100 protein-coding genes and 1 pseudogene (1 of these 101 only partly in view) are annotated in these 89,189 nt (G+C 39.0%); 20 read left to right on the plus strand and 81 right to left on the minus strand.

What is annotated here, in order from left to right:
- The 13 genes and pseudogenes from moaA to deoC form a co-directional block, all read right to left on the minus strand.
- Positions 1–141, minus strand: partial view of a GTP 3',8-cyclase MoaA gene (gene moaA, locus F777_RS0113010; protein WP_026752422.1) — the start only. Its footprint begins 840 nt before the window's first position; only the first 141 of its 981 coding nucleotides appear in the window; its start codon is at positions 139–141; the stop codon falls past the left edge of the window.
- Positions 131–738 (minus strand): annotated as a pseudogene (locus F777_RS0113015) (NTP transferase domain-containing protein). Before F777_RS0113015 ends, moaA begins: the two are co-directional and overlap by 11 nt.
- Complete coding sequence (locus tag F777_RS0113020; RefSeq protein ID WP_026752424.1) at positions 735–1,826, minus strand: XdhC family protein; 1,092 nt, start codon at positions 1,824–1,826, stop codon at positions 735–737. The pseudogene F777_RS0113015 and the gene F777_RS0113020 overlap by 4 nt, the downstream one beginning before the upstream one ends.
- Before the next feature lie 15 nt (positions 1,827–1,841).
- Complete coding sequence (locus F777_RS0113025) at positions 1,842–2,249, minus strand: c-type cytochrome (protein WP_081720517.1); 408 nt, start codon at positions 2,247–2,249, stop codon at positions 1,842–1,844.
- 47 nt (positions 2,250–2,296) lie between these two features.
- On the minus strand, positions 2,297–4,462 hold the full coding sequence (locus tag F777_RS0113030; RefSeq protein WP_026752426.1) for a xanthine dehydrogenase family protein molybdopterin-binding subunit: 2,166 nt from the start codon (positions 4,460–4,462) through the stop codon (positions 2,297–2,299).
- Between the two features lie 18 nt (positions 4,463–4,480).
- The gene (locus F777_RS0113035) at positions 4,481–4,936 is read right to left on the minus strand and encodes a (2Fe-2S)-binding protein (RefSeq protein WP_026752427.1); all 456 of its coding nucleotides are present in this window, start codon (positions 4,934–4,936) and stop codon (positions 4,481–4,483) included.
- Positions 4,937–4,996: 60 nt separating this feature from the next.
- Positions 4,997–6,400 carry an MBL fold metallo-hydrolase gene (locus F777_RS0113040; protein ID WP_026752428.1) on the minus strand — a complete coding sequence of 468 codons (1,404 nt, stop codon included), beginning with the start codon at positions 6,398–6,400 and terminating at the stop codon, positions 4,997–4,999.
- A gap of 2 nt (positions 6,401–6,402) precedes the next feature.
- The gene (locus F777_RS0113045; RefSeq protein WP_051408611.1) at positions 6,403–6,885 is read right to left on the minus strand and encodes a hotdog family protein; all 483 of its coding nucleotides are present in this window, start codon (positions 6,883–6,885) and stop codon (positions 6,403–6,405) included.
- A 24-nt stretch (positions 6,886–6,909) separates the two neighbouring features.
- On the minus strand, positions 6,910–7,572 hold the full coding sequence (locus F777_RS0113050; RefSeq protein ID WP_235785954.1) for an MlaE family ABC transporter permease: 663 nt from the start codon (positions 7,570–7,572) through the stop codon (positions 6,910–6,912).
- A gap of 97 nt (positions 7,573–7,669) precedes the next feature.
- A complete protein-coding gene (locus tag F777_RS0113055; protein WP_026752431.1) occupies positions 7,670–10,027 on the minus strand; it encodes an NADP-dependent malic enzyme in 2,358 nt (785 codons plus the stop codon).
- Between the two features lie 24 nt (positions 10,028–10,051).
- Entirely contained in the window at positions 10,052–11,230 is a 1,179-nt protein-coding gene (locus F777_RS0113060) for a M20 metallopeptidase family protein (protein ID WP_026752432.1), read from the minus strand.
- Between the two features lie 13 nt (positions 11,231–11,243).
- The gene (locus tag F777_RS0113065) at positions 11,244–11,675 is read right to left on the minus strand and encodes an SPOR domain-containing protein (RefSeq protein ID WP_026752433.1); all 432 of its coding nucleotides are present in this window, start codon (positions 11,673–11,675) and stop codon (positions 11,244–11,246) included.
- A gap of 15 nt (positions 11,676–11,690) precedes the next feature.
- Positions 11,691–12,365, minus strand: coding sequence for a deoxyribose-phosphate aldolase (gene deoC / locus F777_RS0113070; protein ID WP_026752434.1), 675 nt, complete (start codon positions 12,363–12,365; stop codon positions 11,691–11,693).
- A gap of 90 nt (positions 12,366–12,455) precedes the next feature.
- Here deoC and F777_RS0113075 point away from each other — a divergent pair, with 90 nt between their 5' ends.
- Complete coding sequence (locus F777_RS0113075) at positions 12,456–13,130, plus strand: hypothetical protein (protein WP_026752435.1); 675 nt, start codon at positions 12,456–12,458, stop codon at positions 13,128–13,130.
- 105 nt (positions 13,131–13,235) lie between these two features.
- Here the strand turns inward: F777_RS0113075 and secA are convergent, their stop codons facing one another.
- Positions 13,236–16,556: a preprotein translocase subunit SecA gene (gene secA, locus F777_RS0113080; protein WP_026752436.1), complete on the minus strand. Its 3,321-nt coding sequence runs from the start codon at positions 16,554–16,556 to the stop codon at positions 13,236–13,238.
- 121 nt (positions 16,557–16,677) lie between these two features.
- On the opposite strand from secA, the gene F777_RS16760 reads away from it, so the two are divergent.
- The 7 genes from F777_RS16760 to mdh all read left to right on the plus strand — a co-directional run bounded on the left by F777_RS16760 (position 16,678) and on the right by mdh (position 22,764).
- On the plus strand, positions 16,678–17,340 hold the full coding sequence (locus tag F777_RS16760; protein WP_152530922.1) for a DUF6992 family protein: 663 nt from the start codon (positions 16,678–16,680) through the stop codon (positions 17,338–17,340).
- Between the two features lie 80 nt (positions 17,341–17,420).
- Positions 17,421–18,302, plus strand: coding sequence for an ATP synthase F1 subunit gamma (gene atpG, locus F777_RS0113090; protein WP_026752437.1), 882 nt, complete (start codon positions 17,421–17,423; stop codon positions 18,300–18,302).
- 15 nt (positions 18,303–18,317) lie between these two features.
- On the plus strand, positions 18,318–19,184 hold the full coding sequence (gene scpB, locus F777_RS17425; protein WP_051408613.1) for an SMC-Scp complex subunit ScpB: 867 nt from the start codon (positions 18,318–18,320) through the stop codon (positions 19,182–19,184).
- 35 nt (positions 19,185–19,219) lie between these two features.
- The gene (gene lysA, locus F777_RS0113100) at positions 19,220–20,428 is read left to right on the plus strand and encodes a diaminopimelate decarboxylase (RefSeq protein WP_037369499.1); all 1,209 of its coding nucleotides are present in this window, start codon (positions 19,220–19,222) and stop codon (positions 20,426–20,428) included.
- Between the two features lie 36 nt (positions 20,429–20,464).
- The gene (locus F777_RS0113105; RefSeq protein WP_026752439.1) at positions 20,465–21,241 is read left to right on the plus strand and encodes an ABC transporter ATP-binding protein; all 777 of its coding nucleotides are present in this window, start codon (positions 20,465–20,467) and stop codon (positions 21,239–21,241) included.
- Between the two features lie 27 nt (positions 21,242–21,268).
- Entirely contained in the window at positions 21,269–21,778 is a 510-nt protein-coding gene (locus F777_RS0113110; RefSeq protein ID WP_152530923.1) for a TlpA family protein disulfide reductase, read from the plus strand.
- Between the two features lie 56 nt (positions 21,779–21,834).
- Entirely contained in the window at positions 21,835–22,764 is a 930-nt protein-coding gene (gene mdh, locus F777_RS0113115) for a malate dehydrogenase (RefSeq protein ID WP_026752441.1), read from the plus strand.
- Here mdh and F777_RS0113120 read toward each other — a convergent pair.
- The 4 genes from F777_RS0113120 to F777_RS0113135 are packed head-to-tail and all read right to left on the minus strand — an operon-like array spanning position 22,759 to position 27,005.
- Complete coding sequence (locus F777_RS0113120) at positions 22,759–23,787, minus strand: glycosyltransferase family 9 protein (protein WP_026752442.1); 1,029 nt, start codon at positions 23,785–23,787, stop codon at positions 22,759–22,761. The genes mdh and F777_RS0113120 overlap by 6 nt on opposite strands.
- 18 nt (positions 23,788–23,805) lie before the next feature.
- Positions 23,806–25,056: an MFS transporter gene (locus tag F777_RS0113125; protein WP_026752443.1), complete on the minus strand. Its 1,251-nt coding sequence runs from the start codon at positions 25,054–25,056 to the stop codon at positions 23,806–23,808.
- Positions 25,057–25,061: 5 nt separating this feature from the next.
- Positions 25,062–25,733: a DedA family protein gene (locus tag F777_RS0113130; RefSeq protein WP_173399632.1), complete on the minus strand. Its 672-nt coding sequence runs from the start codon at positions 25,731–25,733 to the stop codon at positions 25,062–25,064.
- Positions 25,734–25,751: 18 nt separating this feature from the next.
- On the minus strand, positions 25,752–27,005 hold the full coding sequence (locus F777_RS0113135; protein WP_026752445.1) for a dicarboxylate/amino acid:cation symporter: 1,254 nt from the start codon (positions 27,003–27,005) through the stop codon (positions 25,752–25,754).
- Between the two features lie 92 nt (positions 27,006–27,097).
- Here F777_RS0113135 and F777_RS0113140 point away from each other — a divergent pair, with 92 nt between their 5' ends.
- The 3 genes from F777_RS0113140 to F777_RS0113150 all read left to right on the plus strand — a co-directional run bounded on the left by F777_RS0113140 (position 27,098) and on the right by F777_RS0113150 (position 29,863).
- Positions 27,098–28,591, plus strand: a complete 1,494-nt coding sequence (locus F777_RS0113140) for an amino acid permease (RefSeq protein WP_026752446.1) — start codon at positions 27,098–27,100, stop codon at positions 28,589–28,591.
- 129 nt (positions 28,592–28,720) lie between these two features.
- A complete protein-coding gene (locus F777_RS0113145) occupies positions 28,721–29,443 on the plus strand; it encodes a YebC/PmpR family DNA-binding transcriptional regulator (RefSeq protein WP_026752447.1) in 723 nt (240 codons plus the stop codon).
- Between the two features lie 6 nt (positions 29,444–29,449).
- Complete coding sequence (locus tag F777_RS0113150) at positions 29,450–29,863, plus strand: thiol-disulfide oxidoreductase DCC family protein (protein WP_026752448.1); 414 nt, start codon at positions 29,450–29,452, stop codon at positions 29,861–29,863.
- Positions 29,864–29,875: 12 nt separating this feature from the next.
- Here F777_RS0113150 and F777_RS0113155 read toward each other — a convergent pair whose 3' ends face one another.
- Positions 29,876–30,604, minus strand: a complete 729-nt coding sequence (locus F777_RS0113155) for an SIMPL domain-containing protein (RefSeq protein WP_026752449.1) — start codon at positions 30,602–30,604, stop codon at positions 29,876–29,878.
- A 9-nt stretch (positions 30,605–30,613) separates the two neighbouring features.
- Positions 30,614–33,004: an alpha-ketoacid dehydrogenase subunit alpha/beta gene (locus tag F777_RS0113160; protein WP_026752450.1), complete on the minus strand. Its 2,391-nt coding sequence runs from the start codon at positions 33,002–33,004 to the stop codon at positions 30,614–30,616.
- Positions 33,005–33,135: 131 nt separating this feature from the next.
- Here F777_RS0113160 and F777_RS17430 point away from each other — a divergent pair, with 131 nt between their 5' ends.
- The 4 genes from F777_RS17430 to F777_RS0113185 all read left to right on the plus strand — a co-directional run bounded on the left by F777_RS17430 (position 33,136) and on the right by F777_RS0113185 (position 36,799).
- Positions 33,136–33,510, plus strand: coding sequence for a DUF1573 domain-containing protein (locus F777_RS17430; protein ID WP_026752451.1), 375 nt, complete (start codon positions 33,136–33,138; stop codon positions 33,508–33,510).
- Positions 33,511–33,530: 20 nt separating this feature from the next.
- Positions 33,531–33,902, plus strand: coding sequence for a DUF1573 domain-containing protein (locus F777_RS0113170; RefSeq protein ID WP_026752452.1), 372 nt, complete (start codon positions 33,531–33,533; stop codon positions 33,900–33,902).
- Positions 33,903–33,906: 4 nt separating this feature from the next.
- The gene (locus F777_RS0113175) at positions 33,907–35,103 is read left to right on the plus strand and encodes a pyridoxal phosphate-dependent aminotransferase (RefSeq protein WP_026752453.1); all 1,197 of its coding nucleotides are present in this window, start codon (positions 33,907–33,909) and stop codon (positions 35,101–35,103) included.
- Between the two features lie 247 nt (positions 35,104–35,350).
- The gene (locus tag F777_RS0113185; protein WP_026752454.1) at positions 35,351–36,799 is read left to right on the plus strand and encodes a hypothetical protein; all 1,449 of its coding nucleotides are present in this window, start codon (positions 35,351–35,353) and stop codon (positions 36,797–36,799) included.
- Positions 36,800–36,820: 21 nt separating this feature from the next.
- Here the strand turns inward: F777_RS0113185 and F777_RS0113190 are convergent, their stop codons facing one another.
- The 11 genes from F777_RS0113190 to F777_RS0113230 all read right to left on the minus strand — a co-directional run bounded on the left by F777_RS0113190 (position 36,821) and on the right by F777_RS0113230 (position 45,357).
- Positions 36,821–38,020, minus strand: a complete 1,200-nt coding sequence (locus F777_RS0113190) for a GAF domain-containing sensor histidine kinase (RefSeq protein WP_026752455.1) — start codon at positions 38,018–38,020, stop codon at positions 36,821–36,823.
- Positions 38,021–38,156: 136 nt separating this feature from the next.
- Positions 38,157–39,275, minus strand: coding sequence for an ABC transporter permease (locus F777_RS0113195; protein WP_026752456.1), 1,119 nt, complete (start codon positions 39,273–39,275; stop codon positions 38,157–38,159).
- Positions 39,272–40,099 carry an ABC transporter permease gene (locus F777_RS16775; protein ID WP_369792003.1) on the minus strand — a complete coding sequence of 276 codons (828 nt, stop codon included), beginning with the start codon at positions 40,097–40,099 and terminating at the stop codon, positions 39,272–39,274. The genes F777_RS0113195 and F777_RS16775 overlap by 4 nt, the downstream gene beginning before the upstream one ends.
- Positions 40,021–40,377 (minus strand): ABC transporter permease family protein, encoded by a 357-nt coding sequence (locus F777_RS18440; protein WP_235785955.1) that lies wholly within the window; start codon positions 40,375–40,377, stop codon positions 40,021–40,023. Before F777_RS18440 ends, F777_RS16775 begins: the two co-directional genes overlap by 79 nt.
- 1 nt (position 40,378) lies before the next feature.
- A complete protein-coding gene (locus tag F777_RS0113205) occupies positions 40,379–41,119 on the minus strand; it encodes an ABC transporter ATP-binding protein (protein WP_026752457.1) in 741 nt (246 codons plus the stop codon).
- Positions 41,112–42,032, minus strand: a complete 921-nt coding sequence (locus F777_RS0113210; protein WP_026752458.1) for an ABC transporter ATP-binding protein — start codon at positions 42,030–42,032, stop codon at positions 41,112–41,114. The genes F777_RS0113205 and F777_RS0113210 overlap by 8 nt, the downstream gene beginning before the upstream one ends.
- The gene (locus F777_RS0113215) at positions 42,013–42,942 is read right to left on the minus strand and encodes an HlyD family secretion protein (protein WP_026752459.1); all 930 of its coding nucleotides are present in this window, start codon (positions 42,940–42,942) and stop codon (positions 42,013–42,015) included. Before F777_RS0113215 ends, F777_RS0113210 begins: the two co-directional genes overlap by 20 nt.
- A gap of 1 nt (position 42,943) precedes the next feature.
- On the minus strand, positions 42,944–43,240 hold the full coding sequence (locus tag F777_RS17435) for a TolC family protein (RefSeq protein ID WP_161631520.1): 297 nt from the start codon (positions 43,238–43,240) through the stop codon (positions 42,944–42,946).
- Between the two features lie 14 nt (positions 43,241–43,254).
- Complete coding sequence (locus tag F777_RS16780; protein ID WP_051408615.1) at positions 43,255–44,232, minus strand: TolC family protein; 978 nt, start codon at positions 44,230–44,232, stop codon at positions 43,255–43,257.
- A complete protein-coding gene (locus F777_RS0113225) occupies positions 44,213–44,821 on the minus strand; it encodes a TetR/AcrR family transcriptional regulator (RefSeq protein ID WP_026752460.1) in 609 nt (202 codons plus the stop codon). Before F777_RS0113225 ends, F777_RS16780 begins: the two co-directional genes overlap by 20 nt.
- Before the next feature lie 68 nt (positions 44,822–44,889).
- Complete coding sequence (locus F777_RS0113230) at positions 44,890–45,357, minus strand: hypothetical protein (RefSeq protein ID WP_026752461.1); 468 nt, start codon at positions 45,355–45,357, stop codon at positions 44,890–44,892.
- Between the two features lie 32 nt (positions 45,358–45,389).
- Here F777_RS0113230 and F777_RS0113235 point away from each other — a divergent pair, with 32 nt between their 5' ends.
- Positions 45,390–46,664 (plus strand): hypothetical protein, encoded by a 1,275-nt coding sequence (locus F777_RS0113235; RefSeq protein WP_037369501.1) that lies wholly within the window; start codon positions 45,390–45,392, stop codon positions 46,662–46,664.
- 15 nt (positions 46,665–46,679) lie between these two features.
- Here the strand turns inward: F777_RS0113235 and F777_RS16785 are convergent, their stop codons facing one another.
- The gene (locus F777_RS16785) at positions 46,680–48,314 is read right to left on the minus strand and encodes a M1 family metallopeptidase (protein WP_037369503.1); all 1,635 of its coding nucleotides are present in this window, start codon (positions 48,312–48,314) and stop codon (positions 46,680–46,682) included.
- A 62-nt stretch (positions 48,315–48,376) separates the two neighbouring features.
- Between F777_RS16785 and F777_RS0113245 the strand changes: the two genes are divergently transcribed.
- Entirely contained in the window at positions 48,377–49,285 is a 909-nt protein-coding gene (locus tag F777_RS0113245; protein ID WP_026752463.1) for an alpha/beta hydrolase, read from the plus strand.
- Here F777_RS0113245 and F777_RS0113250 read toward each other — a convergent pair.
- The 4 genes from F777_RS0113250 to F777_RS0113265 form a co-directional block, all read right to left on the minus strand.
- Positions 49,280–49,636: an iron chaperone gene (locus F777_RS0113250; RefSeq protein ID WP_026752464.1), complete on the minus strand. Its 357-nt coding sequence runs from the start codon at positions 49,634–49,636 to the stop codon at positions 49,280–49,282. The genes F777_RS0113245 and F777_RS0113250 overlap by 6 nt on opposite strands.
- Before the next feature lie 10 nt (positions 49,637–49,646).
- A complete protein-coding gene (gene bla, locus F777_RS17680) occupies positions 49,647–50,696 on the minus strand; it encodes a BlaB/IND/MUS family subclass B1 metallo-beta-lactamase (protein WP_071790326.1) in 1,050 nt (349 codons plus the stop codon).
- 22 nt (positions 50,697–50,718) lie between these two features.
- Positions 50,719–50,916: a YqaE/Pmp3 family membrane protein gene (locus F777_RS0113260; protein WP_026752465.1), complete on the minus strand. Its 198-nt coding sequence runs from the start codon at positions 50,914–50,916 to the stop codon at positions 50,719–50,721.
- An 81-nt stretch (positions 50,917–50,997) separates the two neighbouring features.
- The gene (locus F777_RS0113265) at positions 50,998–51,567 is read right to left on the minus strand and encodes a DUF6252 domain-containing protein (RefSeq protein WP_152530924.1); all 570 of its coding nucleotides are present in this window, start codon (positions 51,565–51,567) and stop codon (positions 50,998–51,000) included.
- 88 nt (positions 51,568–51,655) lie between these two features.
- Between F777_RS0113265 and F777_RS0113270 the strand changes: the two genes are divergently transcribed.
- Positions 51,656–52,252: a DUF6498-containing protein gene (locus tag F777_RS0113270; protein WP_026752467.1), complete on the plus strand. Its 597-nt coding sequence runs from the start codon at positions 51,656–51,658 to the stop codon at positions 52,250–52,252.
- On the opposite strand, the gene F777_RS0113275 is transcribed toward F777_RS0113270, so the two are convergent.
- The 10 genes from F777_RS0113275 to F777_RS0113325 all read right to left on the minus strand — a co-directional run bounded on the left by F777_RS0113275 (position 52,249) and on the right by F777_RS0113325 (position 61,256).
- Positions 52,249–52,908, minus strand: a complete 660-nt coding sequence (locus F777_RS0113275) for a response regulator transcription factor (RefSeq protein WP_026752468.1) — start codon at positions 52,906–52,908, stop codon at positions 52,249–52,251. The two genes, F777_RS0113270 and F777_RS0113275, sit on opposite strands and share 4 nt — an antisense overlap.
- Positions 52,899–54,278 carry a sensor histidine kinase gene (locus tag F777_RS0113280; protein ID WP_026752469.1) on the minus strand — a complete coding sequence of 460 codons (1,380 nt, stop codon included), beginning with the start codon at positions 54,276–54,278 and terminating at the stop codon, positions 52,899–52,901. The genes F777_RS0113275 and F777_RS0113280 overlap by 10 nt, the downstream gene beginning before the upstream one ends.
- A 20-nt stretch (positions 54,279–54,298) precedes the next feature.
- Positions 54,299–56,260: a type I pullulanase gene (pulA, locus tag F777_RS0113285; RefSeq protein WP_037369505.1), complete on the minus strand. Its 1,962-nt coding sequence runs from the start codon at positions 56,258–56,260 to the stop codon at positions 54,299–54,301.
- A 278-nt stretch (positions 56,261–56,538) separates the two neighbouring features.
- A complete protein-coding gene (locus tag F777_RS0113295; protein WP_026752472.1) occupies positions 56,539–56,892 on the minus strand; it encodes a hypothetical protein in 354 nt (117 codons plus the stop codon).
- Positions 56,893–57,063: 171 nt separating this feature from the next.
- Complete coding sequence (locus F777_RS0113300; protein WP_026752473.1) at positions 57,064–57,282, minus strand: DUF1572 family protein; 219 nt, start codon at positions 57,280–57,282, stop codon at positions 57,064–57,066.
- 23 nt (positions 57,283–57,305) lie between these two features.
- Positions 57,306–58,109 carry an SDR family NAD(P)-dependent oxidoreductase gene (locus tag F777_RS0113305; RefSeq protein ID WP_026752474.1) on the minus strand — a complete coding sequence of 268 codons (804 nt, stop codon included), beginning with the start codon at positions 58,107–58,109 and terminating at the stop codon, positions 57,306–57,308.
- Between the two features lie 14 nt (positions 58,110–58,123).
- A complete protein-coding gene (locus F777_RS0113310; RefSeq protein ID WP_026752475.1) occupies positions 58,124–59,008 on the minus strand; it encodes a pirin family protein in 885 nt (294 codons plus the stop codon).
- Positions 59,009–59,010: 2 nt separating this feature from the next.
- A complete protein-coding gene (locus F777_RS0113315; RefSeq protein WP_026752476.1) occupies positions 59,011–59,454 on the minus strand; it encodes a VOC family protein in 444 nt (147 codons plus the stop codon).
- Positions 59,455–59,482: 28 nt separating this feature from the next.
- Entirely contained in the window at positions 59,483–59,869 is a 387-nt protein-coding gene (locus F777_RS16795; protein WP_201767612.1) for an SRPBCC domain-containing protein, read from the minus strand.
- A 142-nt stretch (positions 59,870–60,011) separates the two neighbouring features.
- Positions 60,012–61,256, minus strand: coding sequence for an NAD(P)/FAD-dependent oxidoreductase (locus F777_RS0113325; RefSeq protein WP_026752477.1), 1,245 nt, complete (start codon positions 61,254–61,256; stop codon positions 60,012–60,014).
- A 72-nt stretch (positions 61,257–61,328) separates the two neighbouring features.
- Between F777_RS0113325 and F777_RS0113330 the strand changes: the two genes are divergently transcribed.
- Entirely contained in the window at positions 61,329–61,706 is a 378-nt protein-coding gene (locus F777_RS0113330) for a hypothetical protein (RefSeq protein WP_026752478.1), read from the plus strand.
- Between the two features lie 24 nt (positions 61,707–61,730).
- On the opposite strand, the gene F777_RS0113335 is transcribed toward F777_RS0113330, so the two are convergent.
- The 27 genes from F777_RS0113335 to F777_RS0113465 all read right to left on the minus strand — a co-directional run bounded on the left by F777_RS0113335 (position 61,731) and on the right by F777_RS0113465 (position 83,516).
- A complete protein-coding gene (locus tag F777_RS0113335; protein ID WP_026752479.1) occupies positions 61,731–61,973 on the minus strand; it encodes a hypothetical protein in 243 nt (80 codons plus the stop codon).
- Positions 61,974–61,997: 24 nt separating this feature from the next.
- Complete coding sequence (locus F777_RS0113340; protein WP_026752480.1) at positions 61,998–63,335, minus strand: metal-dependent hydrolase family protein; 1,338 nt, start codon at positions 63,333–63,335, stop codon at positions 61,998–62,000.
- A gap of 87 nt (positions 63,336–63,422) precedes the next feature.
- Positions 63,423–64,742 (minus strand): hypothetical protein, encoded by a 1,320-nt coding sequence (locus F777_RS0113345; RefSeq protein WP_026752481.1) that lies wholly within the window; start codon positions 64,740–64,742, stop codon positions 63,423–63,425.
- 103 nt (positions 64,743–64,845) lie between these two features.
- Positions 64,846–65,619: a sulfite exporter TauE/SafE family protein gene (locus F777_RS0113350; protein ID WP_026752482.1), complete on the minus strand. Its 774-nt coding sequence runs from the start codon at positions 65,617–65,619 to the stop codon at positions 64,846–64,848.
- 16 nt (positions 65,620–65,635) lie between these two features.
- The gene (locus tag F777_RS0113355; protein ID WP_026752483.1) at positions 65,636–66,217 is read right to left on the minus strand and encodes a hypothetical protein; all 582 of its coding nucleotides are present in this window, start codon (positions 66,215–66,217) and stop codon (positions 65,636–65,638) included.
- The gene (locus F777_RS0113360; RefSeq protein WP_051408618.1) at positions 66,214–66,750 is read right to left on the minus strand and encodes an RNA polymerase sigma factor; all 537 of its coding nucleotides are present in this window, start codon (positions 66,748–66,750) and stop codon (positions 66,214–66,216) included. The genes F777_RS0113355 and F777_RS0113360 overlap by 4 nt, the downstream gene beginning before the upstream one ends.
- Positions 66,701–67,537 (minus strand): alpha/beta fold hydrolase, encoded by an 837-nt coding sequence (locus tag F777_RS0113365; protein ID WP_026752485.1) that lies wholly within the window; start codon positions 67,535–67,537, stop codon positions 66,701–66,703. The genes F777_RS0113360 and F777_RS0113365 overlap by 50 nt, the downstream gene beginning before the upstream one ends.
- A gap of 91 nt (positions 67,538–67,628) precedes the next feature.
- Positions 67,629–68,660: a hypothetical protein gene (locus F777_RS0113370; RefSeq protein ID WP_026752486.1), complete on the minus strand. Its 1,032-nt coding sequence runs from the start codon at positions 68,658–68,660 to the stop codon at positions 67,629–67,631.
- 26 nt (positions 68,661–68,686) lie between these two features.
- On the minus strand, positions 68,687–68,902 hold the full coding sequence (locus F777_RS0113375; protein ID WP_026752487.1) for a helix-turn-helix domain-containing protein: 216 nt from the start codon (positions 68,900–68,902) through the stop codon (positions 68,687–68,689).
- A 3-nt stretch (positions 68,903–68,905) separates the two neighbouring features.
- The gene (locus tag F777_RS0113380) at positions 68,906–69,442 is read right to left on the minus strand and encodes a DUF2975 domain-containing protein (RefSeq protein ID WP_026752488.1); all 537 of its coding nucleotides are present in this window, start codon (positions 69,440–69,442) and stop codon (positions 68,906–68,908) included.
- A gap of 76 nt (positions 69,443–69,518) precedes the next feature.
- On the minus strand, positions 69,519–69,824 hold the full coding sequence (locus F777_RS0113385; RefSeq protein WP_037369509.1) for a hypothetical protein: 306 nt from the start codon (positions 69,822–69,824) through the stop codon (positions 69,519–69,521).
- 77 nt (positions 69,825–69,901) lie between these two features.
- A complete protein-coding gene (locus F777_RS0113390; RefSeq protein ID WP_026752490.1) occupies positions 69,902–71,887 on the minus strand; it encodes an alpha/beta hydrolase family protein in 1,986 nt (661 codons plus the stop codon).
- 25 nt (positions 71,888–71,912) lie between these two features.
- A complete protein-coding gene (locus F777_RS0113395) occupies positions 71,913–72,872 on the minus strand; it encodes a proline iminopeptidase-family hydrolase (protein ID WP_026752491.1) in 960 nt (319 codons plus the stop codon).
- On the minus strand, positions 72,860–73,267 hold the full coding sequence (locus F777_RS0113400) for a hypothetical protein (protein WP_026752492.1): 408 nt from the start codon (positions 73,265–73,267) through the stop codon (positions 72,860–72,862). Before F777_RS0113400 ends, F777_RS0113395 begins: the two co-directional genes overlap by 13 nt.
- Before the next feature lie 24 nt (positions 73,268–73,291).
- Positions 73,292–73,564, minus strand: a complete 273-nt coding sequence (locus F777_RS0113405) for a hypothetical protein (RefSeq protein WP_026752493.1) — start codon at positions 73,562–73,564, stop codon at positions 73,292–73,294.
- 16 nt (positions 73,565–73,580) lie between these two features.
- Positions 73,581–74,003, minus strand: coding sequence for a VOC family protein (locus F777_RS0113410; protein WP_026752494.1), 423 nt, complete (start codon positions 74,001–74,003; stop codon positions 73,581–73,583).
- 49 nt (positions 74,004–74,052) lie between these two features.
- Positions 74,053–74,433: a DUF1304 domain-containing protein gene (locus F777_RS0113415; RefSeq protein WP_026752495.1), complete on the minus strand. Its 381-nt coding sequence runs from the start codon at positions 74,431–74,433 to the stop codon at positions 74,053–74,055.
- Positions 74,434–74,436: 3 nt separating this feature from the next.
- Complete coding sequence (locus F777_RS0113420; protein ID WP_026752496.1) at positions 74,437–74,904, minus strand: glycosyl-4,4'-diaponeurosporenoate acyltransferase CrtO family protein; 468 nt, start codon at positions 74,902–74,904, stop codon at positions 74,437–74,439.
- A gap of 89 nt (positions 74,905–74,993) precedes the next feature.
- Complete coding sequence (locus F777_RS0113425) at positions 74,994–75,944, minus strand: hypothetical protein (RefSeq protein ID WP_026752497.1); 951 nt, start codon at positions 75,942–75,944, stop codon at positions 74,994–74,996.
- Positions 75,941–76,405 carry a DUF6265 family protein gene (locus tag F777_RS16800; RefSeq protein ID WP_051408619.1) on the minus strand — a complete coding sequence of 155 codons (465 nt, stop codon included), beginning with the start codon at positions 76,403–76,405 and terminating at the stop codon, positions 75,941–75,943. The genes F777_RS0113425 and F777_RS16800 overlap by 4 nt, the downstream gene beginning before the upstream one ends.
- Positions 76,406–76,453: 48 nt before the next feature.
- Positions 76,454–78,373, minus strand: coding sequence for an MORN repeat-containing protein (locus tag F777_RS0113435; RefSeq protein ID WP_161631521.1), 1,920 nt, complete (start codon positions 78,371–78,373; stop codon positions 76,454–76,456).
- A gap of 91 nt (positions 78,374–78,464) precedes the next feature.
- Positions 78,465–79,286 (minus strand): sterol desaturase family protein, encoded by an 822-nt coding sequence (locus F777_RS0113440; RefSeq protein ID WP_026752499.1) that lies wholly within the window; start codon positions 79,284–79,286, stop codon positions 78,465–78,467.
- Between the two features lie 81 nt (positions 79,287–79,367).
- Entirely contained in the window at positions 79,368–80,771 is a 1,404-nt protein-coding gene (locus tag F777_RS0113445) for a WG repeat-containing protein (protein WP_026752500.1), read from the minus strand.
- A gap of 165 nt (positions 80,772–80,936) precedes the next feature.
- Complete coding sequence (locus F777_RS0113450; protein WP_026752501.1) at positions 80,937–81,326, minus strand: DUF1398 domain-containing protein; 390 nt, start codon at positions 81,324–81,326, stop codon at positions 80,937–80,939.
- Between the two features lie 136 nt (positions 81,327–81,462).
- The gene (locus tag F777_RS0113455) at positions 81,463–81,810 is read right to left on the minus strand and encodes a hypothetical protein (protein WP_026752502.1); all 348 of its coding nucleotides are present in this window, start codon (positions 81,808–81,810) and stop codon (positions 81,463–81,465) included.
- 89 nt (positions 81,811–81,899) lie between these two features.
- Complete coding sequence (locus F777_RS0113460; protein WP_026752503.1) at positions 81,900–82,988, minus strand: serine hydrolase domain-containing protein; 1,089 nt, start codon at positions 82,986–82,988, stop codon at positions 81,900–81,902.
- A gap of 318 nt (positions 82,989–83,306) precedes the next feature.
- Positions 83,307–83,516: an antitoxin VbhA family protein gene (locus F777_RS0113465; protein ID WP_026752504.1), complete on the minus strand. Its 210-nt coding sequence runs from the start codon at positions 83,514–83,516 to the stop codon at positions 83,307–83,309.
- A 197-nt stretch (positions 83,517–83,713) separates the two neighbouring features.
- Between F777_RS0113465 and F777_RS0113470 the strand changes: the two genes are divergently transcribed.
- Positions 83,714–84,283, plus strand: a complete 570-nt coding sequence (locus tag F777_RS0113470) for a plasmid pRiA4b ORF-3 family protein (RefSeq protein WP_026752505.1) — start codon at positions 83,714–83,716, stop codon at positions 84,281–84,283.
- 38 nt (positions 84,284–84,321) lie between these two features.
- Here the strand turns inward: F777_RS0113470 and F777_RS18040 are convergent, their stop codons facing one another.
- The 8 genes from F777_RS18040 to F777_RS0113510 all read right to left on the minus strand — a co-directional run.
- On the minus strand, positions 84,322–84,489 hold the full coding sequence (locus tag F777_RS18040) for a hypothetical protein (RefSeq protein WP_161631522.1): 168 nt from the start codon (positions 84,487–84,489) through the stop codon (positions 84,322–84,324).
- 255 nt (positions 84,490–84,744) lie between these two features.
- Positions 84,745–85,035, minus strand: a complete 291-nt coding sequence (locus F777_RS18445; RefSeq protein ID WP_235785956.1) for a hypothetical protein — start codon at positions 85,033–85,035, stop codon at positions 84,745–84,747.
- A 297-nt stretch (positions 85,036–85,332) separates the two neighbouring features.
- The gene (locus tag F777_RS0113485) at positions 85,333–85,635 is read right to left on the minus strand and encodes a nucleotidyltransferase family protein (protein ID WP_037369512.1); all 303 of its coding nucleotides are present in this window, start codon (positions 85,633–85,635) and stop codon (positions 85,333–85,335) included.
- Positions 85,636–85,709: 74 nt separating this feature from the next.
- A complete protein-coding gene (locus F777_RS0113490) occupies positions 85,710–85,976 on the minus strand; it encodes an alpha/beta fold hydrolase (RefSeq protein WP_026752507.1) in 267 nt (88 codons plus the stop codon).
- A gap of 83 nt (positions 85,977–86,059) precedes the next feature.
- Entirely contained in the window at positions 86,060–86,443 is a 384-nt protein-coding gene (locus F777_RS0113495) for a VOC family protein (RefSeq protein ID WP_026752508.1), read from the minus strand.
- 1 nt (position 86,444) lies between these two features.
- Entirely contained in the window at positions 86,445–87,557 is a 1,113-nt protein-coding gene (locus F777_RS0113500; RefSeq protein WP_026752509.1) for an alpha/beta hydrolase, read from the minus strand.
- 23 nt (positions 87,558–87,580) lie between these two features.
- The gene (locus tag F777_RS0113505; RefSeq protein ID WP_037369515.1) at positions 87,581–88,627 is read right to left on the minus strand and encodes an acyltransferase family protein; all 1,047 of its coding nucleotides are present in this window, start codon (positions 88,625–88,627) and stop codon (positions 87,581–87,583) included.
- An 11-nt stretch (positions 88,628–88,638) separates the two neighbouring features.
- The coding region (locus F777_RS0113510) for an ankyrin repeat domain-containing protein (protein WP_071790359.1) at positions 88,639–89,189 on the minus strand (551 nt) is incomplete at its 5' end.

Genomic DNA, 89,189 nt, shown 5'->3' on the forward strand with positions numbered 1-89,189 from the left:
CTCGTCTTTTTGCATCAAACGCTGATTCGGCATAAAAGCATAGTCTTCTTCGGGCATACAATAAAAGCAACGCAGATTGCAATTATCCGTCAAAGAAATTCGCAGATAGTCGTGTATTCTATTGTGTTGGTCAATCAGCATTTTCTTTCTTTAACATTTCACTAAACCGCTCATAGTCGGATACCGTATCTATGTCCAATCCTCCCATTTCAAAATCCACTGTTTCCAAATCATCGGGATAATGATGCAATATAACCCGAGCTCCTTTATCTCCTTTCAATTGATCTAATTCTTCAAAATATTTTGCTGACAATAATAGTGGGGTTCCGGCAACACCCTGGTAAACGGCGGCTATCAGCCCCTTTTTTGATTCCTGGTGAAGCTGTATCATGCTTTGCAAAAGAGCCTGGTTTAAAAATGGCTGATCTGCTACGAGGATGAACAAAAATTGCATATCCCCACATTGCTGCTGCATGGCTGTTAGTCCTTTTTGTATGGAAGAACTCATTCCTTTTTGATATTCAGCATTGTAAACCAGATGAACTCCGGCATTTTGTATTACAGAACTTATTTCCTGGTGATAACGACCCGTTACAATAGATAGAATATTGGGATTGAGGACCAATACCTCATCAAGAATTTTTTCAAGTATTGTTTTTCTTTAAAAGGCAATAACATCTTGGCCTTTCCCATTCGGGAAGCTTCTCCTGCCGCTAATATCATAACCCCCCATTTCATAGTTTGCTATGTATAGGAGTCAACTGATCTCTTAAATGTACAGGCAATCTGCTTTCCATGACTGCCATGATTTCTGCACAAACAGAAAGGGCTATTTCTGCAGATGTTTCTGCTCCCAGCGCCAATCCGGTTGGCCCATAGATATGTTTGATTTGCTCAGCCGAAAATTCAATTCCCTGATCTTTCAACTCTTGCAGCAAGCGATCCCGTTTTGCTGAAGGCCCCAATAAACCGATATAGTTGAAATAATATGCATGCATGGTTCGTAAAAAAGCCAGATCGTAATTGTAATTATGCGTCATTAAAATAATAGCAGTTCTATCATCAAGTGTTAGCTGAGGAATTACTCCTTCTGGTTTGCCAACCAGGATACGGCTGGCTGCAGGAAAACGCTGCGCATTCGCATGTGTAGGTCTTCCATCCACTATTGTTGTACTCCATCCAATTAATCTGGCCATCGCTTCCAATGGTATGGTATCGTTTCCAGCACCTACTATGATTAAAGAAACCGCAGGCATCAGGTACTCAACAAATACTTCCTGCTGAGACACCCCTGTATCAACGATAACATACTCCGATTTTTTTCCTGCCAGCACCCTTTGAGCAGCTTCTTTTACAAGAGAGGATTCTATATCGGCAATTTGATTGTGCAATAAAGTTCCCCAGTGCTCATTCCGATTACGGCTAAAACCAGTAATCAATACCTGAGGATGTCTCAACTGCAGCATTGCCTTCAACCCCATAATAAAATCAGGGTGAGCAAAATTCAGGGGCTCAAATAAAATGCTAACGATGCCATTGCAACCCAGTTGAACACCCAACTTGGCATCGTCTTCATCCGTTGTATCGTATACAACTAATTTTTTTTTGCCCTGTGCAATGGCAAGCGCGGCTTTACGCAAAGCATCCCCCTCCAAACAACCTCCGCTGATAGCGCCAATGTATTTTCCATCTTCACTTACCAGCATACGTGCGCCAGGTCTTCTATACGAAGAACCTTCCACATGCACAACAGTTGCCAGCGCCATGCGCTGTTTCTCCTGTGCCATTTGTTCAAATGCATGAACAATATCCGCTAATTCCTTCATGAAATTTCTAACTTATTATCTGCGCTTCTTTACCTGCTCAGGCAATACTGGCTTGGCATTCTTGTTGCCCCAGCTATTCTGTATATAATTCAATACATCTGCCATTTCCTGATCCGATAGATATTCCACACTGGGCATTGCCCCATTATAGGTTACCCCGTTCACTTTAATTTCACCTGACTGACCCTTGATTAATACATCAATAATTTCATTGCTGCTTTTCTTCAAAAAATCAGATTGGGCAACGGGTGGAAATACCCCTTCCAATCCTTTTCCATCCTGCATATGACAATTCATGCAACTGGTTTCGTATACTTTTTTTCCTGCTTCAATGCTTTTTTTTAAGTTAAAAGGCTGCACAAATGCAAGAGAAAGTAAACCACTCACCATCATCACCGACACAGTCTTTATTCCAGCTTTCATTTATTTGCAATTAAGATTTATCCAATACAATTCTACAATCAACCAACCTATACTATTTTATTTATGTCAAAGGGCAATCTGCGGATACGCTTACCAGTAGCAGCAAATATTGCATTACACAAGGCCGGTGCAAATGGTGGCAAGCCGGGCTCACCCACGCCCTTAATCTTATCACCGCCATTCGCTAATATATGTACTTCAACTTTGGGCATTTCGTTAATGCGAACCAATGGATTATTGTGAAAATTGGATTGAACGGTTGCACCTTTATCAAAAGTAATACCCCCTTTGATTGCCGCTGTCAAAGCCATAACCGCTGCGCCCTCTACCTGTGCACGGGTATTATCCGGATTCACAACTGTGCCCAGATCAATCACCGCAACCACTTTTTCAATTTTTACACCCGTACCTTTCTTAGACACTTCAATCACAAAACCAGCCTGACCAGCAAAGAACTCATATTGTGCAACACCTCTACCCCAACCTGCAGGCAAAGGTTTATCCCAATTGGAAACTTCTTTCAGCTTATTCAGAATGGTCTTGGTATCAGAGTCCTTGGTTAACATACCCAGACGGAATGCCATTGGATCTTTTTTAGCAGCCACGGCCATTTCATCGATAAAGCACTCATGCGCAAAAGCAAGCGTGGTACTGGTTACCGCTCTCCAGGCAGCCAATGGCACGTGCAGATAATGATGAACATAGAGATTCTTCATATGTTCTATTTCATATTTCTGCTCACTGATGCCTTCGGTCATGGTACCATCTGCCTTGGTAACATCATAGTCCTTTTTCATGTCAAGGGTACCAGATATAACTTTATGCTGAAAGGCAATGGCTTTACCACTGGCATCCAAAGCACCTTTCATGGCAGAAAAAGTCATGGGTCTGAATGGACCTTGTTGTGTATCATCTTCACGGGTCCAGATAGATTTTACTGGCTTTCCTACTTTTTTACTTAATTGAACGGCTTCATGAATATAATCCGGATACAATCTTCTTCCGAATCCACCACCATTAAACAATACATGTAATTTTAAATCTTCCTGCTTTACACCGTAGGTTTTTGAAAACTCGTTCACCACACTTCCGGGGACCTGCGTAGAAGTCCATATTTCCAATTTATTTCCCTCTGTCCAGGAAGCCAAACAGTTCATAGGCTCAATGGGAGAATGAGAAACAACAGGTGTTTCATAGAATGCCTCCAGTTTAACCGGAGCCCCGGAAAATACCTGATCAAAATTTCCCTGCTGGTGCTCTACTGCTCCTTCTTTTTTAGCAGCATCGCGCATGCTTTGCTCGTAGTCCTTCGAATTAAACTGATCATTGCCCTGATGATCCCATTTAACCACCAGCGCTTTTCTACCCTGAACAGCAGCCCAATAGTTTTCGGCAATCACAGCAACACCTTCCGATTTATAAATACCATGAATGCGTTCACAGGTTTCCACCGCAATAACGCCTTTCACTTTTTTAGCAGCTGTTGCATCAAAGCTCACCAGTTTACTGCCAAACACTTTGCATCTTTCAATAGAAGCATATACCATGCCCGGAACAGAAGCATCAATTCCAAATTTGGCCGTACCATTTACTTTGATTGGAATATCCGGACGCGGAGCTGACTTGCCTAATATTTTGAAATCTTTCGGATCTTTTAAAGTAGGATTTTTGGGCGCTTCCAGTTTAGACGCAGCTTCAGCCAATTCGCCATAACCTAATTTTTTACCACTGGGTCGATGGATCACAGTTGCATTTTCAGCATAACACTCTGATACAGGCACACCCCATTGTTTACTTGCAGCGTTCAGCAACATTTCCTTTGCAGCAGCTCCTACCTTTCTTAAGCTTGTATAATTGGTTCTAACAGAGGAACTACCGCCAACAAACTGTGCGGGTCCGTATTTTTTTTCTCCGCCCGTTTGCTTAATCACTATTTTATCCATTGACACTTCCAGTTCCTCTGCAATCAATGCAGGAATAGACTGATAAGTACCCTGACCAATTTCAGGTTTGGTATTAAAAATGGTTACCACACCCGCCTGATCAATCATCACCAAAGGCGACAATTCAAATGCATTGCTGGCAGCGGTAATATTTTCAATTATTGCAGAACCATCGGCTTTCACGCCCATGCCCATAATTAAACCTGCACCTGTTAAACCGGTGAGGCGTAGAAAATTTCTGCGATCGATGGAAGATTTTTGCTGAGTCATTTTTTAATTTTTTTGGAATTACTTAATCATTTCAGCAGCGCGATGAATGGCACTGCGAATCCTTTGATAAGTTCCACACCGGCATAAATTACCTTGCATGGCAGCATCAATATCTGCATCGGTTGGATTCGGCTTGGTTTTCAACAATGCGGTTGCACTCATGATTTGACCAGATTGACAATAACCACATTGCGGCACTTGCAACTCTACCCATGCATGCTGAACAGCTTCAGCAATTTTATCTTTCATCCCTTCAATAGTTGTTATTTTTTTTCCAACTGCAGCAGCAACTGGAAAACTACAGGATCGGACCGGCTTACCATCTACATGTACGGTGCAGGCACCACACTGTGCAATACCACATCCAAACTTGGTTCCAGTTAAACCGACCATATCTCGGATAGCCCATAGTAAGGGCATATCTGCACTTGCATCCACCTGATAATTGGTGTTGTTAATATTCAATGTTATCATGGCAAATAATTTCAGCTTAAAGTTAATAAAATAAATCAGGGTGAAATTTCATTTCACCGATTAATCCAGCAAATGGGTCTCATGCATATCCGGAATCACCACTTCCTTGAAATGTTTTCTGCGTAATCGGGCTGCAAAATCAATCTGAACATCATATTCCCCATGCACCAGAAACAGTTTCCTTACCAACTCAGGATTCTGACAGGCAAGAAACTGGCATAAATCTTCATAGTCACCATGGGCACTCATACTTCTCATCACCCCTACCTCAGCCTTAACCGGATATATTTCGCCAAATATTTTTACCTCTTTTTTTCCGGCAGTCAATTGTCCACCCAAACTATAGGGATCACAATACCCGACTATTAAAATGGTATTTCTCTCTTTTTCAATGGTATTCATGATATGATGCTTAACCCTGCCGGCATCCGCCATGCCGCTTGCAGATATGATCACACAGGGTCGACCATCTTCATTTAATGCTTTACTCTCATCCACCGTTTTAATAAACTTCAGTTGATTAAAATCAAAAGGATCATTATCCTGCTCCATTATCTTCCTCACTCTTTTGTTGAAGTTTTCGGGATACTGTTTCAGCAACTGAGTCGCTTCTCTGCTTAGCGGGCTATCTACATAAACAGGTATTGGCGGTAGTCTTTTTTCCAGATCCAGCTGGTTCAATGCATACAGTAATTCCTGGGTTCTGCCCACACTGAAAGCCGGAATAATCAGTTTTCCTTTTTTTTCAAGGCATGTGCTTACAATCCATTTTAATAAAGTATCGGTAATACCAAAGACTTCATCGTGTAACTTGTTTCCGTAAGTACTTTCCAGAATAATATAATCAGCCTGATCATAAGTTTCTGGAGATTTAAGAATGGCGTCATTATATCTGCCAACATCTCCGCTAAATGTTATCTTATTGGTTTTTCCATCTTCAATGATTCTTAAGTGGACAGCGGCAGACCCAATGATATGCCCGGCATCTGTAAAACAAACAGCTATATCTTCATCAATTTTTACCCATTCTCTGTAAGGAACAAATTTAAAAAGCTCAACCGCTTTTGCCGCATCCTCCAGATCGTACAAAGGCTCATAAGGTGGAAGACCTTTCTTGGCTCTGCGCTTATTGATGAACTTGGTATCATCCCTTTGTATTTCAGCAGAATCTTCCAGTAAAATTTCAGCCAGTGCTTCTGTTGCTTCAGTTGAATAGATAGTTCCTTTAAAGCCCTCTTTAACCAGTTTGGGAATCAATCCTGAGTGATCAATATGGGCATGAGATAAAATCAGATAATCAATTGATGCCGGATCAAAACCAAAATGCGCGTTTAGCTCTTCCGTATGCTTTCCCATTCCCTGAAACAATCCACAGTCGAGTAAAATTTTCTTCCCGTTTTTCAGGGTAATCAAATGCTTGGAGCCTGTTACCGTTCGGGCAGCTCCATGAAAGGAAATCTTCATACTTATTTTGATTTAAAACTCCAGGTAATATGAAACTCGGCTACTACTTCGCCATTTTCATTGGTGCCAATAGACTGGCAAACAATGGTTCTGCTCTCTTTTGTTGCAATGGCTTCATCAATCAACTGCGCTACTTTCAATCCATCGTTACAAGTAAAGGAAATAAGTCCTGTTGCTTTTTTTACAAACCTGGCTTCCAGCCCTACTACCAGCATACTGACAGGTGGATTTCTTTTATAGGTTTGCCCTACAGGAAATAAACCAGTACTCATTTCAGCTGCCATTGCCTGTACGGCAAAATACATTGACTTAAATGGATTCTGATTAAGCCATCCATGCTTAACCAATATAACCGTTTTTTGCTCGTCAATATAGCCAACTTTCAATCCTGCTATAAATGCAGCAGGCAATTTAATCAGCTTAAAAAAAGCAAACCGAACCGGATGCGTAATGATTTTTCTGAAAGCAGGAAACTGAGGATTCATCTCTCAATTTAGCCATAATTTGTGTTATAACAAGAGAGCGGCCAGTAAATAATCCGCCAATAAAATCAGTATACAACTTACCACCACTGCGCTAGTACTTGCCCTACCAATTTCCAGAGAACCTCCTTTTACATAATAGCCATAATAGGCCGGGATACTACTAATAATGAAAGCAAAAGTATATGCTTTATACAAAGCAAAATTGATATTATAGAAATTCAGATTTTGTCTTAAGCCTATATCAAATGTATCAGGCGCTAAAATACCAGCCAGCGAACCGGCCATTCTCCCCCCCCAGATTCCCAAAACGGCAGATATAACAATCAAACAAGGAACCACAATTAATGCACCCAAAATTTTGGGCAATACCAAGTATGCTTTGGTGTTGATTCCCATAATCTCCAGGGCATCAATTTGTTCTGTAACCCGCATATTACCCAGCTCACTGGCAATCTTACTGCCAATTACGCCAGCCAATACGATACTCAATACAGTAGGAGACAATTCCAATATCATACTGTCCCGCACAATCTGTGCAATGGTACTTTGCGGAACCAACGGACTCACCAGCTGATAAGCAGTCTGAATAGTGGTAACAGCACCCAGAAAAAGGGAAATAATAATTACAATGGGCAATGCGCCCATCCCTATCTCTACACATTGGTGCATGAATTCTTTCCAATACATTCTGAAGTTTTCCGGTTTAGAAAACATGCCCTTAAGCATTAACAGAAATCTCCCTAAATGAGTGAAAAAATTCATACACCAAAAGTATAATTAAACATTAGTTATTTGTGCTCTTGTTTTTTCTTCTGCTCTTCCACCAGGAACTTCTTTTTACTTCCTCTGCAGTATCTACTCTCGATTTCATCTGTGCATCTACTACAGCCACCAGTGCCATGTTAATTATATTTCTCACACTGCTTCCCAGCTGCAAAACATGCACGGGTTTTTTTAACCCTAACAAGATAGGACCGATTGCATCTGCTCCGCCCAATTCTTTTAACAGATTATACGCCACATTACCCGCAGTTAAATTAGGGAACATCAATACATTTACTTCCTGATCAACCAGATCACTGAAAGGATAATTATCGCCTAAAATTTCCTGATTGAATGCAAGACTACCCTGCATTTCGCCATCCACAATCAAGTTGGGATCACGCTGTTTCAAAATACGGGTTGCTTCTGCCACCAATTTCGCTTCAGGGGAATCACTGCTTCCAAAGTTACTATAACTCAACATGGCAATGCGTGGTGTAAGATTAAAGCTTCTTACTTCCTTGGCCACCATTTGCGTAATATCAGCCAGCTCTTCTGCAGTAGGATGAAAATTCACTGTAGTATCCGCCAAAAACATAGGACCTTTTTTAGTCAGCAACAAATACATACCGGCAATTTTCTTGACACCTGGCTCGGTTCCAATAATTTGCAAGGCAGGCCTGATGGCTTCAGCATAATTTTTCGTTAATCCTGAAAGCATGGCATCTGCATCACCAGTCTCTACCATCATACAACCAAAGTGATTCCGGTCTTTCATCACTTTTAAACTTTCATGATGATTGTACCCTTTACGCTGACGCTTCTTAAAGAACAGTTCACCATAGAACTCTCTTTTCTGTTCCATTGCATCGCTTCTGGGATCTACAATTGGAATATCAGACAAGTCAATGCTATTGGTTTCAGCAATTCGATTAATCTTTTCAGGATCGCCCAGTAAAATTGGATAAGCAATGCCTTCATCATAAATAATGGTGGCTGCTTTCAATATTTTCAAGTTATCTGCTTCCGCAAATACCAGACGCTTAGGATCTCTGCGGGCCTTGTTACTTACCACTCTGAACAACTGATTATCCAGGCCCAGTCTTTTATTTAACTCCAGCACATATCCATCCCAATTGGTAATATGCTTCTGCGCAACACCACTTTCAATGGCAGCCTTAGCCACTGCGGGAGCAATGGTACTTAACAATCGTGGATCCAACGGTTTGGGAATGATATACAAGGGACCAAAACTCATATTGTTCTGGTTGTATGCCAGGTTAACAATATCAGGAACTGGCGTTTTAGTCAGTTCTGCCAATGCACGCACAGCAGCCAGCTTCATGGCTTCATTAATTTGTGTAGCCCTTACATCCAGCGCTCCGCGGAAAATATAGGGGAAGCCCAATACATTGTTTACCTGATTGGGATAGTCCGATCTACCTGTTGCCATGATAATATCCTTTCTTACAGCAACAGCATCTTCATAAGTAATTTCCGGATCGGGATTCGCCATGGCAAATACAATTGGATTTCTGGCCATTGATTTTACCATATCCTGTGTTACAACATTTCCTACACTTAGTCCCAGAAACACATCCGCATCCTTCATGGCTTTCGCTAAAGTCCAGTCGTCTCTTTTAACGGCAAATTTCATTCGGTCGGGTCCCAAATCTGTTCTTCCATTATGCAATACCCCATCCTTATCAAACACAATAAAGTTTTCGTAACGGGCTCCTAATGCAACATAGAGATTGATGCAGGCCATAGCAGCTGCGCCTGCCCCATTGATAACGAAACGTACTTTATCAATTCTTTTCTTTTGCAGTTCCAAGGCATTCAACATGGCAGCACTACTAATGATGGCAGTTCCGTGCTGATCATCGTGCATCACCGGAATATTCATTTGCTCTTTCAACTGTTGCTCTATGTAAAAGCATTCAGGAGCTTTAATATCTTCCAGATTGATTCCACCAAAAGTGGGTTCCAGCGATTTTACAATCTGTACAAATTTTTCCGGATCCTTTTCATTGATTTCAATGTCAAATACATCTATATCTGCAAAAATTTTGAACAAGACTCCCTTTCCTTCCATTACCGGCTTACTGGCTTCTGCACCAATATCACCTAAACCCAGTACAGCAGTACCATTCGTGATAACACCCACCAGGTTACCCTTAGCCGTGTACTTATAAATATTTTCAGGATTCTCTTTAATTTCCTTACAAGGTTCAGCAACACCCGGACTATAAGCCAAAGAAAGATCCCGCTGTGTCTTTGCTTCCTTGGTTGGTACTACTTCAATCTTACCTGGCCTTCCACTTGCGTGGTATTCCAACGCTTGTTCTTTTCGTAAATTAGAATGCTTATCTGTAGACATAAATTCAATTAATATTATTCAAAACTATTTGAGCGCTATTCCTAAATAAGCCATCATACCGGCTCCAATTTCAATAGCTGATTCGTCAATATCAAATTTGGGCGTATGCACCTGGTGAATAATTCCTTTGGACTCATTACGCACACCCAAACGGAAAAAACATCCAGGGATGACCTGAGTGTAATATCCAAAGTCTTCAGCCCCCATACGTAATTCTGTTTCTTCTACATTTTTTTGTCCCATGAACTCATTTGCCAATTCCCAGGCCGCAGAAGTAAAAGCGGGGTCATTGTCAACGGTCGGATATCCAACGTCAATATGCAAATCAATTTCTGCACCCATACTTTCCACCAGTCCTATTGCCTGTTTTCTGATTAATTCATGTGCTTTATAACGCCACTCCTCATCCATGGCTCTGAATGTACCCATTAGTTTCACTTCGCTTGGAATCACATTGGTTGTATTGCCTCCCTGTATTGAACAAATAGATAAAACAGAAGGAGAGATAGGACTATTGTTTCTTGATATAATCTGCTGAAGAGATACAATTAAGTTGGCTGCAATTAATACAGTATCGGCAGTTAAATGTGGCGCCGCTGCATGTCCTCCCTTACTTCTGATGGTAATATAAATTTCATCTGCACTGGCCATTACCCTACCCTTACGAAAACTAAGTTTCCCAACATCAAGCCCCGGATGCACATGCAAAGCCACTATTCCACTGGGTCTGGGATTTTCCAATACACCCTCTTTAATCATATAACTTGCACCACCAGGATTCCTCTCTTCACCTGGTTGAAAAATCAATTGAATGGTACCCTCCCATTCATCTTTTAAACCTTCTAAAATTCTGGCAGCACCCAGTAATACAGTGGTATGTACATCATGCCCGCAAGCATGCATTACACCCTTATTAACCGACCGATAAGGAACATCATTTTCTTCCAGAATGGGGAGCGCGTCCATATCCGCCCGTAGGGCAATGACTTTTGCATTTGGGTTTTTGCCCTTTATGGTGGCCAGAATTCCGGTAGTGGCTTTTATTTCAAAAGGAATGCCCAATCCACGAAGTTGTTCCTGAACATATTCAGATGTAGCAAATTCCTGATAACTCAATTCCGGATTGGCGTGCAAATGCCTACGTGTATCAATTAACGCAGGAGCAATTTCTTTGGCCAATATTTTTATTTTCTCTTTTAGCATGTATACTGCTTAACTAAAACAATTCTTCTTCTACAGGTGTGTATTCAATTGTGTCTTCTACTATATAAATTCCCTTTGGAAAAAACTTACTGATTTGTGCCCTGAACTTTTCCGCATCTTCTCTTTTCAGAAAATTACCCAATCTTACTTTAAAATTGGGTGACTGAAAAAGGGTATAGGTTTTCTGATCCGGAAACCTGCTTAGCAAATCAGCTTTCATCTGAGTTGCATCGTCTCTTCTGGGTGTGCTAATCATTTGTAAGCGAAACCCCTTATAGAGTCCGGTGCTCGTCATCATGGCAGAACGCTTATTTGCCTGCGCCTGCTTCTGTACCAGCATGTCCAGACGGGAATCTTTCTGAAAAATCACCGTGTCAACCGGATTTGCCAGACCTTTTACAAGGAAACCAATACAGGTAAGTATGATGAGTAAAATGGGTTTCATGTAATAAATATACGGTTAATATCCAGCGGGTTGCTGATTAGGCTCTCCATTTACAATAGCCACACTGGCACTGCATCCCAATCTGGTAGCCCCTGCCGCAACCAGTTCCGCAGCAAATGCATAATCCCGGATACCTCCGGATGCTTTAATCTGAACTGCTTCCGGCAAATGTAAACGGAATAATTTAACGGCTTCAACCGTTGCCCCTTTTTCGGCATATCCGGTAGAAGTTTTCAGGTAATCAATCCCAGCAACTCCATATAATTCACAACATTTGATGATTTCATCATCGGATAGTATGCCACTTTCAATAATAATTTTTATGGTTTTATTTTTTGATTTTACCACCGGCATTATATGATTGAGTTCATTGGCCAGATAAACCCAGTCGCCGTTTTTTATGGCACTGATATTGGCCACTACATCCAGCTCGTCTACCCCATCCACCATTGCCAATACAATTTCTGCAAGTTTGGCCTCCACTGCAGAATAACCAAAAGGAAATCCAATCACAGTTGCCACTTTTACAGCAGAGCCTTCGAGAAATGATTTTGCTGTTTTTACAAAATTCGGAGGAACACAAACGGCAGCAAATCCATACTGCTTCGCTTCAGCACAAAGTTTTTCTACATCGGCAATTAAAGTGGTAGGCTTTAAGATAGTATGATCTATATAGGGGGCTAAATGCATTAAAATTGATTTTGACAAAGATAACAAATACCGTCACTACGGTATAGGAGTGCCTGTTAAAAATACATTCATTCGCATAAAATATTTATCATGAAGAAGTGCTTATTAACCCTCTGTTTCATTACTACATTATTTTCTGCCAAAGCGCAGGATGGCATGAAACCCAGATTGGGGATACATTTAGGAATCGCCAGCCCCAAGGCCACTGAAGTATTCGGACAATTTTATAAGTCTAAAGGCTTACAACCCAGATTAACAGCAGAATACAACTTTTTGAACCTTGGATATACCAATAAAATGTTTGTAAAAGTAGCTGCCATTGCGGGATTGGAGCCTCAAAATTTCAGGAACCAAACTACTTATTTAACCAATGTTACAATGACGCAAAAACCGCTTGGTGCAAGGATTTATCCATTTGCCTTTAAAGACGGCTTTGATCCAGATAAGCAAAAAGAAGTTTTCAAAAACGCTGGATTCACCAATTTATTCATCATTGCCGGAACTTGGGCAATCAGCGGATTATATGTTGAAGGTGGAATTTCTCCTGGCGTAAAAATGAAGGAAGAAGGCTATGCAGATGTAACCCGTTCACCACAGTTTTTTGGATGGGGTGTTTCTTTTACTGATTTTGAAGACGAAGACAATAAAGTGAAATTCAAGTTCAATATTGGTACCAGAAAATATACCTGGACCAATGCCAGTAATACCACTTCTCAAATCAAATCCTTCTGCATGGATTTTGGTATTGCAATAGCATTAAATTAATTTTTTCAAAATCCTCGTTTAATAAATTAGCTTAATCACAATCAAAAAGAAAAGCCCCAGAGAAAATTTTCTTTGGGGCTTTTATATTATAACTCTTCTGTTGTATTACGCATCCTTACCATGACAAGACTTAAACTTCTTGCCACTACCACAAGGACAAGGATCATTTCTTCCAATCTTCGGTCCTACTTTAACCGGCTCCTGTTTTACCGGAATAGGATCGTAATAATCATTTTCATTGGCACCGTATTCCTGACCCGCAGCATCTACCTGGTCTTTATTGGCACTCAATTTACTCATATCGGTTTTTTCCTGACGACCTTCCTGCAGTGCATCACCACTTGCTAAAGGAATAGAGGAATGACAAAGGAACTGAACAATTTCTCTGTTCACTTCATTGTCCATTTTGCGGAACAATTCAAAAGCTTCCATCTTATAAATAACCAATGGATCTTTTTGTTCGTAAGTAGCTGTTTGTACGCTCTGCTTTAAATCATCCATAGCACGCAAATGCTCTTTCCATGCATTGTCAATAAAGGCAAGTGTTACAGTTCTTTCCAATGCACTCAAGAGTTCAGCACCATTGGTCTTCAAGGTCTTTTCCATATTGGCCAATGCCTGAATCTGACGTTTGCCATCTGTAAAAGGAACAATTACATTATCAATATGAGCACCTTGTTCCAACTGAATATTCTTGAATACAGGAACTGCCTGCACCATCATATCCTGCTTACGTTTTTCGTACTGCGTAACTGCTTCTGTATATAATTTTTCAGCTACCTGTTGTTGATTACTCTTGTTGAATTCTTCTTCTGTAATAGTAGTATCAACACCAAAATGCAGAATAGCAGCTAATTTAAATTGTTCAAAATCATTCTGGTCTCTGAAGTTCACAACCAATGATTCTGCTACCGCGTACATGGCATTATCTAAATCCAATGCCAGTCTTTCTCCAAACAAAGCGTGGTTACGCTTGGTATAAATAACGGTACGCTGCTTATTCATTACATCATCATACTCCAGCAAACGTTTACGAATACCAAAGTTGTTTTCTTCTACTTTTCTTTGCGCTCTCTCAATAGATTTGGTAATCATGCTGGCCTGGATTACTTCGCCTTCCTTGTATCCGGCAAAGTCCATCACTTTGGCAATTCTTTCACTGCCAAACATTCGCATCAAATCATCTTCTAAAGAAACAAAGAACAAGGAAGAACCCGGATCACCCTGACGACCCGCACGACCTCTTAACTGACGGTCTACTCTTCGCGACTCGTGTCTTTCTGTACCCAATATAGCCAAACCGCCAGCTTCCTTCACCCCTGGTCCTAGTTTAATATCAGTACCTCTACCAGCCATATTCGTTGCAATAGTTACCGCTCCGGCCAAACCAGCTTCTGCAACAATCTGAGCTTCACGGGAGTGTTGCTTAGCGTTCAACACGTTGTGTGGAATTTGTTTCTGACGCAACATTCTGCTCAGCAATTCACTCACTTCCACAGATGTAGTACCTACCAGAACCGGACGACCCGCTTCACGTAAGGTTACAATCTCATCAATCACTGCACCAAACTTCTCACGCTTGGTCTTATAAATTTTATCTTCTTCGTCTTTTCTAATCGCAGGCACATTGGTTGGAATGCTCACCACATCCAGCTTATAGATATCCCATAATTCAGCTGCTTCTGTTTCAGCCGTACCGGTCATACCCGCCAGCTTATGGTACATTCTGAAATAGTTCTGTAAAGTAACAGTAGCATAGGTTTGCGTAGCCGCTTCAATCTTTACATTTTCCTTCGCTTCAATCGCCTGGTGCAATCCATCAGAATATCTTCTGCCATCCAGAATACGACCCGTTTGTTCGTCTACAATTTTCACCGCACCATCCAGCACAACGTATTCAACATCCTTGTCAAATAAGGTATAGGCTTTTAGTAATTGCTGCACTGTATGAATACGATCTGCTTTTACAGAGTATTCATTAATCAACTGCTCTTTTCTTGCCAGCTTCTGGTCTGCAGGTAAGGAAGCGTCGTTATCAATGGCAGCCAATCCTAAACTGATATCAGGCAAAACAAAGAAATGTGGATCTTCACCCTGACCGGTAATCAATTGAATACCCTTATCGGTTAATTCAACAGAGTTGTTCTTTTCATCTATGTAGAAGTATAGCTCTTCATCGGCCTTGGGCATTTCGCGTTGCTGATCGGCCAGATAATAATTCTCTGCTTTCTGCAATTTCACACGATTACCGGGCTCACTTAAAAACTTAATCAAAGCACTGTTCTTAGGCAAACCACGATGCGCTCTGAACAAAGCCAGGCCACCATCTTTAGGATCATCGTTGCCTTCTGCAAATTTCTTTTTCGCTTCGGTTAAAAACTGAAGGGTTGCTTTCTTCTGCGCTTCTACCAGTTTTTCAATTCTTGGTTTCAAAGCAAAGAACTGCTGCTCTCCGGTTTGGTATCCGATAGGACCAGAAATAATCAACGGCGTTCTGGCATCGTCAATTAAAACGGAATCGACTTCATCCACCATCGCAAAATGGTGTTTGCGCTGTACCATTTCTTCCGGACTATGCACCATATTATCACGCAGGTAGTCAAAACCAAATTCGTTATTGGTACCATATGTAATGTCCGCCAGGTAAGCTTTTCGTCTAGATTCGCTGTTGGGTTCGTGCTTATCAATACAATCAACGGTTAATCCCAACCATTCAAACAAAGTACCATTCCACTCGCTGTCGCGCTTGGCCAGGTAATCGTTCACTGTTACTACGTGAACACCTTCCCCTGCCAATGCATTCAGATATGCCGGTAAAGTAGACACCAATGTTTTACCCTCACCCGTTGCCATTTCAGCAATTTTTCCTGAGTGCAACACAGATCCCCCGATTAGCTGCACATCATAATGCACCATGTTCCAGGTAACTTTTGCACCAGCTGCTGTCCAGGAGTTTTTGAAAACCGATTCATTTCCACGAATGGTTACGTATTCTTTTTTAACACTTAGATCTCTGTCGAGCGGAGTAGCCGTAGAAACCAACTCTTCGTTTTCCTTGAATCTTCTGGCTGCTTCTTTAATCACTGCGAAAGCCTCCGGCTGAATCATTGCAAGGGCTTCTTCAATTTTTTTATCGCGGTCTTTTTTTAATTTATCAATCTGCTTGTACAAAGCATCTCTGCCATGGATATCCGATTCCGGCAATGCTTCTGCATTGGCTTTTTCTGCAGCAATGGCTGCATCCACTTCTTTCAGGTGATCCTGAATACGGGCTTTGAACTCAACCGTTTTATTCCTTAGTTCATCATTGGTTAATGACTGATATTGCTGAAAAAACTGATTGGTTTTATGAATGATGGGCATAATCTGCTGCACATCTTTTTCACTCTTACTACCCCCGAATAACTTAGAAATAAACTTCAACATATTTTTTAAAATGCTCTGGTACAAAATTTTAACAGTCAAACAGTGTGCGAGAATTAATTTTTAGTCAATTTGGCACCCTGATTTAGAGCCGCCAAAGGTAAGGTTTTGAATTAAGAAGCAAATGAAGCAGATAACTATTCTATCAACGGTCATAATATTGGGGTTAATGGTACCCTTTACAGGGGGAGCACAAACGGCTGAAAACCAGGACCCGCCTAGAGACAGCAGCATGGTTCTGAACAAGCAACTGCTGCAACAATGGAGCGACTCCATTGCTGCCGACAGATACAATCAAAATAAAACAAATATGACCATTCTGGCAGCCTGGGCCGGGGTCAATATTATTCAGGGGGCTATTTCGGCTACCAATGCAACTGGCTCGGGACCCTATTTTTTCAGAATGAATGCTTACTGGAATGTGGTGAACCTGGGGATTGCCAGTTTGGGCTTGTTCCAGCTGCGTAAGGAACTGAACAAGCAATATTCTTTAACACAAAACCACCTTGCCCAGCAAAAACTGGAAAAAATACTGCTGCTCAATACCGGACTTAATCTTGCTTATATAACCACAGGGCTGCTGTTGAAGGAAAACGGCAAAAGAATGAGCAATCTCCGAAATACCGGATTTGGCAATAGTTTGCTTCTGCAGGGGGCTTTTTTACTGGTTTTTGACCTGGTTCAGTACGGGAACCACCGCAGGAATGGTAAATTATTGGAAACACAGCTCTCCAAACTCCAAATTCAGGCCGGCCCCAATGGCATCGGACTAAGTTTACCGATGTAAATTATCGGGAAAGTTATTGGAATATATGGCCATTTCAGCTACTTTTGCAACCCGTTAGACTTAACAATTAAAGCGATACGATGGCAGGTCAATTAAAAGAGGTTAGAAACCGAATCAAGAGTGTACAAAGTACGCAGCAGATTACAAAAGCGATGAAAATGGTAAGTGCGGCCAAATTGCGCCGTGCACAGGATGCTATTACCCAAATGCGTCCTTATGCCCAGAAATTGCAGGAAATGCTGAGCAATATTGTAAGCAATATTGAAGGTGGTGCTACGCTTGCGTTGGCGGAAGAAAGACCTGTTGAAAAAGTATTGTTGATTGTAATTACTTCCGACAGAGGATTATGTGGTGGTTACAATGCCAACCTGGTTAAATTGGCCAAGAACACCGTGGCAGAAAAATACGCCAGTCAGTTCAGCAAAGGCAATGTAACTGTTTGGAACATTGGAAAGAAAGGCTGGGAAAGTTTAACCAAAGCCGGATACAATACCAACGACCAATTCAAAGATATTTACCTAAACCTGAATTTTGAAGCTGTTCAGGCTGCTGCACAGGCTGCCATGAAAGGATTTGAGCAGAAAGAATTTGATGCAGTTGAAATCATTTATAGCGAATTTAAAAATGCGGCTACACAGGTTTTCGTAGCAGAACAATTCCTGCCTATTCCTAAGATGGCGCCAAAGGCCGGAAGCAAAAAAGCAGACTTTATTTTTGAGCCAGCAAAGGATATCCTGATTGCTGAATTAATGCCAAAGATTTTAAATACCCAATTATTCAAAGCAGTATTAGACGGCAGTGCCAGTGAACATGGTGCACGTATGACTGCAATGGATAAGGCAAGTGAGAACGCAAACGAATTACTGAAGTCTTTAAAAATCAGTTACAACCGTGCGCGTCAGGCTGCCATTACAACAGAGTTGACAGAAATCGTGAGCGGAGCCGCTGCATTACAAGGATAATTCTACACAATCATTATGGAATTAAGCGAGATCATACCGCATATTGAAGTGCTTATTTTTGCCAGTGAAAAACCATTGACTTCACTGGATATTGTGGAACTCATCAACAATAGTTTTGGGTTTCTGGAAGAGCGAATTTCATTGGACCAGGTAGAGACCGCTGTAGAAGGCATCCGTGAAAAATATGCCGCTGAATTTTACCCTTTTGAAGTAAGGGAAAGTGGTGGTGGATGGCAATTCCTAACCAAGAAAGATTACCATAAAACCATCGCACAATTAAATGGTGACAAATTTTTGAAGCGACTGTCTAATGCGGCTTTGGAAACACTTGCCATTATTGCCTATAAACAACCGATTACTAAAGGGGAAATTGAAGCCATCCGTGGTGTAAACAGCGATTACTCTATTCAGAAATTGCTGGAAAAAGAATTAATCCTGATTAGTGGCAGAAACGAACAATTGCCCGGCAAGCCTCTGGTATACGCTACTTCCAAGACCTTTATGGACTATTTTGGTATCAATAGTGCTGCTGATCTTCCCAAGATCAAGGAAGTATTGGCCGACCAGATTGTGGAAGGCACTATTGTAAAACCTGAAGACTTTACAGATGCCAATGTAAGCGCATCCCTTTCGGAAGAATATCCTACTGATGAATCAATCATTGATGGAGATGTTTCTTCTTTAACTGTAAACGAAGACGGCACACTAATGGTCGCCAGCGAAGAAACCACATACGAATCAACAGAATTCTCTGAAGAATCAGATTTGAATCAGGAGGAAGCCGAAGATGCTGACGCAGATTCCGATAACGATTTTGAAGAAAGCGATTCTAACGAAAATCCTGAGGACGAAAATTCGACTGACGAAAATCCAACTGAGTAAGATTGATGAAAGACTTCTTGGATTATCTTTGATGCATGTCTTTACGTATTTCGAACGAACAGCTCCTGGCAGCTGTCAAGGAGTTTGGCACTCCACTGTATGTGTACCATGCAGAAAAAATAACCGAACAATACCAAACGCTTCAAAATGCATTTAAGGGTGTGTATGCCCGATTCTTTTATGCATGTAAGGCATTAACCAATATTGCTGTCTTAAAACATATTCACAGTATTGGATGCAATATTGACTGCAGTTCCATCAACGAAGTATACATCGCATTAAAAGCTGGCTTTGCTCCGGAACAAATATTATATACCAGCAATGGTATTGCCTTTGATGAAATTGCCGCTGCAGTGGAAGCAGGCGTTTCTGTGAATATTGACAGCTTAAGTAATCTGGAAAAATTCGGAAAAGCCTATGGCAACCGTTATCCGGTAGGGATCAGAATCAGGCCCAATATTATGGCCGGAGGAAATTTAAAAATTTCTACCGGACACGATAATAGTAAATTCGGCATTCCGCTGGAACAACTTTCTGAAATCCTTGCATTGAAAGACCAATACAAAATGCGCATCAACTGCCTGCACGTGCATACGGGCAGTGAAATTAAAGACGTTGATGTATTTATAAAGGTTGCTGATTTGTTTTTTGAACTGGTCCCATCATTTCCTGATTTACAGGTACTCGACATGGGAGGCGGCTTCAAAGTGCCTTATCAGGAGGGAGAAAAAGGCACCGATATTTCTTTATTGGCACAAAAAGTAGGTGAAGCGCTGGAGCGATTTGAAAAGGTTTACCAGAAAAAATTTCAGGTATGGTTCGAGCCGGGAAAATATATCGTTAGTGAGTGTGGTTATTTTTTAACTACAGTGAATGTATTGAAAGAAACGGGTACGGTTTGTTTTGCCGGCGTTAACAGTGGATTCAATCATTTGATTCGCCCCATGTTCTACGAAGCCTATCACCATATACGCAATCTTAGCAATCCTGAAGGCACACCTAAGAAATATGCTGTTACCGGAAATATCTGCGAAACAGACAATTTTGCCTGGGACAGACCCATCGCCGAAATCAGGGAGAATGATGTGCTGGTAATGGAGAATGCCGGAGCCTATGGCTTTGAAATGGGCAGCAATTACAACGCCAGATTTTTACCGGCACAGGTTTTGTTTAGAAACAACCAGATGCAATTGATTCGCAGAAGAGATACGCTGGATGATGTAATAAAAAATCAAATCTTCTAAGAATTTAGTAGCTTACCAAAACATCGTTGCAGCAACATGATTGTATTAAAAAATATCAGTAAAAGTTTTGATGAAAGGGTGATTATCCAGGGCATTGATGCTGTTATGGAAAGTGGCAAGTGCAACCTGATCATTGGAAGCAGCGGAAGTGGTAAAACGGTACTCACCAAATGCATTGTGGGTCTTATTCAACCCGACGAAGGAGGCATAATAGAATATAACGGTCAGGATATTGTACAAATGGATGATAAAGCCCTGAAAGTTGTGCGCCAGCAGATTGGCATGTTGTTTCAGGGGAACGCATTATTTGATTCCATGACCGTTCAGGAGAATATTAAGTTTCCACTGGATATGTTCACCAAACTAACCCATGGTGAAAAACTGAAAAAGGTTGACGAAGTACTCGAAAGAGTGAATTTAAGCAACGCACATAAAAGATTTCCTGCTGAAATCAGCGGTGGAATGAAAAAGAGAGTAGGCATTGCCCGCTCTATCGTTTTAAATCCTAAATATCTATTCTGTGATGAGCCCAACTCCGGGTTGGATCCTTTAACATCGCTGGTGATTGACAAATTAATCCGGGAAATCACCATAGAGTATCAAATGACTACTGTAGTGGTAACGCATGATATGAATAGCGTAATGGAAATCGGAGACCATATTTTATACCTGTACAACGGAAAAAAACAATGGGAAGGATCCAACAAAGACATCATTTTCAGTAAGGACCAACTACTCAACGATTTCATTTTCGCTTCCGAATTCCTTCAGGACGCAAAACAAATGCGCATGCAGGAAGCCGGGAATCAATAGCATTTTAAACATCAATTTATTACAGGCATGAACTGGAAAAGAGGCTTACTGATTTGCACTTTGTTAATGACCATTGGCTTAGTAAATGCACAAACCCCTGTTGACAATCGCCCCAATTATGTAAAGAGTCCTGGTATACCCGCTTTTAAACTGGTGCTAACAGACAGCAGTTTGTTTACACATACCATGATTCCTGCAGCAGAATATACCTGTATCGTTTATTTCAGTCCCGATTGCGGTCATTGCCAGTACGAGGCAGATCAAATGATCCGAAACATGGATAGCCTGAAAAATATTCAGTTTGTCTGGATCAGTTACAGAGACTTTCCCGACATTAAAGCCTTTGCCAGAAAGTATCAGTTTGACTTATATCCTAATATAATTACCGGAAGGGATCCGGAATACGCAGTTCCCAGCTTTTATCAGGTAAAATTCACGCCATTTGTAGCGCTGTACAATAAGGAGAAGCAATTTCTGAAAGTATGGGAACAGGGTGTAGAAATACCTGAATTATTGCAATTTATTCACAAAAAATAAGCGGTACCCACGTACCTTTGCACCACTCATTTTAACCACTTTAAATCATACCGATTATGAAAGTTACTGTAGTAGGTGCTGGTGCCGTTGGAGCAACCTGTGCCGACAATATTGCCCGTAAAGAATTATGTACTGAACTGGTATTATTAGACATCAAGGAAGGTTTTGCGGAAGGTAAAGCTCAAGACATGATGCAAACCGCAGCATTGCTGGGTTTTGATACCAAAATTACCGGAAGCACCAACGACTACAGTAAAACTGCTGGTAGTGATGTAGTGGTAATCACTTCAGGTTTACCTCGCAAACCAGGAATGACCCGTGAAGAATTGATTGGCACCAACGCTGGTATTGTAAAAGGTGTTTGCGAAAATATTTTAAAGTATTCTCCTAATGCTATCATCATCGTGATCAGCAATCCAATGGATACCATGACTTACCTGGCATTAACTGCAACTGGTTTGCCTAAGAACAGAATCATTGGTATGGGCGGTACATTAGACAGCAGCCGTTTCAAATATCAGTTGAGCCAGCATTTAGGCTGCAGCCCATCCGATTTAAATGCATTGGTAGTGGGGGGGCATGGTGATACAACTATGATTCCTTTGATTCGCTATGCAACCTGGAACAGTGCCCCTGTAACTGATTTCCTAAGTGCAGAACAACAACAGCAAATCATTAATGACACCATGGTTGGTGGCGCTACTTTAACCAAACTAATTGGTACTTCTGCATGGTATGCACCAGGTGCTGCAGGTGCTGCGTTGGTAGAAAGCATTGTACGCGACGAGAAGAAATTATTTACCTGCTGCGTTAGCCTTGAAGGCGAGTATGGTCAGAAAGATATTTGCTTAGGTGTTCCTGTAACCATTGGCAGAAACGGCTGGGAAAAAATCATTGACCTGAAGTTGAATGCAGAAGAGCAGGCAGCTTTCAATAAGAGCGCTGATGCCGTAAGAAGCATGAACGACGTATTGAAAACATTATAAAGACCGAACCCATTGCATGGCCATAGCCGCTATGCGATGGGTATCTTGTAATAACATACATTTAAAATGCCCTTTGGGGCATTTTTTTGTGCCATAATTGCTGCAAGGCTGACAAGATAAATTGGGAACAACAAAATTGTGATAGGCAATGCCTTCGGTATGCAGGCGCAACTGATTGGCTCCGTAATAAGGCTCTACAGCCAGTTTAGGAGAAGTGCCTCCCCAGATGGCCAATACTTTTTTATTAAAAGCACAGGCAATGTATTGCAGGCCCGTATCATGCGAAATAACCAGCTTTGACTGTCTTACTATATCAGCAGATTCATGCAAACTAAATTTTCCGCAGGCATTGTATACTTTAATTGGATCTGCAGTTGCAATGGCATCTCCCTCCTGCTGATCTTCTTTTCCTCCAACCAATACAATTGGATAATCAATTAATCTACACAGCTCCTGCAGTTTGGCAACAGGCATTTTTTTTGTTGCATAAGAAGCCCCAATAACCATTGCTATGTATCCGAAGCGATGAGAAACCGGCAAATCTTCAAGGCGTATTCCTTTACCATCGGGAATAAAATAATCCAGCCCCTGCTCGTCATTCACCGCACCCAAAGGGGCAACTGCTTCTAAACTGCGAAGGGTAATATGTTTGTCCGGCATTCGGTTAATGCCGGTTTTAGTGAGCATCCATTTTTGCCAGCTCAGTTTCTGAAAAGCGTATACCGGCACTTTCAACTGGTACTGTACCAACCAGGATCTGAAATTTTTGTGCAGGTCTACTATGCAATCAAACTGTTGACTCATGAGTTTGGGAATCAGCTCCTGCAAACTATTATCGAAATAATGAAACTGATCAATATAAGGGCTGGCTTCTGTTACCGCCTTCATAGACCGTTTGGTCAACAAATGAATTTCTGCATCAGGTAACTGCTGCTTCAGGCACCTGAACACGGGTGAGGCCAGAACAATATCACCTATCGAGGAAAAACGGATGACTAATATTTTCTTTACCCTTTTGTCCATGCAGCAATTCGGAATCGGTTAGGAATGTCTTTCAACGAAGTCCAGGTCTTTATGAAAAGTTTCTTCAGTAAAGTAAAAAGCAATGAAAGTAATTACCATGATGACAATACCGGTGATGATTCCACTTTGAATGAGTGACCAACCCCAGGATTTCTGGAATAAATTCAGAAACATCAGATTAATCAGCGGCAATGCTCCCCTTACCATATTGGGGATGGTAGTAGCTGCGGTAGCTCTCAGGTTTGTGCCAAATTGTTCTGCGCCCATGGTAATGAAAATGGCCCAGAATCCGGTACTGAATCCCAGCATGCCACATATGAAATACATGGTTGAATCGTTGTTATTGATGCTGCTGAAAAACAAAACCAAAAACAACATACACAAAAGATAAAAACTCAGCAGCGCTTTCTTACGGCTTTTAAAATACTGGCTCACCAATCCAATTAAAATATCTCCGATGGCAATGCCAACATATGCATACATAATGGCTCTTCCGCTTTCAATGGTATTCTCTCCGTACAAGGCGCCAGCAAAGCGATTGCTGAGATTCACCAGTATGCCAATTACATACCAGGTAGGCAATCCAATTAAAATGGCCAGTAAATATTTTTTAAACCGCTTGCCATTATTAAAGAACATGAAAAAGTTTCCTTTTTGAATTCCTACCTTCTCTTTCAAACTATGGAACATGCCACTCTCCGAAACCGAAATCCGAAGCAATAACAATCCAATACCTAACCCACCCCCAATCATATAACACAATCTCCAGTCGTTGGTAAACTTGTAAACAAAATAGGCAAACACAGCACCGAATAATCCTACCCCTGCCACGAGTGAAGTCCCCACCCCTCTTTTATCCTTTGGCAACAACTCACTTACCAAGGTAATGCCAGCACCCAGTTCACCAGCCAGACCAATACCGGCAATAAAACGGGCCCATGCATATTGATCAACCGTTTGAACAAATCCGGTTGCAAAGTTGGCAACAGAATACAAAGCGATGGAACCAAACAAAACGCTTAGCCTTCCTTTTTTATCACCGATGGTGCCCCAGAGTACACCTCCAATGAGCAGTCCCACCATTTGCCAGTTAATAATTTTAGTGCTGGCAGCAATTACTTGTGGTGTGTCTGATAATACTACCCCAATACCTGCCAGACTGGGTTCTCTCACAATCGTGAACAACAATAAATCGTAGATATCTACAAAATATCCAAGTGCGGCAACAATAACTGGTACAGAGAATATGCCATATTTTTTAGCCGTCATACGAATTACTTCTTTTTATTGAAAACCAATTTCATAATTACCGGTGCAGTGGTAACCGCCACGATGCCCAGTACAATCACTTCCAGGTGATCTTTTAAATCGAATCCGAACTGAGCCAATATCCATTTTTGTAAAAAATGTCCAGCAAATAACATGCTGCCTACCCAGGCAAAACAACCCACAATATTGAAGAATCCGAATTTCTTTTTATCCATTTGCACAATGCCCGCAACAATAGGAGCAAATGTTCTCACAATAGGAATGAAACGTGCAACAATGATTGCGCCGCCACCATGCTTCTCATAAAATTCATGCGCCTGTTGCAGATAACGTTGTTTAAAAAACATATTTTCTTTCCAGGAATACATAGCAGGACCCACTTTCTTACCAAACCAGTATCCAGCGGTATTACCAAGAATACCTGCCATAGAAATCAACAACATGATTAAAAGCAAATCGAATACTTCATTACCGGTTGGAATAAATTCGTTGGCCAGGTTGGTACTGTAAATACCAGCCACAAACAACAGGCTATCCCCTGGTAAAAAGAAACCCGCAAACAATCCGGTTTCTGCAAAAACGACAAATAAGATCAACCATAGTCCCCCATGCTCAATATAAAATTGAGGCTGCAACAAATTTGTCCAATGAAACTCCAGTAAAATTTGCATTAACATGATTCAAAATTATTTTGATTAAGACTCCATTACAACGGCACCTTCTTCTGACAACTCTCCCTCCCATTTGCTTACCACAGTAGTAGCGAGTGCATTCCCCAACACATTAGTTCCGGTTCTGAACATATCGCAGAAATGGTCAATAGGCAAAATCAGGGCAACTCCTTCTGGTGGTATTTTAAACATGGCACAGGTAGCCAGCACAATTATCAGGGAAGCTCTTGGCACACCTGCAATGCCCTTACTCGTCAACATTAAAACCAGCAACATGGTAATCTGCTCTCCAATGGGCATATGAATTCCGTAAGCCTGTGCAATGGCGAGGCTGGCAAAAGTCATATACATCATACTTCCATCTAAATTGAAAGAATAACCCAATGGAAGAATAAAAGAAACAATACTTTTTTTGCATCCGAATTTCTCCAGCTCTTCGGTTAATTTAGGGAATACGGCTTCACTGCTGGTAGTACTGAATGCAACCAGCAAAGGACTGGCGATAGTCTTTAACAATCCATTCATGCGCTTACCTAAAATAATATAACCAACCGTACAAAGCAATACCCAAAGCACGGCAATTCCCAAAACGAAATAGCCGAAATATATAAAGTAAAAACTAAATATACCTAAGCCCTTATCTGCTACTACTGCAGCCAGGGTGCCAAACACACCAAAGGGTGCAAAATTCATTACGTATCCAACAATTTTTAAAATGATATGGGCAACAATATCCAATGCATTGATCACTGGTTTTGAGTATGGCCCCAGATTGGCAGCAGCCACCCCAAAGAAAATGGAGAATACCACAATTTGCAGAATTTCATTGGTAGCCATGGCTTCGAAAACACTGGCAGGCACCACGTGCTCAATGAATTTCTGAAGGGAGAATTCAGAAGTTTTTCCCATCAGATCTTTCAATCCGGCATTGTCTGCCTGGGATAAATCGATATAAGAACCCGGCTGAAAATAATTAACCAGTACCATACCAACCAATAAACTTACCAGAGAAGCAGAAATAAACCACAGCATGGCTTTTCCACCTACTCGGCCCACTGTTTTCAAATCTCCCAGTTTGGCAATACCCACAACCAGTGTAGAAAAAACAAGGGGCGCAATAATGGTCTTCACCAAACGAATAAAAATTGTCCCTAATAACTTGATATTTTTGGAGAAACTGGTAATGGTTTCAGGCGCAGCAGTTTCATGTACAAAATACCCTGTAATAATACCCAGAACCATCGCTATCAGGATATAAATCGTTAGTTTATTCTTCATCCGGCAAAATTTGAGTTGGCAATATACCCGTAAATTGAATATAATGCCTATTTTGCCAGATAATTTAAAACCAGAACCCAATTAATAAAACTATGAGTTTATTTAGAAAGAAATCGCTTTCAGCGATGCTTGCCAATGCGGAGGATTCTACCAACGGTTTGCAAAGAACCTTAGGAGCCGGTAATCTGATTGCATTAGGTATCGGGGCCATTATTGGTGCCGGTTTGTTTGTGAGAACTGCTGCTGCTGCCGGACAGTCTGCCGGACCAGCTGTTACTATTTCTTTCGTGATTGCAGCCATTGGTTGTGCATTCGCAGGATTGTGTTATGCAGAGTTTGCTGCTATGATTCCCATTGCAGGTAGTGCTTATGCTTACTCTTATGTTACTTTAGGAGAATTGGTTGCCTGGATTATCGGATGGGCATTAATTATGGAATATGCATTGGGAGCTGCAACGGTTTCTATTGCCTGGAGCGAATATTTAAACAAGCTGCTGGGAGGAAGCATACCCTATGAATGGTGCCACTCGCCGTTTGAAAGTTTTACAGATTCAGCCGGCGTATTACATCAGGGAATGATTAATGCACCTGCATTATTGGTATTGTTCTTAATTACATTATTATTAATCAAGGGAACACAGGAATCTGCTATTGTGAATGCCATTATCGTATTCATTAAAGTGGGTATTGTATTGTTATTCATTGCCATTGGCTGGCAGTTTATCAAGCCTGAAAACCATACGCCTTACATGATTCCGGAAGGAACTGCTGCAGTGGTAGACAGTGCAGGAAAAGTAATTGCCGACTACTCTCCATTCAACAAGCACGGATGGGGTGGTGTGTTAGGCGGTGCTGCTGTCGTATTCTTTGCCTTCATTGGATTCGACGCTGTATCAACCGCAGCACAGGAAGCCAAGAATCCAAAGAGAGATATGCCTATCGGTATCTTAGGTTCATTGGTAATTTGTACCATCCTTTATATTCTATTCGGTCACGTGTTAACAGGTGTGGCCAACTGGAAAGAGTTCGTAGATCCTGAAAAAGGTCGTGAAGCTTCTGTAGCATACGCTATCTCTGCTTACATGACAGGTTATGGCTGGTTAGCACAGGCTGTAACCATTGCCATCCTGGCTGGTTTCTCTTCTGTAATCCTGGTAATGTTAATGGGTCAAAGCCGTATTTTCTACTCTATGAGTAACGACGGATTGATACCAAAAGCATTTGGTGATTTACATCCAAAATATCGCACTCCCTACAAAGCCAATATCATTTTATTTGTTTTCGTGGGATTATTCGCGGCTTTTGTTCCCGGACACGTTGCTGGTGACTTAACCTCTTTTGGTACCTTATTTGCCTTTGTATTGGTAAGTATAGGTGTATGGGTGTTACGTGTTAAATCACCTGAACTGGATCGTCCATTCAAAACCCCGATGGTACCATTTGTATCTTCTATGGGTGTATTGGTTTGTACTTCAATGATCTTTGTACTGGATTCCACCACGCTTAAAGTAGCATTTGGCTGGATGGCATTGGGATTGATTGTATACTTTGTTTACAGTAAGAAAAGAAGCAAACTGAACGGGTAATTAAACCCCAACCGTTTCAATCCTATTATAACCCCAAGAGCCCGGCTTACAGAAATAGCCGGGCTTTTTTGTTGCTTCTTTGGCAACTCAGCAGGTAAACGTTAAATTTGCCATCCGAAATCAAACACTATGGGACGGATTTTTGAAGTACGTAAAGCAACCATGTTTGCCCGCTGGGACAGAATGGCCAAGCAGTTTACCAGAATTGGTAAGGAAATTATTATTGCTGTAAAAGCTGGCGGACCCGACCCGGCAACCAACCCGGCATTGCGCAGATGCTTTCAGAATGCCAGAAGTGTGGGCATGCCAAAGGATCGTGTAGAAGCAGCCATCAAGAGAGCACAGGGTAAAGACACCACCAACTATGAAGAAATATTATACGAAGGATACGGTCCTCATGGAGTTGCATTGCTGGTAGAAACCGCAACTGACAACCATGTAAGAACCGTTGCCAATGTAAAAAGTCATTTCAACAAAGGAAATGGCGCCATGGGAACAAACGGAAGCGTAAGTTTCCAGTTCAAGAAAATGGGCGTATTCAAATTAAAAGCAGAGGGACAGGACCTGGAAGAAATGGAACTGGATCTGATAGATCATGGTCTGGAAGAACTGGGAGAGAGCAATGACGACAACGGCAATCCGATTATTGTATTACGTTGCGCATTCACCGATTTCGGCAAATTGCAAAAAGCCCTGGAAGACAAAAACATTACACCCATCAGTGCCGAATTGGAATGGATTCCAACCAATACCGTACCGGTAACCGACGAACAGGCAGAAGATGTTTCTAAGCTAATTGAAAGATTAGAGCAAGACGAAGACGTAAACAAGGTTTTCCATAATATGGGATAATAAAACATGGATACCAACTTATATACAAACCCCGTTATTTTATTTGACGGGGTTTGTAATTTATGCAATGGCAGTGTGCAGAAAATTATTGCAGCAGACCCTAAAAGACAGTTTAGGTTTGCTTCGCTGCAGGGAGAATTTGGACAGCAGGTGTTAAAGCAATTTCATTTAGCACCCGGCGAACTCAGCTCCTTTATTTTACTGGAGAACAATCAGATTTTCATTAAATCTACTGGTGCATTAAAAGTAGCCAGAAAATTATCCGGTGCCTGGCCTTTGCTGTATGCATTGATCCTTGTGCCCCGATTTATCAGGGATGGGGTGTACAATATTATTGCCCGGAACCGATACAAATGGTTCGGGAAAAAAGAAAGCTGCATGGTACCCCACGCAGCTCTGCAAAATTTATTCTATCCTTAAAGCGAAAAGATTTTATTTGGCCAGGTATTCTACTTTTAAGGTAATGGATGCCGTTTTTTCTTTGGAACTGGTATTGAAGGAACCTCCATAACTGTAATCCTCATTGTCATTTTTTCCGGTAATCTGGAAAACACCCATATTGGCTTTCTTCAATGAGCCCAACCCTACATCAGAACTCTTAGCAATGGTCTCTGCTCTTAATTTAGCATCTTCTGCCGCTTTGGCCAGTAAATCAATTTTTAGTTCATTCAATTTGCTGTAATAATAACTGGGCTTGTTAGAACTAAATTCAATTCCTTTCTGCAATAGTTCTGTTACTTCTCTGGACACTTTTTCTACCAACTGAATCTGACGGGAATCTACTTTAACGCCACCGGTTAAAGTATATCCGCTGAAAACAGATTTTGAAACACCATTGGGGGCATTTTCATAATTGAAATTCTTAACTACATCTACGGCTAAAAAAACCATATTAGAATCGGGGATTCCCTTTTCCTTTAAATACGCTTTAATGACTACCTCATCCGATTTTATCTGCGTATAGGCTTCTTTCAGGTCAAAGCCAGTTCTGCTATACTGACCTTTCCAAACAATCTGATCACTGGTAAAGTCCTTCTCGGCCAACCCTGTAACCACAATGGTTTCGGAGCTAATAAATTTATACTTGTAGGCACTTCCGATTACAAATGCACCAATGATAATAGCTAGAGCTATTACAATGGCATTACTATATGATTTCATACAAAAAAATTACTCGCTGATCATTTCCCTTACCACCCTTATCACATCTTCTGCATTGGGCTTACTGAAATAATCTCCGTCACTTCCGTAACTGGGTCGGTGCGCCTGAGCCGTTAAAGTTCTCGGACTCACATCCAGCCACTGGAATGCTTTCTGTTCTTCAATAACCTGATTATACATATAAGCGGCTGCGCCACCTGGTACGTCTTCGTCTACAAACAAAATACGATTCGTCTTTTTTAATGATTCCAGAATCATATGGTTGATATCGAATGGAAGTAAAGTCTGAACGTCAATTACTTCACAACTGATTCCCTCAGCAGCAAGACGCTCAGTAGCGTCCTGAATAATCCGCAAGGTTGAACCATAAGAAACAATGGTAATGTCTTCCCCGGTTCTGATCACTTCAGGGATACCCAATGGCACCGTATACTCCAGCAAGTTCGCAGGCAATTTTTCTTTCAGACGATAACCATTCAAACACTCAATCACCAATGCAGGGTCGTTGGATGACAATAAAGTATTGTACATACCCACTGCCTGTACCATATTTCTTGGCACACAAACATACATGCCTCTCAACGAATTAATGATCATTCCCATGGGAGAACCACTGTGCCAAATACCTTCCAGACGATGTCCCCTGGTTCTTACTATAACCGGACAACATTGCTGACCCTTGGTTCTGTAATGAGTAGTAGCTACATCATCACTCAAAATTTGCAAGCCGTACAACAGATAGTCTAAATATTGAATTTCAGCAATGGGCCTTAATCCGCGCAAAGCCATACCCACAGCCTGTCCCATAATGGTAAGCTCGCGAATACCGGTGTCAAAAATGCGGTCTCTTCCGTGCCTTTCCTGTAAACCCGCAAAGCCCTGGTTAACATCTCCAATATACCCTACGTCTTCACCAAATGCATATACTTTGTGATTCTGTGTAAATAAGGCATCAAAGTATTTATTCAATACTTCAAACCCATTTACAGTAGGTGCATCAAAAGAAATCAACGGTTTAATTTCGGGAACTTTTAATGCACTCTTGATGGTTTGATTGTATAAGTGAGAATTGTATAACCCTTTATTCAGGTTTAATAATTCCTGATAGTATAACTGTACATCCTGAATAGATGGAGACTCCGGAGCCATTTCTATTGCCAATGATAAAGATCTCAACACATCTCTGCGCAAAGGTTCCTTGCTTTGCAATAATTCATTGGCCATTTGTTGTAAACGATTGTACTTATCCATATCGCTTACCATCATTTCCTTTAATAAAGTACCTGCATTGGCTGCCTGTTCTTTAATAGGGTTGATGTATTTATCCCAGGCACGCTGACGACTTTCCCTTACATGATCCTTGGCCTGTGCTTCTATATCTGATAATTCAGATTCATTGCTAAGGTTATTGGCCAGCATCCACTCTTTCATTTTCTTAATGCAATCCCATTCCTTCTCCCAGGCCAATCTTTCCGGTGTCTTGTACCTTTCATGGCTTCCGCTGGTAGAATGTCCCTGTGGTTGTGTTACTTCTTCAACATGAAACAAAACAGGTACATGGGTATCCCTGATTCTTTGAATACCTTCCTCAAAAGCCTGACAAAGGCCTGCATAATCCCATGCCTTTAATTTATAAATCCGGATACCATTGGTATCTTCCATTTTCTCCAGTCCTCTAAGAGCTTCCGATATGGAGCCCTTGGTGGTTTGAAAATTCTTGGGAACAGAAATTCCATACCCATCATCCCAGACAAATACAGCCAACGGAACCTGTAATACGGCAGCTGCATTCATGGTTTCCCAGAAATGTCCTTCACTAGTACTGGCATCTCCAATGGTAGTAAAGCAAACTTCATTTCCATTATGACTCAGGTGATCCATTTCTCTTAAATGGGCATTCTGCCTGAAGCATTTGGAAGCAAAAGCCAATCCTAATCCACGAGGCATCTGAGAAGCGGTAGGCGCCATATCTGCCGACACGTTTTTGCGGTTGGCCAGGTCTAGCCAGTTCCCGTTTTCATCTACCAGTTTAGTAGCAAAATGGGCATTCATCTGACGACCAGCACTAAATGGATCATTCTTTATATCCGGATCGGCATACAATTGTGCAAAATATTGTTCAACACTTGCCAAACCGGCAGCAAACATAAAAGTCTGATCACGGTAATAACCGCTTCTGAAATCACCCGGCTGAAAAAACTTGGCCATGGCCAGCTGAGGGACTTCTTTACCATCTCCGAAAATTCCGAATTTGGCTTTGCCGGTTAATACTTCTCTTCGGCCCAGGAGGCTTACTTCTCTACTGATTACGGCGGTTCTATAATCTTCCAGAACGGTTTGTCTAAAACCTTCGAAAGACAACATATCGTCTTTGTATTGTAATGAAGCGGTTGATTCCATACAACAAAAATAGGATTAGGAACGGAATAGACTAACAATAATTAGTTTAATTGGAAATTAACGGGTTAATAACGCAAACCTTCATCATCAAGCGGTCAATTTTTGTACTTTTACCACTTAATTGCACAAGTATGAAAATTTGGATTGTATTATTAGGATTTCTGGGTTTTTCATTGGGCACCATGGCCCAGTCTTCCGACGCTAAAGTGTCTATTAAAAACGAAACCTACGAAATGGGTAAAGTGAAATTTGGTCAACCTGTATCTTATTGGGTAGAAGTAACCAATACCAGTAAGGACGACCTGAAACTGGAAGGCGTAAGAGCCGGTTGCGGCTGCACCACTCCGGACTTCACTCCCAACCAGGTATTCAAACCAGGAGAAACCATTAAAATTAAAATTGAATTCAACGGTTCTGTAATGGGTAAATTTACCCGGTTTACGGATATTATTATTTCTGGAGGCATCGTAAAACAAACCAAGTTCAGCGGAGAAGGCATTCAATAATTTAAAAAACTAACCATCATATGAAGTCATTATTTTTATCTGTATTTTTATTTTGTTCTGTTGCCGTTTTTGCACAAAACGATATCAAATTCAGCAAAACCCTTCACCAGTTCGGAAAAATTAAAAGAGGGGTTCCTGCCACTATTGTGTTTACTTATACCAATAATGCAGCCAAGCCTGTTGTAATTGAATTTGCCAATGCAGAATGCGGTTGCACCAAACCTGTTTATAGCCAGGCACCAACCGTAAAAGGGAAATCAGGCACCATTAAAGTAACCTATAATGCAGAATCAATAGGTGTATTCAAAAAAAGAGTAGATGTAAAATTCGCACACTCTAATCAGCCTTATATTTTAACCATCGAAGGAGAAGTAGTAGAAAACCTTAAATAGGAATATGTTAAGCATCAGTAATCGTGGGAATGCCATGCCGGCATCACCCATCAGAAAATTAGTACCCTACGCAGAAGCAGCTAAAAAAAGAGGCACGAAAGTATATCATCTGAATATCGGGCAACCCGATATTGAAACACCTAAAATGGTGCTGGATGCAGTAAGGAACAGTGACTTCAAAGTTTTGGAATACAGCCATAGTGCAGGAAATGAAAGTTATAGAAGAAAACTGGTTGATTACTATGCATCTGTTGGCATTCAGGTAAATCACCAGCAAATCATTATTACCACAGGTGGAAGCGAAGCCATTCAGTTTGGATTCATGGCCTGTCTGGATGCGGGAGATGAAGTAATTATACCGGAGCCTTTCTATGCCAACTACAATGGTTTTGCCGTAGCAGCCGGTGTAAAAGTAGTACCTGTTACCTCCTCTATCAGAAACGGATTTGCCCTACCACCCATTGCTGATTTTGAAAGCAAGATTACAGCCCGCACCAAAGCCATTGTAATCTGCAATCCTAATAATCCAACCGGATATTTATACAGCAAGGCAGAGATGGAACAGTTGAAAGAACTGATTCTGAAACATAACCTTTATTTGTTTTCTGATGAAGCATACAGAGAGTTCTGCTATGAGGGAGAACAAACCAGCGCCATGCATTTAACCGGTGTTGACGACCATGTTATTATTATGGATACCATCAGTAAAAGATACAGTGCCTGCGGAGGAAGAATCGGAGCACTGGTAACCAAAAACCAACAGGTGCTGGATGCGGTAATGAAATTTGCACAGGCCAGGTTAAGCCCGCCCAGTTTTGCGCAGATTGCAGGTGAAGCGGCCATAGATTTACCAGCTAATTATTTTGACACAACTAAGGCAGAGTATAAAAAAAGAAGGGATTTAATTATAGAACGACTCAATAAAATGGAAGGCGTTTTTTGCCCGAATCCAGGTGGGGCTTTCTATGCCATTGCCGAATTACCCATAGACGATGCCGACCAGTTTTGTCAATGGCTGCTTGAATCTTTCAGCCATGAACAGCAAACCGTGATGCTGGCCCCTGCTACCGGATTTTACGGCACTCCGGGATTAGGAAAAAAAGAAGTAAGACTGGCTTATGTGCTAAATCTGGAAGACATCAATAAAGCCATGGATTGCCTGGAAGTGGCACTGAAAGTGTATCCTGGCAGAACAATTTAATTATTAAAATAATTTGCAATATTAAATAATTGTAAATTATTACTATTTAAATAGCTTAAAAGGGCCAATATTAATTAAATATAATTTTTTACTATTTGTTATTTAAACGAGTTTTTGTATCTTAGCCGAAACATTAATACAAAGAGTCTCTATATTGGCAAGCAATCGAAAACCCTTCGTTTCTACGAGGGGTTTATTTTTGTAGGCTGCTAAGGGAATAATTAAACGCTCTATACGTTTATAACACATGCTACAAAGCAAGCTATTTCTTTCCGTTTTTGTTTTATCCATCACGGTTATCGGGGGGATTAAAAACGCCGCGACAGCACAGCAGTATCTGGCCATGCATGGGTCATCCTATGCAGGGGTTAGCAGCATTTTCAATAACCCGGCCTCAATTGGCAATAGTGTGCACAGATGGGATCTTCAACTCTTCTCTGCCCAGACCGCTTTTTATACAAATACCCTGTATGCAAGAACCCTGAATATTACCAATCTGGGGGCAGACAAACAATATATGACCAATGGGTTTCAGGATAGAAGACTAGACCAGAACTCAGATCTGAGTTTACTATCCGCCATGTATCGCATCAACAAAAAACATGCAGTTGCTATTGCATTCAGAGGAAAATTTTATCAGCATATTCAAACCAATGCATTTCATTATCAAGACTCAGCATCCAGCTTACAAAGCTTTTTTAAGCTGAACAGGAATATCCCTTTTTTGCAGGGCAGAAGTGAACACAGCGGATGGGGTGAACTCAACCTGAGTTATGCAGGAGCCATTGCGGAAACAGAAAACAGCCGACTAACAGCTGGTGCCAGCCTACAGATTTCCAAAAGCCTGGGGGGAGCATACATGCGAATGAACGGAGCAAAGTTCAGAGAAGATATCAATGGCATCGACACCAGTTATACGGCTTATTCAGGAGTTGGAGAGTATGCTTATTCTGCCAATATTGATGTGTTGCAGCAATTCGGCATAACCAGCAACAGTGTCCGTGATTTTGTAAAACAATCCAAAACGAGTATGGGCATTAGTGCAGGTTTGGAATACATAGTTTACAACGACGAATCCTATAAAGATAACCGGCTATCAGAAGGGAGACCCTATTCGTATAAAATAGGATTCAGCTTAATGGATATTGGAGCGCAGCGTTATACCAACAGTGAATATACAGGCAGATTTACCCGGGACAATGATGATGTTTCCGATAGCAGAATTGCCAATATCATGCGCAATGTAAATAACACAAGAGATTTTAAAGACTCAATGACGGCCTTGTTCGACTCAATACAAACCCTGCCTGCCAGTTTTAATATGGTTAATCCGGCAAGGGCTATTGTAAATGTAGACAAGTGGATGGGTGGTTCTTTTTTTATTAATGCACAGCTCATTATTCACCTGAACAGCAGAGCCAGTGCAACAAAGCTGAACACAAATGAAATGGGTTTTTTAGCCGTAACACCCAGATGGGAGACCCTGAACTGGGGTGTGTTTCTTCCCATGCAACTTACCAGAGATGGACAATTCTGGACAGGTCTTGCATTTAAAGCAGGCCCGTTGATTGCCGGCATTCATAATATTGGCATCGTGAAGCAGTGGGCCCTGTTAAACGGAGGCGGCTATATCATGCTGAACTTACATCCTTTCAGAAAAAAGATCAGCAAAACCAGAATGGACTGTTTTGAATAAGGAACAAAACCCTTAAAAGTATTACTGAGGCAAAGTCACCGTAAATCTGGTACCCTTCCCTTTTTCTGATTGAATATCCAGGGAACCATGTAATTCGTCTATCAATCTTTTTACCAGCGACAAACCAAAACCATATCCTTTTTCTCCGGTAGTACCACTGGAAGAGGTTTTCATTCCTTTTAAAATGGCATCCATTTCTTCATTGGTTAACCCTACCCCACTGTCTGCTACAAGAATTTCAAGTGTTTGACCCGATCCTGTAATGGAATGGATATTCAACTCAACTTTAATGGTTCCTTCCGGATCAGTAAACTTAATGGCATTGGTAATTAAATTACCAGCAATTTGCAACAATTTATTTTTGGGAATTGCTTTTTGCTCCTGTCCAACTTTAATTTGAAAACTTAAATTGATCTGCTTGTTGGCAGCCTGAGGGGTGTACAATTTTTCCAGTTTTTCCTTAAAGGCTTTTAAGGTAAACCCATCTGTTTTTACAACTCCCTTGGCTTGCTGATCTTCCGCATTTAAAATTTCGGTTGCCAGATCCAGCAGTGAATTTCCAGCACGCTGAATAAGCTTCATGATTTCCAGAATATCATCCAGTTTTTGTGATTGTCCATGCTCCGTAACCATTTGAGCCAAGCCAATAATACCAGACAATGGACCTCTGATATCGTGAGCTACTTTCTTATTGTTCTCATTTACCTCAACCACTTTAGACTTCAGGTTCTGAATATACTTGATAGTAGTCAGGCGGTTCACTACTTCTTTGGCAACTATTTTCAGTAACTCAACTTTCTCAGGACTCAGCGTTTTTGCAGCAGAATCCAACACACATAATGCTCCTAAATTCAGACCATCCTGGGTTGCCAATGGAATACCAAAATAATATTCCAGATTAGGATTATCTACCACATAAAATTTATCCTTGAACCTTTCGTCAGAAGAAAGACTTTTTACTTCAAACTGATCATCCTGCATAATTGCATACTGACAAACAGAATCCTCTCTTTTCATCTGATCTATGGGCAAACCAAAATTGGCAACTGTCCATTGTGTGTAGGTATCAATTAAATTAACAAGGGAAATTTGGGTGCCAGCAATTTTTGCAGCCAGTTCAACCAGGTCTTTTAACAAATCAGAAGTATCTGAATAATCAATATCGAATTCAGTTAAAGCCCAGACACGTTCGTCTTCATTATGTGGGATAGGAGCCTGCATATACAATAAAATAATTTATTGCAAAAATACGTCATGGCCACTAGGAATCTGTAGTGATAGTTCTATATTAACAGGCTTTAAGGTCTTATTAACCGATTTAACAGAAAACTTACGGTTTTGTGACAATATTCGGCCATTAGGACCGCTTACGATAACTGATTACCGCCCATGCATTAATGATAAAAGCATACAAAAGCATAATTCCAATTTGTGGTGCAATATCCCAAAGCGTACTCCCCTTTAAAACCACCATTCGCATTACTTCAATAAAATAGGAAATGGGATTGAATTTGGTAAACCAGATAGCCCATTCCGGCATGCTATCAATACTGGTATACAGCCCCCCCATCAATACAAAGATCATCATGAGAAAAAAGGTAACTAACATTGCTTGCTGCTGGTTTTCAGAATACGTTGAAATTAAAAGGCCAATTCCCAGAATCACCAACAGATAAACGGCTGCAAACAGGTACAAAGTAAAATAAGAACCAATCGGAATGATTCCATACACGAGCCAGGCAACTACAAATCCCACACTAATCACAACCAGACCAATCATCCAGAAAGGCAATAATTTGCCAAGAATAAAATGAGATTTTTTAACCGGAGTTACATTAATTTGTTCAATGGTACCCATTTCTTTTTCTCGTACAATATTAATGGAAGAGAGATTCATCCCCACTATTGTAATTAATAATACAAGAATACCCGGCACCATGAATCGCTTATAATTCATTTTAGGATTGTACCAGTTACTGGACTGAATTTGTATCTGCGGGAATTCATTGAATTTCCCGGGAACAAGTGTTTTGAGTCTGAAATTCTGATTGAACGACTGGACAATTGTATTTAAATAAGCCGATCCTAAATTACCTTTCACCCCGTTGATAGCATTCACAGACAGCGACAAATGTGCTTCTTTCTCCTCAACCAGACCTTTTTCAAAATTGTCTGGAATCTCTAAAATTAAATCGGCCTGATCAGTTTCAACCGCACGAATGGCTTCATTACGATTATCGGGATACAAAACCAGTTTAAAATAATTGGAAGCAGTGATTTGTTGTACCAATTGGTTTGACAGGGTACTGCGGTCCCTGTTCAGAATGGCGATATTAATGTTCTTGATTTCATAATCTGCTGCCATAGGCAACATAATCAGTTGAATTATCGGAAGAATAAAAATCGTTTTCAGAATAGCCGGATTTCTAAATATCTGCCTGAACTCTTTTTCTAATATGAAACGCAATGGACTCATGCCAATCTGATTTTAAATTTTTTTATTGCAAGACCAAAAAAGAAAAGCATCATACCTGTTAAAACAGCTGTCTCTCTCCAAATCAGCGACAGTCCAACTCCTTTAATCATTACCGATTTCACAATGATAAAAAACCATTTAGCAGGAATAATATTTGAGACAATCCGGAGGGGCAGTGGCATATTTTCGATAGGGAAAATAAATCCACTGAACATAACGGTGGGCAAAAACATCACGATTAATGAAATAAACATGGCGGATTGCTGAGAATCGGTTGCGGAAGAAATTAATAAACCCAATCCCAAGGAAACCAAAATAAACAGAATACTCTCTGCATACAAGAGTAATAAACTACCATTGATAGGTACTTCCAGCACAAAATAACTCAACAATAAAATGGTTGTGATATTAATAATAGACAAAAGCAGATATGGTACAGCCTTGGCTATGATAATTCTAATGGGATTCATGGGTGAGACCAAGAGAATTTCCATATTCCCCATTTCCTTTTCCTTCACAACCGTTAGTGCCGTCATCATGGTACAAACCAATAACAATACCATCGCCATAACCCCTGGAACAAAATTATATGCTCCTTTTAACTGCGGATTATATAACATTCGGGTATCAAGCTGAATTGAATACGGGATGATGTGATTGGGATTCACTTCCTTTTGAAAGTCCTGAACAATTGCGGACAAATAATTCGTTAATGTTGTAGCCACATTGGGATCAGACGCATCAGCTATAATTTGCAAATCACCATTATTCTGCTGAAAAAAGCCAGTTTCAAAGTCAGGTGGAATAACGAGAGCGATTTTAATTTTCCTTTTTTAAATAAGGCATCTACCATTTGCGAATTAGCTGACTGGGCATACAATTCAAAATAACGACTGGCTTCTATCCTATCCGTAAGCCTATTAGCCAAAACACCGGAAGATTGATTAACAATTGCAATATGACTATTCTTGACCTCATTGGTTAGGGCAAATCCGAAAATAATGATCTGAACCATGGGCATGCCCAATAGAATCAACAATGTTTTTCTATCCCGAAAAATATGGTAAAACTCTTTTACTATAAACTGATAAAACTGTTTCATATTATTCGCTTCGTTTTGCTTTTCTGGCCAATTGAATAAATACTTCATCCATTGATTCAGCCAAAAATTTTTGTTTCAAGCGGGAAGGTGTATCCATCGCTTCAATTTTACCATCTACCATGATGGAAACCCTATTACAATATTCAGCTTCATCCATATAGTGTGTGGTTACAAAGACGGTGATTCCTTTATCGGCTGCTTCATAAATTAAATTCCAGAACTCTCTTCTGGTAATTGGATCAACCCCACCAGTAGGCTCATCCAAAAAAACAATTTGCGGATCGTGAAAAATGGCAACTGAAAAAGCCAGCTTTTGTTTCCATCCCAGTGGCAACTGACCTACCAAAACATTGGCCTCTTTTTCCAGATTGAGCTGATGCAATAAATGTTGTGTTTTTTCAGCAATCTGTTTGGGTTGTATGCCATAAATACCTGCATAAAATCGAATATTCTCCTTTACCGTTAAATCCTCATACAGAGAAAACTTCTGACTCATATATCCGATACTGCGCTTAATGGATTCATTTTGCGTATAAACATCATAGCCTGCCACTTTTGCAATCCCTGAAGTTGGCAACGATAACCCACAAAGCATTTTCATGGCGGTTGTTTTGCCAGCACCATTGGCTCCCAGAAAACCGAAAATTTCGCCTTGAGCAACGTCAAAACTAATTTGATCAACGGCTTTGAAATCACCAAATTGCTTAGATAGGTTTTCTACCAGAATGGCGGATTTAGTCATGACTGCGCATTAAATAAATAAACAAATCTTCAATATTGGGTTCTATTCTTTGCATATGAACACCATCAGGCAAACAAACTTTCTGATTCTTGTCTTTAAGTACCATATGGTGCACTTCACCGAATGGATAAATATCTGCCACAGCAGGATCTTCGCTCATAACTTTCAATAAAGACAACATCTGATCAGATTTAAGAGCGTACAAGGGTTTATCAAATCTATTTACAATATTGCCCGGAGTATCAATATGAAGAATTTTTCCCTGCTGAATTAATGCAACCTGATCACATAAGCTGGCTTCGTCCATATAGGGAGTTGAAACAAGAATCGTGATGCCTTCTTCTTTGAGTCGCTGTAACATTTCCCAAAACTCTTTGCGAGATACCGCGTCCACACCTGTTGTGGGTTCATCTAAAAATAAAATAGAAGGTCTATGAATCAATGCACAGCATAATGCCAGTTTCTGTTTCATCCCACCAGAAAGTTGACCTGCCCTTCTATTTTTAAAAGGAGCAATTTGCTCATATATGTCTTTGATTAAATCGTAATTGGCTTCAATAGTTGTATCAAACAAGCTGGCAAAAAAGAGTAGGTTCTCTTCAACTGTTAAATCAGTATAAAGCGAAAATTTACCTGGCATATAGCCCATTTGTTTTCTTAACACTTTAAAATCGTCCACTACATTCAAGCCATTAATATATAATATTCCGGCATCGGGTAAAAGCAAGGTAGTTAGTATTCGAAACAAAGTGGTTTTACCTGCACCGTCTGGGCCAATCAAACCAAAAAGTGTTCCTGAAGGAATTTCAAAATTGATATCATTCAATGCAAGTACGGGCTGCTTGTTTACCAGATATGATTTAGAGACGCCTTCAACTTTAACAGCAAGTGAATCAGAATTTAACTTCTCCATACATCCCTATTTTAAGATACCCGTCATTTTTAACCTGCACTTTGATAGCATATACCAGATTGGCTCTTTCGTCTTTGGTCTGGATGGTTTTTGGTGTAAACTCTGCCTTATTGGCTATTGCAATAATTCTACCATCATAAGACTTATACGATTCTTTATCCTGATCCACATATACTTTTACCATTTGCCCAATCTTCAAAGCAGACAATTGATCACCAGTTACATAAACCCGTAAAATCATCGTGTTAATATCTGCAATTTTATAAAGTGGCTTTCCGGCCCCCACTACCTCTCCTGCTTCTGCATACGTATTCAAGACTACTCCATTAAGGGGATTGAGAACAGTTGATTTTTTAAGCTGGTCTTCTACACCATCAATACGCTTTTCCAATGGTTCCACCTCACTAAGAATAGAGCGATTTTGCGTTCCGATACTGGTTTGTTGAACCTTAATCAATTGTTGTGTAACAGACATCTGCTTTTCAAGCGATTCAATCTGAAAAACAAGATCATCCATTTGCTTACGCGTAGCTGCATCGCTTTTCAATAATTCCTGAATACGGTTCTTTTCAAATTGTAAATTCTTTAACTGAACCGATTGTACTTCATATTGCTTTTTATATAATTCAATCTGTGGATTAACGTCTAAGGTTTTCTCATTGAGTGCTTTTACAGAGGCCTGTAACTGGGCTTTTTGTAATACCAGCGCCATAGAATCCAGTAAGGCAACTGGCTGATTCTGCTGTAAACTATCTCCCTCCTGAACAGAGAAGGATAATAATTTACCCGGTATTTCTGCAGACACCATCACTTCTTCTGTTTCAAATACCCCCTGAGCATCAAAGTCTCCATTTTTATTTGAACAAGCCGCTAAAAGAATTCCAAAGAATCCCACCATGTATTTTTTCATGCTAATTGCTTTTACCTTTTAATAATTGATATTGTAATTTGGATTGTACCACTTGTACTTGATGTTGCACAAGTAATTGACGTGCCTGGTCTAATTCATTCAACTCTTTTAAATAATCATTCGCCGTAATTACCCCATTATTGAGTTGTACCAGGCTGGTTTGTTTAATTTGCTCTCTCAGCTCAATCAATTCCTGATCAGACTGAATTAATTTCGTTAGCTTTTCAATTTCATCCAGCTGTTGTTGTAATTGAATCTGGTTGTTTAATGCATAAACTTCCTTCTCATTTTCAATCATCTGGGCTTGATTTTTTAGAATGGTTTTTCTTTTTTTGCTGTATAAAAGCTCCCGAGAGACCATTGCAGTCTTATACCGCCGATACCAAATAAGGCAAAATCATTTTTAAGCATGTTCAAACCAGGTCTGCCATAGCCGGTTTGAAGAAAAGCTCCCAATTTAGGCTGCGTCTTTGCATCTATCATAGATTGCTGCGCCAAAATATTGTTTTTCTGGGCATCATACCATTTAAACTCTGGTCTTTCCGTAACTTTAATCACTTTTGTTTGCACCAAGGTATCTGGTGTTTCGAATACCGCTCCAGTTTCAAAGTTTTTATTGATCAAAATAGCCAGACCATCCATAATATTTTTCTTAGCTGCCTGGGCTTCCGTTAGTTTTTGCTGATTCTTTAAAAGCTGGGCCTTTATCTGCAAAACATTGTTTTTGAATACCAGTCCATTTTTATGCAAAGCCTCTACTTTATTAAGTGCATTATTTAAATCCTGATTGATATAAACAATCTGACCAATAACAGCATCGGTATACAAGATGCCGCAATACAATTGAGTCACTCTTTCCTTTACTTTATATAGATCAACTTCATTTTTAATCAATGCCATGGCATTTCCAGTTTGCACTACCTGATTCATTGACTTCTGTACACCACCGTCATAAATATTTTGTTGAATATCTACAGTTGCCCTGTATTGGTCTTTAGAGAGCAGCGAAGGCGTAAATCCAGGAATTGGAACTGAAATACTGGTTACATCAGATTGATAAGTAGCCTGACCATTAAGCGTTATCTGTGGATACAAAGCTTTTCTAATGTTCTCAACAGAGAGTTGTGCTGTTTGATTAAGCAAGGCAGACTGCTTTATCAAAGGGTAATTTTGCATTGCCAAAGACTCAATCATGGGCAATGTATAAGTCTGCGCAGTAAGAGAAAATGATCCGCAGAGTCCAAGTAAAAAATAAAAAATCGCATAGTAATTATTTTTTGATAGAATCAATAATAAATTTTGGAACAAACTGGACCCGCTCCTGCATCAACTGAGTGAATTCCCTTTTAGATGTTTTGGTACTCATTATAAAAATGGGCTTAAATAATGCAGGAAAAACACACAAACTAATGATGTTCAATATTAATTGTCGGGGATCAACTGGCTTTATCATACCCGCCGCAACTTCCTTTTGTATTTGTTTTGCCAGTGCAGGAAAATCTGGCAACTCCCCATTAAACATTTTTTGAATCATTTGCTCGGGCTGCTTATTCACTTCACTCAGCACAAACACAGGAACATATGGATGCTGAATAATCATTTGTATATATGCAGAACAAATTTTTTCAATTTTTTCAAAAAGTGAGTTTTGGTCTGCAATGATTGTTTTGAGCACCGGAGTAAATTGTTGTACCGCAGCCGTAAAAACCTGTTCAAAGAGCTTGTCTTTATTGCGGAAATAATAATGAAGTAAAGCCTTATTAATACCAGCTTCATCTGCTATTTCCTGCATGGTTGTACCATCTTTTCCTTTTATTGAAAAGAGTTTTTCTGCAGCATTTAAAATGATTGTTTCTGTATTTATTTCAGATATAACCATATAGTTTAACCATTTGGTTAACAAAGTTAATAGAAAATTTATCTAGCAGATACTTTTTTCAAAAAAAACTATGATTTTACTTCAAATGCAAGCTGACGGCCAGCTAATTTAGCCTTGTTATCCAAGCTGGAACCAACGCCAATTCCAACAGCAATGCCAATTGGCAGGCCAATTCCAAGCATACCCATATTACCCATAGATAAACCAAAAGCTACTCCGATAGGCAAACCAAAAGTAGACATACCCATTATCATCCAAAGTTTTCTGTAATGGTTTACAGGAACAATCTTTTCTTCTTTTTCAAGCAATTTCAGAATCGCGGTTTGTGCTTTTTTGATAGACTGTAGCAAACTGTCGCTATTAGAATCAGAGATAGCATTTACTGCTGTTATTTCCTTAGAAATGTCAGCTGCAGTGTTATCTGCAATAGCATGTTGCTCAATGGCTCCTAAAAGGCTTTCCAGTTGTTGAAAGCTTTTTTGTAATTTAATGGAGCCGGAAATCGTAGGCCTGGGTTCTAATTTCACAAGGTTCATATGATAAATATAAAATATTTCAACTTGTACTTATGCATCTATTATTTGCAATAACACTATGGGCGGGCATGATTGATACCGCGCCAAAACCGAAATTCAAACTCATACCCGCCCCCAAAGTAATATTCAATTCCTTTGTGGATTGCAATATGGCGGAAGTATGGGTAGGTGATACTTTCCGGATATTTCCCGGCAAATACGGAGAAGACCCGCTTTGGGGCTATGCGAAAGATTTAAAATATTCAGATGGCCCGAATGCGAATGTGGTTTTCCAAAATCCTGCTGAGAAATTTATCAATCCCAAAATGCCACCCAATGTTCCGATTGGCAAAAAAGGATTGCATGGCGCTGTTTGGTTCGAGACGGTTTATCAAGACAAAAAAGATGCTACTGGAAAAACCTTGTATGCATTGTATCACAATGAAAACTATCCCATCACATTGCCCTATAATCCTAAGACCAAAGAAGGTTATACAAACAGTAAACTTTGGCCGCAGGGATTAACAGGGCCGGAAAGTCCGGCAGCAGTCTGCAGAATCGGAATCATGAAATCGTTGGATGGTGGAAAATCATGGGAAAACAAAGGCATTATTCTAGAGGATCTGGACTCAAGAATGATTTTAAAACCGCACAATACTTCCAACACATTTGCCGGAGGGGTAGGCGACCCTTCCGCTGTTGCCAGTGGCGAATACCTCTATGTGTTTTACGGAGAGTATGGATATCCCGGCGTGTATAATCCCTCCACATACAACCCTTCAGTGGAAGCAGCAGGACAATGCATCAGCATAGCAAGAATTGCTTTAAAAGATTTAGACAATCCGGTAGGCAAAGCCAAACGCTGGGATGGCAAAGGATTCACGATTGCACATAATAGTTTTGGGAAGCCTGTACCATCTTTACAAATACCGTTGTCTGAAAAGGGGGGTCCAGCTTCCTCCCCAACAGGTGGATTTCACTGGGGACCTTCTGTTAGCTGGAACACTTATTTAAATTGCTGGGTTATGCTGATGGGAAGAGTGGAAGGCAAATCCTGGATTGGCGACAAAATTTACATTTCCTTCAATCCAAATAAAGACCTGGGTATTGGCAACAATAGTCAGCAATGGACTAAGCCTGAATTGTTATTTCAGAAACCTGGATATATTCTATGGTATCCTTCTTTACAACCACTCGATACAGAAGAAGACATCAGAGAAAAAAACACTTCTACTCGTCTGGGAAAACGCTCCAGATTTTTTGTAAAAAGAATTAAACCGGAAGACGACTCCTATGCATCAGAGCATATTATTGAATTTGAAAAATAGAAGTTGACGGTAAGACTATTGTTTATCATTTACGATACCCAATAAACGATTGTTAGGATCAACCACCAACTTTTCAACCGGCGTCTTTATATCAAATTCGAAAGTCTGTTGTTGTTTGTTGAATGTTACTTTCAGTATGTTGGCTTTTGCATTATCTTTTGTGTAATAAGCAATCTCTAAAGGAAGGTCAAAAATGATATCGCCCGATTGGGTTTGACTCAATACAACTTTCAATTTCTTTTGATTGGCATCATACTGCCAGCCAGCCTGAATAACAGGGTTTGTGGGCTGATACAACCATTGCTTAAAAAAGGGTTCCAGATTTTTACCAGATGCTTTTTCCATTTCAATTCTAAAAAGTTGGGTTGTTGCATTTGCGTTGTAATACTTTTTATAATAAGACTGAATTCCTTTTTGAAAAGCGGCGTCACCTATCAGCATCCTTAGCATATGCAAGATCCAGGCTCCTTTCTGATAGGTTAAATTATTGGTTACGGGTTCTTTTTCGGCAGTTCTGTCCGCCACAATACTATATTTAGGCCATTTGGGTGATATATCCAATACCGTCTTCTTTGCCTTCTGTAATCCTTTCTGAAATTCGTCCTTACCATAAGCATGTTCAATAAAAAGTAAAGTAAAATACGTTGCAAAACCTTCACTTAACCAGGCATCGTCCCAGGTGGTTTCAGTTACCGCATTACCAAACCACTGATGGGCAATTTCGTGTATTACCACATTTCTGGTTCGTTCATCCCGTTTCCCATTCACCAAATCCTCTCCGTAAAAAATGGCAGATGAGGTTTCCATTCCACCATTCACACTGGGAGTTTGAATATTAGCCAGCTTTTCATAGGCAAAAGGTCCCACGTATTTTGTATAAAACTCAAGCACTTGTTTGGTAGGTTCGGCAAAATCATAAAAACCTGCTTCTCTGTTTTTTGAATAGACCCAGGTTTGAATAGACTTACCTTCGAACTGATCCACATATTGAACTGCAAATTCTGCCACTCCCAACACAAATAACCAGCTGGAAACTGGCACCGATTGTTTCCAGTGCGTTAATCTTTTATTGTTTCCTAAATCGGATTCTTCGAGCAACAAACCATTGGACACTACTTTATATTTAGCAGGTGCAGTAACAATAAATTCAGAAGTGGCTTTATCATAAGGATGATCAATAGTGGGCAACCAGTGCCGGGTTCTGTTGGGCCAGTTTTCATTAAAGAAACTACGGTCACCAAATTTAGTGGCACCTATTCTGAATCCGTCGAAAGGAACTCCATGGTACTGAATAGTAAAAACCAATTCATCGCCTTTTGATGTTGGCTTGGCAAGCTGAATGTTAAGTTCATCATTAAGGTGATTGAACTGCAGTGCATTATTGCCAATATAGATAGCATCCACTTTCATTCCCTTGTCTTGTCGCTGAGCGGTTGCGTTAGCAAGGTCCAAACGGAATTGTGCAATACCTTCTTTATCAAAACGAACTTTCACTTGCGTCTTACCCTTTATTTCATTGGTACTGTCCGATAAAATCAGCTCAAATGAATAATGAAGTACATCGATATTTTTATTAATGGGATAATGATCGGCCCAAAGACAGAATGGAATAAACAATAGTAAAAGGGATGTGCAAATTGGCTTTCTCATTTTGTGCGTTTGATACCCAGTAATTTACTGATTATATTTAACTTCAGTTGAATATTAAACAGATGAAACAAGCATTTACGATACTATTTTCATTCTTTATGACAAGTACCTGGGCACAAAATGAAATACCATTATACAAAGGGAAAATACCCAAATCAAAAGAATGCAGTCTGGAAAATAAAACACAGATAAATCAATGGGGACAGGAAGTGTACACAAAAGTTAACAACCCTACCCTTACCATTTATAAAGCCCCTGAATTGAATACCAACCAAACTGCGGTTTTAATTTTACCGGGAGGTGGATATACTATTTTAGCAGCCAATCACGAAGGTCATGATGTGGCCAAAGCTTTCAATTCAATCGGGGTTACCGCTTTCGTGTTAAAATACAGATTGCCCAACGACACCTGCATGTTTAATAAAGAGTGGGTGCCATTTATTGATGCACAAGCTGCCATGAAATGGATCCGAGACCATGCCACAGAATATGGAATCCATCCCGATAAAATTGGAATTATTGGATTTTCTGCAGGCGGTCATCTGGCCAGTACTTTGGCCACCCAATATCAACTCAACCTGAATGACCAGGGATCACGCACCACCGCCAGACCTAATTTCGCCATCCTGGGTTACCCCGTTATCAGCATGGAGGACGGCATTGGTCATGAGGGTTCCAGAATTAAACTACTAGGAAAAGAGGCTACTAAGGCAAGCAGGGATCAATTCTCTTCGCATCTGCAGGTAAGCAGGTTTAGCCCTCCTACTTTTCTTTTTCATGCCAAGGACGATACAACCGTTCCCGTAGAAAACAGTTTACAAATGAAAGCTGCATTGGATGCCCAGAAAATTCCTGCTGAATTATTACTGATGGATAAAGGCGGACATGGTTTTGGACTATATAACAAAGAAGAAGCTACCGACTGGTTTAAAGTGTTACAAGTATGGATGAAAGCACAGGGTGTTTTATAATATTTCATTTGCTCTGAACAGCACCATCTCTGTAATCAATGAAAGAGGAAGTGGCTGATCTAAGGGAAACTGAACGGCACCTTTTGACGTTTTATAGGAAGCCAGTTCTTTGGCAAAATGCAGAATGGGGTTGGGAGTTGGATAAAAGCCAATATGATTTTTATTCACCGCATAATAAGCCAGCGGCTTTTTTAATTTAAAGGCAGGCATACCATAACTGATTCCTTCAGTAGCCTGAGGAGCCGCTTTTTGAATTGCCATTCTGAGTTGCTGCAATTTTTTCTGAATGGCCGCATCAAAACATTGATGGTATTCATCAATGGTATGGTATTGTAATTGGCGTTTATTCATTCTTGTAAAGTTATTTAACCCAATAGTCTACAACCGTTACTTTATCTAAAATATTCGGCAATAATTTTGTGAACGCCTGATGTATAGGATGAATTAAATACGCATCTCTGTCTTTCTCACTGGAGAATGTCAACAAAAAGCAATGCGTTAAACCCTGATTCAGATTTTCCGGACTATTGTTTACCCCCCATTCAAACTTTTTAATCAAATTAATTTGCCCGGGTAAAGCCTCAAATGCCCTGATGGCCGCCGCAACGGAATCCTTATTGGAATTTGCTTTCCATCCAAATAAAACCACATGACGCAATGCTTTTTCTACATTCAGTTCCTTCGCCATCCTGATAGAATTGCTTAAAGAATTAATATCCCGCCAGTCACTATGGGTAGTAATGATAAAATTAGGATTGGGATATTTCTTTTGAACTTTAAGAAGTGTATTTGCATATTCCTGTGTATTCCCGTCCCCGAGAAATCCCAGGTTATCATCCTTCGCCCCTTTGATTAAACAGCCTCCCAGTAAAATCCTTTCTTTGGGAAACCAGATAACTATATTATCCTGTGTATGCCCTTCGCCGGGATAATAAAGTTCGAATTTGTATTGATCAATGGTAAAACTGGTGTCTTTCTGCATTAGAAATTCTGCTCTTTTAGCATTGTTCTTTTTACTCAACAAATCAGTAAGTGCAGTTGTGTAGGTTGCAATACCAGCTTTGCGATAATATTCCAATCCAGCTGTTTTATCGCTATGCCAATGGGTAGCCAATGCCATCAATACTTTCTTTTGATGTCTTTTATAAATACTATCGAGCAAGGGCTGAAACTGAGTAGTATCCCAGGGCGTATCAAATAGCACTACTCCTTTTTTGGTAACCAGGTAAACACCGTTTGCCCTTACTTTACTATCCTGATAAGTATTGTAAGTTGTGTACACGTAAAAATCACCCTTCAGCTGTTCAATATGCAGCTTTTGATTAGACTGTGCGTTTGACGAAAAGGACTGACCCGCTAAAAAAAGAATCAAAGCAAAGCAGCTTATCAGCTTTTGGTTAATGAAAAACATGTATTTAATTTTAATAATCGTACTATTTAGACTTCATTGCTTTAATCAATTTCTCATTACGTTTATCCGCTCTGGCATTCTGCAAAGAGATAACAGCCCAGATTGCCGCAGGTATCCATCCTATTAAAGTAATCTGAAGAATAAAACAGATAAAGGCTGTAAATATCCTCCCTCTCAGAAAAAAGGAAAGCGCGGGAAAGAAAATAGCAATGAGTGTCATAAACAGTATTCTTCCATTGTTAATGGATTGAATATACCGATAATTAACAAATCAACACACCCCTTTGCGAATCATTTAATATTATTTTATATCTAATTCAAACACACCATCTGTTATTTTTCTTATGCTCGTTGCATTGAAGGTCCCATCTGACTTTTTCAGAACTGCATCAAAATAGAAACTCCCTTTAATTTTAGTGCCTGTATTAGACTCAATAATGATTTTACCATTCTTTACATGATCCCAACTGGTAAACCATTGATCATAACCATTGCCATTCCATTTATTGTATTCGGCACTTGCCAGGTATTCCTTATTGGAAACATGTACAGGATCAAAATCATAAGTACCCGGTTTCCAATCTGCCGCAGTAAGAACTTTACCACTAAAGGGCATTAATGTCAATACAATTGTCTCTTTCCTGTCGGCAGGCTGGCCAACAACCTGTAACATCTTGGTAGAACTAATATACTTTACCATTGTATATTCTAATGCCGCTTTTGGAAATGCCTGGTTATCAATTTTAGCTGAAAACGGACTGGTTTCTGCATTGATATTGTTGGACGTGCCACTGTTGCTTTTTGTACATGCACCTAAAAAAATAAAAAAGCCAAAAGAAATCAGGCAAGCTTTTAGATAATTGTATTTCATTTGTAAACATTTAATATTCTGGCAAAATACCTTCATTAAAAAACGTCGGACAATGGGCTGTTCAGCCCATTTTTCATAAGACTGAAAATTGTATTTTGCAACTATCAAAAAGTCAACCTTTTCCCTTTATTCGGCAGTCAATTTTTTCTTTGCTGTCTTATTGCCCGGCTATAGTTTATTAATAGGCGACAGTACCATATTTTACCTGATTTACCTGTATTGGTGGCAAGAGCTATTAGCATCGGCCATTGAAGGGATTTATTATGCAAAAAACCGGCAAGCCTATCCGGAAATTTCAACCAATCCGTTTTGGGCCAGACTTTTTTTGTTATTCGTGTACTTTGTATTCATCGTTATATTTTTTGGCTTGGTCAGTGATTGGGGGAGCAATCTGCGCATCAAAAAAAATCTTGAAATCTTTTTGTTCAAAGATGTTTTTTTCATGATAAACCTGGTAGGATTGGTAATGAATGACTGGTTACACAAAAAGTCTGCCACCCAAAAACTTATCATCAGCAACGATCCGTTCAAGGGGAGAATGATGGTGATGCATATCTCCATTATATTAGGGGGTGCCACCTTATTTATTGGCAATACAGCCTGGGCTGGATTTCCATTCCTATTGATTAAAGCCTATATGGATTTCAAACAGCAAAACAGGGAAATTAAAGCCAATATCCTTTAAATCCATCCCTTGTTTTTGGCCTTCGACAATAACTCGGTCCGGTTTTGAGCCTGCAATTTTCTATAAATATTTTCAATATGTCTTTTAACCGTAAAAGAAGAGATATACAAAATTTCAGCAATCTGCTTGTTCGTAAGCCCGGTACTTAAATTCTCTAAAATTTCTTTTTCCCTCAAAGAAAGCACATCTTCTTGCGGTTTCAACTGATTTGCGGGCACCGCATTGTTGTATTCTTTAAGTACCCGCAAGGCTTTTGCTGCAATAGAAGGCGACATGACTGCTCCCCCGTTCATGGTATCAATAATTGTTTCGTAAACCTTATCAGCCTTGGTCTCTTTTAGAATATAACTATCTGCTCCTGCTTTAATGGCATTGAAAATAGAATCATCATCATCGTAAATGGTAATCATCACAATCTTAATATGGGGATACTCTTTTTTTATCAGTCGTGTTGCTTCAATTCCATTCATGACTGGCATTTGAATGTCCATCAATATCATATTAACAGAAGCATCTGACTGAAGCAGCTGAAGCATTTCTAAACCATTAGCAGCAACGAATTGAATACCAATATCAGGGAAATCATTCAGTTTCTCCTTTAAAGCTCTTTGAGCCGACATATTATCTTCTACAATAGCTAATTTAATTATTTCCATGCTACCTGTATTTGAAAGGAAGTCCCCTCCCCTTTATTAGAAATCATTGTATAAGTACCATTCAAATTTTGAATTCTCTGTTTTACACCTGCAATACCATAGGATTCATTCCCTTCGGAACCATCATCAAAACCCTTTCCATTGTCTTTTACCAATAGGTCCATACATTTGTCATTGCACACAATATCAATCCAGATATCAGTAGCTTCTGCATATTTTATTGCATTATTAGTTAGTTCCTGTATTACCCGGAAAACATTAACGGCAATATTAGAATCAATCACTTCGTTGTTGTTGTAACGGCAATCAAAATGAAAACGGATCAAGTCTTTAGCTTCCCCGGCTGCGTTTATAAAATTCAATACCTTATTTCTGAAATCAGACAGTTGAATTTCATCCGTATGAAGCATCCACAGTGCGTTCCTGAGTTCCAATAATGCATTGTCTGTATACTCAGAAAGCGAATCTATCCTTATCTTTTTGTCCTCCTCCAAACCAGAAGCAGATGCTTTAAGCTGATCGGAAACAGAAGAAATTAAAGTGAGGTGTGCGCCAAGACTATCGTGCAGATCTCTGGCAATGGAAAGTCGCTGCTCTTGCATCGTTTTTTGAATCCCGATTCTAGACAACACAAACTGGTGTTCAAATTCCTTGTACATCATGGCACTCCTAACCGCTACCAATCCATAAACAAAAATCATGAACACAGGCATCACAATTAAATCCAAGGAAATTTGAGAAATATCAAAAAAGCTATGGGATATAATCAGGATCAATAAAAAAAGCAATACATTAATAAATATTAAAGCAACAAATTCTTTTGCCCAGGCTTTTTTAATCCGGGTTTGATGATAAAAAGGGTCGCCGGAATCTAACTGAAGTTTGCTGGCAAACAACCAGGCTTTTGTACAATAAATCAATGTGTTGATTAAGGTAAAAAGGTTGATTATATTAAAAACCAGAAAATTCCCCTGATTAATCTGCTTAATCACAACAGCATTATCGTACGCACCTGAAAAAACATAATAAATACCAAATAAAAAGGATAACAAGGAAGGAATCTGACTCAGGTATATCCCTTTTGTTACGTTATATCCCAATAAGTTTTTTACATAATAGTATACAAGGGGAGCAAACAAATGAGGTATAAAAAAAGTAAAAAAGATAACTGGAACCAGTTTTTCATTTTCCGGATAAAAAATAAACAGATTAATAAAAAAAGTGGCAATAACTGAAAAGAATATCATGAAGTAAGCCAATCTTACTTTAAACACTTCTCTTTTATTCAACAGCGTAGGTAATGCCAGTAAAAACAAGATAATGGCTGCTGAAATATTAAGATAATAAACAAAGGGATCCTGGTAATGCATCTTGTAAAATACAAATAGTTTTATTGAAAAAAGATTACGGCAGAACTGCCATCCAGTAACAGTTGATTTCCTTTCAGGGAAGACATATTGCGCATTGAGGCAATTTTCCACTCACCTGCAGGCAGTTCAATTGTTTTGGCAGTTAAATTCCCATTGTAACCCACCCAGATTTTTTTCCAGCTATCCCCCACGGCTGCACCGTTCATTGTATAGCCAATAACCCCTTCAGGCAAATATTCCTGAAATACCAGGTGCTGTGCAATTTGCTGAGCAGAAGTCATTCTGAATGCAGGATGCGCTTTTCTCAATTGAATCAAAGACTGAATGTATTGATAGCTTGCGTAGTTCCTGGTCTTAAGATTCCAGTTAATGGCATTAATACTATCTCCGCTATTAAATGAATTCTCAACCCCATATTTGGTTCTTAAAAACTCGGAACCTGCCGTTAAAAAAGGAGTACCCTGTGCAGTCAATACTATCGCATAGGCCAATTCGTGCATTTTTACCCTTTGTTGTGCTGTTGCTTCTTTATAAGAAAGGGCTATTTTATCCCATAGAATATGATTGTCGTGGCAATCAGCATAATTTATTAATCCTGCAGGACCAGAAGTATAGGGTCCTTTGGAATAATTCACCAGACTGTAATTGATTTGCGGATGCTGACCAGCAGCTACTACCCCGAATTTTACAGATTCTGTATTGGTTAATTTTCCCGTTGCAAAACCCCGGTCGTCAATATTAAATACACTGCCTTTGATACCATCTCGCATATCGTCGCTAAAAACTGCTACGCCATTCAGCCTGGCTGCATTTTGCTTCAAGGCTTTTAAACTGTCGGGCAGTGGCGATCCCCCCGCTGTCCAACCTTCTCCATATAAAACAATAGAAGGTTTTAACTTTCTTAAGGTATCTGCAATCAGATTCATAGTTTCAATATCGTGAATACCCATAAGGTCAAATCGAAAACCATCCACATGGTATTCCTTTACCCAATACAATACACTTTCAAGCATAAATTTTCGAAACATGGCTCTATCACTGGCTGTTTCATTGCCACAGGCACTGGCATCCGAAAAACTTCCGTCGGGTCGTTTGCGGTAATAATAGTCAGGAACAAAGACATTAAAATTGGATTGTTGGGTTAAAGCCGTATGATTGTACACTACATCCATAATAACCCTTAGTCCATTCTGGTGAATCGTTTGAATGGTATGCTTTAATTCTTTAATACGTTGCTTACCATCCGAAGCACTGGTACCATAAGAACCTTCCGGAATATTATAATTAACGGGATCATATCCCCAGTTGTATTGGTTGTTCTTTGTTTCGTCAACACTGTTGTAATCATAAAAGGGCAACAAATGAATATGGGTTACGCCCAATTCTTTAATATGTGAAAGTCCGGTTGATAAACCTGCAGCATTTTTTGTTCCGGTTTCTGCCAGCCCCAGAAACTTGCCTTTGTTTTTGATGCCACTATTCGGATGAATGCTGGCATCTCGCACATGTAATTCATAAATAATGGCATCGGTCTGTGCATTTTTAGCAGAGAACCGGGGGGATTGATCCTTTGCCCAACCTACCGGGTTGGTTTCTTTTAAATTAACCACCTGTGCACGCAATCCATTGGTACCACAGGCTTTGGCATAGGGATCAAGGACTTCTGCACTCCAGACTCCATTCATGTTTACCTGAAAAGTATAATAATGGTCTTTGATGTTTTCGGCGACGGTGATTTGCCAAACGCCGTTCAATTTTTTTTCCAGTGCTGCTGTGCGATAAGAGTTGCCGCCTGAATCCGATTTATAAAAATTGATTCGGACCGCTGAAGCAGTTGGAGCCCAAATCTTAAAAGTAGAAGCCTTAGGGGTATAAGTCAAGCCTAAGTCGTTACCGCCATAAACAGGATAATTGGCAGTTGGGTACTGTGCCACTATTCGCGTAGCTATAATCAGTAGAAAGAAAAGCAAATGGTTTTTCATAAACGAAATTGAATAGATCAACTTTGACCCGATTGTTTGGTTTTACGGTAATTAGAAAAATTACCGTAGGTATAAATGATTGAGAAAAGCAATAACCATCCACGCATTAAAATATTCTGGTTATCATTTTTTTGATATGCATACACAATGCCAACAACAAAAGTTATTACTAAGATGCAGCCTAAGATAATTCCAATCAGAGGTTTGCGGGTATTGGTATTTGAGTTCATACTGAGTTATTTGGCTGTATTTGTACAAATGAAACTTTAAAATAGGCATTATTCATAAAAAATATTCGATTTAGGTGCAGCTTTCACTCTTGGTTTAGCTTGAATGGTTTTAGTGGCAGTCTCAATAAAAGCCAGCAAATCAGACGGATTGATTCCATTCACTTTATGGTAGGTTTTACAGTACTCGTCTATTTCAACCGTTATGGTTTTATGGCCGAATTGAAATTGCACGACTGTCATTAATATGGGGATACCCGGACATTCATCTTTTATTACAAGATGATTCGGCAAACTGGTATCTGACAAGTAGCGGGTTAAATTAAGCATCTCCCACTTTTCATTTATATTCTGAATTTCAGATTTAGTTAGTTCAAACTGAATCTGCTGTTTTGTATTGTTCATAAAAAAAACCGTGTAGGTTTTATTACCAAGATCATAATTTTAACTATCAGCATATTGAATGCTGATTAATGGGATTTTATTACTGGAATCCTGAGCATGAACATCAGGATAAAATAACAGACTAATCAGAATAACTATACGAGTATATATCATGCTCTAAATGCTATTGTTTTAAATCTTATTCTTTTTCCTGGGAATTGACAAAGACTCCCAATTAGCATCACATAGCATATTGCCAACCACATGCCACACAATCGTGGCAATGGAATTGCTTTCTTCATTGTACTTCCAATTCAATTGTTCATCGGAGAGTCTATCAAAAATTTTCTCCGTTAATTGTTTGTAATATTCAAACTGATGTTTGGCGCTATGAATAAAATCGTCATGCATGATAAATGACTTTTGAATTGAAATTATACTGCATCGGGCTTGGGTCCTTTAGCCAGTATTTTCCTTGTTAAACCAGGGAACCAGCGTTGCAAACCAACAATAATTCTGCCATGGGTTGTGAAAACATAATTGCGCTTTCGCTTCAGAATAGCCCATACCATTACTTTGGCGGCTTTATTGGTTGGCCACATTAAATTAGAGGGACGCGGATCGGGCCGATCCGGATGCCAGACGCCTTCATTGTCAACACGTGCAATTTCAGATACTACGAACCCCGGATGTAAAACAGTACAACTCACCCCTGTTCCCATTAATTCCAATTGCAGAGTAAGACCAATAGAATTTACCGCTGCTTTAGACGCACCGTAAGCACCTATATGAGGATTGGGAAGAAACGCTCCTACGCTACCCACCAATCCGATTCTACCTTGTGTTTTCTTTAAATGAGGTAGTGCATATTTAACTGTTAAAGCCAATCCCGTAACATTCCCTTGTAATTGCCTGCTCCAATCGGCTGCAGTTAATTGTTCAATACTTCCAAATACACCAAAGCCCGCATTAGCAACTGCAATATCCATTCTGCCCCATTGTTCTATAATAGATGCAACAGCTTCTTCAATTGATTTTTCATCCATAATATCTACCGGAACTACGAGGGCTTCTCCGCCCTTTTGACGAATTTCCTGAGCAACGGCTTCCAGCAATTCTTTGCGTCTTGCAGATAAAACCACTTTAAATCCTTGTGCTACCCATTCAAATGCCATTGCTTTACCTATACCAGAAGATGCTCCGGTAATCCAGACTACTTTGTTTTGGGAATTAGTCATAATGATGACAATTTTTACTTTTTAGGTAAGGTTGGATAGGGTACAAATTCGGTTTCATCACCCTTTACTTTTTCAAATAACTGATCTTTCCATTTTTGTTTTGCTTCAGCTATCAGTTCCCGGCTGGTTGCAACAAAGTTCCAGTCGATGAATCTTTCTTCAGGAAAAGGCTCTCCTCCAAAAATATAAATAGTGCTATTGGCTTCTATTGTAAAAGTGCATAATTGACTGTCCTTCGTAACTAGCATTTGCCTGGGCCCATAGATATTGCCATCACTTTCAATAGCCCCTTCCAGTATATACAAACCAGACTCTCCATATAAATGTTTGCCAATGATCAGCTCCTGTTTTTGTGAGCTTTTAATTTCGATCATATACATTGGACTGTATACAGGCACCCCCGATTTTCTATTAAAAGCTTCACCAGCTATTAGCTTATACTGAATACCATCCGTTTCCCAACAGGGAATTCCGCTTTCAGGAATATGATAAAACGATGGTTCCATTTGCTCCAGCTCTTTAGGAAGCGCTACCCAGATTTGCAAGCCATGCATATTCTTTTCAGAATGCCTTATATAGGCTGGGGTTCGCTCACTGTGCACGATTCCTCTACCTGCTGTCATCCAGTTAACCGCACCAGGCTTTATTTCAACCTCCGTGCCAATTGAATCACGGTGCATGATGCTGCCTTCAAATAAGAATGTAAGCGTAGAAAGTCCAATATGTGGATGAGGTAATACATCAAAATTATTACGCTCATTTAATTTTACAGGGCCCATATGGTCAATGTAAATAAAGGGGCCAACCATTCGCTTCTGACGAAAGGGAAGCAATCTGCCTACCAGGAATTTACCTATATCAGCTGCTCGTTCTTCTATGATTAAATTGATGTTGGACATAGTTATAAAGAATTGCCTTTGTAACGGGGATCAAAATCCACCATCCACTCAATTCCAAATTTATCCCTGAACATACCAAAGTAAGAACCCCAGGGGCTATCCCCAATGGGCATTTCAATTTGTCCACCAGTGGAAAGGCTATTAAACAAGTGATCTGCTTCTTCCTTTGATTCGGCCCCAATAGAAATTTTACTTCTGGTTTCGTTTAAATTGTGAACGCCCAATGCTTCCGGGGTATCACTTCCCATTAAAATATTGTTCTTACCAACAGGTAGTGCAATATGCATAATTTTGTTAGCTTCAGTTTCTTTGGCTATGCTTCCTTCAAATTCCATATCCTTGAAGCGCATAACCATTGCAAACTCACCTCCAAAAGCGGAACGGTAAAACTCAAAAGCTTCTTCTGCATTTCCATTAAAATGGATGTAAGGGTTTATTTGTGCCATGATATTGTTGTTTGTTCATGAGGGAGGGTTATTCAATTATTTCTTTCAACTTCGCTAATGCCTTTGGATAATGATTGTTGAAATAATCCAGGTATTCATCAATAACGTCAATATCAACCGTTACTGTGGTAACACTTTCTATTTCATGAAAGGAATAATTTTCATGGCCGCCAGCCCACTTTTCAACCAGCTCGCCAGATGTCACTTCTTTATCACCGTCTATAAATCCATAGTGTCGTATAGAAACAAATTCCGCCGGAAGGTGTTCCCTGATTTCCGAAACCATCCCACCTCGCTTTCCGTTTTCATCAACCCCTACAAAATAAATCTTACTTCCCTTTTCCCAGTTACCTTCAAAAGTAGAAGTTGGATTAAAAACAGAGGTCCATCCCTGATAGGTGGAAATATCTTTCAAGCCCAGCATCGTTTCGTACACTTTTTGTGCAGGTGCATGGATTTGTTATTTGAATTGTAGTTTTTGCATGGCAAAGTGGGGTATTGAACTTAAATGTACAATTCAAATGGGAGAATGTCAATACATAATACAGGAGCGGCTTCTATTTATTGGGTTTCAGAATAAGCCTGAGTGAACTGTTTTTGGTCAGGTATGACCAGGCCCAGTTAATAAAGATAATTAGTTTGTTCCTAACCGTTAGAATTAACATCAAATGCAGAAACATCCAAACCAGCCATGCCATATATCCTTTGAATTGAATGAATGGCAAATCTACCACTGCTTTGTTTCGGCCAATGGTAGCCATGGCACCTAAATCTTTGTATTCATATTCAATTAAAGGCCTATTCTGGTATTCGTTTCTAAGATTCCGGCTCAACAATTTTGCCTGATTGATGGCAACATTTGCTACCTGAGGGTGCCCCTTGGGATAATTGGGAGTAGTCATTAAGGATATATCACCAATTGCATAAATATTAGTGTATCCGAGTATTTTATTTTGTCTGTTTACCTGTATTCTGGAATTGGCAATCCATACTTTTTCATCTAGCCCTTCAATATAATTTCCTTTGATGCCCGCCGCCCAGATTAATGTTGATGCGGGAATAATCTTCCCATTAGACAGCGTTACCATTGTTCCATCATATGATTTTACAAAAGTTTCTGTTATCAATTGAACACCCAATTGAGTTAAATATTCACCAGATGCCTCACTGGCTTTGGTGCTCATAGCGCCCAAAGTTCTGTTACTTCCTTCAATTAAATAAATACTGAATTTAGAAAAGTCAATACCCGGATAGTCTTTCGGCAAGACGAATTTTTTTATTTCAGCGAAAGCGCCGGCCAACTCTACACCAGTTGGCCCTGCACCTACGATGACCAGATTGAGCAAGGCTTTCCTACTCTCTGCATCTGCGCTAAGAATGCTTTCAAATACTGTTATGATATGATTTCTAATAGCAATGGCATCATAAGTAGACTTGAGCGTAAACGCATTTTGTTCAATAGAAGTATTGTTGAAAAAATTGGTAGTGCACCCTGTAGCAATCACCAGATAATCATAATGAAAGTCGCCAATTGTTGTAGCAATTTTATTATCTTCAGGATACAGCTTAGTTACTTCCGCCAACCTTATCTGAATGTTTGAATTACCCTTGAATACGAAGCGCAAGGGAAAGGAAATGCTGGAGGGTTCAATTTGCGAAGTAGCTACCTGATAAAATAAGGGCTGAAACTGGTGATGATTCAGCTTGTCAATTAAGGTAATATCAAAATACTTTTTATCTACCTTTTTGGCAAGTTCTAGTCCGGCAAAACCAGCACCTAATATGATGAGTTTCTTTTTCAAGCAAGGAAAAGATAATCATTTATTTTATAAACGTTAACCACAACCTGTTTTTATTATCAAATCCATTTACCCATGAGAAATCAATTCCGTTTTTTAGCTGTAACTATTGGGTTTACTCTATTGACTATTTCTCTTCAGGCACAGAACAAAGAACCCAACTTGAAATTTGGCAAGTATGGATGTACAGCCACCAAATACATTAATGGATTTTACCAGTACTCACCCAAGGGGTCTTTTATTATAAATAAAAATGGCAGTTACACGTATTTAGGATTTGAAAAACCTAGTACCGGCAAATTCACTGTTGATGAAAAAGGGAATCTTCAATTTAAGGGTGGTTATTTTGATGGCGGCAAAGCAGAAAAAATTGACACATCTAACCGATTCTTTTTAGTTTTCCCTTCAAATCCTGACAATCGTTGGACTTGTTCCTATACGGATAAGCCTTAAAAAAGATATTCCTATTAAATAAAGCTATTTTTTGATTTTCCGGTATTGAGTAATACTATAATAAATACTCCCACCCGTTGCCAGAATTGCTATGGCAATACTCCCTTTAAAACCAAAAGCCTTTGCAAAAAGTATTAGCAGGTCTTGTTTTCCAGGCTGTGTGCTGGATGGACCAATAGCTATTCCCTGCTCAATATCATGAGCATAAACAACCAATAAGGCAGAAAAAATAATAATTGCCAGAATGTATAAAATAGGCTTCCACATCAAGCTAAACTGTAAGTGATATTACTAATTCAAAATATTTTTATACACCACCCCGTCTTTCATGATCAGCATAAAATTTGCATCCGGGTTCTCGACCAACTTAATATTTTCTAATGGGCTGCCATTCACTAAAATTAAATCAGCATAAGCTCCCACTGAAATTTCACCCAACTTGCCTTTTTGATACGGGTCTCTTTTACCACTCATTCTTAACAATTCTGCATTGGAAGAGGTTGCCATTTTCAAAATTTCATACGGTGTGTACCAACGAGTTAATGCAGAAAGTTTCGAACCTTGCTTTGTTGCCTCTTTGGCATCAAATAAAATATCCGTCCCCCATGCGGTTTTAATATTATACTTTTTAGCAAATGTATAAGCAATCTCCGTTCCCTGACGCATTTCATCTTGTTTCAAGCGATTAGGGCTCCCTTCAGGAAATCTGGATTCTCCGTTATCGATAAAAGGCTGTAAGCTCCACCAGATTCCTTTTTCTGCCATTAATTTTGCCGTTTCTTCATCAGCCAATTGACCGTGATCAATGCACTTTACTCCCGCTTTTATTGCAGTCTTAATAGCATCAGGTGTATAAGCGTGAACTGTTACATAAGTTCCCCAATTTTCAGCGGCAGATACCGCTGCTTTAAATTCAGCTTCTGTATACTGTGTAACATCCAAAGGATCATAATTGGAAGACACTCCTCCGCCTGCCATCAATTTAATTTGTGTTGCACCCTGACGTAATTGCTCTCTTGTACGCATCAAAACATTATCGGCCCCATCTGCAACTGCCACCATCCCATTTCTTTCCGGATAGGAAAGCTCTCCTATTTTACGTGGCACATCGGTTGGCAAACCAAAATCTCCGTGGCCACCTGTCTGTGAAATAAATGCACCACTTGAATAAACTCTTGGACCAGAAGCTAACCCCATATCAATCGCTTTGGCCAAGGTCAAAGATCCACCTCCTAAATCTCTTACGGTAGTGAATCCTCTTAATAACTGCTTCTCTGCGGCTTTAGCCGCTATTAAATTAAGCATTGCAAAATCGCTCATCATCGCCTGCATTTGCGGAATGCTTTCAAATAATAAATGGACATGTGCATCAATCATGCCAGGCATAAGAAATTTACCCTTTCCGTCAATTATCTGGGTGAACCCACTTCGGTCAGTTACAATCCCTTCGGTAGAAATCTTTGTAATAATATTATTCTCAATCAATACATTTCCTTTGATGGTCTTGGCATCCTTTCCGTTGAAAATTTCAACATTATTAATAAGAATTTTGGTTGGTTTGGAACTTTGCGCAACTATTATGTTGCTGAATAAAAGTAATAATGCTAAAACGGATTGGAATAATCTCATATCTCAAAAAAATTGATTTGGAATGGCTAGTAAAATAATAAAAAATATTAATTTATTAACTTTTTGTTGAACCCGCTTAACGCAAATTTACTTTTGCTTTAAAATGGAAAGTTGTTGCACTTGAGTACCTGCTTTCCTTCCTTGTACGGCTAGATATATAATACCTGACAGGTATTTGATTTTAATCACTTCTCCGAACTTTAGAAAATTATCACTCCCCACCAGGGTTTGACTACCATTAGAAATTTTATAAATAGAAATGCCTTGTTTATTAGCCCCATTGTTGGCATATCCTGTATAATACATGTTTCCATGCTCATCAAAGGCAATATCACTATCCGTTTCACTACCATACAAAAGACTGGCTCCATCCAATACTTTCCGGAGTTCTTTAGTCTGGAAATTGTATACAAACGAAAAGTATTTTTTTGTGTCTGGATGATACACAAAAAGTCCCATTTGCTTACCGTCTTTGCTGTAATGACGATATGTTTTCGCAGTACCGGTAAAACTGGGATAATATGGAATATAGGGAACGGAAGCGACCACTGTAGCAGGGGTTTCTTTAAAGACAGGTACGGGCAAATCGGTAGGAACATATTCTGCAACAATCAAATTATTGTCTCTGGTAGTAGCAAACAAAGTACTCTTTCCTCGTTCTGCTTCCGTAAACAAGGGACGAATATTATTGCCATTGTTAAACATATATGAACCAATAGTATTAAAGCCCCCCCAGAGCAAGTTTAACCCCGATAAGAGATAAGGATTAGGATTGGGGTTTAAACCAACAAATGAATAAACCATATTGGGATAAAGATAAATACTCAGATTGCGATACCCCATCTCCATAAAATACCCTTCAAACTCTCCCAGATGACCTTGACCAACTACACCTCCAAGTCCGTTATATCCGGCATCTCCAGACACATGCAGATAGGTACTCCCTCTAGGGCCAGCATAGGTCATCAGTGCCATTATATATTGGTTGGTATAGGGCCGAAAAGCGTGTACCTGTAATTGCTGACGCATATCACCACTTCCAGACACAAAATTTTTAAAATCAGGAAATTGTTTGGCACCTTTTGGCAAGGGAATCACTTTTTTACTATTAAGATCAACAGTATTTCGATAAAAACTCTCATAGCCATTTACACCCCCAATGGCATTTTGAATGTATACAAAATGAAACAGGTGATCGTTTTCTATAGTCATATCACTCATCCCATATTTTCCGAATGTCTGCATTAACATAGTGGTGTCCCATATATGTTCGAAAGCAGCATTGGCCTGTAAAACATTAATTGGTTCATAAGGATTTGAGGGATTACCGGTGTTATTGGTTTCTTTTTTGCAAGAGGTTGTTGCAAGCAGCGTAAACAATAAAATGGCCGCAATTATTTGTTTCATTTACTAATCTTAACGTGAAGAAAAAACGATTTGATTCTTCGCCGAAAGTATTTAATAAAAGATTTCTGCCTATGGGCCGCACAGCCCATTCTTATATTCCCAATTAAATAAAACCCGCCCCCAAAGCAAGGGAAATTAAAATCAACATAATAGCCACTGTTACCTGTAAAAACTTAAGAGTTACTTTCTTTAAAAGTTTGTTGCCAATATAAGCACCGATAATAGCTGAAAAAGTAGCAAAGACCACCAGATTCAGGTTATCCGTAAGACCCGCACTGTTAAACCTGGTAGCGTAAACACTTAATCTGGTAAAGTCCACAAAAGTAGAAACCACTACTGCTGTTGCTACAAATGCTTCTTTAGAGAGACCTGCTTTAATTAGAAAGGCACTTCGCAACGCTCCCTGGTTGCCGGAAAGCCCCCCGAAAAATCCACTTAATGCACCACCGACCGGAAGTTTATCCTTGCCGAATTGCAGATTGCTGAAATAAGGAATTAAATCGATGCTTGCAAAGAGAATGAGCAAAACAGAAATGATAAACTTTACCGGGAACACCTGAAAAGTTTTTCCAAATAGTTGATATGTAAAAAGCGGTTGCCAATTAGTGATGTTCAGCAACAACCAGGACCCTAGTAAAGCAGCCAACACTGCAGGAATTCCAAAACGCAATACCACTTGCCTGTCTGCTGCTCGTCCAACCAACACTAATTTGAAGATATTATTAAAAAAATGGACAACCCCTGTAAGAGCAATGGCTAAGTCTACAGGGAAGAAAATCATAAATACGGGTGTAAGAATCGTCCCTAAACCAAATCCTGAAAAGAATGTCAGGATGGCCACAAGAAATGCCGTCAACGATATAATTACGATTTCCATTTTTGCTTTATGATAGTTACTGAAGTGTCTCTCCCCGCTGCAATTTAGCAAGAACAGACAACTCTTTGCGATTGGCCTTGTAAATGAACCAGGCAAGTACCCCAAGGCTACCGAAACCTGAGAAGACAAAATAAAGATAAACCCCGTTGGAAAATTCCTGTTTAAATACAGGAAGCAATAGTACAAAACCAATTATATAAGTAGCATAAAGCAAGGGAGTGATTACCAGGTGCAATATTCTCCGTTTGCTATAAAAAGCGGTGGACTGTTGCAGAAAAGTGCTAAAATCTACCAATCGATCTAATTGCTGAAACTGAAGTGTATTGATCCACTCCAGAACAATACGGATGGCAAGCGAGCCAATCATTAGCAATAAGCCAATAGAAAAGGTTGTAAAGCTAAAGCCAGTGTATGTTGCAAAGTAAGCGATAAGGATAAATACGGTTAGTGACAGCAGGCCAATCGTCCAGCGAAATTTAGCTTTCACCTGTTTTGCTTGTTCTTCGGACAACTGCATCAGTTGTTCCGGCATTGGACGTTGAGCCCCTATACCAGACTGTTGTTGCCAGGCTTGTTCTAAGTTGGTAAATGGTTTCATATCTGTACACAGTTTGATAGTTGTTGTTTAATACGGTGAATGCGAACACGGAGGGTTTCTTCTCTCAAGCCTACTACTTCTGCAATGGCGCTGTATTCCAATCCCTCTAAAACCATCAGTATAATGACCTTACCCGTTTCATCCAGCTGCTGAATGCAGCCATACATTTTCTTAAGGCGTTCTTCCATCACAGGATTGTAAGCTTCGGCCGCCATTTCGGGTAACTGATCGGTTTTAATTTCTTTTTTCACAGAAGCTTTACGCAAATATGTAAGACAGGTATTCACGGCAATTCGATAGAGCCAGGTACTGATTTTTGCTTCGGCACGGAATTTAGACAGGTGTTGCCAAACTTTCATGAACACTTCCTGAGTGGCATCCGCAGCCAGGCTTTCTTCTCCACTGAAATACCCTATACACAGACGGAAAATAGCGGCATAATGCTCTTCATAAATGCGTGTAAACAATTGCTGATCGGCCACTTTACTGAATATTTTCTTTGATTTTATTGATATACCATTCTGGCTGATCATACATTACAAAATGAGCTGCTTTATCTGCATAATGAATGACTTTATTGCCCAATTTTGCATATTGTTCGTTATATGTTTTTTCAACCATGGCTTTATTGGGATGAGTGGCGGCCAATACCACAACTGGTAGCTGAATGCCGGCAATATCGTTTCTTAAATCCAATTTAAGCAAATCAACATAACCATATACATAGGTTTTACGATCTGCCTGCAACATCATGTCTACCACTTTGGCCTGTTTTTCCTTGTTCAACATCATAAATCCAACCTGTTGCAGCGCCTGTTTACGAAAACTTGCCGTATCCTGCTGCAACATTTGCTTGCTGTATGGACTTTCATACACAATGGTGGATGCATCATAATTTGGCATCATCACTGCACCATTACAGGGCAATGCATCCACAGCAATTACTTTTTTAAACAAGGATTGATCGGTAGCCGCCAACCATAAACCTAAGGTTCCACCCAAGCTATGACCAATGATTACAGGCTTATTTAATTTTTTACTTTTAACATAGGTCACAACCTGATCCTTAATATTTGGTAACCAGGGCATTTCAATAGCAGGAACACCTCCAAAACCAGCAAATGTGAATACATGGCATTCATTATTGGTCGACAAAGCTTTTACGGTTTCTTCAAAGATTTCACCAGTGCAGCCAAAACCTGGGAAAAGCAGTACAGGATTTCCTTTACCAATTACTTTTACCTGAAAAGCTCCCTGAGCCTGAGCAGAAAACCAAATACTAACCATACTGAATACGAAAACCAATAGCTTCTTTTTCATTGTTATTGTTTTTTAATTTCAGTTTGGATGCATAGGCAAATGATTTGTTACAGGATATGGAATATTTTTTTAAAAAAAGGGGAAGGCTGTGTTAATGAAAAGAATTAAGGCTATTAAAGTTCAACAAAATCGCCTCCTCGTTCATTTTTAATTCAACCAATTTTTCTAAGTGGTAGGCCTCTTCCGCCTTATCAACAAGTGTTGCCAAATCAATTAAATTATCACTCTCATCATTGTTTTTCCACTTGAACAAGAATGTATGTAAATCTGTGAAGCTTTCTAATTGATCAGTATCTATATCATCAATTCTCCTAGTTAAGAGCCCAATAAAAACGCCAAAGTTGTATTGTAAGTTTTCCTTCATTTCCGGCGCCTTTATTTCATGATAAAGTTCTTTAAAAGTGATACCAAGTTTTTTGAGTCCCTTGTATGCGAAGTGGATGGTTCCTGTTCCGGTAGAATCCGTTTCCCAACCCGGATCAAAAAGCACTTTCCTGAAATATGCTCTCCCTGCATTTCCGCAAAGTGAAAATCCATAAACAATCCCAGCATTACAATCGGTAGAAGCAAACTCACAACCTAAATCATATAGATTTTGGAGCAATGTACTATTGTTTTCTACTTTAGAAACCAATGCAGGGATAAATTCCGGAAATAAGTTTTTTCCATAACAGTTCTCAATGGCTGTTTTAATTTTTTCCTGGTATTCTGTACAGTCAAAATGGAGGAGGCCTAAGATGGCATACTTTGAGATATAATAATCTGCTTCTTCCGGGGATTCAAATATATAATCAGCCAAAACCTGCTTAACTGGCGTATATTTCAAATAGCCGAGTAATGCTAATACTTCAGGATTATTGGCATCCAACAACCGATTATTACTTATTGCTACCTTAAAAATTTGTGCAGCCACCTTTTCATCTCCCCACTTTTTAAAAATGGGATATAGATACGAGTAATGAAAATCGAAGGGATCATCCTGTAATTGATTTAAAATGGCATCCATATCTGTCTTGTTCCCGCATTTCATTATAGCATTAACCAGACTCTGAATGATGGTTACATCTCTTTCCGATTTTTCAACTTTCAAATAGGCAATTAGCTCGGTAGTTGTCCTTAACATTTAGAATATGTTTTTACAGGTGTAAGTTAACTTTCATCCCCACTTCTATATTCCAATATATCGGCTGGCTGACAATCCAGGGCTTTACAAATGGATTCTAAAGTACTAAAACGTATGGCTTTTGCTTTTCCAGTTTTTAAAATGGAAAGATTAGACAATGTAAGGTCAACTTTTTCTGATAACTCATTCAGTGACATTTTACGCTTTGCCATCATCACATCTAAGTTTACAATTATGGGCATAGCTTAAACAGTTAAATCGTTTTCGGTTTGAATTTCTACTCCCTTTTTAAAAATCGTTGCAATAATATAAACCACAGCCCCCATTAAAATGAATGCCTGACTATCTACCCAGAATTGGTCTAAGTGACTGGTTGTAAATCCATAATGGTTAAGACTAGCCGTAATCTTTTTCGCTATATACCCCAGTAAGCCGATGGACAGGGTAAGATAACTCACTCTTGATATCTGTTTTGAAACAAAGGAGCTAAATGGTTTTTTCATATCCATTTTATGCATCAGCACGATTATTATATAAAACAATATGGCTTTTAATAAACCAATCGCCAACAAAAAACCATAAAGCCCGAAGAAAGCCCATTTGCTCTCTTTATAGATTGGCATCAGATCTAATTTCTGATACAGATTCACCACCACTTCCGGTTTGTACAAACTGAAAAAGAAATTCACGATCAGGCCTCCGGTTTCAATGGATAAGCCAACAAAAATGAGCCAGGCAATGGTATATAGGCTCCAGTATACAAAATTGTTTGTTTTTGACATAATAGGATGTTTTAATTATGCCGCAAAATAGTAAATATTTATTGATAAACAATAAATATTTATTTTTTAATAAAAATTATTTTTTTACTCGCTTATAAGTCAAAAAATTACCCCGACCCATATAATTTAAAACCAGATTGTCTTTGTCTACTTCTTCTACAAACCAGCACAGGTTGGATTGTGCACAACTAATATAGTATCCCTTTTCAGTGGTCGCCTCAGCCCCTTTATCTGATTCATTAAGACATTTATCAGATAGAATAAATGCTTCAGAATCCCACTCTGACATACCCCCTGCTATTTCCTTTCGAAGATTTTTCTCGAAAACCAAATAATTAGTGGGGTCTTCTACATGTTGCCAGGTACCTTGTAGCAATTCCATTGTTGCTGTCTGAACTTGGTTGCAAACCAAACTCAAAAGAGCAACTAACAAAAAATACAATCGCATTTAAAATAAATTTAGTCAACCGGTAAAGCCTCCTCTTCACCAAAAATATATTTATTAAACCATTGCCAGTTATGCCATATGGCAGCCAAGCGCTCTTTGGGTTTATTGATGCCATGGCCAAAACCTTTGTAAACAACCAACTTAGAAGGGATGCCCCTGTCTTGTAAGCCACGGTACAATTCATAGGCATTGGAAATAGGAACGCGCTTATCAAATTCACCATGTTGAATTAAGGTAGGCGTACTTGCCTTATTAATATTGGTCATAGGTGAGGTCTTAAGATAAATGTCCATATCACTCCAGGGCGTAGCTTTAAGGTATTGCTGGGTGAAAGGCGCGATATCAGTGCTCACATAATAAGTTACCCAATTGGAAATACCTGCACCTACAGAAATGGCTTTGAACATATTGGTATTGGTGGTAAGAAAAGCAGAGATATATCCTCCCTGACTCCATCCCATACTCCCCATTCTTGAGGTATCTATAAAGCCCTTGCTATTGAGAAATTCAACCCCACTAACTACATCCCACATATCACCTACTCCCAGGTTGCGAACATTTAAAGACCGGAATTTCTCGCCGTATCCTGCACTACCGCGGTAATTTACCCTTAGCACCACGGCCCCTTTTTCTATCCATTGCATCACCGGATATACATTCGTTGGAAGCGGTTCCGGAAAATCAATTGCAGTAGGCCCACCATGAATTACAACCAATAAGGGATACTTTTTTGCAGGCTCAAAGTTTCTGGGTTTCAATAAAACGCCTTCGATGGAAGCACCATCTTTACTCTTCCATTGAATTACTTCATTAACCGGAGTATTCCAGCTGGAAATTTGAGCTGCATTATTACTAATCAACTTTACCGGTCCATTCATGCGCCATAGATACACATCGCTCAGTCCTTCATAGTTTCTACCCAATAATGCAATTGCATCACTATTCTTACTGAAAGACAATGCCGCAACCAAATCAAGTGGAAGTGACACTGGTTTGCTGGTGCCCGTTTTGGTATCTACTGTATACAACTTTTGTTTGGTTCTTTCCAGGGCCAAAATAAATAGCCCTTTGGCATTCCAGTCAATTACATTTTTATTCTCATCAATATCGGTAGCAATCTCCCGGCTCTTTCTACTTGCCATATCATAAATAAAAAGCCGGTTGTTCTTATAAAACTGAGAAACAGAATCAGTCACGGTACTGTTATAGACAAATTCGGTTCCCTCCGGGTTCCAACGAATAAATCCATCAGCAGCAGGATTGGCAACCAAGGAGGTGCTTTTTTTGTCGCTTGTATTGATCATAACAATATCTGCGCTGATGCCAGAATTAATCAGCGGATCTTTCTGGCGATTAAAAACAATGCTCTTCCCATCCGGGCTCCAATCAAACCCACTCACATTAAAATTGCCCTCAGTTAACCTTTTGGAAGCTTGAATTTTTACACTGTCCTGGTTAAAGTTTAGTATCCATAAATGTGTCTGCTTGTACTCTTCTCCTTCTACACCAAAACTACCATAGCGCTCTTTGATGGTTTTATCTCTCTTCGTATCTGCTTCGGTTTTAGTGATGGCAATTTGTAATCCATCCGGATTCCACTTATACGCACTTACCCCTTCCTCCTCTTTGCTGATTTGTATGGCTTCCCCTCCATTCACTTGAATAACATGCAACTGGGTTTTCTCTCCCCTGTCTGCGAGAAATGATACGAAGCGTCCATCCGGAGAAAATTGCACCGCTGTGCTGCTTGACTTATTGGTTCGGGTGAGTTGGAAAGGTTCTCCTCCCTCCTTATACATCCATATTTCTGAGTCGTAACTATTCGCTGCCCAATCGGTTGAAGTTACTGTATATACAATTGTATTTCCGTCAGGGGAAATAACCGGGGAATTGGAGCTTTTTAAACTGACCCATTTTTCAAATGAGACGGATGCATTTTTTTGGGAAAAAACAAAATTAGCAAGGCATACCAGGATGCCGGTGTAAAGGATTCGCATATTGAAGGATTGTACTTAAATATACTTATTTACTAGTCTTTGTTTCTAAAGAATTTATAAAAGCCCTAATAGCTTTCAAATCAGCCGCGGTATTGTCATTCATGACCGAATGACCGGCATTATTAATTACCACAAATTGCGCATTGGGGGTAAGGCTTTGAAACTTCTTTACCGTTTCAGGCATAGCAATATCAAACTCTCCTGTTGTATATAATACCGGAACTTTAATGTTCTTTAGTTCTCCAATCAAATTCATGTCTTTTAGATTTCCACCTACCAAAAATTCATTAGCACCGTTCATTTGTAAACCGAGCAACTTTCCGCTATGTACTATGGATGAATCAAGGTATCTATTCATTTTCCGGTTATAAAACAAAGAATAATATTTATTCAAAGCCTTTGCGTAATTAGCTGTGTCCGTATACTTTCCTGCAATGAAATTCAATAAAGGAATACGATCAATGGAATCCATAGCATTAACTCTCTTGTAACTATCAGCCACCCAGGTTCTTGCGTCGAAGAAGGGACTCTCTAAAATCATAGCACTTGGCTTATATTCTCCTCGTAAATAATGGCTTACAGCCAGCATTGATCCATAAGAGTGGCCATATAGATAAAACTCTTTGAGATTTAACTCTTTTAAAAGTGTATTTAAGTGTTCCAGCTGAGTTTCAAGATTCATTAAACTGGTATCTACTGAATTGGATGAGCGTCCGGAACTTAATTGGTCGTAGACAATGATTTGACGGTCTTTGGCTAATTCGAAAAGCGGGGTTAAATAGTAACTCGGAAACCCTGGTCCACCGTGCAACATTACAATTGGAGTTTTTGTACCGGATCCAATTACTTTATACCATAGCTTCCCACCTTTTACTGCTAACTCGTATTCGCCTTCTTTGGGATTCTCTGACTTGCAGGAAAAGAGAAGACAAAAACAAAGTGTAAGAATCAGGAAGTTGTTGAATATTGATTTTAACTTATCCATTTACAGTAGGTTTTTACTTCAGTCCATTTACCTTTCTCATTTCTATATAATTTTAAATGACCTTCCCCGCATTCATAACCACAATGATTGTCTGAATAAAAAAGACAATAGGTATCGTTTTTCAGAAAAATGGGTACTGAAAAAGAGTAATAGCCTTTTCTCCGCCTGTCTTTAAAAAATTCATTAGTAGCATTTTTACTCATAATTCTTACTGAGTTAAAAATATCACTAGTCCAAACAAAAGAAGTGGGTTTGATTTTTTCTTTAAGAGGTACTGAAAGAGAATCCTTGGGTAGTATAAATCCTAATCTTGAATTTTTGGCTTCCAGAGAAGTAGCAAAAAATAAAAAAAGCAAAAACAAAGAAATACCCCTTAACAATGATGAAAATCTCATGCGCTATTGAAGGTTAGAAATGTATCAAAACTGCTTATTCAAATTATGGTATTCAATTTTGGCCATATAGGGATAGTAAGGCAGGATTTCAATTAGTTCCTTTGTTTTTGCCTCATCCACATTTTGAAAGATCAAGACTGCTTCTTTTTTGGAAACCGAAATAAAGAAGCTTTCCAATATTCCTTCCTGTTTCCATTGATTTACAAATTCCATTTCTCTTTTGGGCAAATCCGGAGTGGAAATAATGGTTTGAATTCCGCTATCGGATAAACTGATTAGAACGAGTATTCGGTTCATAAATATATATTTAATATTAAAGCTTCACGTTGTCATTTTCGTCAAGTTCCCAGAATGGATTAAAAGCAACTTCAAATAAATGACCATCCAGGTCTTTAAAGTACCCACTATACCCACCCCAATAAACCTTCTGCGCTGGTTTTACAATAGTAGCACCAAGTGCTGCCACTTTTTCCAAAATTTCGTCTACTTCTTTCTCCGATCTTGTATTATGAGAGATTGTCAGACCAGAAAAGGAGCTTGATTGGTAGGGCAAGGTTGTGTCTTCCGCCAGGTCCTTTCTTGGATGCAATGCCAAAATAATTCCGCCCAGATCAAACAAAGCCAAGCCATCCAAACTTTTATCTGATTTTTTCCAACCCAGACCTTTTTCATAAAAGTTGAGTGATTTTTCAAATTCATCCGTTCCGAGTGTTATTAAGTTTAGTTTTTGTCTCATTTTCTATCTTTTATTTAGTTCCCATTTCCAGATAAGTCCATCTTCGGGATCATTGATTATTTCCATTTTCATAAATAAGCAAACAAATGATAGCAATCATGGCTGGCAAGGCCTGAACAAAGAAGATTTTCTTACTGGCAGTTATTGCCCCATAAACTCCGGCTACAGCCACACAAACCAGAAAGAAGAGCGCAATATTTTTTGACCAAACTGCATCAGTAATAAAAAATGTCCAAATTAATCCTGCTGCCAGAAAACCATTGTATAGTCCCTGGTTAGCGGCTAAAGCCTTGGTTGGCTTAAACAAGTGTGCTGGCAAAGATTTAAATGTCTTTTTACCAATGGTTTCCCAGGCAAACATTTCAAAATAAAGGAAATAAAGATGCTCAAGCGCAACAAGGGCAATTAGTATTTTGGCAAGAATGACCATAGTTTATGTATTTAATCTTTTTATTAACTTATCAATTCTCCTTTTATTTTGCTGTTGCAACAAAGAGGGATTTAAATTCATCCATATATTCACTACTAACATGATGCCTGCCCCCAGGTATTTCTGATTCATCAACTGAATAAGTACAAAAATCAGTACAAATACAAAGGCAAACAAATGATCAATTTCCGCCTTGGTCATTTCTTTTCGAATACGTTGCAAATCAGCTATATTCATTTTCCTGTCGCATTTCAGGGAAGGATTTAAATACCTAAATACTGTATTCTTTACCACCCACTTCACCAATTCAACTCCGAATAGCTTATTAACCCAATCGCTTTTGATAAAATTAAGTGAGGAAAGCTTTTCCGAATAAAGGTTTGAGTTTTTAATTATAGCGGTCGTAATCATCCCAACAATAAAAGAAATGAATACAATAGAGATGCTGAAGGTTATATATTTAAATATCATTCTTTACCAATTGTATTTTTTTGAATTTCAGCTCTATATTGGGATTTGATTCGGAACACTGTTCATTGCATTCAGTTTCAAGTGCCTTATTACAATATTGTAAACTTCATTTTCGTAAAGTCTATTACGATTATTTTGTCTTCGAAATAAGCATTACCGATAAGACCATATGCTCCCGCTTCCTTAAAAATATTTGTATGATAAAGTTCCGGATCAGGATGAACATAAATTTTAGGACTGCCAATCTTTAGATTACCCAGTTTAACCTTTTTCCTGATTTTCCCTCCGGGAACGTCATAGGATTTTCCCCAGGTAGTAATATTAAATAAGGTATCGGTGTAACTAACCATATTACTTAAATCAGGAAATGCGGCTGTTGTTTTCAAAGGAAATAAACTGGCGCCACTATCATAAAAGAAGGGAAAAAATGCATACCCAATTCTAATCGGTAATATGATTCTATTTTGATACAGTGTAAAGTCAATTGTGTTCATCTTGTTCGCATAAAATTGCGCCGACAATTGATCTGCGTATCCTATTTTATTCTTTTTGAAATCAATAATTAAAACTCCATTTCTAAACAGGTCAATTCCCATTGTACCAAGGGTTGTAGAGGAACCCAGGTTTTCCATAATTACCTCTTTGTCTATATTATTCCCATAATTGGGCAAAAAACCAATGATGTTTTTGGGGAGCTTATTTCCTGAAATTACAATACCGCCATTTTTAAGATTGATGAATCCATCTGCCTTTAGTGTATCAACTTTAAAGAATAATTTATCCAGATAAGGAAATGCCCTTGTAAAAGAGTTCCAAACATTGCCATATACAAATGTTCTGGGTGAACCGGTATCGAACTGCCAGCGCAAATTAAAATTAACTGTGTCAATGGTTGATCTTAACATCATGGCTTCTTTGGGATTAGCACTATCCCCAGCCCAATAGAAATTGAACCATCTTAGTTTTTCATTATCCAGATTCTGGCCAAAAACAAAAAAGCCATTGATTGACAGTAGAATTGCTATGAATACTGATCTCATTCTTTAATTTTTTCAAATTCAAAAGGAATCTCTAGTGAATCATTGGAAATCACCGCTTTGATCTTTCCCCTTTCTAACCAATATTTGATCTTTTTGGGGAATTCGTTCGCTTCATTTGTAAAAACAAATGCATTGGGTGTAAGCTCTGTCAACACAAACTCGGTAGCTTTTTCTTCATCGGGCATTTTTACGAATAAAGCCCCTTTGCCTCCGGATAGAAAAATGTCCATTTTCTCCTGAAATATGGTATCGCCTTTTTGAATGGTTAAACCAATACCAGAATAGCTACTGTCATTGGGTTTTCCCCAATTTTCATAGGTCTCTTTTCCCGCTTCTTCATTGGTTCTTTTCCAGTTACCCAGTAACCAATCCAGATTGGGATCTCTATTTTTAGTGGATTCAGAATGGGTACTACAGGATAGAATAAAAAATCCTAAAAAGACAATTATTATAGGCTTCATATAATCAAATTTAATAATGATTATATAATTACCTATAAAAAATGACTCTTATCTTTTATTTGTTCCGAGCGGTACAGGTTCATTGCCTGCCAATCCTCCCGCACAAGCTGTACAACGGCTCGTACGGGAAGTGGTAACTGGTGCGGTGGTGCTTTTGGTGGTCTTTTCCCAAACGATATAACCTGTGGGTCCTGTCTGATAGGTTTTCTCTGTTTTGGTTACCCCGGAAAAGACAGTATTGGTTGTAGGCTTTAGATAGCCGGTTCCATTGCATATAAGACAGGCTTTGGCCCGAAGGGAGCGCTCACCGGTTAGGGTCAGATCTGCTTTGGTAGAAACCGAACTACCGTCATCCAGCAAGAACATACCATTCTCCTTTTTCATGATCACATATTTTTTACCACGGTAAAGCACTACCACACCCGGATAGTACCTGTCGTCATAAATTTTATCGGTTATGCTATTACCAGATACGAAGGATCCCTTTTCAAATATGCCAACCAGCGACTTGTTGTTGTCATAAACACTTCCCGCACCGTGTAGTCGTCCATCCTTAAAACTACCCACAGTTACGTCACCAACCCCATCGCTCCTTGACCAGATACGAATACCCGTCCCGTTCAGCTCACCTAATCTGAAATCGCCATGTGTAGCATATGAACCATTACCATTAACTACTGGGGTAAATTTAGTACCATAAACCAATTGATTTCCTACATGCAAACCCCTGCTGCTATAGATCTCTTCGGGCTTATCCAGCTTAAAATAGTTTCGTATACCTAAGCCGTCGGGCATTCCATTGGTAAACTGTCCCAGAAAATACTCGTCGTCTGTGTTAGCAGCGTACATGATCCCCCAACCATGCGGAACCCCTTCCTTATTAAACGTGCCTTTGTAAATGTATTTGACAGGCTTACCAAAAACGGTCTTTCGGGATTCATCAATCAATTCATATTCATCGAGCTTATTAAAATTGACAAAAAATTCCCGAAGCTGTTCTTTATTTTCTACGGGTTCTCTGGTAAGTTTCTGATTAATTTCTTCCAGCAAATTAAGATCGGTTTTGAGATCGCGAATAGCAGCAGGCCATTTTTCTTTCACCCCTACCGGAATGCCAAGCCCTCCTTTAAAATAAACTTTACCACTGTCCATGTACATCCCGATGATATCATTAAAATTCACTTCTTTTAGTTTTCCATTTTCATCCAGTTTTTCTATTCGGAACATAGGAAGAACTTCCCCACCTTCCTTAGTAATGTAATCAATTGAGCCAGATACAATACCATTGGGATTATAATTCACCAGCTTTGCGGATTCATAAATATTTTTTCGCAGCAGTTCGGGTTTATACTGAAATAACTTTCCAATAATGACAGGAGAATTGTTGGGATGAAGACTGTTTACATCATAGATATAGGTGGTAGTTCCAAAAGCTTTTACTTTAGGTCCACTATCTCCTTCATAATAACGTTCTACTTCCAGAAATACATCAGGCTGGGTTTCTGCCACTATTATTGGCTTATTATCAATATCGGCTACTATCTCCTTTTCATTAGCCGTTCTGGTATCATTTGCCCACCTTTGTTTTTCCCTGATATTGTGGTTTGAAAAAAACAACCTTAACTGCTCTTTTTTATTCCCACTGGCATCAGGGTCCATTTCTATATACGCCAAATAGAGATAGGTTTTTTTCTCAAGAGTATACGATTTAATATAATCTCCAAAGAGATAAACTTTATTGTACTGCTTATTTCTGCTCCTTACTTCTATACCAAATGAACTTATTTTACCCCACCCTATTTCCCGGGCATACAACTGATTGTAAATAAAATCATACTGGGCCCTGCCTATCGTATTCTTTTGGGGATCATAGGCGTTGCGGCTGGAGAATATGGGTGACTGTGTATTACCTGCAACAACAACTAACAAAAATGTTATGACAATCAGAAGAATTCTTAGTGACTTCATGGTTGGCAATATAGTCATCAAGAAGAATAAAGGCAATACGAAGAAATACGTATTTAGCTATTGTTTTGATTTAAGAGGAAACTGGGGTTATTCAATTCTTTGAATTATCTGAAACTTCTCTTTTAATGGTAATAAAGGGACTTTTCATTAGATAGAGAAAGGACTGCTGCTTCTCCTCCTCAAATTCAACCAAGCCATACTTCATCTGATTCACAGGAATTAACTTAAATGTTCCAAAAAGCCTGTCCCAAATAATGAAAATATCGGCAAAATTAGAATCCGTGTACACCTGCTCCTGGTGATGGTGTACCCGATGATGGTCTGGCATCACAAAAAGCAGCCCTAATGTTCTGTTCAAACAATTAGGGTAATTCAGGTTAGAATGTTCTATAAAGAAGAAAATGTAAACAATGAAATAATATAGTGCCAATGATGTTACATCCAGTCCAAATATTCCTGCCGCAACTATATTACCAGCCTGATATACAATAGCCAATTCAATGGGATGAAATCTAAAGGTGGTAGAAGAATCCATTTGGGTATCGCTATGATGCACTCTATGCAATCTCCACAACAAAGGAATTTTATGCGAAGCCCTATGGAGCCAATAGGTTGCAAAATCAAAAAGCATCACACTCAAAATCAACCTTATCCAAAAAGGTAACTCTATAAGATAAAGCAGCCCTATTTTTTTTGTATTGAGCCACTCAATACTGCTAACCAGAATAGTAAAGAAAAATAAGTTTAAAGCAAAGAATACTATTTGAAAAAGAATGTTTTGAAATAAATGCTTCCCTCTTTGCTTGAAAGTGAATGGATTATCAAACACTTGCTCCAGGGTATAGAAGAATGCCAGAAGACCAATTATTATATAATTGGGATTAATGCTTAGGATATAGTTTAATATTTCCATCATTTAAAATTAGGACATGTAAATAAACTTTTGCATTCTCTCTTTATCGTGGATTGACCGTGGCAAGAAGAATACACTATTTTACTTCACCTCCTTCCCTGTTTTATCAATATAGAAAATTCTCTTATCCTTATACACTTTGGCCTTCCCATTCATAAACATCCACCCATCCGACATATTTGTATCAAAAACAAAAGGATACAAATGTGGTATAACCAGTTTACCTGACTTGTCTATAAAACCATAAAAAGCATCCCAGGTTTTACCAAGCGGTCTTGCCGCGGCCAGTCCCTCTGAAAAGGGAAGCGCATCTCCGTATATAAAAGCTGTAATCTCTTTTCCGCTTTCATTAATATATCCCCATTTCTCCGTCCCATCTTCCATTATACATACCGCAGCCATTCCTTCTGAAAAATCCTTTACTTTATGATATTTAGGGTTAACTATGTCTTCTCCTTTGGGGTCTTTAAATCCATATTTCCCATTTGTGCCTTTAAAGGATGTTAGGTTTTTACTCGCTTTCTCTGCTTTTTCATCCTCTTCAATAATCCGCAAAGCTTCTTTTGCTTCTTTATACCCTTTATCTGCCGCTTTTTTAAACTGCAATTTACCTTTGGCATAATCCTTTTCTATTTCATAATAAATTGCTCCAAGAGAAAACGAACTGGCTAAATGCCCCTTTTGCTCCGCCGTCAGAAAAAACAATTTTGCTTTTTCATAATTCCCTGCTCTAAAGAAAGCGCTACCGTCAATGAATTCAGCATTACCGTTGCTCATTTGATTAACCATATCTTTATAAACCTGGTCTTTCGGATTTGCTTGTAATGCTTTTTGATACCAACTGAGGGCCGTAGTAAAGCTTTTTTCTACACCAGAACCTTCTAAATACAAAAGTCCAACACTTTCCATGCCGTTCGCATTCCCTTTTTCAGCTGATTTTATAAACCAATCCATTGCTTCTGCATATTTCTGAGCTTTATAAGCAGTATATCCTTTATTAAATTCGTCTAAGCCACTGACAGTTACATTCACACTATTCTGCCAATTCCCCCTTACCCCCTTTCCTGGTGGTGGCACGTTTGAAGGATAGGCAGGTCCATTCATGGTATTGGCATATAGTGTAGTGTGCCTTGCTACTGCTTTGACCAATGTTTGCTCGTCTTTTGACAGGTAGTTGTTCATAAACATTGTCATATCTTCCTGGTTATTGACCCTCATTAAAAATTTATAGGCAGCCAAAAAATCATAATCTATTAACTGACGCAAGTATGGAGCTGTTTCCTGTACAGCTTTTTCTTTACTGGCTTCGGCTATACGGCTGTCAAAGAATTTAGCAAGTGCTTTTCCTCTTTCATCGGATTTTGCTTTGCTTTCAGCCTGAGTTTCCAGTGCTTTTATAGCTGCCTGATAATTCTGTAATGCCTGTTGCGCCTGTGCAAATATTCCTGCCAGTATAAAGCATAGGGTGATGGTAGCTTGTTTCATAAATCGTGTATTCAGTATTGGATACAATTAGTGGAATTTTATCCGTAATGTCAATACGGAAAATGTGGTATTTTTTGTCTGAAGTATGGGTGGATTACTGGGGGGGGGGATTTTGTGCAGGGGGGAAAACGATGCTAATTGGAGTTGATAATCTAAATAATAGAATTATTGAGGTATCTGCTCAATCAATAGGGCATTGCCTGCTTTATTGTAGTAGGTGCAAGTCATTTTCTCCATATTGATTTCCCATTTTTCAATTCCGGTAGATGCGCACATTTTAATAAATGTCAGGAAATCAGTCTTTCCTTGCTGGTGGGCCTTTAACTCAGCTTTGAATACATCTTCGTTAACTGAATCTGCAATATCAACAGTCTCGTATTTGGCTGGAACATTTGCTATATAGTTATTTGCTCCATGATAATTTGTATGTCCATCTGAAACATAGGTTTGATATTTGGTAACACCCAAGGATTTTATTTCCTTAATGTAAGCTGGAAAATCTGCCCCTGATTTTACTATACTATGGGCAGATTGTAATTGTTCAACTGTAAACATGGTAGTTGAATATAAGAAAAATTTGAATGTGCGGGGGATGTTTTGGGGGTATAGATTCACAAATTCCGTGTGGAGTTTGAAAGCAAAATTTGAAAAACGGAGTCAATTAGGATTTTATAAAAGTCTCATTATATTTTCACAGTCCTATCTTAAATCTCCAAAATAAAAGTGTTACTAACACAATCATGGAAATCAATGTCCCAATTGGCAAAAACCAAATTGTCAAAATGCTAATTATTAACCCCGCTGGGTAAGTCCAATCTTTGTTTGTCCATAATGCATAAATCCAAATAAGCCATAATAGTCCATATAAAATAAATAACCACCCAAGTTTAAAAACGTCAATATTTATTTTATAAAAAATATTAGCCCAAGGTCCTGGTTTTTCAGGCCCTATATACTTTCCTTTCACAGTTACAAAAATCCCGTCAATTAGCATAAAAGCACCGTTTAAAAATCCGAGTATTGTAATTATGAATTTCATACAGAGTTAGATTATTATGATCATAAAATGGCAGGGCGATTAAGGCTGTTGATTATGCAAGATTGTATAAGTTAATGGTGAAGCTGTTATTAAAAAAGTTCTTTTAATCTACGCATCAGCAATCTTACACCTTGTTGCGTATTATTATTGAATGAATTGGTAAATATTATGTACCCAATGCCTTTACTTCGATTAATCTGCACAGTAGTATAGTAAGTTCCAACTGTACCTGAATGCGTGGAATATTCACCCCCATTCTCCTCAATATTATACCAACCCATCGCATAATTTTTCAAGCCATTATGCAGGAATGAATAAGTACTTGCTTTCAAATAATTATTGTTTCCTTGAAGTCCATTCAAATGGAGTTGAATGAACTTAGCAAAATCTTTAATTTTCAGATTTAAATCACCGGAAGGTTCGGTGTAATCCAAACGGAAATCGGTATTTGAAGGAACAGGAATTAAAGTTCCTTTTTCAAAACTATGTCCCCAGGTATCCTTACGTTTTTGATTCTCAGGCCATGAAAATGCCACATCCAATTTCAAATCCGCATTGAATACTTTAATTACCAACTCTTCCCAAGATTGATTGGTTACTTTCTCTAACATTAAAGTAGCCAAAGTATATCCAGCATTAGAATATATGAAGGGTCGCAGACTATCGGTCTTTAATGGGTCAATTTTTAATACGAACCTACCAAATGCCTTTCGTTTTTCCACTTTGGTTCCATTAAAAGAAGGGACTTCCGGATCAGTACTATCCCCTTGTAGTGTATGAATTCCAGCTCTATGAGAAAGCAAATCCTTTAAAGTAATATTTTCGTATTCTACCTTACTTTCCTTTTTCCATTCCGGAAACAAATCAAAGAACTTGGTTGACCAACTTAGTTTTCCACTTTCTACATACTTTGCAATCATAAAAGCGGTCATAGCTTTTGTATTCGATGCAATATGGAAACGGTCGTTTAAAGTGGCCGTGTCGGGGAGATTAACAGAATGCTTACCCATTGCATTCATTTCCAAAATCTTCTTCGAATTTAAAACAGCATATGACAATTCAGGAATCTGATAATGGTTTCTAATAGAATCCGCATACCTAAGTACATGCTGACTGTAACTTGTTACAGAAAACAAACTAAGGAAAATGTATGCTAAAAGAAATTTACTGCTTTTCATATTCATTAAGAATCTTTAATGAGTCCATCATAGTGTGTTTTGATTTTTTAGAAACTACAAATCTGTACCATTAATAAGATCTAAAATTAAATCATTCAGTATATCTACTCTACTTTCAATTGTCCCTTTCATATATCTCTCGTAGACATCCCTATTTTCTGGTGGATTCAGGTTTAAGTTATACCCTTTTCCTAACACTAACAATCTTATAAATTCTCTTTGAGCCCTCCCGTTTCCCTCTCTAAATGGGTGTAAGTAATAAATATATTTTAATGCTGTTTAGTTAGGTCAATATACCTGTAAGAACTAAATATAAGCCTATTGCTTAGCAAATACCACTAATTCTTTTAATGATATTTTATCAGTTACATAGTCTCTAATTAACTCAACCCCTTTGGGTGTAGGGCTGAACCCTTCAAACATATTGCTTGTAAGAGCATTTGCTGTACCTTCTAATGTTTTTAAATCCGAAAATTTAACACCAAGAATTGTCAAGTCATTTCTGTCTATATCTAAAGTATTAAACATTTAATTACTGGCTTTGAAAATGAAATTACATAAAATTACCCTTAGTTCAGTTTGGAATAGAATTTCTAATTAAATTGAACTAATCCTTCATCATAACCCCATCAACTCCTTCGGCACTTCTCCGGCATAAAGAAAAGGGTGAATAGCTTGCTGATTACCACAAGCCAATTGAAACCCATATTCCCTAAATTTGATTCATGTTAAATATACTAGTACTAGAAATAATTCTCGATCACACAGAACCTCTTATATGGAGAAAGATAATCGTTCCAACTAATTTCACTTTAAATCGGCTTCACCATGCGGTTCAAATTGCTATGGGATGGAATAATAGTCATCTTTTTGAGTTCAATTATGAAAACTTCTCCATCGGCATAGTCTATACTGATTTAGAAGATAACCCTAATATTGACGCCAGAGAAATCACTCTTGAAGAAGTAAACTTACAAATAGGTGATGAACTAAAATACATTTACGACTTTGGTGATTACTGGGAACATACCATTAAAGTTGTAGATAATAAATTTGATAAGCCTATCAAACAATTACCCTACTGCATCACAGGTAAATTAAATTCACCGCCAGAAGATGTTGGTGGCATTAGCGGGTTTTATCATTTTGTAGAGGTAATGAAAAACTTTAGACATAAGGAGTTCAAGGAAACATTAGTTTGGTATGGTGGATTTTTTGACCCACTAAAATATAGTACAGCAAAGATCAACACTAAATATAAAAGATTTGAAAAGTATATGGAGCATTTTGAATGATAATAAAGTAATGCCTATTGTTAAGTGAAGTGATAGTTTTAAATATTTATATCAGCAGCACTTACTTTTTTAATTTTCCCTTTATCAGATAATACAAGGAAACCATTTTGAGCCTTCTTTTGAGTAAGAAGCTTCTTAAATGTCAGGTCTAATCCTTTTCTAATTAGTTCACGAAAATTTTGAATATCGATTTCAGTCTTTTTCATCCTTCTGTCTTTTAATTAGTTGCCAGATTGCTTCATCATGAATCTTTATTTGAACATCACCTTGACCTTCGGCTACAAAATTAAATGGTTTCGTTGAATTATCTATAACAATCCAGAAATCGCAAACCTCAATAAATTTATTAATAAGGTTATTTGTCCCCCGAAAATATCTCCTACGTATTGTTTCTTCTGGAATATTGTGTCCACCTTCGCTTACCCGCAACTTAACACGTTCAATTGCAAGATCTACATCGTTTAGCCAAAAAAACAGCAACGTAACCGAATACCTTTCTCCTTTGCGAGTTTGATTGTATTTATATATGAAAGAGTTGTCAATGTTGTCTCAAATGCAAAGTCAACACTTATATTTATAAGTTCCTCTATTCTTTCAGGCATTATTCGACCAGCTTGAAATGAAACACTTTCTGGCTGGAAAGGGGAAAGTCCTTTCGCAATCTCATCAGCATTTACAAATTCCTTGCAATTAAGCATTTCGGGAAGTATTGTAAATGATGCAGTTGTTTTTCCTGCTGCTGGCTTGGCCACTAAAAAACTCGATTAGCTAAAAGCCAAATTACTGAAGTTGATTGAAACTCTAAAGCCAATGGACCATTGCTGAAAGTCCAACTTGCGTAAATCCTTATGTTGTGTATAAAGCAAATTATTCGCCTAATAAAACAATGACTTCAGCTTTTAATACTGGCAAGTGTAGAGTTACAATGCCCCAAACAACCTCATCAGAAACTGAGTCTTAACCATGAACTATCCGACTTCTTGTATCGACAATTTTTCGTGAATTTGATATTCTGTAAGTATAAAATGTCATGAAGCCAAGATTTTACTTCAATGTCCATAAACAAGTTGTCTTTGCTGATTAACAGCTTGTTTAAAATAGGGATTCTTTATTGCTTTTTCCTCCAAAAGATCAATCGGTCTTTTTAGAATTTCTTCTAGAGAAAACTTGAGATCGAAATAATTATCAGCGTAATCCTCCAAATTAACATTAGCAAATTCAACGATTAGATCAATATCACTATTAGCATCAAACTTGTCTGTCAAAACTGAGCCAAAGGCATAAAGACTCTTCACCTTGTGTGTTTCACAAAGTTTAGAGATGTCTTTAGTATGTGGCAATAACTTAATCATTAATAAAAGTCTACAATAAAGTTAAACAAATGGCGAAGGTTGGATAATCTATGTTACTACTGATGGATAGGCTACTATGCTACACTTATAAAAGTCAAAAACCAGCCCGGGTGCGCTGTTGAATGGGTAAGCGTGGCTGGATGGGTGGTGTCTTTACCGTGTCCGGGTAAATCGATGGCAAGTACCTTATACCCCTTGCTGGTCATGAATGGCACTACTTTATCCCAGCACCATGCGCCATGCCAGGCTCCATGTACCAGTAGATAGGTTTTCTGTTTGTTCTGAGCGGACAGGGTTGCCGAGGTGATCAGGAGGAAAATGAAGGGAAGGATTTTTTTCATGCTAGCGTGTTTTGGACGCTAGTTGAATTTAAGAAAAATTTGAATGGGTTGGGGAAGGTTTTGGGTTGGGGGATTGAAACTGTTCATCTTGCCGAATGGTCGTATTGCATACAGCAAATTAAATTCCCTTCTGTGTCCAAAAATTTAGCAATAAAGCCAACGTAGGGAATGGCAGTTTTGGGCATAAGCACCTGACCACCATTGTCTTTTACTTTTTGCATGGTTTCATCAATATTCTCAACACTTATTGTGCATTCCAATCCAATAATTCTTTCAGGAACCGGTGAATACTTTCTTGATTGCATTGCACCAATTAATTCCCCATTCTCTGACTTGTCTGCCTTGATCTGCAAAAAGTCGTCCTGTCCATAAGAATTGAATCCCCATTCAAAAACGCTTTCATAGAACTTTTTTGCTCTTTCAATCTGATCTATGTGAATGGCAAAATGTGTTAATTTGTTTTTCATTTTAATTGTTTTTAGTGTATAATTTTTTAGTGGCTTTGTCCTTAGTTAAGAAAGCTGCGATGGTTTCAGTATAGGTTGCTGGCTTATCCCACCAAATAATATGTCCTGCATTCTCAATAAACTTGTATTCTCCTTTTAGTAAGTCTGCATATTCAAACACAGATGAATATTCACCCTGATCGTATTGCCCTTGTAAAACAAGTGCTGGAATACTGAGTGATTTTAATTTAACTCTTATATCTGTCAGGTTCCCATAGTAATTACTAAATCCGTGTGAATAGCCCCCTGCTCCTCCTTCCTCCGGTTTAACATTATTAGGATTGGCCACCATCCCTTTGGTAAATTTTGAAGCCATGGTATTGGTATAGTCGTCAAACTCTCTATCATTGGACCATTTAAAATTAAAAGCCATTGCACAAACCATTGTCATTACGATCCTAGGCTGTAGAAAATCCCTTTCAGTCTGTTCAAACACTTCAATGGGCTTTTTGAATTGGTATTTTGAAGGCACAGGATATAACTGATTCATATCTGCCATTGTACCATCCTCATTCGTTCTGTAAGGTTGTAAATCTCCAGGAGAGGAGAGTATTAATTTATCAACTCTATCAGGATGGTTCGCTAAGAAATGAGTTGCCAAAATACCCCCGTAGGAATGTCCGATTAATACCACTTTATCGGTTTTAATTTGATCCTTGATAATTTCATTTAAATCCTTCAAATGCCTGTTGAAGGAATAATCTTTGGGTTTGGGGAGCCTGTCTGATAATCCGGAACCAATTTGGTCGTAGAGATATACATCATATCCGTATTGGGCTAGTTTCTTCATTTGTTCAATGATGGCCGAATGAATATAACCGCCCGGGCCTCCGTGTAAGAAAATGATGCGGGGATTAGCGTTTGCAGTGTCTCCATCAATATATGTGTATGCAATTCTATACCCCTCTGTCATAGACCAATACCTGGTGTCTGGTCTGGGCTTGATAGGTTTTATCGTCTCCTTTAAAGGAATTAAACTCCAGACTAATAAAATCAGGATTATGATTCCGATTGCACGAAAAGTATATTTGAAAAATCGCCTTAATAATGATTTACGGGTATTTACTTTTTTCATTCTAGAAAAAGTTATTATTTAAGTTATTTTCTTTTCAGCCCAAATAGAGGTCGTAAAACATCACTTCGCTTTAAAATGAATTCATAAAAGAATACACTTGCCAAAAGAGTAAAAAACAAAAGCAAAATGAATTTCACCTTTACATCAAGATTCAATGGAAACAATAACCAGGATCCAATGTATAAGAAAGCCATGTGAACTATATATACAGGATAGGCTGCTTCTTTAAAATAGACCAGCCACCTACTATCATTATTCAGATAGGTATACGCAAATCCAAGTATTGAGAATATCCAAGTGTTTGATTCTATTGATAACAAGTATGGGGATGCCGGTATGGGTGAATGCATAGATCTTACAATAAAAAGTACTAAGGCAATTAATAAGCAAATCCATTTCCATTTTAGCAATGTCTTCCAAAACGATTCTCCTCCCAGCATAAATAAGAATCCAGACAGAAAAGCCAACATACCCAAAACAAGTCCATGGAAAGTGAATGCATACATTTCAAACATGACGGGTTTTACAAATAACACTTCTAAAAGAAACAGAGAAAGAAACAGTAATAAACCAAAGGGAGTACTGAATATTCTTTTGATAAAAACAACCGCTTTATTATTCGCGCTTTTTATTAAAAAGTAGTAAACAGGCGCCAGAGCGAGTACATATAAGAGAATATTTCCCAAGAACCATAAATGTCCCAGTCCAGGCATATATGAGAATTCCCTTCCATAGTAATGCTGTAGTACCAGCCAATGAATCGGCACAATTACCAGGCTACCAAACAATAGAGGAACACCTATTCTAACAAATCGTTCTTTAAATAGCTGTATCCAGTTTCTGTTTTGGGTGGCCAGATACACTCCCATACCAGATACATAAAAGAGAATAGGTATGCGCCAGACATTCAACATGGTCATAGGCACCCATATTGATTCCCATGAATTATTATGGGTTATGAAACCAATAAAGCCGCCCCAGGGTTGAAAACCAATTGCCGTGTGATAAATAAGCAATAAGCCAATAGCAATCACCCTTATCCAATCAATATCATATCTTCTGTTAGACATATGTAGATATTTTACTTAAGCATTGTAGCAATAGCAGGTCTGATTTTCTCGATATACTTGAGATCAAGCTTAACCCCCATGGGTGCCAATATTTGTTGCATTTGTTCATAAATAGATTTGACAGCACTATATGGGCCTGCAACAGTTTCATATGCAGTACTTCCGTAATTATTCTTAAGGGATTTATTGGCTTTTCTAGCCAGTAACAACTTTACCATTTCCGGCTTACCAAAAAATGCCGCCACATGCAAAGCAGTGGAGCCATCGTTGTTTTTACTATTCAGGTCAGCCCCTGCATCCATTAATAAGTTTGCGATTGCTTTCTGTTCGTATAAACAAGCGGTTATTAATGGACTTGAACCTCCCATTGGGTCTTTTTGATTTAAGTCTGTACCAGCTGCAATATGTTGTTTAACGGCTTCAATGTTTCCAGTTACAACTGCCGTATGAATATCCATTTTAGGGGCCTGCTTTTTTGATATAGAAGCAGCATTGTTCTTTTGGGCGGATGCTTCTATATTTACCATTGCGACAAAGCAAAACGTAAAAGCAAAAAATAGTT

It is taken from the genome of Sediminibacterium sp. C3, from assembly GCF_000508085.1.
In the GTDB taxonomy this organism is placed as follows: Bacteria; Bacteroidota; Bacteroidia; order Chitinophagales; family Chitinophagaceae; genus Sediminibacterium.

What these genes read in the sequence shown, in the direction of transcription:
- F777_RS0113020 (WP_026752424.1), bottom strand. Translation starts at nt 1,826, where the DNA reads ATGAAGGAATTAGCGGATATTGTTCATGCATTTGAACAAATGGCACAG.
- F777_RS0113025 (WP_081720517.1), bottom strand. Translation starts at nt 2,249, where the DNA reads ATGAAAGCTGGAATAAAGACTGTGTCGGTGATGATGGTGAGTGGTTTA.
- F777_RS0113030 (WP_026752426.1), bottom strand. Translation starts at nt 4,462, where the DNA reads ATGACTCAGCAAAAATCTTCCATCGATCGCAGAAATTTTCTACGCCTC.
- F777_RS0113035 (WP_026752427.1), bottom strand. Translation starts at nt 4,936, where the DNA reads ATGATAACATTGAATATTAACAACACCAATTATCAGGTGGATGCAAGT.
- F777_RS0113040 (WP_026752428.1), bottom strand. Translation starts at nt 6,400, where the DNA reads ATGAAGATTTCCTTTCATGGAGCTGCCCGAACGGTAACAGGCTCCAAG.
- F777_RS0113045 (WP_051408611.1), bottom strand. Translation starts at nt 6,885, where the DNA reads ATGAATCCTCAGTTTCCTGCTTTCAGAAAAATCATTACGCATCCGGTT.
- F777_RS0113050 (WP_235785954.1), bottom strand. Translation starts at nt 7,572, where the DNA reads ATGTATTGGAAAGAATTCATGCACCAATGTGTAGAGATAGGGATGGGC.
- F777_RS0113055 (WP_026752431.1), bottom strand. Translation starts at nt 10,027, where the DNA reads ATGTCTACAGATAAGCATTCTAATTTACGAAAAGAACAAGCGTTGGAA.
- F777_RS0113060 (WP_026752432.1), bottom strand. Translation starts at nt 11,230, where the DNA reads ATGCTAAAAGAGAAAATAAAAATATTGGCCAAAGAAATTGCTCCTGCG.
- F777_RS0113065 (WP_026752433.1), bottom strand. Translation starts at nt 11,675, where the DNA reads ATGAAACCCATTTTACTCATCATACTTACCTGTATTGGTTTCCTTGTA.
- deoC (WP_026752434.1), bottom strand. Translation starts at nt 12,365, where the DNA reads ATGCATTTAGCCCCCTATATAGATCATACTATCTTAAAGCCTACCACT.
- F777_RS0113075 (WP_026752435.1), top strand. Translation starts at nt 12,456, where the DNA reads ATGAAGAAGTGCTTATTAACCCTCTGTTTCATTACTACATTATTTTCT.
- secA (WP_026752436.1), bottom strand. Translation starts at nt 16,556, where the DNA reads ATGTTGAAGTTTATTTCTAAGTTATTCGGGGGTAGTAAGAGTGAAAAA.
- F777_RS16760 (WP_152530922.1), top strand. Translation starts at nt 16,678, where the DNA reads ATGAAGCAGATAACTATTCTATCAACGGTCATAATATTGGGGTTAATG.
- atpG (WP_026752437.1), top strand. Translation starts at nt 17,421, where the DNA reads ATGGCAGGTCAATTAAAAGAGGTTAGAAACCGAATCAAGAGTGTACAA.
- scpB (WP_051408613.1), top strand. Translation starts at nt 18,318, where the DNA reads ATGGAATTAAGCGAGATCATACCGCATATTGAAGTGCTTATTTTTGCC.
- lysA (WP_037369499.1), top strand. Translation starts at nt 19,220, where the DNA reads ATGTCTTTACGTATTTCGAACGAACAGCTCCTGGCAGCTGTCAAGGAG.
- F777_RS0113105 (WP_026752439.1), top strand. Translation starts at nt 20,465, where the DNA reads ATGATTGTATTAAAAAATATCAGTAAAAGTTTTGATGAAAGGGTGATT.
- F777_RS0113110 (WP_152530923.1), top strand. Translation starts at nt 21,269, where the DNA reads ATGAACTGGAAAAGAGGCTTACTGATTTGCACTTTGTTAATGACCATT.
- mdh (WP_026752441.1), top strand. Translation starts at nt 21,835, where the DNA reads ATGAAAGTTACTGTAGTAGGTGCTGGTGCCGTTGGAGCAACCTGTGCC.
- F777_RS0113120 (WP_026752442.1), bottom strand. Translation starts at nt 23,787, where the DNA reads ATGGACAAAAGGGTAAAGAAAATATTAGTCATCCGTTTTTCCTCGATA.
- F777_RS0113125 (WP_026752443.1), bottom strand. Translation starts at nt 25,056, where the DNA reads ATGACGGCTAAAAAATATGGCATATTCTCTGTACCAGTTATTGTTGCC.
- F777_RS0113130 (WP_173399632.1), bottom strand. Translation starts at nt 25,733, where the DNA reads ATGTTAATGCAAATTTTACTGGAGTTTCATTGGACAAATTTGTTGCAG.
- F777_RS0113135 (WP_026752445.1), bottom strand. Translation starts at nt 27,005, where the DNA reads ATGAAGAATAAACTAACGATTTATATCCTGATAGCGATGGTTCTGGGT.
- F777_RS0113140 (WP_026752446.1), top strand. Translation starts at nt 27,098, where the DNA reads ATGAGTTTATTTAGAAAGAAATCGCTTTCAGCGATGCTTGCCAATGCG.
- F777_RS0113145 (WP_026752447.1), top strand. Translation starts at nt 28,721, where the DNA reads ATGGGACGGATTTTTGAAGTACGTAAAGCAACCATGTTTGCCCGCTGG.
- F777_RS0113150 (WP_026752448.1), top strand. Translation starts at nt 29,450, where the DNA reads ATGGATACCAACTTATATACAAACCCCGTTATTTTATTTGACGGGGTT.
- F777_RS0113155 (WP_026752449.1), bottom strand. Translation starts at nt 30,604, where the DNA reads ATGAAATCATATAGTAATGCCATTGTAATAGCTCTAGCTATTATCATT.
- F777_RS0113160 (WP_026752450.1), bottom strand. Translation starts at nt 33,004, where the DNA reads ATGGAATCAACCGCTTCATTACAATACAAAGACGATATGTTGTCTTTC.
- F777_RS17430 (WP_026752451.1), top strand. Translation starts at nt 33,136, where the DNA reads ATGAAAATTTGGATTGTATTATTAGGATTTCTGGGTTTTTCATTGGGC.
- F777_RS0113170 (WP_026752452.1), top strand. Translation starts at nt 33,531, where the DNA reads ATGAAGTCATTATTTTTATCTGTATTTTTATTTTGTTCTGTTGCCGTT.
- F777_RS0113175 (WP_026752453.1), top strand. Translation starts at nt 33,907, where the DNA reads ATGTTAAGCATCAGTAATCGTGGGAATGCCATGCCGGCATCACCCATC.
- F777_RS0113185 (WP_026752454.1), top strand. Translation starts at nt 35,351, where the DNA reads ATGCTACAAAGCAAGCTATTTCTTTCCGTTTTTGTTTTATCCATCACG.
- F777_RS0113190 (WP_026752455.1), bottom strand. Translation starts at nt 38,020, where the DNA reads ATGCAGGCTCCTATCCCACATAATGAAGACGAACGTGTCTGGGCTTTA.
- F777_RS0113195 (WP_026752456.1), bottom strand. Translation starts at nt 39,275, where the DNA reads ATGAGTCCATTGCGTTTCATATTAGAAAAAGAGTTCAGGCAGATATTT.
- F777_RS18440 (WP_235785955.1), bottom strand. Translation starts at nt 40,377, where the DNA reads ATGAAACAGTTTTATCAGTTTATAGTAAAAGAGTTTTACCATATTTTT.
- F777_RS0113205 (WP_026752457.1), bottom strand. Translation starts at nt 41,119, where the DNA reads ATGACTAAATCCGCCATTCTGGTAGAAAACCTATCTAAGCAATTTGGT.
- F777_RS0113210 (WP_026752458.1), bottom strand. Translation starts at nt 42,032, where the DNA reads ATGGAGAAGTTAAATTCTGATTCACTTGCTGTTAAAGTTGAAGGCGTC.
- F777_RS0113215 (WP_026752459.1), bottom strand. Translation starts at nt 42,942, where the DNA reads ATGAAAAAATACATGGTGGGATTCTTTGGAATTCTTTTAGCGGCTTGT.
- F777_RS17435 (WP_161631520.1), bottom strand. Translation starts at nt 43,240, where the DNA reads ATGATTGAAAATGAGAAGGAAGTTTATGCATTAAACAACCAGATTCAA.
- F777_RS0113225 (WP_026752460.1), bottom strand. Translation starts at nt 44,821, where the DNA reads ATGGTTATATCTGAAATAAATACAGAAACAATCATTTTAAATGCTGCA.
- F777_RS0113230 (WP_026752461.1), bottom strand. Translation starts at nt 45,357, where the DNA reads ATGAACCTTGTGAAATTAGAACCCAGGCCTACGATTTCCGGCTCCATT.
- F777_RS0113235 (WP_037369501.1), top strand. Translation starts at nt 45,390, where the DNA reads ATGCATCTATTATTTGCAATAACACTATGGGCGGGCATGATTGATACC.
- F777_RS16785 (WP_037369503.1), bottom strand. Translation starts at nt 48,314, where the DNA reads ATGAGAAAGCCAATTTGCACATCCCTTTTACTATTGTTTATTCCATTC.
- F777_RS0113245 (WP_026752463.1), top strand. Translation starts at nt 48,377, where the DNA reads ATGAAACAAGCATTTACGATACTATTTTCATTCTTTATGACAAGTACC.
- F777_RS0113250 (WP_026752464.1), bottom strand. Translation starts at nt 49,636, where the DNA reads ATGAATAAACGCCAATTACAATACCATACCATTGATGAATACCATCAA.
- bla (WP_071790326.1), bottom strand. Translation starts at nt 50,696, where the DNA reads ATGTTTTTCATTAACCAAAAGCTGATAAGCTGCTTTGCTTTGATTCTT.
- F777_RS0113260 (WP_026752465.1), bottom strand. Translation starts at nt 50,916, where the DNA reads ATGACACTCATTGCTATTTTCTTTCCCGCGCTTTCCTTTTTTCTGAGA.
- F777_RS0113265 (WP_152530924.1), bottom strand. Translation starts at nt 51,567, where the DNA reads ATGAAATACAATTATCTAAAAGCTTGCCTGATTTCTTTTGGCTTTTTT.
- F777_RS0113275 (WP_026752468.1), bottom strand. Translation starts at nt 52,908, where the DNA reads ATGGAAATAATTAAATTAGCTATTGTAGAAGATAATATGTCGGCTCAA.
- F777_RS0113280 (WP_026752469.1), bottom strand. Translation starts at nt 54,278, where the DNA reads ATGCATTACCAGGATCCCTTTGTTTATTATCTTAATATTTCAGCAGCC.
- pulA (WP_037369505.1), bottom strand. Translation starts at nt 56,260, where the DNA reads ATGAAAAACCATTTGCTTTTCTTTCTACTGATTATAGCTACGCGAATA.
- F777_RS0113295 (WP_026752472.1), bottom strand. Translation starts at nt 56,892, where the DNA reads ATGAACAATACAAAACAGCAGATTCAGTTTGAACTAACTAAATCTGAA.
- F777_RS0113300 (WP_026752473.1), bottom strand. Translation starts at nt 57,282, where the DNA reads ATGCATGACGATTTTATTCATAGCGCCAAACATCAGTTTGAATATTAC.
- F777_RS0113305 (WP_026752474.1), bottom strand. Translation starts at nt 58,109, where the DNA reads ATGACTAATTCCCAAAACAAAGTAGTCTGGATTACCGGAGCATCTTCT.
- F777_RS0113310 (WP_026752475.1), bottom strand. Translation starts at nt 59,008, where the DNA reads ATGTCCAACATCAATTTAATCATAGAAGAACGAGCAGCTGATATAGGT.
- F777_RS0113315 (WP_026752476.1), bottom strand. Translation starts at nt 59,454, where the DNA reads ATGGCACAAATAAACCCTTACATCCATTTTAATGGAAATGCAGAAGAA.
- F777_RS0113330 (WP_026752478.1), top strand. Translation starts at nt 61,329, where the DNA reads ATGAGAAATCAATTCCGTTTTTTAGCTGTAACTATTGGGTTTACTCTA.
- F777_RS0113335 (WP_026752479.1), bottom strand. Translation starts at nt 61,973, where the DNA reads ATGTGGAAGCCTATTTTATACATTCTGGCAATTATTATTTTTTCTGCC.
- F777_RS0113340 (WP_026752480.1), bottom strand. Translation starts at nt 63,335, where the DNA reads ATGAGATTATTCCAATCCGTTTTAGCATTATTACTTTTATTCAGCAAC.
- F777_RS0113345 (WP_026752481.1), bottom strand. Translation starts at nt 64,742, where the DNA reads ATGAAACAAATAATTGCGGCCATTTTATTGTTTACGCTGCTTGCAACA.
- F777_RS0113350 (WP_026752482.1), bottom strand. Translation starts at nt 65,619, where the DNA reads ATGGAAATCGTAATTATATCGTTGACGGCATTTCTTGTGGCCATCCTG.
- F777_RS0113355 (WP_026752483.1), bottom strand. Translation starts at nt 66,217, where the DNA reads ATGAAACCATTTACCAACTTAGAACAAGCCTGGCAACAACAGTCTGGT.
- F777_RS0113360 (WP_051408618.1), bottom strand. Translation starts at nt 66,750, where the DNA reads ATGATCAGCCAGAATGGTATATCAATAAAATCAAAGAAAATATTCAGT.
- F777_RS0113365 (WP_026752485.1), bottom strand. Translation starts at nt 67,537, where the DNA reads ATGAAAAAGAAGCTATTGGTTTTCGTATTCAGTATGGTTAGTATTTGG.
- F777_RS0113370 (WP_026752486.1), bottom strand. Translation starts at nt 68,660, where the DNA reads ATGTTAAGGACAACTACCGAGCTAATTGCCTATTTGAAAGTTGAAAAA.
- F777_RS0113375 (WP_026752487.1), bottom strand. Translation starts at nt 68,902, where the DNA reads ATGCCCATAATTGTAAACTTAGATGTGATGATGGCAAAGCGTAAAATG.
- F777_RS0113380 (WP_026752488.1), bottom strand. Translation starts at nt 69,442, where the DNA reads ATGTCAAAAACAAACAATTTTGTATACTGGAGCCTATATACCATTGCC.
- F777_RS0113385 (WP_037369509.1), bottom strand. Translation starts at nt 69,824, where the DNA reads ATGGAATTGCTACAAGGTACCTGGCAACATGTAGAAGACCCCACTAAT.
- F777_RS0113390 (WP_026752490.1), bottom strand. Translation starts at nt 71,887, where the DNA reads ATGCGAATCCTTTACACCGGCATCCTGGTATGCCTTGCTAATTTTGTT.
- F777_RS0113395 (WP_026752491.1), bottom strand. Translation starts at nt 72,872, where the DNA reads ATGGATAAGTTAAAATCAATATTCAACAACTTCCTGATTCTTACACTT.
- F777_RS0113400 (WP_026752492.1), bottom strand. Translation starts at nt 73,267, where the DNA reads ATGAGATTTTCATCATTGTTAAGGGGTATTTCTTTGTTTTTGCTTTTT.
- F777_RS0113405 (WP_026752493.1), bottom strand. Translation starts at nt 73,564, where the DNA reads ATGAACCGAATACTCGTTCTAATCAGTTTATCCGATAGCGGAATTCAA.
- F777_RS0113410 (WP_026752494.1), bottom strand. Translation starts at nt 74,003, where the DNA reads ATGAGACAAAAACTAAACTTAATAACACTCGGAACGGATGAATTTGAA.
- F777_RS0113415 (WP_026752495.1), bottom strand. Translation starts at nt 74,433, where the DNA reads ATGGTCATTCTTGCCAAAATACTAATTGCCCTTGTTGCGCTTGAGCAT.
- F777_RS0113420 (WP_026752496.1), bottom strand. Translation starts at nt 74,904, where the DNA reads ATGATATTTAAATATATAACCTTCAGCATCTCTATTGTATTCATTTCT.
- F777_RS0113425 (WP_026752497.1), bottom strand. Translation starts at nt 75,944, where the DNA reads ATGAGATCAGTATTCATAGCAATTCTACTGTCAATCAATGGCTTTTTT.
- F777_RS16800 (WP_051408619.1), bottom strand. Translation starts at nt 76,405, where the DNA reads ATGAAGCCTATAATAATTGTCTTTTTAGGATTTTTTATTCTATCCTGT.
- F777_RS0113435 (WP_161631521.1), bottom strand. Translation starts at nt 78,373, where the DNA reads ATGAAGTCACTAAGAATTCTTCTGATTGTCATAACATTTTTGTTAGTT.
- F777_RS0113440 (WP_026752499.1), bottom strand. Translation starts at nt 79,286, where the DNA reads ATGGAAATATTAAACTATATCCTAAGCATTAATCCCAATTATATAATA.
- F777_RS0113445 (WP_026752500.1), bottom strand. Translation starts at nt 80,771, where the DNA reads ATGAAACAAGCTACCATCACCCTATGCTTTATACTGGCAGGAATATTT.
- F777_RS0113450 (WP_026752501.1), bottom strand. Translation starts at nt 81,326, where the DNA reads ATGTTTACAGTTGAACAATTACAATCTGCCCATAGTATAGTAAAATCA.
- F777_RS0113455 (WP_026752502.1), bottom strand. Translation starts at nt 81,810, where the DNA reads ATGAAATTCATAATTACAATACTCGGATTTTTAAACGGTGCTTTTATG.
- F777_RS0113460 (WP_026752503.1), bottom strand. Translation starts at nt 82,988, where the DNA reads ATGAAAAGCAGTAAATTTCTTTTAGCATACATTTTCCTTAGTTTGTTT.
- F777_RS0113465 (WP_026752504.1), bottom strand. Translation starts at nt 83,516, where the DNA reads ATGTTTAATACTTTAGATATAGACAGAAATGACTTGACAATTCTTGGT.
- F777_RS0113470 (WP_026752505.1), top strand. Translation starts at nt 83,714, where the DNA reads ATGTTAAATATACTAGTACTAGAAATAATTCTCGATCACACAGAACCT.
- F777_RS18040 (WP_161631522.1), bottom strand. Translation starts at nt 84,489, where the DNA reads ATGAAAAAGACTGAAATCGATATTCAAAATTTTCGTGAACTAATTAGA.
- F777_RS0113485 (WP_037369512.1), bottom strand. Translation starts at nt 85,635, where the DNA reads ATGATTAAGTTATTGCCACATACTAAAGACATCTCTAAACTTTGTGAA.
- F777_RS0113490 (WP_026752507.1), bottom strand. Translation starts at nt 85,976, where the DNA reads ATGAAAAAAATCCTTCCCTTCATTTTCCTCCTGATCACCTCGGCAACC.
- F777_RS0113495 (WP_026752508.1), bottom strand. Translation starts at nt 86,443, where the DNA reads ATGAAAAACAAATTAACACATTTTGCCATTCACATAGATCAGATTGAA.
- F777_RS0113500 (WP_026752509.1), bottom strand. Translation starts at nt 87,557, where the DNA reads ATGAAAAAAGTAAATACCCGTAAATCATTATTAAGGCGATTTTTCAAA.
- F777_RS0113505 (WP_037369515.1), bottom strand. Translation starts at nt 88,627, where the DNA reads ATGTCTAACAGAAGATATGATATTGATTGGATAAGGGTGATTGCTATT.